This is a genomic window from Parabacteroides sp. AF17-3, assembly GCF_003635445.1.
GTDB lineage: Bacteria > Bacteroidota > Bacteroidia > Bacteroidales > Tannerellaceae > Parabacteroides > Parabacteroides goldsteinii.
Window position 1 is genome coordinate 57672 of record NZ_QTMM01000011.1, and the last position, 115343, is coordinate 173014.

The window sequence follows — 115343 nt, forward strand, 5'->3', positions numbered from 1 at the left end:
TCTTCATAAACCGACAGCGGACAACGATGAAGCTTCTGCATACTGAAGATGGAGGCCTTCCCCTGTATATAAAAAGGTTGGAGGAAGAAACCTTCCACTTGCCCAAATATGATCAGAAAAGCAAATCATATCCCATGGAGTGGCGTGACCTGTCATGATGGGATTTTTATTCTGTTAATGAATCAACAAACTCTCCAAACCTCAAAATTTTTTCACTATTTGCTTTATTGAAAAGCAGGTGTTCAAAATCCTTTTGCTTCTTCTTCAAATCAACTGTTTTCAGTAATTCGGCTGTCACCAGCTTGAATTCCTGCAAATTATGTACTCCGCAACGCTTTGATAAAAAAACGTAATCCGGTTTGGATTGAGCCAATAGAAACATCAGGTCATAAAAATCACGCCCTTTGGCGCGAGCTAACATAGCTGAAATTTTCATGCTACACAATACACCGTCGGAAGGAACGGGAAACGGGAAAAAGAATCCGCAACCTTTGATATTAGTTATAACCGGAGAGTAAACGATTCCTTGATCTTGACTTTCAATCTTTATCAAAAAACGCTCTTCCTTATGTCCGCTCAACCCCAAGTCAAATAACAATTCAGGAAAATGGATATTCCGTCTGAATGCTGTCAATTTTGGATTTTCCTTATCCTTCACTTCTACTTGCAATCCTGAACGCTTCAAAAACTGGATAACTCCGTTTGTCATTTCTATAAATTCGTCTTTCGATAGGTCTTTACAGTCGAAATCCAAATCTTCGGAGAAACGGTCTATCCCTTTTACCAAACGCAGATTTGTTCCACCGATAAAAGCCATCTTTTGGATGTTTGGAGTAGAAGAAAGGTAATCCAGAATCATCAACTGTAAATACTCTTTCAGTATGTGTTTATCAAAGCTCGAATAGTCACGAATTTGAGCTGGAAAATAATTCCTTATCTGTTCAATCTGTATCATAAATCGTAAGTTTTAAAAAGTAACTTTACCCGATAGTCTAATGCCTTGCTTTGAAATTTAGCACAGTAATCCATCAGTAAATCCTTATTCAAATCATCCTCCAAATAATTTTCATCCAAGCGTAATTCTTCCAATTCCTGCCCACTATCGTAGAATGGATAAAGATATAGTAAATCGAGCAATGCTTTTTCGGGTGTGGCAAACTGTATGATACGGTTGTTTGCCATAGGCTTTAAGTCGTACCCAAATAGCAAATTTTCCTTAACATTCTTATAAGAGTATTCACCGAAGTCATTGGCGAAAGATGCCGTTTTGAGCGATGTAACACTGGTAATCTGTACCACCGCCTCCGGTATCATCCCGTAAAACGATAATGCAGTATGCAGGCTGATATAAGACGGACGGTAAATCCGATTGGCAAAATAATGAGAATAATCCGGCTTGCCTCTATATTCTGAAAAAGCAAAATACCCCTGTCGCAACCGGACAAGATACCCTTTCTTAACCCAGCGGGTAAGATTATTCCGGTCGAAATCCGGCTGCCATGCATATACCTGATAGATATTGAAGCACGCCAAATCAAATAGCTGATTCTTAAATTCCAGAAAGGTCATTTTCTTTTTTTATTTCTATTATGCTGCAAATATAATGCATTTCAGAAACAAAAACAAAATTTCTCATCATTCTGCTCGTGATTTAACACGATCGTTATTGTAAATATATTATATTTTCTTGTTATTACAAACTTAACTGCCATTTGTCGTGATTGGTAGTAGCAGGAACATTGTTTAGTGTCACCATTTCATCCTACTGCTATTTTGTTTTACACACAAAACAAAAATACATACTTATTATTTTATCAACAGAACAAAATTCCCCCTGTTCTAATGTTGGTATGTTTTAAAGATTAACAACAAGACAGCAACACCGGACAACCTTTCCGGATATATCTTCTCTATATTTGCATGATATAATTCGAATAGTTAATTATGGAGTTGGAAATAGAAAAGAGATACTGCCAAAGTTGCGGAATGCCATTAGATATAAATCAAGAAGAACTTCTTGGGACTAATGGCGATCAAACGAAATGTGATGAATATTGTGTCTACTGTTATCAAAATGGGCAATACACAGTGGATTATTCAATGAAAAAAGTAATTGATGTATGGGTTGAGAATACTGATCTTTTCAATAATCATCTCCATACCCAATATACACCGAATGAACTTCGAACTGTTCTTAACAAAAGACTACCTACCCTTAAACGATGGAAGCAAAAGATTGACACTGAAAATATTTATCATGAAATAATAAATCGGATAAAGGTTTATATCAACAGCCATTTGTTTGATATGCTCAATACCGAACAATTATCCAAAATTGCCGGACTATCAAAGTTCCATTTCCTGCGTATATTTAAAGAGTACACCGGCGAAAGCATAGGAGTTTATATCCAGCGTATACGTTTAGAATATATCGCACATCTACTTTTGACAGCAAACCTTTCTCTGAACAACATCGTGCTGCAAACTAACTATCAAACCAAACATAGCCTATCCAAAACGTTTAAGAAACACTTTGGGTTGTCTCCATCAGATTATAAACAGCAATACAAACAACAGCCCTATAATGAAGCGCCCATACTTTCAGAAAAAAGATTACCTCAAATTAAGAAGATTAGTAGTTTAAGTATGATTTATAGAACCATTGATAATACGTGTTCTACGATGAAAGCCTATAAAGATATATGGAAAGAGCTACTATCTTTTGCAGAAAGCAATATTACAAAAAGTCCTGAAAACAGATTTATAAGCGTGAGTATGGATGACCCGCTTATTACAGTTTATAGCAATTGCCGCTTTCTTATCGGACTTACTGTTAATCAAAAAGTGAAGGCAAAAGGCAAATTCGGAATGATGGAAATACCTGCCGGACATTATGCGGTATTCAAATATGAAGGCGATTATTCCTCTTTACCCGATTTATATAGATACATTTACTTAACATGGCTTCCACAGAGTGAATATCGACAGAAAAACACATTAAGTTTCGAGTTATATATTAAGACTCCGATAGAGGAAGACTATAATAACCTATTGACAGAAATATATATTCCTATTGAAAAAATAATAAAGAAATAATACCATGAAAGAATTACCGGAAAATCAAACATTAGCGAAACAGATCGATGTTGCCTTAAAAGGTAGAGTTATCACAGAAGTATTCAATGCCACAAAATATCATAAGAATACATTCTATTATGGCGATCCCCTCACTTATGGCAAACTACTTACCGGAAGAGAAATCAAATCTTCCGAAAGTTTTGGTATGTATGTAGATATAATATTGGATAAAGGCACAAAAATAAGTTTCGGAGATGGAACAAACCTGAAATACGGTACAATATCGGGCAAGATGCCGGATAATTATCAACTATTGCTTACGCTTAATGATAATACCTATCTTGCTTTTACCGTAGGTATGTTTGGAGTGATAGCTGCATATACCGGAATATATGACGAAGTATATTACAAGAAAAGTGCAGAAAGCATCTCTCCGCTAAATAGTGAATTCAATGACTCCTATTTTGAGAAGCTATTTATTGGTTTAAAGCCTAAATTATCAGTTAAAATGCTGTTGGCTGCAGAACAACGCATTCCCGGTTTGGGAAACGGAGTCTTGCAAGACATACTGTTCAATGCAAAAATTAATCCTAAAAGGGAAATAAGTTCATTGACAGATACCGATAAATCGGCCTTATTGCAATCGATCAAAACGACCTTAAAGAGTATGGTTCTTCAAGGCGGAAGAGATACTGAAACAGACCTGTTCGACAAACATGGGAACTATAAAACCATTTTGTCAAGAAATACATTGAATAATCCATGTCCAAGATGTGGCAATCCTATTATTAAAGATACATCTAACGGCGGCGGAGCCGTTTACTACTGTCCTACTTGCCAAAAAATATAAAATATGGATTCAAATATAATACAGTGCAAGAATCCGAAGACACCTGCACCATAAATATAAAATCAGGAATCAGCCTTGCGCCTCTTCACTTCTTCCACGAGCTTTGTAAAAGATTTTTCCTTTTTACGTTTCTCATGCTCGGAAGCGGAGAAATGCCAGGCTTCACGCTTTAGTTTCAGATAGCTTTCATACACTTTGGTATCTAGCGAACCTCCTGCGACTGCTTCCAGAACAGCACAACCGGGTTCGTTGGTATGTGTGCAATCCTTGAAACGGCACGATTCTGCATAGTTGGAGATTTCCAACATTTCGGCTAATGAATCGGGATTATCTACAGTCAATCCAAACTCACGGATACCCGGAGTATCGATTAAAACACCTGAGCCGTCCATCAAAACCATTTCCCGCCGGGTGGAAGTATGCCGCCCTTTTCCGGTGGACTGGCTTATATCCGACGTCAGCAGCACCGACCTTTCACAAAGTGCATTAACAAGAGAACTCTTCCCTACCCCCGAAGAACCAACAAAGACAACCGTTTCGCCTTCCGATATGGAATCCCGTAACCGGGAGACCGTTTCAGGCTGATGGATACTTGTGAAGAACACCGGCATCCTACGGGTAAGATGCCTGATTGCTTCCTCTGTCTCCTGCTTATCAAAAGGCAAATCTGCCTTATTGAGTATCAATACGGGATGGATGTTTTCTTCCAATATCTGAACCATGAAACGTTCCACCCTGCGCATATTGAAATTATCATCGAGACTCTGCACGATAAACGCCTTGTCAACATACGAAGCAATTGCCTGTTTTCCGGCTACCGTTCCATTTCTCTTGCGGTATAAAGTCCGTTCACGAGGCAACATACCGACGATAATGCCTTTGCTATCGTCGAATGGTTGAAACAGTACCCAGTCACCTGTACAGGGCAGTTCAAAGTCAGATTTCCCATACATCATATTTCCCGTCAACTCGCATTGGTACAGTCCGTTATCGGATACAACCTCGTAACAGGTACGATGCACGATGGCTATCCGTCCGTGAGACAAAGTATTATATGCCGATTCTTGTTTTAGTTGGTTCAACCGGTCGTTCCAACCATACATATTTAAACGAATCATAGCGTTATCTTTTTAGCGATATAAAATACATAGCCGTAAAACCCTTTATACTTGCGGTATAACTCCTCTTCGTGATGTGACATCGCGACAAGTTCTTCGGCGGTTTTATTTCCCGGATATTTGGCCAGAAACTTTTCCCGGGCTTCAACTAACGGTGCAAAATAATGCTCTGTCCAGCAAGTTTCGGGTAAAATAAAAGAAGCGACAGGAAGATACCCGGCCTTTTGTATCAGGGCAACCTGATTGGGTATCGTATCTATTTGCGGATAAGCTTCCATCCAGAAATCATGAATCTCTGCCGGACGTTCTTCAGTAAACCAGGCGCTTTCAGAAACGGCGATATATCCTCCTGTTTTCAGATATTTGCGCCATTCGTTCAGTCCGCATTCAAAGCCTATATTATAAATGGCTCCTTCCGACCAGATCAGGTCTAACTCTCCCTCTCCGAAAGGAAGGTTGTCCATCGAACCGACGATTCCCTTCACTCTATCCTGAAGATTCAGCCCTCTGGCATTCCTGTTGAACCTGTCGATGAATCCCGGAAAAAAGTCAAGACCGGTAATATGTCCTGGTGCATGCTGGGCCAATACCATTGTCTGACCGCCTGTGCCACAGCCCAAATCAGCGATAAGGGATTGATCGGTAAGGTTGTCTATAAAGCCCAATGCTTTAAGAGTCACTTCTGGACTTCCGGGTCCCTGGCGTTCTGTATTTAAAAAGTATTCACAGATTAAATTAAAATCGAATTCGTGAATTGTTTTATTTTCGTTACTCATTTCTTTATGTATATAGTATACCCGTGAAAGCATAACAATGCCGTCATCATTGTACACTGATTAAAATTGAATTAATACAATAGGAATTATGCCCGGATAGAATTACCCGAGAATAAACAAAAGGACAACCTGTACAAGGAATACAGATTGTTTACTACACCAAATCCGATTTAAATAGTTTGTTTAACATGCGGCAAAGATACATAGTAATTATCAAATATGCAAAAACTCTACTATAAACGCCATTCCATCATCCTAAAAGCCTTAAACTCATATAACTATTATTCTTCCGACAAGCTAAACTCCTTATTAGAGAATAATTCCGCCAAACCTGATATTTGTTTCAAACGCAATATTTCATCTCTGTCCATACCGATATTACGTTGTATCCAGGCATCCGACATGCCACATTTGGAGAGCTCGGAGACGATATGACTCATTAGTTCAATATTGTGGGTACCACGTGCCCTGTTATGGCGGATGGTCGAAGCCATTCTGTTGGAGAGGTCTTTTTCGATGACAGTGACGGGGAGCAAGCCGCGTTCACGCTCATAGATACGTTTTGACGTCTTCATCACCATATAGCGGTGGTAGCCGTCGACCAGTTCATAGATGTCTTCCTCCGGAACATAGTAGCATACACACGGGGAAGTAAACCCGTCTTCCCAGATAGAAACTTCCAGCAATTTCATTTCCGGGGGTGCTACGACATTGGGGTTATAGCTGTTGGCTACCACCTTTTCCACAGGGACAGCCCTTACCTTGTACACAGGACTAGTATATTCCTCCATATAATTCAGAGTTATAAAGTTTTAATATGTCTTCCTTTTGTTTCCTCTCGTGAATATTCAGTGAGAAGCCCATATATTTACAATAGTAATCGTTCTTCAATATACAGATACAGACACGCTTATAGGTTGGGAGTTCGCGGAATTCCGGAATATCGATATCATCCAGATATTCCATCCGAACCGGTTTCTTTACCGTCTTGTAATTTGTACGGCCTTCAACCCGTATCGGAATTCCTGCCTGTATCAGCTTCTCGATGGTGTTTTCTGCCAGGCAACCGCCTTTTTCACGCCAGAATTTTATGCTGACGGAGAGTTTCTGCAAATATCCTTCCCGCGTCTTCTCCGGCAAGGTTCCCAATAGAAATTCCATATAAGACTTCCAAGTCATTCCCTGCGGTAATTTGACAGACTGCCATCCCAGTGCGGAAGTACCGCCATACAACCCGGCAAAACCGACTCCGTTGACACGCCCGATCATCTTTCCCCACATATCCGGATCTATTGCCCGGTATAATTTCAGGCTGGCTATGGCCTGGGAGATAAAAGGGCTTGCTACTCTCTGCATTTCCAACGGGACTCCTGCCTGATAAAACAAATCGTACAGGTGATTGTAATCCCAACCGAACCTGCCGTTGGCAATCCATATATCTTTTGTTTTCCAATCGAATATAGGATAAGCATTATATATACGTGGTGCCAGCTGGTGAACCCATTTCAGCCGGCGGTAAGTCTGCACTTTATTCTTTATATGGATAGCCCGCCATCTGTTGAAACTTTCCTGTGTCCGTATCCCTATCAGGCAACAGGTGCGTCCGGCATCCTTTTTTTCATGCAACCATTCCGCAAACTTTAACTGAAACTGGTAATCCCACATATTCTCATCATAAAATGGGAAGTCCTCCACACAAAGCGAGTTTTCGGGCATCTTATTCACCCATAAATCCTGCAACTCTCTGTCCCACGGACGCCAGTAATTCTGGAACATCGAAGTACATGTAGGAACCTTAAAAGGGACACACACCCGGTAGACCTCCAGGATGTCGGAATTGGAAGACAATACACGATCTACATAGGAAGTGGTTTCCCGGTACTGTACCTCATAGTCCATGTGAAAGACTCCCAGTTTCCGTTTCAGGCGGTGTTCGCGTATATAGTCAATACACAAATTCAGCAAAACACCACTGTCTTTACCTCCGGAAAAGGAGACGTATACGTTATCGAAGTCGGAAAATATCTTATCCAACCGAACTTGTACTGCTTCGTACACATTGAGCTTCTCTCTCATCATCACATCTATATTCCATTTTATTATATAGTTTCCATTCTTGAGTTACGAAAAAATGAGCTGAAGCAAAGAGCTCTTTATGCCGGGTATGGGCAACGGCCCGGACAACCGAAATATTTTTGAAATGTTCCAAAACAGCATCGATCAGGGATGCCAATACCGCGTTGTCCTCCCCTTTCACATAATAGTTATTAATAAGGACACAGGTACTTTTGATTTCAACGGGTATAAACCCTATCACCATGTCTCTTTCCATAGCGACAAACCATAAATAATGTTTTGATGTTTTGAAAGGATAATTATTATTCTGCCGCAAAACGCTGCAACTCATAACTAGTGGAGCAACTAATTCATATAGCCTCGGGGCGATTCCGGATAACACTTCTATATTCATATTCCAAAGAGACTAAGATTATACAAATCCTTCGAAACACAAAAATAAACAAAATACTATACCAAAGAGTATTAACAGCTAATATTTTAACTTAAAATAAAGAGTTCACCCTTTAATTTTCAGGAGCAGCAGAAAATACAATACGATATCCCGTCCATATCACATATCACAAAAACTTTTTACTTTCAGACAACAAGAGCGAAGTTCCTATTGTTATTCAATAAGAAAAACGAAAAATCATGAGAAAAGCATTGAATATTATTATCCCTATCTTGGTTTGTTTCCTTGTAGGGCTTTCCGCCAGTTACTTTCAAGCTGACGCAATAAAAAACTGGTATCCAACTCTTATCAAACCGGCGGTTACTCCGCCCAATATTGTTTTCCCGATTGCGTGGAGTATTATTTATGTATGTATGGGGTTATCCATCGGACTACTAATCAACTCCACCATAGAGCGAAGAAGGTTCTTCATCAAAGCATTTATCTTTCAGCTATTTTTCAATTTCACCTGGAGCATCAGCTTCTTTTATATCCAGAACCCGCTTATCGGATTTATCAATATCCTGTTGCTCGACATCTTTGTTATCAATTATACATTGAAGAGTTATCAGGTAAACAAAGCCAGCTCAATACTTTTCATGCCTTACGTAATATGGTTGTTGTTTGCAACCTATTTGAATGGGTATATATTAATGTATAACTAATCCAAATTATAAAGCTTCAGTTTATTATAAAGCGTTTTCCGGTCTATACCCAATAGTTGAGCAGCACGCGTTTTGTTGTTGCCGGATTCCTGGAGAGCACGTTTGATGAGTTCGCATTCATGGGTTTCGTCTTTCAGGAGGATGCGGGTGTCTTTTTCCGGGGCTTCCGTCAGTTCTTCGGGGAGTTCACGACGGGTGATATACCGGCCGGTAGCCAGAAGGGTGGCATATTTGATGACATTCTTCATCTGACGCAGGTTACCCGGCCATGAATAAGACTGGAAAAGACGGATCGTCTCGTTATCAAAACCGATAATATCTTTCTGGAGCTCGGCATTCGCCTGATCGAGGAAATTATTGGCGAAAAGCAACAAGTCTTCCTTCCGCTCTTTCAAATCCGGGATACGAACCGTAAACTCATTGATACGGTGATAAAGATCTTCACGGAAATCTCCTTTATCGATGGCAGTCCGCAGATTCTCGTTTGTGGCAGAGATCAACCGGACATTGATAGCGATCTCTTCATTTGTACCGATCGGCTTCACTTTACGTTCCTGCAAGGCACGAAGAAGTTGTACCTGCACTTCGTAGGTCAGGTTACCGATCTCATCCAGAAAGATCGTTCCTCCGTGAGCAGCCACAAAAGCACCGGTCTTATTATCTATCGCCCCGGTAAACGAACCTTTCACATGACCGAAAAACTCAGAAGCAGCCAAGTCCTTTGGAATCGCCCCACAGTCGACTGCAATAAACGGAGCCTTACTGCGATTACTCTGCTCATGGATACGGCGGGCTATATATTCCTTCCCCGTCCCGCTCGCCCCGGTAATCAGTACCGACATATCCGTCGGGGCAACCAAGCGGACGTGGTCGAACAACTGACGGGCGGCAGGACTTTGCCCTTCAATATAAGTATTCCCTTCCGGCGATTTCTTTGCCGGAGTATGTTCTACCGCAGGCGTTTTCACTACCTCGCGAATCTTACTCAGCAACTCTTCCGGATTCAGGGGTTTGGCTATATAATCGGATGCTCCCAGCTTGATGGCCTGTACAGCAGTCTGTATCTCCGCATAACTAGTCATCATGATCAAAGGCAAAGAGGCATATTTTTCCTTTACCCACTTCAACAAGTCGATCCCGTCACCGTCCGGTAAACGTAAATCCGACAAGATCAGGTCGTAGCTGACACTCTCAATCTGGCGTTTTGCATCCGAAACCGAGCTAAGTGCTTTTACCTCAAAACCTTTCTTTCCTAACCAGGTTGTGAGCATTAAAGAAAAAGTTATATCATCTTCAACAATAAGAACTGATAGCATACTTAATTATATTAAATCCTTACGCAAAGATATATATTTTAGGAATAAATCAGGAACAAATCCAGGTCGCTTTACGCCAGGCTCCTTCGAACGGTCCCTGTTTATGATTCTTTAACCACCAATGGCAGAAGCCCAGCTGAAGGATAAACAGCACGATCCCCACCCCGAAACTGGCGGCAACGCCCAATTCGCTATACAGCGACAAACCATAACCGAAATAGATAAATGAACCTATAATAGACTGGCTCAGATAGTTAGTCAGACTCATTTTTCCATAGGGCACCAGTCCATGCAACACTTTGTGTCCTGAAACCTGTTGCCAAAGAAAAACAAAGACAGCCACCAGTACACACATGAATGCAAAATTACGGAAAGAGGAGAAAATCGTATTGAGCGGAGATAACATACTCTTATTTGTAAACAGACCGGGTAAAGCCTCCGTAAAATAATACAGAGGAATAAAGCAAACAGCACTGATCAGGAGCGTACGAAGCCAGAACTTCCGGTGACCAGACAGATCGACAAAGAATTGCCGGCGTCCTATCAACATACCGATCAGGAACAGGGAAGCGGTCTGGAAGAAACGGCCATGTCCCCAACCCCATAACAGGCTGAAAAGCTGTCCGTCCCACAGGTTCGACTTCACCATCGCCCAGAAGTCCGTCTGTCCCAGGAAGGGATACATATTTCTATGATGCACCAGCCATTGTCCCGGAGCAGCCACATAGTCGGGATTGTTCATCGCATAAAGGAACTTTGCCCATTCTATAGGCTGAAGCATCAGGAGAATAGCCGTTATCAACACAGCTTTATCGCTCCATTTGCAAACCAGGGGCAGAATGACACCTACTATCGCATACAACACCAGGATATCACCGGGGAAGAATGCACCATTAAAACATCCGATCAGGAACAGCAGGAATAACCGCCACAGGAAACGCAGACGGAAGTCTTTCCCTTTCTTAGCCTGGTTATTATATTGTATGAAGAAACTAAATCCGAACAGTAGGGAGAAGATAGCATACGCTTTCCCACCAAAGAGAAAAAACAACGTATCCCAAACACCTCCGTTCAACGACTTCATGAACTCGGTAGTCGTTTCGGGAAACTCATAGAAATTAAAATGTTCGATATTATGCAAAAACATAATCGCCATAACGGCAAAACCTCTTAGGGCGTCGACAACTTCAATGCGTGCCGACTTGAGTGGCATTTCGTGCTTCATGGTATAACTATTGGTCTTTTTTAATAATGGACACAAAGGTAGGCAAACAAACGAAACGAAACAAAAAAAGCATCCCCAACAGATGCCTTTTTTGTTTCGCAGACTTAAATAGAATACTCAGAAATAATCTTTCTTTGTTTTAAACGGTTTAAATGTAGAAACGTCCACTTACGATTCTGTAAATATGAAAGCGAATACCGTGCCAGAATCTGCAAAAGGTCTTCATATGTATCATAAACTCTTACTACTTAACAGAAAAGAAAGATAAAATGTTTTAGACAACGGAGAGATAAAGACAAAAAACGGGGAAAACAGATACCCAACTGGGGAAAAATTCCACAAAGATATTCCACAGAATTATCCCACAACCGTTTACTTCGAAACGGTCATTGCCTGTTCAATGATTTTTTTCACTTCTGCGATTACTTCCGAAAGCAGCGATTTCCATTCCTCCACAGGTAAAGTGGTGGCATTCTTTTCGATAACTCTCAGTTTCTCCACCAATGAGGTAGCGCCGAGCATGGTAAACAACGGCACCATTTTATGAGATATCTTTGCAGATTGTTCCCGGTCGTCATCCTGCAATGTACCTTCGAGTAAGGCATTGCTTTTGGTTGTCTCTTCCACAAATGTTTTCAGGATGGATACGGAGGCTTCCTTGTCCTCACCGGCAAAGGCTGTCAACGAATCAAAGTTGAAATCAGAGGTAACAAGCAGTTCTGTTGATAAAAGTTTATTTAACAGAGTAATCAACTGCCGGGCCGTAAAAGGCTTATTCAAAAATCCTGTGAAGCCGGATTCCAGATAATGGTCATGCTCGTTCTCCACGCTAGCAGAAAGGGCTATAACCGGAAGATTCTCTGTTCCCGGAATACCGGAATTACGTATGCTTTCCAGTAATTGATAACCATCCATTCCCGGCATCTGTATATCCGTAATGACAGCATCGAAAGAGGTCTTCTGCAACAAAGCAACAACAGAGAAGGGATCAGTGCAGCTACTCACCTCCACATGGTTCTGTCGCAAATATTCTTCCGTAAGAGCGAGTTGCAGCGGATCGTCATCGACCAAGAGACAGTATACATCGCGACCAACAAAAGATGGTAACTCCGGTTCAGACACGGCTTCCTCTTCCGCCGCGGGAAGCACCTGCACATCGGCTACTGTAAGCGGCAGCTCTATTGTGAAATCACAACCTTGCCCCACGACACTCTTTAAAGAGAGGTTTCCTCCCATCAAAACCGTCATCTTCCGGGTTATGGATAAGCCCAGTCCAAACCCTTCCGCCTTTTCAGTTGCGGAAAGACGGGTAAATTCACCGAATATACGTTCCTGTTCTTCCGGCGGAATACCCGGACCGGAATCGCTCACCAACACATTCAGCAGTGCACTGTTGTCTGCCAGAGCATTGATAGACACCACCATGACAACCCGTCCTTCACGGGTAAATTTAAGGGCATTCGACAATAAATTCCCCACTATCTGACGAATACGAATCGGATCACCGATATATAACTTTTCCGTTCCTTCTTCTTTCAGATTCAAGACAAAAGTCAGATCTTTCGATTCGGCTATCGGTCTGAAACTGGTAAATATCTCATTGAATAGAGCCGATACACTGAAAGCCACCCGCTGTATCTCCATTTTTCCGGATTCAAGACGGTGAAAATCCAACAAGTCATTGACCAAAGACAAGATATGGCTGGCCGAACCAGACATATTATCCAGGTAATATTGTTGCCTTTCATCCGGATGCCTCCGCAGCAAAAGGTCTATATACCCGATGATCGACGAAAGCGGAGCCCTGATGTCATGACTGATTGTCAGCATCATCTTCTCACGGCTATGCAACAGGTCTTCGGCATATTGTTTCGCCTTTTCCAACTGCATTCTGTAATATTTACTTTTCGAAATATCACGGGTGATCATGAAGATAAAAATAATCACGATAACAACAGAAACAATAGCAATGCCGGCAATCAGCAAGGAAGTCTCACGCAGAATCTTCTGTTTGTTCTGCATACGTTCCAGCGAAGCATTCACTTCCTCCTCCTCGATATCACGCAAAATCTGGTTAATCTTACGGGTAACTATACTATTATTATAACGCAGATTGGCAGCACGTTCCAACAACTGGTCAGCCAGCAATTTACGCTGCCCTGCAACACTGTCCTGCAAGTTTTTCAACACACTGGCGATGGTATCCGCCGGATTGAATACATTCACCAAAGTGTCTGTCACTATCTGGCGGGTCGTATTGACAATGATGCTCGTGTCTTCACGGCTGGGTGAGAAAGCATCTGCCAAACGACGGAAAAAGCCGCGGGGTTTCTTTTGAGAAAGAATCGTATCCTGCTTGACTACAACATGTTCTTTTATTTCCTTCTGTTCGATAAACGTATCTTGTTCGGCAATCACCTTTTCGATATTAATCGTATAAAGATGCTCCGTATTCGTTTCTTTCCAGGTTTCAAGCAGACGGCGGGTATTCAGTCGTTTCTGCCTCAAAAGCATATCGATCGTATCGATCTTTAGCAACTGAACGGAGTCGGTTATCAGGACACGCAGGGAGTCCATATTGCTGTGAGCCTTATTCAGCGTCCGGTTAAAATGATTCACATTATTCTGCGGCATACCGACCAATTGCCCCAACGCCTCGCTTTCATAAAGCAAAGACAATGTATTGGTTACGAGATAAACTTTCTGACGGGCTTTACTGTCCGGTTCTTCCTCACCGGCAACCTGTTCGATGATTTGATAAATATATACGACAGAACATACTGCTATTGCAACCAACAACAGATAACCTAAAATAACCTTAAGAGTGATGTGTCCACTTTGTTCTGCCATAAAACAAAGGTAGAAGTTTCTATCAAAATATCAATCTTTGTCGTAAACAATTCCCCATTTGTCCAACATCTCGAAGTCGGCATTCTTCAATCCGACTTTCCAGAAAGGAACCGGTTCGTCATGATCTCCGAGGTACATGCGGTCGCGCACCGTAAAAGCCGGATTGGAAACAGCCAGGGTAGAATCGGAAACTGCCGTATGTATTCCTGCCAGGTCCAATACGGTATGGAACACACTATTCGTGCTGACCGGTAGAGCCTGATGAGCCATTGTCGTCTGGTATTTCTCCGGATAAGTAGCCCGGTAAGCATCCGAGAACCAAATAATATAAGGTATATGTAACTGATAATAGGTCGGAATTGGAGACGCATGCAAATAACGGGCACGGGCATCGTCAAAAATATCTTCCCCGTGATCGCTCAGATAAAGCATCGACACGCAAGCGTTCGTTTTTTTCATCATATCCGCAATCTCACCTAGCACATAATCGGTATAATGTATCGAATTATCATAAGAATTACGCAGTTGCTTCTTATAAGAGGCACGGATTCCTTCCGCTTTATCCGGGGTATAAAATGCAAAATCTTTCGGATAACGTTCATGATAGTTAAAATGCGAACCATAAGTATGAATCACAAAAAACAAATTACCATCCGTCTTATCCACTTCTTTCTGCAAATAAGGGAGCAATTCACCGTCATGCAAAGAAGTCAGATAAGCAGACTTCGGTTTAAACTGGCTCATATCTATAAATGTATCCGCTTCCCGGTAAAACGAACCGATCATCGACGTGCTCAGATTCTGGTTCGCAATTACAACCGTATGAAAACCGGCTTCCTTAAAGGCAGTCACAATACTTTTCTCATCATAAATCACCCCATAATCTTCAGCACTGGCGGCAGACAAAATGATAGGCACACTCTTATGAGTATTATTGGATTGAGTAACCACATCGGTAAAATGAACCAACCCATCCAGTTTCTCCATCCGGGGAGTCGTTTTACGTTCATAGCCATACAAACTCCATTCCATCGCACGAGACGTCTCTCCCACCACCAACACATAAATTTCACGTTTTCCTTCCGTCTGCACGCTCTTTGTCGCATGGAAGGTAAAATCGGATGAGGTAATATGATAATTACTGTTTTTTTCCGCTTTATTGATTGCAAAATAAAGGTTGTAAAGCGCATTTCCCGGATAAAAATCATTTTTCAGCGAAACCATATGGCCTTGTATCGGAGCCAACATGCAAAGAATGATCCCCAGTATAAACACACCCAGACTTCTTACCGCCCATTTTTTTCGGAAAGAGTTTGTCAGCTTCTTTTTCATCCGGACAGACCAGACAGCCAACAGCAGAGTTGGCAATGTATAAAAGAAGAAGACACCTATAATGACAAGAAATATATTTCCAAGTAATTCGCTGGCTTCAGATGCGGTCGAACTGGTCAGGTTCAGAAACATATCTACCGCAATCACCGATTCGCCAAAAAGATAAAGCAACACAAGCTGTCCCCCATCCAATATAACTTTCGGTAGCAGGCACCAGACGACAATACCCGGTTTGCGTGCCAACAAAAGCAGACCGACCCAAAAGGCATAAGGCAATATCAAAGATGCGATTCCCACTGTGACAGGTAAGGGCTCCGTAAAGAACAACACACAATTAGGAACGATAAACAACAACGCAAACAAGAACAACAAATGTTCCTGGGAAGTGAACCAATTCCTCAACTTTATAAAATAACTCATCGATATACCGTATATTCCTGAAAAACAACTACTCTTTTATCTTCTTCCGGCTTTCATTTCCGGGCGAACTGCAAAAGTAGTTGTTATTCAGCATATACTTATACAAACCACATACAAAAAAAGTTATTTCACACAATTCCGACCGTCTTTTCCTATTGAACAGTTACTTCATCCAAGAAAAACCAAGCCGGATAACCTACCCCATAATGCCAGGAAGGACAGGTCTTGATTCCTTCAATCTCGACCTTTATATAACGGGTTGTCACGGGAGAAGGGGCTTCACACTTGACTCCCACAAACTTCACCTGTACGGAACGGTCTTCCGTCAAACTCTTTTCACCAAACGGTTGATAGGTTTTATTATCCGACGATGTGGAATAGGTCACTTTCTTCGGAAGCAATATCCAGGCACCCAACTGGTGAAGGAAATCGCTTTCTATCGAGCTGACCGGCATCTCTTTACCCAGATCGAGGACAAACGAACCGTCAATGCCCTCCCATCCGATCCAACTTTCCACAAAAGTAGTTCCACCGAACAGTTCATCAGTCAGGGCGGTTTCTCCCAACGTTTTATATTTACCGGACGGTTCTTGAAGCCAGATCACTTTCGCACCTTTTGCCAAGTTCTTTGCTTTACCAGGCAGATAACGTTCGGTATATAATTTGCAATATTCAGCCGGAGGATTACTTCGTTCGTTCAGGGTCGGTATATTAAATTCGCGCGTACGTTCTTCAAATAAAGCCAGGTTGGCTTTGACTTCTTCCAAATCGTGATTTCCTTCGGCGCGTGCTATTTCAAGTCCGGCATATTGTAACGGCAAACGGGATAGCCGTACACGTTTCAACAGGATGGGATCACCGGCTACTGCCTGTTCCGCCTGATCGAACAACTCATTATAGCGCTTGCGGCAATTCGCATTCAGCATACCGTCTTTATGCGTAACCGGTGAATCGTATATCCAAAGACGCTGTTTGCTGGCAAGCAAACCACCCTCCAACAGCTTCTCATACTGATAAATATAAGGAGAGGCAGCCCCATAATAGCCATCCATGAAAGCACGCATCAGCGAATCGGCATTCTGGTAAGGATTCCACATCAACTTACTAACCATATAAGCACGCATCTCCGGGAAATCACCTCCTTTGGAACCACCTATCTGGGAGAAATGCATGGTTGCATGATGTTCTTTAAACAATTGGATATTCTTTTGCAGGATCGGAAAATTGGGAAATGGGGATACATAATTATCAAAATTGATCCCGTAATCCCACACGAATATATTATTACTGATAGCAGACCAGCCTTTCATAGCTTTCATGAAATCCTGTCCGGAAGCATTGTCGGTCAAAGGAACTTCACGGTCGCAATCGATATCGCACAGCATGATATTCACATTCGGCAATGGCTTCACATGCTTAGGCGGATGCATCGTATACAGATAAGCCAGCGTGGAAAACTCTTTGTCCGGGAAGCGAGCAGCCAACTTATTCAGAAAATGAATCAGACTGCCGGAAGGGCCTCCCTCCTGTTCATCCAATGCTTTACAGTCCGGACAACCGCAGTTAGTAAAATTACCGTCGTTTTGGCTGACGGAAATCATATTCTTCCCTGGGTTCGCCTTAAATATGGAATCAATCTTCTGCGAGGCCAGTTCAAATACTTCCGGATTAGTCAGACACCATTGGCTGGCTTTTCCGGGACGGCGTTCACCATTGATAAAGGAATAATATTCCGGATGAGACTTTCCGTATATATCGGAGGGCATGATACGGTCGAATGTATGTACCCACATGCCGCCGGCAAATACTTCCGAAGGCTCTTCGAAGCGGAACCATAATTTATAAACCGGGTCTTCACGCAAAGCGTAACACTGACTTTGGCGGTAACGGAAAGCCGGATTCTCCGCCCTGTCCAATTCCGGAATAACGACAGTAGAACGTTCTGTTAACGTATAGGCGTTTGCTCCATAATAAGCAACTCCCAGATAATCTTCCAACAGAGTTACTACACCATAGATATTCCCTTTATCACCACCACTGCTGATAAAAACAATGCCATTCTCTGTCTTCAGACGAAAACCGTCTTCGGTCAGTCCGGATACATCGTTCCCACCTATGACGATATCTCCTTTCCGGGGCGATTTATCATTCACTACGGGCAGGGAGGCACCGCTTATCCGTTTCACAAAATCCTGTAATAAAAGAGCCGCCTGATTATCCACCGCTTCTCCCTTTTCCACCAGGATACGGGAAACAGGCTTGCTGTCCTTCACCACAGTAATCTGTGCATTCAAACAATTCATTCCCAATAACAGGAATAAGGCACATAGATTTAGGTTTCTCATATATTTCAAGTTTAGAATTATCGTGTAAGTATAAGTATCGACAAACGAACTATTCCCGTTTGTTATAAATTCCGGATAATCGCAATAAATTCCTCATTCGTTATATCCAGTTCCGGTTCTTTATAATTGACAAAATCTTCAAAATAATCACTGGCGATATCCGCCACAATCTCTTTTCCGTCCAAACCATAAGAAGAAACCAGTTCTTCCACTTTATTTTTCACTTGCCGAATCACCTGCAAACGGTCTTCGTAGCGTTCCGGCTTTTCCTGGTCCGTCACATGCTCATTGCGAATTATCAGATATACCACCGTGTAAAATTTATCTACACTTCCGAACACGGGGATAAACAATGCTTTCTTATCTTCCGGCAGAGCAGCCAGATATTCCTGTATTTTTGTCATAAGATTTCGTTTTAATTGATAGAATCTATGACAAAGATAAAAAATATTATCACAAGCCGACCCCATTGTATCATGGAAACTGTTAACTTTACAGCATTAGAATAAAGATGTCTTATAAAACAAGATTTAAAACTCAACGATTATGATTAAAAGAGAAAAAAGTATTGAACTGCTAAATAAAGCAGTAGCCGATGAAATGACAGCTGTTAACCAGTACATGTATTTCCATTTCCGTTTGGACGATATGGGATACGACCTTCTGTCCAGCCTTTTCAAACGTACGGCTATAACAGAAATGATGCATGTAGAACGCCTCGCCGAACGTATCCTGTTCCTGAAAGGTGAAGTGGAAATGAAATGTTCCGGTCCGGTAGAAAAGATCCACGATGTTAAAGCTATGCTTGAAAAAGCCGCAGAAATGGAAACCGGTAGCGTAGACGACTACAACGCATGGGCCAACGAATGTGCACAACACGCAGACTCAGCCACAAAGAAAGTATTCGAAGGTTTGGTGGTAGAAGAAGAAGGTCATCTGGACCAATTCGAAACAGAAATCGAGAATCTGGAAAAGTTCGGAGACAATTATCTGGCATTGCAATCTATCGAACGCAGTAAAGTGATCTCTTCGGGCGGCACTCCTGCTGAATAAAAGAAAACAAAGAAAGAATTAACGAGGGCGTTGCAAAAGTATCACTGTGGCAACGTCCTCTTTTTATATCAAAGCACTGATAAAACAATAAACAAAATACCCGCAAAGAGCCATCTTTACGACAACACTTAGCAAGAATCCGACAAAAGCTCCTATCCCGGCTTTAAAAGCTTCCATTGATTTCTTTCCACCCAGCAATTCGCCGATCACCGCTCCGGCAAACGGACCGAATAAAATTCCCCAGGGCGGGAACAGGAATATTCCGGCTACGGTTCCGATGACACATCCCCAATTTCCCCATTTACTGCCTCCACCGTATTTAGTACCCAACACCGGTGTCAGATAATCCAGCAACTGTACGACAATAACCAACACACCCCATATCACCAGTTGGGTTACAGTAAACTGTACCCTATCTGTAAAATGAAGCAGTATCAACCCCAGATACGACAACGGCGGACCGGGAAGGACCAGCAAAAAACAACCGGCAAACCCCACCAATAGACAAATCGCTCCTAGTATGATCAATAATATATCCATCTGTTTCCATTAAAATTGTTCCAGAATCTGAATACGCTTTCCAATCGGCGGATGTGTCGCAAACAAACCGCTCATTCCGCTCAAAGATATAAAAAGAATTTTGTCGGGATAATTATTCCTCTGATATTTATGATACGATCGAAAATAAAAACACCGATGGCAGGCTCCCCCGTTTAAACTCAATCCTGCTTATATTTGTTGTTTACCAACATCAATAAACAGATCGAGTTACGAATAACGTATCAGTAAAAGTGAAACGCCGGAAATCGAAGGTTACGGGCAAACAAACCCCGCTATACATCCAGCTGATCTGCCGGCGAAAAATGAAACGTATACCGTTGGATATAAAGGTATACGAAGAAGAGTGGGACCCGCTCACGGAAATAGTACAGATACCACCCGGAACAGACAGGCAACGAACCGAATACCTGTTGCAAGTATCGGAAACAGCCTGCGAAACCTGTCGCATGATCCGGCAAATAATCGAAGAACAGCCGGTAAACAAAGACTTTTCCGTCGATGACATCGTGAAACTGTATGAAGAAAGGTCCGCAAGCATGTACCTGTCCGCCTATATACAAAAACTGGCGGACATTCTCCTGGCGCAGGGAAAAGAGGCCACTTCCCGCCATTACCAAAGCCTGGGGAACAGTTTCCTCTCGTTTTTCGGAAAGAACATCCGGATAGACGAAATCAACGAAAAGCTGATCCGGCTATATGAAGAATATTTAATGGCCAAAAAGCTGATGGATAACACCATTTCGTTTTATATGCGCAATTTCCGGGCAATCATGAACAAAGCAGCGGCCAGCGGATTGATAAAAGAGTGCACACACTTCTTCAAAAACGTAAATACCCGGATTGAAAAAACACCCAAGCGGGCCATAGAAGAAAAAGTGATCAGAAAGATAAAGAATTTAAGCGATGCGACATTGAAAAAACCGGGCCTGATCTTCTCCCGCGACCTGCTGATGTTCGCCTATTATACCAGCGGCATGGCTTTCGTCGATATTGCCCATCTCACATGCGACAATATAAAAGGGAACTACCTGGTTTATAAACGACGTAAGACAGGACAAGAACTACAGATCAGGATACTCCCGGAAATACAGGAACTGATCGACCACTATCACTCCAATTCCCCTTTTCTATTTCCCGTACTACGAACGCCTGATCCTTCATATAAGGATTATGAAAGTGCACTCCGGCTACAAAACCTGCGGTTGAAAAATATAGGCAATCTGGTAGATACTGAACTATCGACCTATGTGCCCCGCCATACCTGGGCTACTACAGCAAAAAGCAAAGGTGTATCCGAAGAGATGATTTCGGAAAGCATGGGACACACTTCTGTAAAAACAACCCGCATTTACATAGCGACATTTGATAATCCCCAACTCGATCAAATCAATAAATATGTAATTTCGGGAAAGAAAAACAAGGGAAGTCTTAGAACCATAAATTCCGTCTCTTACTAAGAGACAGAAAAGGCACTTTATTGTCTGTTAAAACGTTGCAAACGTAATAACATTTATTTGATAAAACAAATATTTTGAGATAAAAATAAAATATAAAAAGTTTAATATTCAGGCCTTTTCTGAATATTGATACATATTTTAAGGAAAGAGCTATCTAGCAAATACCCCTTCCTACTGGTCTATTATGTCAATTATTTATTAATATTTCCGCCTTTTATATCCTGTTTATCAGATGTTTAACAATTGTTTGACAATGCAATCCAATTCAGACTGTTTTGCAAATGCTTCTACTTTCAGCACATATTCATTAGTAATCCTGTTGAAAAATAATATTTTCAATGTACTTCAGCACAAATCTCATTTCTGAGTATTTATCCGCCTATTTCTTACAACTACGGAAAATTTGTTTGACAATTTGTTTTACATTTCTCTTTACAGAGATATTTGTCATATTCATCTTCCTTTAAAAATCAGACCAACTCAATTACCCTGTATTCCACATTCTGTCTCTTAGTAAGAGACGGAATAGATACAAAACACTAAATGTATTAATATGTATAAGGGTAAGATCAGAGAGCGCCACCTCCTACTTCTTCTATTTATTTGCCTATCTGTTAACCTCCGTGGGCAACAAACGGCATTAAAGACGAACGTATTGTTCTGGGGAACTACTACGCCGAATGCTGGTGTGGAAGTAGGTATAGCCAGACAGTTCACGGTAGAAGTATGGGGTGCCTACAACGCATGGAAGTTTTCCAACGACATGAAACTGAATCTATACCTTATCCAACCTGAAGCACGCTACTGGTTCTGCCGCAAATTTGAAGGACATTTCGTAGGAGTACACGGACACTACGGACATTTCAATATCGGGCAAATCCCTTTTATATCCGGTCTGAAAGAGTATGTATTGCGGGGCGACCTCTACGGAGGCGGCCTCACCTACGGGTATCACTGGGCGATAGGCGACCGCTGGGGCCTGGAAGCGATGATAGGAGGCGGATACGCCTATATGAAATACGACAAGTACCGGTGTGCCGACTGTGGCGAAAAGGTCGGATCCTTCACAAGGAGCTATATCGGACCGACATGGATCGGATTTTCCGTCATTTACTTTCTGAAATGATTCATTATTGAAACAATTGATATATGAAGTACATCTTATTATCACATAATTAATATTAATACTGTTAGTGGTTCTGATTAGTTTCCATTCAAATGGAAAGGTTACGGCGCAGGACATACGCATTGTTCCCAGTAAGCTATACGTGAAGAACGACAGCCTGCATGTGAACCTGACGATATATCCGAACGGAATATCCGTAGGCAGCGGAACGGCCTTTTTCTTTACCCCTGTCATCTCAGAGAGAAAGAAACAGAGCCTTTCCCTGCCGGCCGTTATCATCAGCGGCAAACGCCGTGCCCGCCAGGACCGGAGGGAAGTATTTCTCTCGCCCGTCAAAAAAGATCCACAGCCTTTCCGGCGGATAATAGCAGGAAGAAAAAAACTGAACGCTCCAATCAATTACCAGATAGTAGTGCCATATGCCTCTTGGATGCAACACTCTTCGCTCCTGCTCCGGCAGGAATACAAAGAATGTTGCGAAAAGGAGCAGCTGGCACTCGATACGCTGAAACGAAGTCTATTGATATCTACGGTTCCCCCGGCTGTCCGGGAATACGAATTCCAAGCCAAACCTCAATCCCGGCCGGTTCAGGGGGAACCTATTCAAAGAACACCGGTCGGAAATACTACCGCCTATACATATAATACTATACCCGTCGTCGGCAAGCCCGCAGCACCGGTCGTACTCAACATAGCCGAAGTAGACCGTTACGCAGCCATGGTTTCGTTTCTGCCTTCCGAAGGCAATTCCGGCAATAAGCACCGCACGGAAGGCGCCGTCCTCTATTTCGACTACCCGCTGGGAAAAGACGACATATATCTCGATTACAAGAATAACCGGGAAGAGATCAATAAAGTGGAGCAGATACTGGGACCGCTCACCGACAACCGATTCTCTACACTTGTCCGATTGCGCGTCAGGGGATACTCCTCGCCCGACGGGCCTTACGGCGATAATGAACGGTTGGCACAAGCACGTTCGCAGCTTTTTGCCCGTTACCTGCGCAATGCATACAACATCTCCCGCAACAGCATCGAAGTATCGTCAGAAGCCGAAGACTGGGAAGGCCTTACCGACCTGTTGCAACAATACCGCCCACCCTATGCCGACGATGCCCTCGGAATCATCCGCCGCTACGGTATATTCAACGGACGTGAAAAACAATTGATGGACTTGCAGGGAGGCGCACCCTATAAAGATATGCTGCGACGCTTCTTCCCGAAACTGCGACGCATCGAAGTGGTCGTGCAATACGACGTAAGGGAAGTGAACAGTGCGGAAGCCTCCGAACTGATCTACACCCATCCCGACCTGCTCAGCCTCGACGAGATATATGCCGTGGCACGCCAGTATCGCCCCGGGAGCGACCAGTACCGCGAAGTGTACGAAGTAGCCGCCTACCATTTCCCCAACGACGTGGTAGCCAACGTCAACGCCGCCTCCGCCGTAATGCTGACAGGCGACCTGATCTCGGCCTGGAATTACTTGCGCAAAGCAGAAGCCGATCCGCGTGCCTGGAACAACCTGGGGGTGCTGACACTGATGGAGGGCAACCCTGAAGGCGCTACCGTCTGGTTCCGTAAAGCCGTCGGCATCGAACCTCGCAAGGCTAGGACCAACCTGCAACTGGCCGAAAGAATGATAAAACAGGAATGACAGACATAACCGGATAGATACGATCATAAACAGATAGATGCAATGGACAAACAACGGATACTCTATATGCTGTACGTCGTGCTGGCAACCGCGCTGAGTGCTTGCTCTTTCGGTGACGAACCGTCCGTTTGCCCCTATAATGTCCGTATGGAATACTGGTATGCCGAAAGCAGTGCCGAGAACTCGTTGCCGGTATATGTAGACAATATCAGGCAATTCCTGTTCGACAGCGACGGCAACCAACTTGCTGCTATCACCCTGCGCGGTGACAGCAGCACCGGCTGGAATGCCCAACTGAAAGACGGCACCTACACCCTTGTCCTCTGGGGCAATCTGGGAGAGAATGGAAAAGAAACAGCGACTATATTAACTGATAATAATTATAATATGAACGAAATGACACTTAGCGCCGCTATCACGGGAGTTCCGCCCGGATACCGCAACAACACGTCGCGGCTTTATTACGGCACTGCCACTTTCACCCTGAAAGACGGGATCACGGAACACCGGCGTGTCTATCTGTCGCATGCCCACGCAGCAATGAATGTGACGGTGCAATGGCGTACTGCTGAAAAACCTTCGGCCGAAGGCCTCTGGCCTCTGGCGGATGCGCCTGAAAGGTATCCCCGCCCACTACGGCTTCACCGGCGGAACAGAGCAAACGATCCCTTCGGGCACCGGCACCTATGCCATCCCCCGGAGCGACAAGACCGTTACCTATCACGAGACACGCGCCGCCATGAACTACGACAACGAAGTCATCGGCGAATTCGTAACCTACCGTTACACCTCTGGCACCCACGAGTTGTGGAGCCTCTGGCGCGACGGCGAGCAGATCATCCGCGACCTCGACCTCAGCCTCTTTTTCTCCAAGCTCCCAATGGATATGAACCGGAACATGGAGCAAGAATTCGACCTGCTGATCACTGTATACGACAACGAGATCATCGTCACACAAACAACTGCCTCCGACTGGGCCGAAGGCGGTTCCATCGGATAAACAATAACTAATAATAAAGACATGAATACATTTTACAAGCTAAGTACCCTATTACTTTGCAGCACCATGCTGCTGAGTAGTTGTGCCAAAGACGACCGTCCCGACAACGGTGGCACCGACACAGGTAGCGATACCGGAGAGGTACGCGAAGTCGTGATGACATTTAGAAACCAGCTGGTGATCCCCAAAGCCCCTACGAAAGCAGACGGCTCCCCGCAGGCAACCAAAGCGAAAACAATCGCTACCGCTGCCGAGAACACCATCTCTACACTCGACGTCTACGTCTTCGGAGCAAAAACCGAGAACGGCGACTATACGTTCCAGGAGCGTTTCGCCTACCGTGCCGACGCTGCTGACAAGTTACCCGCAGGCGCTACCGAATTGCAACTGAATACGACCGGTGCCGACGGCAAGGAAACAACCGGCCTGATGAAACTGAAGAAAGGCCTCTTCGTGAAACTCTACTGCATTGCCAACGATACCACCCTGACCGATCCGGGTAACGGCAAAATAATCAAAGCAACTGACTTCACCCCGATCACTTTCGCAACCGGCGAAGACGGCACACCCCAATTTGCCGCTGAAGGAATCCCCCAGGAAAGTACTTTCACGACCTGGCACACTCGCTTGCTTACGGCAGGCATCAAGGCCGATACGCTGGTAGCACCACTTGCCATGAGCGGGGCTTACACCACTCCCGTCGACCTGACCGGCTTCGACAACTCGGCACGTGTTCAGATCGGATTCAAGCTGACACGCCTCGCCGCCCGCTTCGACATCGACAACAAGGCGGAGGAGTCACGCTTTACCATCGAGAGTGTTTCGCAGGGCAACGGACGCCGCGGTTCAAGCTACTTCCCGATCCGCGTTTACGGCGACCTGCCCAAGGCACAGCCCAACCAACAGATTACCTACCCGGTACATGCCCTATCCGGCAAAGATGCCAACAAAGGACTTTGCACAGGCGCCTTCTACAGCTACCCCAGCCCGAAAGACGATAAAGGCTTTATTATCCTCAACGGCAAATACAAAGTAAACGAAACCGAAATGAAAGACGTCTCCTACCAGCTACCCTTCACGCAGCAGGGAGCCGACGGCAACGCCACCTGGTTCGACATAGCGAACAACCACCGCTACACCATCGCCATCACCAAAGCCGACCTCTACCGCCTCGAAGCCGATATACGGGTCGCCGACTGGGCCGACGACGGCAATATCGACTACACACCCGACAACAAACCGGGTGAGATTACCGTGACCATTCCGGAAGCCTACAAAGGCGATTCCCAATACGACGAAGAGACGAAAACCGTCAATATGTCGCTGGTAGACGGAAGCTACCTCACGCTCTCCACCGTCTCCAACTCAGCTATCAGCCTCTCTAAAATCTATGCAGGCGGAACAGCCGGAAAACTGTTCGACTGGATGGAGGTATCCGAGCCGGCTACCACTCCCGGAGCAAACGGCTCCGTTAATTACACCTACACCGTCTCGCTCAAAGCCGGTTACCTGCTGGGCCGCTATCCGCGCACCACGCTCCGTTTCCGGAGCCTGACCGACGGTTCGGAAAATATCATCTACATAGACGCGCTGGCCGTGCCCAAGCCCATTGAGACAACACAGCCCCCGAAGGCACCTAACGGCACCTCCGCCAACCCTAACAGCTTCGACCCCGAACTGCTCGAAGCCAGCGTCTACCGTATCACCGGCAGCCGTACCCAAGTGAAACTGACCTGCCCCGACGACATCGAACTGGAAAGCAAACCCGACTGGCTGAACGTCACCCTGTTTTCACAAAACAAGCCGGAAGCAATCTACGACCTGGTTTTAACGAACAGGGACATCGTAACTCCCGGTAACCAGGGTACAATCATTTTCCATAACACAAAGAATCTCACTGAAGACCAATATAACCGTCAGCTTGCTCGACGCCCCGTCACCCCTTCTTACGAAACGGTCGGGACAGACAATACGGTTATACCCGGAAGCGACGACGGAACGACACCCGATGACGTACAGATCACGATAAAAAAAGACAACTCGGCTACGGTAAAAGCCAGTTCGATGGACGGCGTTACCGTAAAGATTAGCTACCCCGACGGCAGTCCCGAATGGCTTAGCTACGACGGTGCGGCAACCACCGAGTCAGCTCCCGCAACAACACAGGCTACCATTCCGTCCATCATTCCGGAAACTGCCGGTAATGTTTCACTGATGAGTAATAATACTGTCGTCAACCAAGTGCAGGAAATCAAATTCAGTCCCATTGAAAGCAAGCTGACCGGTGCACAAAAAGCAACTGTCACCCTGAAAAACACGATCGGAGGAAAAGATTACTCCTTCACGATTACTCCCACCATGCAACCGGCCACAGCCGTCAAAGGGGCCAAAGCATCCGTCCCCCTACAGGATAAGCTGGCGGCCGACAAGAAAACCGTCACCCTCTATCAACTGCCCGGTGACAATGCCACCAAGTCACAAATGCAGATAGCCGTCAGTTCACTGGGCGGAAGTGCGCTGGCGATCGAAGGCGACGGGGCAACCGTCACTCCGGCCGAAAATACGGCAAACGAAGCCACCTACCTGCTGAAACCGGCTTTGGGAGAAGGCAAGAACGAAGCGACCGTCACCCTGCATACGAAAAACTATACCGACAAGACGAAAATGACGGATTATGCCGTCACCGTGCTGCGTTCAGACCTGACAGGTGCCGTTTCGGCCTCCCTGACAGCAGCCAAAGACCAGACAACCTCGTTTAAGGCATCTTCGTACGAAGGTTTCAGCATCGATAAAAGTGCTATTACCTGGCAACCCGCCGACCAGACCGGAGGCAGCCCGTGGTTTGACATCGCAACCACCGACTTTGAAGCGGGAAAAGACAAGGTCATAACGCTGAAAGCCATTTCGACAGCTACCACCGCGCAGATACGTCCGGCCACCGTTACTTTGAAGAACAAAATTCTGAACGGAGGCGACCTCAAAGTGACAGTCACCCCGATCTACAGCGTTCCTACGCTACAGACCGTAGGCGAAGCCGATCCGAAACAGAATGGTCTGACCGCCACAGCTACGGCATCCACGCTGAAAATGTATAAGGTAGACAATTCCAAAATCACGCTCTTGGCAACAGCCATAGGCGGAAGTTCCGTGAGCGATGCCAAAGGCGTCACCATTACCGGAGGAAACACCTATAATACGGAAAATACCTATACCATCGTGATGGCAAAAGACGCAACAGAAGGATCGTTCAAGATCGTCAACAAGTCAGATCCCGACAAGATACACACCGTCACCGTACAGGCATTGTCGACGGCTATCACAGCGACCAATATAGCTTCTCTGCCGATGAGTCCGGATAACAGCCAGAACAGTACCGCCTATTCACCCGAAGGATTCAAGGCCAGCGTGACAAGCTGGGGCGACGGAAGTGCCTGGTTCGACCTCGCAACTTCTGATTTTACCAAAGGGAATGCCAGCATTACAACCAAAGTAAAATCGACCATCGGCAATATCGGCATCAAAACAGCCACTGTGACACTGGTTAACAATATCCGCGGTGGTGAAAACAAGACATTCACCGTCACCCCCACTCTTACCGCCCCGACCACCGCTTTCGTGAGCAGTTCGCCTACGCAAAACACCTACACGGCCAACGCCACGACGATGAAGCTGTATCAGGTAACGGGTTCCAAAGTGAATATCACCGCAACCTCTTTCGGAGGAAATAAAGTGGTCAGCCAGACAAACGTAACCGTTACAAGCGGCGGCAATAACAATACGACCGGCTCGTACACCGTGACGCTCAACAGCGGCGCCACCAGTGGCAGTTTCGTGCTGGGTAACAATTCCGATCCTTCGAAAACAAAGACGATAACCATAAATGCCCCGGTAACCACCATGACTGCCAACAATGCAACACTAAGCGTAGCGCCTGGCGGCAGTACGACAACCGCCGTCAATTCGCCCGAAGGTTTTACGGCCAGCATAACCGATTTGGGTGGCGGCAGCGAATGGCTGGAACTGCCTGCGACAACCATTGCTAAAGGATCTACCAATCTTCAGCAACGCGTAAAATCGAATCTTACAAATCTGACTATCAAACCGGTCACTGTGACCATGAGGAACAATATAACAGGTGGAACGAATAAAACCTTTACGGTGACACCCACCCTGGCAGCTCCGACAATAAGCAGTCCGTCCGGTGCCAGTCCGTCACAAAATACATTGAGCGGAAACACTGTTACTCTTTACCAAGTGGCCGGTTCTAAAATAAATTTCACTGCTACGGCTTACGGCGGTACTGAAATAAAGAACGCGACAGGTGTTACTTTCAATTCAACGGGAAGCACCAGTAACAGTTATACCTATACTGTAACATTGGCAAGCAACGCAACTACCGGTGGTTCGTTTGAAGTCGTGAATAAATCCGATAACAGCAAAAAAACGACTTTTACAGTCAATGTTCCGCTTTACAAAGCACCGACAATCGTTAGCGCGGGAGGCAATAGCCCTACACAAAACAGCTTCAGCAGCAGCACTGCCACGCTTTACCGGGTATCGGGTTCTAAAATAAGTCTCAAAGCGTCTTCGCTGGGAGGTAATTATATTAAAAGTTCCACAGGAGTAACCGTATCGGGAGGAAACAATACAAACACGGATAACACCTACACGTTAACTTGGAATGGTAGTTCCACCAGCGGTAGTGTCGTATTTGCCAACAAAACGGACAACCGCCGTGAAACGACAATCAACCTGAGTCTGCCTTCTGCTGCTATAACGGCCAGCAATCTGTCGGTTACAGCCGCCAATAGTGGAAGCCATAATATATCGGTACAATTTCCGGCCGGAGTAACTGCGTCAGTGAAAAGTTGGGGAGGTGGCGATCAGTGGTTCACTTTTACGACCAACAGCCTGAATGGTAACGGTAATATCGTGATTACCCAATCCAATAATGTAAGTAAGGTCATGAAACCGGCCACTATCCTGTTGACAAACAAGATGACGGGAGGAGGCGACAAGGAGATAACGGTAACACCAACTAATTTTGTGGCAACGTTATCTTCTACCAGTAAAACATTAGGGAACGTTATAAATGAAAACTCTACATCAACAACATTCGATGTTACAAGTGCTGGAGATTTTACTTATTCAATAGCTAATTCTAATATCGTATCTGCTTCACAAAATGGTAATACAATAACAGTTACAGCAAAAAAAAGGAAGTACTACCATCACTGTCACAAACAAATCGGCAACCAGCGAGACAGCTACTTACACGGTCACAGTAAGCCGTGATTATGAAGGTAAAGCGGTATGGAACTATCAAGGATATTATATTTCACCGGAAGATGTGACAATGGTTCCCTGAACTAGTTCTATAAATACAACATATTGCACAAATAAAACAGGTGCAAACTGGTTTGTTCCTAACAAAGATCAGTGGGCTATAATCGTAGATGCAGGAATAATAATACTGCTCTATACGATACTTATATAAATAAAGGAATATTCATTAAAACAGAAGTTTATTGGACAACAACAAATAATGATGCTTCTACCGCATACATAGTAAACTTCCGTACTCGGCCTGCCTCAATAGACACAGATGCATATAGATATAACTACCGAATACGTTGTGTTACCAAATAATAAGAAAGTGAACTCTTATTCTACAATTGGTAGAATAATTAATAATGATGTTAAGTCAGCAGCTTAACAAAAGCGTTCTTTGACATGATGGGATTGGAGAAAAGAATATATTTGTTATATTTGCGAGTGAAAAATAGTAACAACAAATCACTTCTTTATGGAACAATCAGATGATATGGTAAGCAACTTCATTGAGAAGTTTTCCCCCCATTTATTTTGGGATACTGATCAGAGTAAACTGGATTGGACAAAACACCGTTCTTATATTGTAGAACGTGTTTTGGAATACGGTTTATTTTCGGACTGGCAACTTCTCCGTAGCAGGTTATCTGTCACCGAAATAGCGAAACAGGCCAAACAGTTCCGCCAACTCGATACAAAAACCCTTGCCTTTATCTCTGCGATATCAAATACCCCTAAAGAAGAATTCAGATGTTACAATACCAAACAATCGAACCAGTCACACTGGAACTTTTAATAGATTTACTGGCTATCCCCGAATTTAAAAATTTACGACTGGCAGGAGGAACCTCTCTGGCTCTCCAGATTGGGCATCGTAAATCCATAGACCTCGATTTATTCGGAACATTTGAAACTGAACCAGATGAGATATTGGATATACTCAATTCTATTGGTAGCTTGACTATCATCAGAAATATGAGAAATATCCACGTATTTATGATTAACGGAATAAAAGTCGACATCATAAATTATTCTTATCCTTGGTTACATCAAGCAAATAAAGCAGATGATTTACGTTTGGCGTCTATTGAAGACATTGCTGCTATGAAATTAGCAGCAATAGCCGGACGCGGAACTCGGAAAGATTTTATAGACATTCATTTTCTTCTCAGACAATTTTCTTTACAGGAAATGCTGGATCTGTACACAGCCAAATATGCAGACGGCTCCGTATTTATGATCCTGAAAAGTCTGATTTATTTTGATGATGCCGAAAATGATCCGGAACCTTTTATGTTTGAAACCATCGATTGGAATCTGATCAAATCCGAACTCCGCGATGAAGTTACTAAGCTGACTTAATTCCTTATAATATTCTTATTCCCAATCGCATCTGCTATTTGGTTACAGATGCACCGATCGTTACGCAGCCCCCTTGCCGGGGGTTGCGCGGCTTTCCGTGTGCGTTTGTGCAACCAGCCACCCCGGGACAGTTTCCCGGCTCGGTTCCGCTTCGTGGGCGGACGTGGCGCCAATAAAAAGCGTTCTTTGACATGATGGAATAAAATTGAAACAAATAGGTATTACTATATTCATTATTATTTTCCTTTCAAGAGAAAAGTAATAATCTTATCTTTGTGTTCGTGCTTAAAACAACGGAAACATGGAAACAATGCCGATCAGAAAACTCCCGGTAGGGATACAGGATTTTACCTCTTTAATAGAAGATGGTTTTTTGTATGTGGATAAAACAGATTTGGTTTACCGGATGGTAACTACCGGTAAACCTTATTTCCTAAGCCGCCCGCGCCGTTTCGGTAAAAGCCTGCTCCTTTCAACACTCGAAGCCTATTTCCTCGGACGGAAAGACCTGTTCAAGGGACTGGCTATCGAACAACTCGAAAAGGATTGGAAAGTTTACCCGGTACTTCATTTGAGTCTGAATGCTCAATTCTATGAAAATAAACGAAGCCTGGAGCAAGTGCTTGATGCTCATTTTATTCAATGGGAAAAGAAGTATGGTGAAACGGATAAAGAAGTTGGGTATTCCGCACGTTTCATGCAAATCATCCAACAAGCCTGCGAGAAAACAGGAGAGAAAGTAGTCGTCCTGATCGACGAATACGATAAGCCCCTGCTGCGCACCTTGTTTAACGACGATCTGCACGACGTTTACCGCGAAATGCTGACAGGTTTTTACACCGTCCTGAAAGATGCCGACCGTTACCTGCGTTTTGTATTCATCACCGGAGTAACCAAGTTTTCGCAGTTAGGGATTTTCAGTAACCTGAACCAATTGATGGATATCAGTATGGCTCCCGATTATGCAACGATTTGCGGTATGACAAAGGCGGAGATCGAACGCAATTTCCAACCCGAACTGGCCGCTCTTGCTGCCATGAACAAACTGACGTACGAACAAACGGTAAACGAAATGACGAAACGTTACGACGGATATCATTTCTCGGAATTCCTTTCGGATGGAATCTATAACCCGTTCAGCGTACTGAATGCATTGGTTCAAAAACGGTTCAGCAGCTACTGGTTTGCTACCGGAACACCGACGATGCTGGTAGATATGCTGAAAAAGACCGACTACGACCTGCGTCAACTCGACGGTATAGAAGTTCCGGCAGCTGCACTGATCGATTACCGGGCCGATTTTCATAATCCGGTGCCGATCATCTACCAGAGCGGGTATCTGACGATCAAAGGCTATGACCCTGCAAAGGATTTCTATACACTCAACTTCCCAAATGCTGAAGTAAAATACGGATGGCTGAATTTCATCACTCCATATTATACTCCTTTGTCGGAATCGACCGCTCCGTTTTACATCGGGAAGTTCTGGGATGAGTTGCGTGCCGGCGACGTCGATGCGTTTATGGAACGGTTGCACGCCTTCTTCGAAGGTATTCCCTATGAACTGAACAGCAAGACCGAACGGCATTATCAGGTAATCTTCTACATTGTCTTCAAACTGTTGGGACAATATGTAGATGCCGAAGTACGTAGTGCCCGCGGCCGTGCGGATGCAGTGGTAAAGACAACCGATTATATCTATGTATTCGAATTCAAACTGGACGGTTCGGTAGACGAGGCTCTCCGGCAGATCGACGAAAAAGGCTATCTGATTCCTTACACCGTCGACAGTCGCCAACTGGTCAAAGTCGGTGCCTCCTTCGACAAAGAAAAACGCAATATCGGAGAATGGAAAGCCATTTTCTGCTGACAATACCCCATTACCCTTTTCGATTTTATCCCATCATGTCAAAGAACAAACGGTCTTTAACATGATGGGATTGTTTTTTAAGCAATCGCATCTGTAACCTATAACAGATGCACCGATCGTTACGCAGCTCCCACGGCGGGAGTTGCGCGGCTTGTCGTGTGTGTCTGCATGTGAAATTGAAACGAATGAAACACTAGTATTAACCGGCGAGGCGTCCTGACAGGCACCGGACCACAATTTTTTAACGAAATGGCAAATACGCTGAAAGTATGGATGGCACCCAACTCGGTGACACCCGACCCCAAAGACAAGATCTTTGTACTCGAAACCACCGGCTAAGCCGACATCAACAAGATCTATGAAGAAATGCGTGCCGAAGACACCGGACTGCGTCTCGAAACAATCGTGCACTCGGTTACCCTCTTCCAACGCGTCTGTGCCCGCCTGCTGATGAACGGATGGCAACTCAACACAGGACTGTTCTATGCCGTGCCCCGCCTGCTGGGACTGGCAGGAGACGGCAGATGGAACCCGGAAAGCAACAGTATCTATGTGGCTTTCACGCAAGACAAAGTGATGCGCGAAGAGATCGCCCTGACAACGATCAGTATCCTGGGCACGAAATCAGATGTGATGTACATTCTCGGAACGGAAGACCGCAAGACCGGCCTGAAAGACGGGACCATGACACCGGGACGCAACTTCTTCGTGCGCGGTGCCAACCTGAAGGTGCTCGGTGAAAACGAGTCGGTAGGCGTCACCCTGACCAACACGACGACAAAAGCCGTAGTGAAACTCGACGACGACATGATCACAAAAAACAACCCTTCGGAACTCACGCTCCTGATCCCCGCCGACCTGGCTGACGGTGACTACCTGCTCACTGTACGCACGCAATTCGGTACCAGCAAACATCTGCTGAAAGAACCCCGTGAAGTATCTGTCGATGTGCATGTAGGTGACGGTGGCGGCGGTAGCGACCGTCCGGAAATCGAATAAAACCGGGAAGAGACACTTCCCAAAAACAGACAAATATCAATTTTTCAACTAACAATATGTTTAATTTAAAACAAACGAACATGAACGTAAAAAGTTTAATGTTGCTCCTCGCCCTCGCAGGATTGGGACCGAGCTGTTCAGACGATGAAGCAAACGGAAATGGCACCAGTGGTATCGCCGGACGTTCCGAGTTGCAGATCGTCTTCAGCGGAACCGGCGAAAGCCAATCGTACGAAAAAACGAAAGCGATTGCCAGCGCCAAAGAAAACCGGATAGACGACTTGCAGATTTATCTGTTTGCGTCTGCTGCCGAAAATGGTCCGTATTACTATCTGGAAACATGGAAGGACGGAGATGCAGCCTACAATCCGGAAGATGTGGATGGAGCCACCGGCAAACCGAAAACCAACTTCAAGAAGACGGAAACCGGCACAGGCTGGAAGGCATCCCTCTATCCAAACGAGTTGGGCGGAGTACCTTACATCAAGCTATTCTGTATCGCCAACAATGGTGCAGGAGGCGTACTGGCATCCGACGGTGCTACAGCTTCAAAAACGACGGATGGCAAATTTTATCAGGAAAACGGTACAACCGAAATCCTGTCTACCCTCACTGCCGTAACGACCGCCGACAACGGAGACGGCACATTTACCGTCACCCCGGGAACTACGGAAGAAGACTTTCTCAAGAGCTTTACCGCAGTCCTCGGAGCCGATGCCAACGGCGTGATCTCCACCCCGTTGCTGATGACCGGACAGGGAAAAACAAAAATCAGCGGCAACGTGTCGAAAGTCAATATCGACCTGACACGCGTGGTTGCCCGTTTCGACATCGACAATACCACCTCGAAGTCGAACCTAACCATCAAAAAGGTGACACTGGCGCAAGGACGTAAAACGGCCCCGCTGTGGGATGCTTCGCAGATCACAGCCGTAGCCAAAGAGAATCTCGCTACCTCCGACCTGATTGCACAAAAGTATGAACCGATAGATTTCGAGAAACTCAACGGTGCCAACCAGGGGATCACCGAAAGCTCGATCTATATCTACCCGACCCTGCCGACCGACGAAAGTTATCTTATTCTGGAAGGTACCTACAAGAGCCCGGTGAACTCCGACCAGGTAGAAGTCACCTACCACGTACCTATCGTGCGTACCCCGGAAGGGGCCGATAAAGGCGAATATATCTCTATCAAAGCCAACAACCGCTACTGCCTGCGTATCACCGATGTGACACTGAGCAACGTATTCGGCAGCTTCGAAGTAGTTGACTGGACCTCCGGCGGCGGTATCACCATCCGTCCCGACAACGACGCACCGGTATTCGATACCGCCAAGTCTTTCGTCGAAGGGGACAAACCGAAAGACCTGAATGCCGCCAATCCCGAAGCATCCACCTATGATTTCGAAGTTACCGGTGATGCAGACGGAAAAGGTTCGTTCATTCTCGAAATTGCCGCAACCGGAAAAGTACGCTGCGAAAAGGAAGTTATGACCAAAGCCGGCGAAACAGACTGGCTGAATATCTCGACAAGCAATTCCGAAGAACGCGACGGGGTATGGTACACCAAATTCCAGTTCCAATACGACCAGTCGATCGGCCAACAACCTGTTGCCGTACATTTCATCAACGAAACCGCTTCTTACGACCCGGCCTTGTGGACAACAGTCAATTTCTTCGGACCAAAAGCCGTTCCGTCGTTCGCAGCAGCCAAAGAAGGCAATTCGCTGGGGAACACGATCAGTGTAGACGTTCCTAAAACTCCGACAACCAGCCTCTATACCGTAAACGGCAGTTACGTCACATTCGACATCACCAGTATCGAAGGCGTCGAAGCAGGTACCCTGACCGGATACAAAGCCGAAGAAATCACAACAAACGGATTTGTTCATACATATAAGATTTCCGTAAGCGATCAAACAACAGCAGCCGGAGGTAACATGGTATTCAAGAATGCCGGCAACCCGGACAAGACAACGACTTTGGCAATTACGAAAGCAGACCCGAGTCTGAAATTCAAGGAAATCACAGACACTGATAATGTAGGTGACTGGGTTGAAGGAGTGGAAACACCGTATCCGACAACCGGAACATTGAAAATCGACCTCGATGCCTTGAACAGCTACACATTCAGGATCAATGCTCCCGAAAACCTCACTGTAAACGGACTGAACTGCGACTGGTTAACAATCTCGGAAAGCCATGCATGGAATGCCAGCGACAGATATATCGAATACACTCTAACCAAAAAAGGGGACAATCCATCCGGCACAGACGATTTCAAGCTGACTTTCACCAATAAGCTGACGGAATCGTCCAAAGGTATCAACGCTCCGGGTCTGGATATTACTATCCACAAAGATTTCAGTAAACCGAAATACAATGCCGGAACAACAACGGCTAGTTGGAGCACGTACAACACCGACTTCGCCGCGGATGCTTCCTTCGACGATCCTACGGCTGCAATGATCAGTATGTATAAATTCAACAACAGTGCGATTACCGTAACGAAGAGTTGCTCGGAAGCTGCCTCGTTCGAAGCCGTAAACGGATTGAAAGTCGATAAGATCGGAGAGACCAAAGAATATACGATCAAGGTAACCGACGCGGACCAGTTAACAGCTGCTACCACGGAACTGATTGCCCATAACGACGGAGCATACGCTACCAATAACAGTACCGACCGTAAAGCGAAACTGACAATTACATGGGCCAGCCCGGAAATAACTGTGGAAGCATTAGCAACCGGTGCGGTAACACCGACTGTCTGCGACCTCAATATTACGGTCCCAAGCGATTTCAAGAGATACACAGACGCCTCATTCAAAATCATCGGCCATAAAGGATCGACAATCACTTATCCCGATGTGACCGGAAAGTGGACCAGCTTCGATGTTTCTCCGGCTTCTATCGGGGGAGCAGGCTCTGCAACAGTCATTTTATTAGGTACAGCCGATGTTGCAGATACATCCACTATCTCTATCACTGTCCATAACGCAGTGAAGGATGAAGATGTAACAATCAATATCAGTAAAGAAGTTGCAGCACCTTAAGATAACACACCCTACCAAAGTCACTTCTGGAACTAAAAAAGGGGTGTTACTTAAGAGCCAAAAAGGCCTGCATCAGAGAGAGAACCGGCGGTTCAGGATAGCCCCGGCCTCAGCGGGTGAGTGTTAAGCGAAGGTGGAAGACGAAGCGTCCGGAGACTGTGCTGTTTGAGCGCAGCGAGTTCACAGACGACAGCGTAGTCTTTCACCGGAGCAGCGAAGCCGGTGCTGCCTTGATCTTTTCTTTGCTTCGTTTCTTTTGAATCAAGCCAAAAGAAATGAAGGCCCGTCCGGTGGCAAACCGGAATAATAATTAAAAATAAAGATTATGAACATAAAACATCTATTATCTCTCTTCGCTGCCGGAGCATTCCTCTTTGCTTCCTGCACGGAAGAAAATGAGATAAACGGAAACACTCCTATCGACGGAAGCAGTACAGACGACACTTCCGGTCGTAAAGAAGTGCTTCTGAACATAAAAAACAGCCTTGTCCTGCAAAAAACAGGTACAAAAGCTGCTGAAGAACCGATAGCGACTGAAGAGGAAAATTATATCCGTACGCTCGACGTCTATGTATTCGGAGCCAAAAAAGAAAATGATCCTTACACTCTGCAGGAAATTCATTATTACAGAGACGATGCCTCCACAGTGACACTTCCGGGTGTAGATACCTACAGTTTTAACCTGAACAACGATGCTGACGACAGCGCCATCACTACCGGTCTGCTGAAACTGAAAAAAGGCCTCTTCGTCAAACTGTATTGGCTGTCGGTAAACGACTACACCATCGAAAACAAAGGTCAGAAGGTAACGACTATCACCGGCACCATCACCGATGCGACTGGCATGCAGGCCACCGGCAAAACGGACGGAGAGTTCACAATCAAGAACAAACTGGACCCGACAAAGACTATCAAGGTGGAAGTCATTACATCTGTTCCGGTAGCGGCTACTGTCAGCAAAAGTGTGAACGATACTGGTTTGAATGCTTTAACTTCAAAAGAAGTTACGTTATATAATGCAGAAGGACAGTCTATTTTGCTTTCTACGGACATATTGGCAACATTAGAGGCTAAATCGGATGCCGGCTTCCTGAGATTGTCAAACGGCACGAACAGTGAACATAAGATCACGTTGCCGACAGCCCAGTCGTTGCCGCTAAGCACAACTCCGAAACTGGTATTCACGACCGGCGACGGTGCGACCACTGAGATCACGGTTGCCCTGAAATCTCCGGCTATCACAGCTTTAACAACAAGTGATATCCAAAGTACAACGGGAACAAACATTCTCACTGAGGCCACTGATGCAAGCAATACGAAAGTGACAATAACCGATGCTACACCCAAAAGCAAATTTACACACTCTGTAAAATCGCAGGCAGGCATCACCATCGGCGAAACTTCTTCGTGGCTCAAAGTGGCCGCAGCACCGGCAACTGGTACTCCCGGCGATTATACAACGGTCGTAACTGTTTCCATCGTTGGCGGAACCAACCTGACAGAGGCCATCACCAACGGAAAGATTGTATTGACCAACAACATTCCGAACGGAGGTGATATGACGATCGATGTGGAGACATCCGTACCAACGGCTATTCCTTAAACCATAACACGGAGAGAGTACTGTCGGCTGCCCTCTCCCATTTATTATCTTTATCATTCCATTAACAACTATCAATCTCACAAAACATGAACAAAGCAGAATTCAGAAACAAACTCGCTTCGCGTCTTGAATTAACCCAGGACTCATCAAGAAAATTATCGAAACATGTCTGGACATTCTCTCCTCCTCTCTGGAAAAAGGCGACACGATCACTTTTCAGGGTTTCGGCGTCTTCACCCTCTGGCAACAAACCCAACGTGAAGGCAGAAATCCCCGTACCGGCAAACAATGTATAATCGCTCCCCGCACAAGCGTCAAATTCAAGCCGGGTAAGTTCCTGCTGAAGAAACTGAATAAAAGTTAGATTTATCCCCTTAAATCCAAAGGGGTAAAAAACAATGAAAAGCATTCTTTAATATAATGAGATTGATAAGGATTTCGCTATATTTGTACCACCTTTTCAAACAGGTAAAAACAAAGTGATTATGGCAAAAACAATCAGACGTAAATTTCCGATAGGTATACAAAGTTTCAAATCGCTGCGACAAGATAACTATCTGTATGTAGACAAGACAGCACTCGTTTACGAATTAACGAATAGCGGGAAACCGTTCTTTCTGAGCCGTCCGCGACGTTTTGGCAAAAGCCTCCTGCTTTCTACACTCGAAGCTTATTTCCGTGGACAGAAAGAATTATTCAAAGGGTTAGCGATTGAAGAACTGGAGGAAGAATGGCTGACTTATCCGGTGCTGCATTTGGATTTAAATGCCCGGAAATATAGTACCCCACAGGATCTGGATGCTATTTTAAACCAGTATCTCGAATCGTGGGAAAAGCTCTATGGCACAGAAAAGCAAGACCGGGCACCGGAAGAACGGTTTATGTATCAAATACAACGTGCAGCCGAGCTAACAGGTCATCCCGTCGTCGTACTCGTCGATGAATATGACAAGCCGCTGCTCCAATCTTTGCAAGATAAGGAGTTGCACCAAGCCTACAAGGAGACCCTGAAAGCCTTCTATGGTGTGCTGAAAAGTGCCGACCAGTATCTGAAGTTCTATCTCCTGACAGGTGTTACCAAGTTTGGACAAGTCAGTGTGTTCAGTGATCTGAACCAACTAAAGGATATCAGCATGGATCCGCATTATAATACGTTGTGCGGCCTCACCTGGCAAGAGATTGCCGATAATTTCCAACCTGAATTGCAACTACTGGGTGAAAGAAACGATCTATCGCCGGATGAAGTACGTGAAACGATGACCCGCCAATACGATGGCTATCATTTTATGTACGGTGAAGAGGGTATTTTCAATCCATTCAGTGTTCTGAATGTATTAAGCGACGCAACCTTCGACGATTACTGGTTCAAGACGGGAACCCCTACTTTCCTGATAGAGCTTCTCAAAAAAACGGATTATGACCTGCGCAATCTGGAAGGCATGCAACTGGATGTCAACTCATTTGCCGATTATCGCGCCGACGCATCACGCCCCATTCCGGTGATCTACCAGAGCGGATATCTGACCATTAAAGGGTATGACAAGCGTTTCAGGCTTTATACGTTAGGCTTCCCCAACGACGAAGTAAAGTATGGTTTCCTAAACTTTATAACTCCGTTTTATTCATCCGTTCCAGCCAAAGACAGTGCTTTTTATATAGGTAAGTTTGTCAATGAATTGGAGTCTGGTGATGTGAACGCCTTTATGACGCGCCTTCGGGCCTTCTTTGCCGGTATTCCTTACGAATTGAATGACAAGACGGAGCGGCATTACCAAGTGATTTTCTATCTCGTTTTCCGGCTTATGGGCCAATTCACCGAAGCAGAAGTACGCAGTTGCAAAGGACGTGCCGATGCGGTTGTAAAAACACCTGACTATATCTATGTCTTCGAGTTCAAACTGGAAGGAACGGCCGAAGAAGCCCTTGCCCAAATCGATGACAAAGGCTACCTGATCCCCTACACTACCGACGGTAGACAATTGGTCAAGGTCGGTGCCAATTTCAGCGCAAAAGAACGCAATCTGGAGAAGTGGATTTCTATTTCTTAATCAACATTTAATATCCCATCCTGCTTTTTCCCGGCAATAATTTAATATCTTTGATGCCACATAAAAATAAAAGTTGGAGATGATACAAAAAGAATTGACCGGCGACCTGCAATTGAAATGGGGTCGTATGCAACAGGCAATGCGAAAGATAAATGCGGATGCATGCCTGCTAAGTGTAGATGTAAACCTGTATTATACAACCGGACGTGTGTATAGCGGATATTTTTATCTGCCCGTAGAAGGCACGCCCTGGTTCTTCGTCAAACGCCCTAACGGATTAAGCAACGACCAAATCGAATATATCCGCAAACCGGAGCAAATAGCCGAGATATTCGCTGCCCGCGGAATAAAAATGCCGGAGAAGCTGCTTCTTGAAGCCGATGAGCTGACATACAACGATTATATCCGTCTGCAATCGATTTTCAATCCCAAAGAAACCGGCAATGCAACTACATTGATGCGGACCTTGCGTGAAATCAAAACACCATGGGAAATTGCCCAGTTTCGTATCTCGGCGGCAAAACATGCCAAGACATACGCTGAAGTTCCGGAATGTTTCCGTCCGGGAATGACCGACCTCGAATTTCAGTACGAAATCGAAAAACGTATGCGCCAGAACGGTTCCATCGGGTTATTCCGTGCATTCGGTGCTAATATGGATATCTTTATGGGAAGCATCCTGGCCGGAGAAAACGCCGAAGCTCCCTCTCCTTTCGACTTCGCCCTGGGTGGCGGTGGCATGGATGCCTCCTGTCCGCTCGGAGCCAACGGCACGGTCCTGAAAGAAGGTACGGCTATCATGGTCGATATGGCCGGGAACTATACATCTTATATGACAGACATGACCCGCGTATTCTCTGTCGGTAAACTGACCGAAGAAGCCTACCGTGCCCACCAGGTAGCCCTGACAATACAAAATGAAATCGAAAACACAGCCCGTCCGGGTGTCGTTTGTTCGGAACTGTATACTATTGCTGCCGGCATTGCCGAAAAAGAGGGGCTGGCAGCCAACTTCATGGGAACCAAGCAACAGGCCAAATTCGTAGGACACGGCATAGGTATCCAAATCAACGAACTTCCGGTACTGACGCCCCGCTCCAAAGAAGAACTGCAACCGAATATGGTATTTGCCCTCGAACCCAAATTCGTTATTCCGGGCGTGGGAGCCGTCGGCATTGAAAACAGTTTCCTGGTGACAGAAACAGGATTGGAAAAACTGACACTTTTCGAAGAAGAGATCATTCAATTACATTAATTTATAAACATACAAGCACATGAAAAAGACGATTACTTTTCTGCTTCTACTGGCAATCATCATCATGCCGGCAAAAGCTGCGGATGTAGAAAACGTAAAACCGGTCAAGAATGTTATTCTTCTGATACCGGACGGAACTTCACTGGCTACCGTTTCTATGGCACGCTGGTTGCAATGGTACACAAACCCCGACAAACCCAACCTGAACCTGGACCCGTATCTGTGCGGAACCGTGCGTACGCACTCTTCAAATGCCCCTATCGGAGATTCCGCTCCGACAACTTCCTGCTATATGACCGGCTATCCGAGCCGTACCGGTTATGTTTCCACTTATCCGGAACACGACGGAGACAATGATATCTACCCGACCGACCCCGAACGCGCTTTCCAGCCGCTTACCACCGTTTTGGAAGCTGCTAAGATGACACAGGGCAAATCGACCGGTCTTGTTTTCACCTGCGAATTTCCGCATGCAACACCGGCAGACTGCTCTGCCCACAGCTACAACCGCGGTAAATATGAATGGATTGCTCCGCAGATGGCTCACAACGACCTGAATGTTGTAATCGGTGGTGGCGCATCTCTTCTTCCGGAAGAAAGCGAAGCTTATCTGAAAGGTAACGGATATGGTGTGTTTAAAAACGACATCAGCGGTATGCGTAACTACAGCGGTAACAATATGTGGGCTTTATTCGGTGACCGCGAAATGGCTTACGACATCGACCGCGACCCGGCCCAGCAACCGGACCTCGAAGAAATGACACGTATCGCAATCGAGAAACTGTCTAAAAACCCGGAAGGTTTCTTCCTGATGGTAGAAGGCAGTAAAGTAGACTGGGCCGCCCATGCAAACGACCCTGTCGGTATGGCAACAGATATGCTGGCTTACGACCGTGCCTGTGGTGCTGCACTTGAATTTGCCCGTCAGAACGGAGAAACAGCCGTTATCATGGTTCCCGACCACGGAAACAGCGGTATCAGCATCGGCCGTTATTCTTGCGGAGGTTATGATAAACTTACAAAAGATCAACTGTTCCACCAATTCTCTCTTTATAAACTGACGGCAGAAGGTTTCGCCAAGAAAGTAAACAGTGAACCCAACTCCGAAGTACAGAACATCTTCCGCGAATATGCCGGTTTCGAACTGAGCCCGGAAGAACTGGACGCATTGAACCATTGCAAAGACTACAAGAACAGCCCGATTCCTGAAAGCGAACGTACCACCGAAGGGAAAGGCTCCCTCTACAGCGGTTCGCTGACCTCTTTCATGTCTAAGCTGCTTACATCAAAAACCTGTTTCGGATTTACAACCGGCGGACACACCGGTGAAGACGTTTTCCTGGCAGCTTACCACCCGGACAAAGCCAGCCTTCCCATCGGTATGCACACCAACATCGAACTGAACGCATATCTGTGCGCCTTGTTCGGCATGGACCGTGACAAACTGGACGAACTGACAGAAGAGAACTTCGCTCCTCACACAGAGGTCTTTGAAGACTATAAATGTGAGATTATTCCGGCAAAAGACGAGAAAGGCTCTCCCTCTCTGGTCGTGAAAAATAAAAAGAAACAAATCAACATCACCCCGTTCAGCAATATCGTCACAATCGGTAAAAAAGGACAGGAAGAAGTCCGGCTCAACTCGGTTGTAGTTTATGTAGATAAGAACAATACATTCTACCTTCCGACGAAGCTGGCAGAATATCTGAAATAAATACAAGCGGAGGCTATTCAGTCTCCGCTTTTTTTATACTTTTGCAAGAAAGACAGATTATACACAAAATGAAAAGTAAAAGTTTAGTTTCTATCGATCAATGTTCCAAAGAGGACATTCTTCGTATTCTGGATAACGCCAGGAAGTTTGAGGAAAATCCAAACCGAAAGCTACTGGAAGGCAAAGTGGCTGCCACCCTGTTTTTTGAACCCTCTACACGCACGCGATTAAGCTTCGAAACAGCTGTCAACCGCCTGGGCGGACGAGTGATCGGATTCCAGGATGCTTCTACCACCAGTTCTTCCAAAGGGGAAACGCTGAAAGATACCATCCTGATGGTCAGCAATTATGTCGACCTGATCATTATGAGACATCATCTGGAAGGCGCTGCCCGTTATGCATCCGAAGTAACGGACATACCTATCATCAATGCGGGCGACGGTGCCAATCAGCATCCCTCGCAGACTATGCTCGATTTATACTCCATTCAGAAGACACAGGGAAAACTGACCGACCTGAACATCACCATGGTGGGCGACCTGAAATACGGACGGACAGTGCATTCGCTGATTGTCGGCATGTCACATTTTAATCCAACTTTTCATTTCGTGGCTCCGGACGAACTTCGCATGCCGGACGAATACAAGAATTTCTGCGACGAGCACGGCATCAAATATTACGAACATACGACATTCGATGAAGATGTTATCAACCAGTCCGATATTCTTTACATGACCCGCGTACAACGCGAACGCTTTACCGACCTGGAAGAATATGAACGGGTAAAGAATGTGTATATCCTGCGTAATAAGATGCTCGAAGGAAGCCGTGAAAACCTTCGTATCCTTCATCCCCTGCCCCGCGTAAACGAAATTGCTTACGATGTGGATGATAATCCGAAAGCCTACTACATCCAGCAGGCACGCAACGGATTGTTCGCCCGTCAGGCAATTATTTGTGAAGTTCTTAATTTATCAATTGAAGATTAATCAGTCATGTCAGTAGAAAAGAAAAGAGAATTGCAGGTTGCCGCTCTGGAGAACGGAACTGCTATCGACCATATCCCCCCCAGCCAATTATTTAAAGTGGCCAAATTGTTGGGACTTGAAAATATGGATAACACAATCACGATCGGAAACAATTTCCAAAGTAAAAAAATGGGATGCAAAGGCGTGATTAAAATATCCAACAAGTTTTTTGAAGAAGACGAAATCAACCGTATCGCCCTGATTGCTCCCAAAGTAATCCTGAACATTATCCGTGATTATGAAGTTGTGGAAAAGAAAACAGTTACATTGCCGGACGAACTGGTTGGATTGGTTAAATGTAACAATCCGAAATGTATCACCAATAACGAACCGATGCCGAGCCGTTTCGAAGTAATAGACAAAGAAAAGGGAACAATCAAATGTCGTTATTGTGAACGTAAAATCAATAAGGAAGATATTATTATTAAATAAGTTTTTATGAAGCAAGACTGGAAGCCCGGTACCATGATTTATCCTTTACCCGCCGTAATGGTTAGTTGTGGCAGCGAACCTTCAGAATACAATATTATAACGGTGGCGTGGGTCGGTACAATCTGTACCAATCCACCCATGTGTTATATATCCGTACGTCCCGAACGTCACTCCTATCCCATACTGAAAAAGAATATGGAGTTCGTCATCAACCTGACAACACGCGAACTGGCCTATGCAACCGACTGGTGCGGTGTCAATTCAGGTAAAGGGCACCATAAGTTTGAAGAAATGGGACTGACACCGGGTAAAGCCACGTTAGTAAACTGTCCCACTATCGAAGAAGCACCTCTTTGCATTGAATGCCGGGTCAAGGAAGTGATTGCTTTAGGCAGCCACGATATGTTCATAGCCGATGTCCTGAATGTTCAGGCAGATGATAAATACCTGGACCCGCAAACGGGAGCATTCGATATGCAACGGGCCGACCTGCTGGCTTATTCACATGGGAAATATTATGGATTAGGTGAATTTGTCGGTAAATTCGGCTGGTCGGTAAAAAAGAAAAAATAAACGTATGAAAAAGATACTTCTTCTATTGCCTGTGTTTTTTCTCTGTATATCAGCCAATGCGCAGAAATTTATACAGATTGAGGACAAAGCGTTTAACTTCGGAGCAAAGGTTGGTGTCAACTCTACGTTTCCAATCGTTAATTCGCTTACAATAGATGATGTCAAAGCGGAGAATATCCGCCTGCAATATAAGGTAGGCTATCAGGCTTCTGTCTTTTGCAGAATCAATATCGACCGTTTCTTTATCCAGCCGGACCTGTCATGGTATCACACGAAAGGAGACATTCTTTTCTCCATGCCACAAAATACCGAGTCCAACTTAGCTGATAGCAATACACCGGAAACAGACCTGCTTCAATTAAAAACCACCTCACTCGAAATGCCAGTTATGATTGGCTATTACCTTGTCAAGGAAGGACCGTATGCCCTCAGTATGATGGTAGGTCCTAAAGTGAAGTATAATTATAAGGTACGCTATACGACACATTTCTCTGAGGTCACGAATGAATACATCAACGACAGCACTCCGTTTGAGTTGGGTATTGCCACAGGGTTGGGTGTCAGCATCTGGAGGCTCTTTTTCGAATTCACCTATGAATTCGGACTCAACAAAGTCGAATCCGATTTCAAAGACAAATCCTCGCAAAACCCGATTGAAAGAAACATCTCGATCGACAAACGGACTAACATGATGAGTTTCTCACTCGGTTTTCTGTTCTGACCTGTACTATTTTCCACAGATATCTTTGAAAGGACACCAGGCACAGGCTTTTTCCGTTGTTGTCTGTGTAAACGGTGTTTCACGTCCGAATATCTCATCCAGACAACGGCGCAATTCTCCTTCAAACGCTTCGGAATATGCCGAGAAATCTGTTACCGATTCCGTTTTCGTCCGTTCAATGCGTCTGCTGACTGAGGCGTCGAACGAGTCGGAGAAAAGCGTACGCATATAATAGATACCCGGCTGAATCGTCTTTCCTGCGGGAGCGGCTCCAAGCATCCACGAATACATGAAAACCTGCATCACGGCTTTGGCACGGTCTTTATCTTCCTTATCGAACAAGCTTTCGACCGAAGTGAAAACAGATGTTCCGCTCCCACTCTTATAGTCGATAATACGAACCGCATCACGCACCTCGTCAATACGGTCGATAAAACCTTTCAACTGAATCTCTGTCCGGTTGTCACCCAACGTAAACAGACGGTTAATCTTCCGTTCCGATTCAATATATCGGAAAGGCGTCAGTTTACTGTCACGTTCCAATATCTTCTCCACATATTTCCGAATCATCTCACCTATCAGAAAATTCTGCCCCGTCAGAGGACGTACGACGTCCGACATAAAGAAAATTTCTGCAAATGCCCGGGCAATGGCACCCGTCAGGACAGGCGTATCTTTCTTAATTGCTTTCAGCAGGTCGGCTGTCACTATTTTTCCACAGAGAGGCATATAGAGTTCTTCCATTACCTTATGCAGGATGCTACCGAACACGTTACTTTCAATCGTTTCGCTAACCTCTTCTTCCTCCTGTATACCTTCGACTACCGAGAAATAGAATTTCAACGGACAGTCCAGATACGTATTGACGGCACTGGCGGAAATGGCCCGGTTTCCCCCTTTGTGGAAAGCATTCAAGCGTTGCATCACCTCGTCCGTCTTCTTCACCTGCAAGGCCGGAGTCTTGGCAGACGATACATTATATACGAGCAGTTTGTTTTGCAACGGCACTTCGTAGTGATAATGCAATTGATGGACAAAACGGCTGACTTCGCCAGTCTGTAAACCATTACTGCGGGTATCATAGAGTAAACTGACATGGCTCGCCCTATATATTAAACGGTAAAAATGGTAGGCCCAGACACTGTCCTGATGTTCATAGGTCGGTAAACCGAATCCTCTTCGCAGATTATACGGGATAAATGAGTTTGCCGCCTTACGCAACGGGAAAATCCCTTCATTCATGGAAAGGATAATCAGCCGGTCGAAATCCAGTGCACGGGTTTCAAGTACTCCCATAATTTGCAAACCGGACAACGGTTCTCCCCGGAAAGGAATGGTAATCGTATCGGTTACCCGCTTGAGCAGACGGAAATAGGTATCTATCTTCATTTCTATTCCGGCATCCTGCATAATTTCTTTCATCCGGTTGACAGTCGTAAAATAATGGAAGATAAATTCCTGCTCAAGGTCATTGGTCCGTTGCGTGGCATCCTCTTCTTCTTCGCCGGACGACAAGGCGTGCATCACCTTGTTCAGCTCCTGCAAGACATTAATAAGATAATCGGAAAATGTATTCACATCGGTCACCGGAAGAAAGAGGACCGACAACAAATCAGTCTTTCCCAAATCGGCGGCAGAAATATATATCCGGTTATTTTCCGCAATATCTTTCACCAGGACATTCACTATTTCCGGGCAGGTCGAACTGATATACCGGTGATTCAATATAGGTAATACATCCCGGAAATAAAAGACCGGTTGCCGGTCTACATAGCGTACGTTTTTCTGCAACGCAAGAATATATTCCATCAACGAAGCGACAGGCGTACCCGCCAACGGGTATCCCATCGTCACATTAATCCGGCGAATCTGTTCAGGAATTGCGTTCAGCACCGGAATAAGCAAATGTTCGTCGGGCAGAATGATAGCTGTACGCAATGCTTCCTCGGGTGACATCTCATCCTCCTTGCATAGTTCATTTAATAAGGTATAGACCTGTTTCGCCTGGCCGATACCGGACGGAATACCGATGACTTCAATTTCCGTATCTACTTTCTCTTCGGCAGGAAGCGGATATTGAGAAGGGAAGTTTTTGAGATTGCGCTCAACAAAATAAGAGGCTTTGTTGTTCGGGTCGGTCACCTTGTCAGAAGCATAATCCCAATAGAAATCGGCAATGCCCCGTTTCTGCAACTGAATCAGAAAACGTTCCTCAGCCACAGACAAAGCATTTAGTCCGACAAAGACAACCTTCGTATAAGGCAGGTCACAACAGTTGTTCTGCTCCATCTGTTCGACTACTTCGCGGAATATCATTCCTTCATAGCCTCTTCCTTCTGCGGCTAATGCGTCACGCAAGTCATTGTATAATGTATACAGGATTTTCCACACGGCAAGAAACTCTTCCTGATTCGGAGAATCTCCTTTCGGATAGAACGATGACCAGAAAGTACGGATAGCGGCAATCTGCTCTGCATCCAGAAAGCTGAAATCATTTTCTATCTCCCGCAAGTCCGTTACATTGGTAAACAGCATGCGGGCGTCGGCCATGTATTTATCGACATCATCGAAATCGTTCAATAACATTTCTCCCCAGTACAGGAACTCATCGAAAGTTTCTGTCGAACCGCTATGCCGGACATAAATATCATACAGCATAAACAGCATATTGATTCTGTCGGCCGTCTGTTTACCGCTCAACTGCACAAACAAGTCGTTGATGGTCAAGATTGTCGGGGAGAAAAGTGGTTTGTCAGCTACTTCCGAAAGATATTTCTGAAAGAACAATCCCGTTCTGCGGTTAGGGAAAACAAAGGCCAGCCTGCTGACCTCCCCTCCGTATTGCTGATAAAATAAAGAGGCTATCTGTTGTAAAAATGGTGTCATTTGCTTCGTTGTTGTTGTTATGTTATCGATGTAATGCCTTCAACTTTTGTAGAAGAAGCCTACTTTCACCGTTTAACCGAGGTTTACTCTCAAAATACTCTCGATCCTTTCCTGTTCGTCTGCCGTGAAATTCGTATTGCGCAGCGCTTTCAGGTTGTCGAGCAGTTGCTCTACCGAACTGGCACCTATCAACACACTGGTTACGCGATCGTCTTTCAATAGCCAGGCCAGTGCCATTTCAGCAAGGGTCTGTCCACGTTCGGTAGCCAAATCGTTCAGAAGGCGAATCTTATTTATCTTATCATCCGTCACCTGTTCCCGTTTCAAATGGCCGGTTGACTTAGCGGCTCTTGAATTTTCAGGTATTCCATGCAGATATTTATTAGTAAGCATTCCCTGTGCCAAAGGAGAGAAAGCAATCATGCCGACACCTTTTTCTTGTAGCAAAGGCAGCAAATCTGGCTCGGTCCAGCGGTCGAACATAGAATAACGGGCCTGATGGATCAGGCAAGGAACGCGATGTTCTTTCAAGACAGCCAACGCCTTTTCCGTCTGTTCCGCATTATAATTTGAGATACCTACATACAGCGCTTTCCCCTGGCGAACGATATCTACCAAAGCCCCCATCGTCTCTTCTATCGGTGTTTCCGGATCAGGACGATGGGAATAGAAGATGTCCACATACTCCAATCCCATCCGTTTCAGACTTTGGTCTAGACTTGCCATCAGATACTTACGGCTTCCCCAGTTTCCGTACGGCCCCGGCCACATATCATAACCGGCCTTTGTCGAAATAAGAAGTTCGTCACGGTAAACTCCCAAACCTTTTTTCAGAATCCGGCCGAAATTCTCTTCTGCCGAACCATAGACCGGGCCATAATTATTGGCCAAGTCAAAATGGGTAATGCCGTTATCGAAAGCCGTATAAGCTATCTTTATAAAATTATTGAAGACATCCACACTTCCGAAGTTATGCCATAACCCTAAAGAAATGGCCGGTAACAAAATACCGCTACGTCCGCAACGGCGATACGTCATGCCGGCATATCTGTTTTCATCTGCTGTATATATACTTTCCATGGTTTATTTTTATTTCCTACAAATGTAAGTAAAATCACCATAAAATAATCATCTTCTTTGCTTCCGTTGCCTCCTTTGAATTATTAGTGCTTATCGCAGCCCTGTAAATATAAACTCCGGGACGGACATGGCTTCCCGAATTATTTCTCAAATCCCAATCTATCACATAATCTTTGAATAATTCGGACGAACCAGTCTCCTCATGTTTCCAATGCAGCCGGCCTGCAATGTCGTAGACCATGATACCGACTTTCATCTGGGATTCGGGGCGGTTGTGTGTAAGATGGAATTCAACATTACCTTTTGCCGGTGTCGGAGTTGCGACAATATTGGTGATGAAAGGTTTCAAGCTCTCATCTACTTCGAACCGGAACGTGTAAGTTGTTGGATTTCCCATGACATCCCAAACTTTAAAGACAGCCTCATGCATTCCCGCACTTAATTGCGGAATACCGAATCTCACTTCACCTTCTCCTTTCCGGCCAAATATATTGTCATAGTAAGAATTCAGATTATAGCTGGTAAAAGGTTTATTGTCTATCATAAGCATCACATCATGCCCGACACCGCCTTCTGTTATATCCACTCCCGTCTGATCCCACAACTGGGCATAGAAAAACGGAGTTGTATTTACTTTGTCACCACTCACAAATGTCGAATCGTTCAAATAAAGTTTTACTATTTCAGGACCTTCGTGATCGTCCAAAGGATCATCAGAAGTACCTTGTACCTTATAATTCGTAAAGTTACCTTTTGCTTCTATTTTCTGCTCGCTATCCGAAGCATACAGAATCATCTTTCCGGCCTTACCGGAATAAGAAATATTGCCCGGGACATAAAAAGAGAAACTGAATTTGCCATTCTGAACCTGAGTTGAACCTTTATAAACAAGGTTTTTATAATCCATATATTTAAAAGCAGTATCATTCCTGAAGTTATTCCGTGTCGTAATTTCGATTTTACTATCCATCACTTTCACTTCCAGCTTTCCGTTGAAATTATCAATTATCGAATTATCCGGAGCTAATATCTCTCCCTCTACAGTCACTTCATCATAAGCTCTGAAATTAGTTGAATTCTGAACCGCATCTTTTCCATTAATCGTATTAATACGTATTTTATGGGAAGGCAAAGCCAACTTTAAAGCAGGATCACCAATAAAGGTAAAATTCAGGTTTTTCGATCTTAATGATTTATTATCAGCCTTAACACTTCTGACCACATCGCCCAAAGCCGGATACATACTTTGATCGAATAACTTCTCTAGGAAACTATTATTTATTCTATCATTCTCAGAACCGTAAGCCACTCGAACAGTTGTATACAATGCTATCCCCCCACTTTTTTCATTTAGAAAAATGCTCTCTCCTGCCGACGTTGCCAGTGCATCAAAACGACAAAAATCACAGGTAGCCGTAATCCATAATGGTAATTTGGGATAGGAGAATTTATCTATCATCGGTAGTGTAAGAACATTCTCATCAGACCACGAAGTCGTGTTTCCATGCCCTGTATAATTAATCAGCATCAATCCCTCTCTTAACTTCTTATTCATTTCGTCTGTTACGACCGAATATGAATTTGAACTAGAATAGTCTTTGGCATAATTATCAAAAAACAATCGACTTGCCAGAACATCCGGTGCTTTCTCTTCAACCGTTTGAGCTGCTCCATTTGCATATTTCATATGATCATTCGCTTGTTTTTTTACTTTATCCGCATTACTTCCATCATCTGCCACAAAACAAGTTTCATTTTTCCAAATGCCCAGTTCTTCATTATTCATATAACGAATAACCTTATTGACTATCTTCCGGGCATCCGAAACCGAACGGATAGGGAAACGGCCTATCCCTATATCCACCGGACACGATTCTACACTTTTCCCATTAGAAGCATCATCCAGAAAACCAAAATAATCATCTGTCACATAAGATTTTTCATCCAATGAATTTTCTGACTGAAAGGTAAGCAGGAAATTCTCTCTCTCCTTATCACTCATCTTACTCCATGATTCCGTAACAAAGCGGTTATCGTAAGCACCATCTCCGAAAAGCAACAAGTATTTCGGACGATCCTCTTTTGATGCCGCTTTATCATACAACATCTTCATAAACCTTCTATAGGCTGTTGCGTCGGGAGTTCCACTTGAAAATTCATTATATATTTCTTCCGGTGTTACCACTTCCACACGTAAACCATCTTGTGTTTCATGTGCTTCTTTCAATCTCTCCGCTTCTTTTCGTAAAGTAGACGGAGAGATAATAATCATATCTTTATTCGACCAGCCATGAAGGTTCCTGCACTCAACCGCTCCTTTACTGACAGGGACAGGAAAATCCGTACGATCAGTCCTTATCAAAACAAATTCTCTTAATGAATTACTTTCCGGAATAGTAAAAGACATGGTAGAGCCAGTCAGTTCTGTTTCTATAATTTTACAGTTTGCAGGGTCTGTTATATCCATAACCATACAGGCTGAATTAGCGCCTTCTATTACAAACCGGGATATATGATTCCGGGATTTAAATGAACGGAAAAATGTATATGGTTCATTGTAAGTCTTCAATTGACGTTTGACATTCAAACGGATATAATCGACATAGCCATCGGTACTGGGTTGCTGTGATTTCTTATACTCCAGCTTAACACTTAAATGATCCCCTGCCTTATATTCATATTTTTGGGCTAATTCCATATCCTTGCCTTTTGTGTATGTTCCACTTTGAAGGGAAGTGTTTCCATTATACAGCTTATTTCCTGCAAAAGATAACGTAATTTCACCTTGTGCCTCTGATGTTGTAGTGAGTGGTACAAATCTGCAATCTACATAAATTTCACCTTCGACTATCCCTAATGTCTCCGGATTTCCAAAGTCATTGAAAGTCTGGGCAGACTGCGATAACTTCTCAAACAATCTCCTTCCCGATAAATTAATAGAAACCAACTCTTTTTCATGGAGTAAATAGTCATCAAAAGTTTCTATTCTCTCACTGGTAGTTCTATCATATTTAATCTGCTCCGGGACTTTAACCTCCGCCCCGTCTGTCAGAAAATAATATCCATACACAGAGTAAGGATTATTGGTATGCGTAAAATTTTCATTTCTTATCTGAGCTTCCCATTTCGTCGTTCCCCGCCCATAAAAAAGGATATAATCATCCTTTCTCAGCACCGGGACAGCAGGCAGATCATCCACATAAGGTTTTGTGAAATCTTCTTCCAAAGGCCAGCCACCATATCCATAGACAGCAACTTTCGAAGGATCGTCAAATCCCATCTTCTTCAATTCAGAATAAGTAAGTTTGTAGATTCCATCCTGCTCTATCTGTATTTTCACCCAGTTTCCTTTGCTCAATACAGAGTTGTCCGTATACCGTTCACCGGCCTTTACCGAGAGCGAAAAACAGAGGCAAAGCAAAACTGCGATACCACTTATCAGAAATGATCTTGTTTCGTGTAGTTCCATATTTTCAACTATTCAATGATCTTTTAACGCTTTCTGTTTTGTTTTATTATAAAAGAGCGGGAGAATCAAATAATAAGTTCATTAACTTTGCTGAAACGGAAAATAACATAAACAAATAAATCTGATGAAGAAAAAAGTATCGAATAATTCGCTCACCATTCAGGTGTCGCCACATGGAGCCGAACTAAGCAGCATTGTTGCCAACGCAACCGGTAAAGAATATTTATGGCAGGCCGATCCTACCTTCTGGAAACGCCATTCGCCGATACTTTTCCCTATCGTAGGTAGTTTATGGAACAACGAATATCGCCATAACGGAAAGACTTACAAGTTATCACAACACGGTTTTGCACGGGATCAGGAATTTAAACTGATAAAAGAGACTGATACGGAATTGCGGTTTCAACTACAGGATAATGAGGATACATTACAATTATATCCTTTTCCCTTTTGTCTGGAGATAGGATACAAACTGGCCGGAAACCAGATAGAAGTCTTATGGACAGTGAAAAATACCGGAAACGAGGAACTGCATTTCCAGATTGGAGCGCATCCGGCTTTTTATTATCCTGATTATGATAAAGACAGCAGTTCAAGAGGCTTCTTTGCCTTCGACCGGCATGAGGGACTTTCCTACAAACTCATTCAGGAAAAAGGTTGTATCGGAGACAAGGAATATGCGCTTTCACTTGACAAAGAAGGATTATTACCATTGGATATACATACTTTCGCTAAGGATGCATTAGTACTTGAAAACAGCCAGGTAAAGCGGGTGGATTTACTGAAACAGGATGGCGGCTCTTATCTGACGGTATATTTCACAGCGCCTGTTGTCGGCCTTTGGTCGCCTCCCTCAAAGGACGCACCCTTCGTATGTATCGAACCCTGGTATGGCCGTTGCGACCGTATTAACTACACCGGGGAATATAAAGACAGAGACTGGATGCAACATTTACAGCCGGGAGAGACGTTTGATACGTCCTATATTATAGAGATACATGGATAGAAAATATTGAACCGGCCTGTTTCATTATGATGGTGCCTGTAGGGGCGGTTCGCGAACCGCCCCTACCAACGACACTACATTTACCTTTATTTCAATCCCCTGTTCTTCAACAACGGTTCCGTGTTCGGTTCTTTACCACGGAAATTTTTATACATATCCATTGCGTCGTCGATGCCGCCAGGGGTAAGAACGTATTCACGGAATTTGGCTGCTACTTCCTGATTGAAGATATCTCCGGTTTCCTTATAAGCCTGGTAAGCATCTGCATCCAGGACTTCGGCCCAGATGTAACTATAATAACCGGCTGTATATCCGCCACCCATCGTGTGATTGAAATAAGTAGTGCGATAACGGGAAGGTATCTGTTTCAATAGTCCGCGTTCACCCAAAACAGTTTCTTCAAACTTCATGACGTCTGCACCTTCATGTACTTCCTTCAATACATGGAAATCCATATCGAGTAAAGAAGCGGCCAGATATTCAGTCGTAGCAAAGCCCTGTCCGTACTTTCCGCTTTTATCCAACTTTTCAATCAGTTCGGCCGGAATCACTTCGTTTGTCTCATAATGTTTCGCATATTCTTTCAGTAACTCAGGTTCGAACACCCAATGCTCCATCACCTGTGAAGGCAGTTCGACGAAATCGCGGGGAACACCCGATACACCATAATAATGTACGTCCTTAAACAAGTTATGCAAACCGTGTCCGAACTCATGGAATAATGTTTCCGCTTCATCCGCACTCAACAAAGCTGGTTGCCCCGGAGCCGGCTGGGAGAAATTACATACAATCGTTACGACCGGTCCCTGACGTTTGCCGTCTTTATAAGTCTGCGAACGATAGGTTCCGCACCATGCACCGCCGCGTTTGCTGGCTCTCGGGAAGAAATCCATATAAAGAACACCCAGATGCGTACCATCTTTATCCTTACATTCGAAAGCCTGTGCATCCGGATGAGGCAACGGTATTTCCTTGATAGGTGTAAAGGTAATACCATATAATTTATTGGCTAACAAGAAAGCACCGTCACGCACATTCTCCAGTTTCAGATACGGGCGAACCTGGTTTTCATCCAAATCGAACTTAGCCTTCTTCGCTTTTTCGAAATAATAACGCCAGTCCCAACCTTCCGCTTCGAAGTTGCCACCTTCCTTTTTTATTTCGGCATTGATATCAGCCAGTTCTTCTTTCGCTTTCCCCAGGGCAGGTTTCCATATTTCGTCCAACAGAGCATATACTTTATCCGACGTTTTTGCCATACGGTCTTCCAGGACGAAAGAGGCATAATCGTCATATCCCATCAACTTCGCTTTTTCCAGGCGAAGCGTAACCAGTTTAAGCACGACATCTTTGTTATCGGCATCATTGCCATTATTTCCACGGTTGATATAACCTTTGAAAATCTTTTCACGCAACGCACGGTTATCGGCATATTGCAGGAAAGGCATCACGCTCGGATTATGCAAAGTGAAAAGCCATTTGCCTTCCAACCCTGCTGCACGGGCAGCAACCTCCGCGTTCAGTATCAGGCTTTCGGGCAGGCCGGCAAGGTCGTCTTTATTCTCAATAACCAATTGGAAAGCGTTTGTTTCCTTCAACATATTTTGTCCGAATGTCAACTGAAGCATGGATATCTCACTGTTCAGTTCACGTAAACGGGCTTGTTGCTCTGCATCCAGGTTCGCACCGCCGCGGACAAAACTCTTATAGGTTTCTTCCAGCAACTTCTTCTGTTCCTTATTCAGGTTCAGAGATTCCCGATTATCATACACGGTCTTTACACGGGCAAACAAATCTTTGTTCAAGCGGATATCATCACTGTTCTTTGATAATAACGGAGACAACTCACGGCTTAACGCCTGCATCTCATCATTTGTGTTGGCACTGTTCAGTCCGCTGAAAACGGCATTGACCTTACGCAGCAGGCTACCGCTCTGGTCAAGAGCAACAATCGTATTCTCAAAATCGGGAGCAGCCGTCTGACCGACAATATCATCTACTTCCTTTTGTTGTTGCGCAATCGCCTCCTTAAAAGCAGGCATATAATCCTCCAGTTCGATTTTATCGAAAGGAGGAACTCCGAACGGAGTCGTGAACTCCGTTAGTAAAATATCTCCTGGAGCTAAGATTTCAGACTTTTTCTCCGACGAACTGCAAGCACTAAGTGCAACAGCTATGCCGGCTGTCATAATCATTTTCTTCATATTGTTCTGTTTAAGCATGTTACATGCGCAAAGATAATAAAAAAATCTTATTTTAACCCTCTGTTCTTTAGCAACGGTTCAATGCCTGGCTCCTTGCCACGGAAGTTTTTATACATATCCATTGCATCATCGATACCACCCGGGGTAAGGACATTTTTACGGAACTTGGAAGCGACCTCGGGGTTGAAGATATCGCCGGTTTCTTTGTAAGCCTCGAAAGCATCGGCATCCAGCACTTCTGCCCAGATGTAACTGTAATATCCGGCTGTATAACCACCTTCCATCGTATGACCGAAATAAGTAGTACGGTAGCGCGGAGGTATCTGGCGGATTAATCCGCGTTTGTTCATCGCTTCAGCTTCAAAGGCTTCGATATCCATGCCGGACAGCTGTTCTTTCAAGGTATGATAATCCATATCCAACAAGGAAGCGGCCAGATATTCGACCGTAGCAAAGCCCTGTCCGTATTTGCTGCTTTTCACAATCTTGTCAACCAGCTCCTGCGGAATCACTTCTCCTGTCTGATAATGTTTGGCATATACTTTCAACACTTCCGGTTCGAACACCCAATGTTCCATTACCTGCGAAGGCAATTCCACAAAGTCGCGGGGAACACCGGCTACTCCGGTATAATGAACATCAGCAAACAAACCATGCAAGGCATGACCGAACTCATGGAAGACGGTTTCCGCCTCATCCGCACTCAGCAATGCAGGTTGCCCGGCAGCCGGTTTACTGAAATTAAATACGGTGGTAACAACCGGCAGCACTTTCTTTCCATCTTTATAACTCTGGTCACGGTATCCGCCACACCAGGCACCGCCACCTTTACCCGGACGAGTATAGAAATCCATATAAAGGACACCCAGTGAAGAACCATCCTTATCCTTACATTCGAAAGCAAAAGCATCCGGGTCCGGCTTCGGTATGTCCTTGATTTCCGTAAAAGTTATTCCATACAACTTATTCGCTACATAAAAAGCACCTTCACGCACATGGTTCAGTTCCAGATAAGGGCGGACTTCGTTTTCATCCATATTGAATTTTGCCTGACGGGCTTTATCCGCATAATAACGCCAGTCCCAACCTTCGGCTTCGAAGTCGCCGCCTTCCTTCTTTATTTCGGCATTGATATCGGCCAGTTCTTCCTTCGCTTTTTTCAGCGCCGGAGTCCAAATCTGGTCAAGCAAGTTATACACATTCTTCTCGTTCTTTGCCATGTTCTCATCCAGCACAAAAGCGGCAAAGTCTTCATAACCCAGCAGTTTGGCCTTATCCAGGCGGGCAGCTACTAGTTCTTTGACAACGTTCTTATTGTCATTCCCGTTGCCATTGTTTCCACGGTTGATATACGCCTTGAATATCTTTTCCCGTAACGCACGGTTATCGGCATATTGCAGGAAAGGCATCACACTCGGATTGTGGAGTGTGAAAATCCATTTGCCTTCCATTGAGTCGGCAGCGGCAGTTTCGGCAGCAGCGGCAATCAACGATTCAGGAAGTCCGGCCAAATCCTCTTTGTTATCTACAACCAGTTTGAAGGCATTCGTTTCTTTCAGTACGTTCTGCCCGAAAGTCAGCTCCAGGACAGATATCTTTTCATTCAGTTCACGCAACCGGGCTTGCTTGTCAGCGTCGAGATTGGCTCCGCCACGTACGAAACCTTTGTAGGTTTCCTCCAGCAACTTCTTCTGCTCCTTATTCAGGTTCATTGAAGCCTGCTTGTCATACACAACTTTTACACGGGTAAAGAGAGCCGGATTCAGGCTGATATCATCCGAATGGGCGGAAAGAACTGGATACAGTTCCTGCTCCAGAGCTTGTATTTCGTCGGTCGTATTCACACTCGACTGACCGCTGAAAGCATACATCACTTTCGTCAACAATTCACCTGAGCGATCTAAAGCGACAATCGTATTCTCGAACGTCGGTTCTTCCGGATTATTGACAATAGCATCGATTTCCTTTTTCTGTTCTTCCATCCCTTTCTCAAATGCCGGCTTGTAATGAGCCACTTCTATCTTGTCGAAAGGAGGAACACCGAACGAAGTCGTATATTCCGTAAAGAACGGATTGGGTGCGGCATCGGCCACATCGCTTTTCTTCGAGGAGTTGCAAGCTCCTAAAACTACTGCCAGACCGGCAGCCATAAGCGCTTTATTCATAACTGTTATATTGTAAGAATTAATTTATATCCACATTATTTATAGAATCAGACACGCAAAGATAGGTAAGTTTTATTTTACTTTGTTCCCCTAACATTATAAATAGATTAGCCATGAACAGAATATGTAAATTGTTTGGTATTAAATATCCTATTATACAAGGTGGAATGGTTTGGTGCAGCGGCTGGCGGCTGGCTTCGGCGGTGAGCAATGCCGGAGGACTCGGACTGTTGGGAGCCGGCTCCATGCACCCCGAAGTATTACGCGAACATATCCGGAAATGCCGGGCTGCCACCGACAAGCCTTTCGGGGTTAATGTACCTTTGATGTATCCGGAAATCGAAAATCTGATGAACCTGATGGTCGAAGAGGGAGTAAAAATCGTTTTCACCTCTGCGGGAAGTCCCAAAAAATGGACTCCGTTCCTGAAAGAACACGGCATAACGGTCGTCCATGTGGTGAGCAGTTCCCTGTTTGCCGTCAAATGTGAGGAAGCCGGTGTGGATGCGATTGTTGCCGAAGGTTTCGAAGCCGGAGGACATAACGGACGGGAAGAAACAACCACACTTTGCCTGATTCCCGCCGTACGCCGTGCCACTTCCCTCCCGCTCATGGCGGCCGGAGGAATAGGAACCGGTGATGCCATACTGGCCACTTTTGCGCTTGGGGCCGAAGGTGTACAGATTGGAACACGTTTCGCATTGACTGCAGAAAGTTCCGCCCATGAAAACTTCAAGCAGCTCTGCCTCAGCCTCAACGAAGGCGACACGAAGCTGTTGCTGAAAAAGCTCGCTCCCACCCGCCTGGTGAAAGGCGGTTTCACAACTGCCGTAGAAGAAGCCGAAGCGCAGGGCGCATCGGTCGAAGAAATGCGTGCCTTATTAGGTAAAGGCAGAGCCAAGAAGGGTATGTTCGAAGGCAATCTGGAAGAAGGAGAACTGGAAATCGGACAAGTCGCCGCCCTGTTCAGAAAAGAAGAAACGGTTGCCGAAGTGATGGAAGAAATCATTACCGGCTACCGGCAGTCTCTCAGCCGGTTAAAGGACGAGTCCGGGACTTTCTGATTCCCGCCTATAGAGTCGTTCCTGTTTCCTTAGGAGGAAACACGCGTTTCCTGCCTGGGAAACTGTAGTTCCCTCCGCAGGAAATTGTAGTTTCCTAGGCAGGGAACTGGAGTTTCCTAAACACGGAACTACGAGGAAACTGTAATCAATTCACAATCAACCAATAGAGTTTTTTCTACGGGAAGCAGATTTTTATAGCGTTTTGCTTTTAGAATAAAATCTCTCCCCTCCTTTTCTTATAATCGCCGGGAATGATTCCGTAGTGCTTTTTGAATACCCGGCAAAAGTAGGCGTCGTCTGTAAATCCCAGCTCATAAGCTATTTCCTTTATGGTATATTTATCATTGATTAATAGTTGTAGAGAGGCATTCATCTGTAATAAAGCGATATGATAGACAACACAAATCGGCAAGCATTTTAAGGTTCATCGACTCCGTAAAATGCTTATTGATAAACAAGCAAATCTTTTGGAATAAGAAACTAATAAATGAGGGCAGTAATATATTGCTTTATAAAAAAGAGGTATGTGAAAAGTCACCGCCCTGTCCTTCCGGGACAAGACCGATAATAAAAAAGAGTAAAGCCAACTTCCTGTTAGTCGACTTTACTCTTTTCTTATTTATCTGAGAATAGTTGAATACTTCTAATCAAACATATGTCTGAATTTGCTGAAGATCTTCTCTTTCATTGTACGATTCGGCTGGAAGTTCGGTGAATTATCCAAACCGGTCAGCGTTTCTTTTTCTGACGCTGATAATGTTTCAGGAATATATACGCTGACATTTACCAGCAAATCACCTGTTCCATAACTGTTCACGGAAGGAAGTCCCTTATTTCTCAGGCGAAGGACTTTACCCGGTTGCGTACCCGGCTCGATCTTCACCTTCGCTTTGCCGTCGATAGTCGGAACTTCTACGGTTCCTCCCAAAGCAGCCTGGGGAACACTCAACAACAAATTATACAGCAAGTCATTCTCGTCACGGATCAGTTCTGCATGCGGTTCTTCTTCAACCAAAATCAGCAGGTCACCGTTTATACCTCCGTGGCGGGCTGCATTTCCCTTTCCGCTCATGGATAACTGCATTCCTTCAGCTACGCCGGCAGGTATGTTGATCGTAATGATCTCTTCATCACGCATAACACCTTCACCGTCACATTGAGCACATTTTTTAGTGATGATCTTCCCTTCACCGCCACAAGTCGGACAGGTAGACTGTGTCTGCATCTGCCCCAGGATTGTATTGGCAATACGGGTAACGACACCACTGCCATGGCAAGTCTCACAAGTCTTGGAGCTGTGATCGTCTTCTGCTCCGCTACCGTGACATTTGCTACAAGGTACATATTTCTTAACTTTTATCTTCTTCTCTACTCCGTTAGCGATCTCTTTCAGATTCAGTTTTACCTTCACACGCAAATCTGATCCGCGATTCACACGACGGCCGCCACGTGAGCCTCCGCCAAAACCACCGAAACCGCCAAAGCCACCAAAGTGTCCTCCAAAGATGTCTCCGAACTGAGAGAAGATATCTTCCATTGACATTCCGGCTCCACCAAAGCCACCTCCCTGGGATGCACCTCCTACTCCGGCATGCCCGAACTGGTCATAGCGCTGGCGTTTCTGAGGATCACTCAATACGTCGTACGCTTCGGCAGCTTCCTTGAAGTTTTCTTCTGCCTGTTTGTCACCGGGGTTCTTGTCCGGGTGGAATTGGATTGCTTTCTTTCGATATGCTTTCTTAATTTCTTCTACTGTGGCGGTTTTTGACACCTCCAGCACTTCGTAATAATCTCTTTTAGCCATCTTTGTATTGTTGTTATTTGCCCTCTAGCATGTTGCTTATTCTCCTACTACTACTTTAGCGTGACGAAGCACTCTGTCATTTAAAGTATATCCGGTCTGTACACAATCCAGGATTTTACCCTTCATGCCAGGTTCCGGAGCAGGAATAGTAGCTACAGCTTCAAACATTTCGGTGTCGAAAGGTTGGCCTACCGCTTCAATAGCTTTCACTCCCTGCTGGGCCAGATAAGCCATAAATTTGGAATAGATAAGTTCTACCCCTTCTTTCACGGCTTCTACATCATCCGAGTTACGGATATTCTGTAATGCACGTTCGAAATCATCGACTACAGGAAGTAAGTTTTTCAGGGCTGCCTCACCGCCGTTCTTAATCAAGTCTGCTTTTTCACGCAGGGTACGTTTGCGGTAATTATCAAATTCTGCCATCAGGCGAAGATGAGAGTCGTTCAATTCGTTATACTTCTTTTTCAACTCATCCAACTCTTCGGTCACATTGTCAGTTTGCGCACATTCTTCTGCCGCATTTTCCTGTTCCTGCTGCAAATTTGTCGCTTCTTCGTTGTTCTGACATTCATTCTTTTCAGCCGTTTCCTTTTTTCCGTTAAAATTCATCTTGCTCATAACTATCTTAATATTTTTATTATTACCTAATTGTCAGCATAATACGACAACTTTCATCTACTAACACTTTGGATGCAGAAAAAGTTATCCTTACGATCATACACCAGAATAACATCAAATATGCTGCCAACTATTCATACTCAACAAAAATATCTTTACCTTTGCCTATAGATTTAGGTATAAACAGGTATTATTAATACTATAATAGAATTACTGGCATTATGAAAAGAGTTGTTTTATCCATATTATTGTTATTTGCATTCTTAACCGGTTATGCACAGAACCGTAGCGCGTCAATCTGTAGATTAGGATTCACATATGATATCAGCCAAAGTAACAACTGGGGAAAGTTCAAACCTGTCATTACAGGAGTTATCCCTTATTCTTCGGCAGAACTTGCAGGAATTAAGCAAGGTGATATTGTAGAAGCGATAGACGGGGTGCAGTCGGCAGAAGTTTCTCCTCAGGAGATAGCCCAGTTACTGAATCCTGCCGGTAAAAATGAAGTGATACTAACCATCTCCAATCTATCCATTCCTACCAAACAAGTAATGGTTAAGAAGGATTGCAAGAAGGTCAACTCAATCACTGAAGACCAGTTGGCTTCGGCTTTCTCCATGTACAGTCTGGAGACTACCAGCGAGCGCACTTTTACCTGTCCGTTCAAGACAGTGGTGACACCCGATTCTATAAGCTTCGGCAAATTCAAGACATTTGCTTTCGCTGCGATAGATGAGAACAACCGTAAACTGGAAAGTGCCATCAACGATTGCATCGAGAAAGAAATGACTAAAAAAGGACTGGTGCTGGATATCGCACAACCGGATATTCTGATACAGACATTCTACTTCTTCGATAAGAACCCGAATTTCAAAGGAGCCAACAAGATCCAGATAGAGAAAGAGCCTACTTTCCGTTATAATTTCACTCAGAGTAAGATGGATTCTTTCCCGTTCCTAGGTAATTCGGCGGCAGAGGCTGAAGCAGAATACCTGTTACAATTCGGTTTCCGAATGATCGACCAGGCATTTGTTCCGGGTCGTATCCTTTGGGAATGCGAGGCGAACGAATTGCTGGAAGATTCCTACAAGTTGGAAGAATATGCCCGTATCCATGTGCCGTTGATGCTGATGCAGTATCCGTATGTAAAATATGGTCGCAATGTGCAATATAAGGTAAACCAGAAGACTTATAATTACACCGGGATCTGTTATGACATCGACCGCCTGGAACTCATCACAGATGTAGACCGCAATTCGCCGGCTTATGCATCAGGACTTCGTCCGCGTGACGTGATCGAAAAGATCAATGACAACAAAATGAATTATTCCGCCGAAGAATTTACAGCAGGCTATAAGAACTTCATTTCCAAAACAATGAAATTCCGCGATCCTAAAACACAATTCACGGACGCAAACGGCTTCAAACGCTGTATGTTCTGGGATACATTTCAATACCCTCAGGTTGCCGACGCTTTACAAAAGTCAGGCAATGTAGGAGGTTTCTCCTACCTATATTATTATGCTCCTTATGTCAATCCGACTGGCAACAATGCCTGTACGTTTGAAATTAAACGGGGCAAAAACAAAATGGAAATGATCGTCCGCCCGACTATCCGCAGAGAGATTACGGTGGAGATAAAATAAAGCATATAAATAAACGTGATATACCCACAAAACTTTGAACAGAAAACGGGGTTCGATAAAGTACGCCGTTTAATTTCCGATAAATGTTTAAGCCCGCTGGGACAAGAGCGGGTTGCAGAGATGGAATTCTCTGCCGACTATACAACCGTTATTGAACGTCTGGAACAGACAGATGAGTTTGTCCGTATCCTGCATGGAGAGGTAGAGTTTCCTGCCAGTTTCTTTTTCGATGTCCGTTATTCGTTGAAACGAATACGCCCGGAAGGAACCTGGCTGGACGAAAAGGAGTTGTTCGACCTGAAACGTTCGCTACAGACAATCAACGATATTGTCCGTTTCTTCCGGACGGAAGAGGATGAAGAAATAGCTTATCCGGCTTTGACAGCGCTGGCTGGTGACATTCTTGTATTTCCCCAGTTGATCGGGAAAATCGATTCTATCCTCGACAAGTTCGGGAAAGTAAAAGACAACGCGTCTCCTACCCTGGCACAGATCAGGAAAGAAATTTCTTCCACGATGAGCGGTATTTCCCGCAGCCTGCAATCCATCCTGCGGAATGCACAGTCGGAAGGCGTAGTAGACAAAGATGTCACCCCGACCATGCGCGACGGTCGTCTGATGATTCCCGTCGCTCCGGCTTTTAAAAGAAAGATAAAAGGCATCGTACACGACGAATCGGCCAGTGGAAAGACAGTTTTCATCGAACCGGAAGTTGTTGTGGAAGCCAACAACCGCGTACGTGAACTGGAAGGTGACGAACGCCGCGAGATCATGAAGATCCTGACGGAGTTTACCAATATTGTACGTCCGATGGTGCCGGATATCCTGCAATCATATGAGTTTATGGCAGATATTGATTTTATCCGTGCCAAAGCGCTCTTTGCCGAACAGGTAAAAGGGATCAAGCCGGTTGTGGAGAATGTACAACAGGTGGATTGGGCGCGTGCCGTTCATCCGCTGCTTTACCTGTCGTTGCAGAAACAAAACAAGCAAGTCATACCACTCGATATCACACTCGATGAAAAGAAGCGTATCCTGATTATTTCAGGACCGAACGCCGGAGGTAAATCAGTCTGTCTGAAAACAGTCGGACTGCTGCAATATATGATGCAATGCGGATTATTGATTCCATTGCATGAAAGTTCACGCACCGGTATATTCTCCAGTATTTTTATTGATATCGGTGACGAGCAAAGTATTGAGAACGACTTGAGTACTTACAGTTCCCATCTGACCAACATGAAGTATTTCGTCAAAAACTGTAATGAAAAGACAATCATACTGATCGATGAGTTCGGTAGCGGTACGGAACCCCAGATAGGTGGTGCCATTGCCGAGGCTTTGCTGGACCGTTTCAACCGGAACCGCAGTTTCGGTGTAATTACGACGCACTATCAGAACCTGAAACATTTTGCCGAAGATACGGAAGGCATCGTAAACGGCGCCATGTTGTATGACCGCCATCTGATGCAGCCGTTATTCAAATTGTCTATCGGGAATCCGGGGAGCTCGTTTGCCGTCGAGATCGCACGAAAGATCGGTTTACCGGAAGATGTGATAGCAGACGCCTCTGCCAAAGTCGGCTCTGATTATATTGATATGGATAAATACCTGCAAGATATTGTCCGCGATAAACGTTACTGGGAAAGCAAACGGCAGAATATCCGCCAGCAGGAAAAGAAACTGGAAGATATCACCTCCCGTTACGAAAAAGATCTGGAAGAGGTAAACAGGCAACGAAAGGAAATCATGCGCGAAGCGAAAGCCGAAGCGCAACGAATACTGGCCGAAGCTAATGCCAGGATCGAGAATACGGTTCGTGAAATCAAGGAAGCACAAGCCGAAAAGGAACAGACCAAACTTGCCCGCAAAGCGTTGGAAGAGTTTAAGGCCTCTGTCGAATCGGCCGGAGAAGAAGATGACAAGATCGCCCGCAAGATGGCGAAGTTGCAGGAACGGAAAGAGCGTAAAAAGCAAAAACAGAATGCACCTGCCGCCAAACAGACATTCAACCGCGATGTGATCGAGGTGGGCGACAATGTCCGCCTGAAAGGACAGGTTTCTGCCGGAACAGTTATGGAACTTCAGGGCAAACAGGCGGTCGTAGCATTCGGTATGATTAAAAGTACGGTTAAACTGGAACAATTGGAGAAAGTCAGCAAAGGACAGATCAAGAAGGAAATCCAGAAAAGTACGTTTGTCAGCTCGGATACGACCGACCATATGCACGAAAAGAAATTGAACTTTAAGCAGGAAATAGATGTTAGAGGTATGAGGGGCGATGAAGCACTGCAAACTGTCACCTATTTCATTGACGATGCCATCCAGGTCGGAGCATCGAGGGTGCGTATCCTGCATGGTACAGGTACAGGCATCCTGCGGCAACTGATACGCGACTATCTGCATTCAGTCCCCGGTGTCCGCCATTACCACGATGAGCATGTTCAACTGGGAGGTGCAGGCATCACTGTTGTGGAACTGGATTAAACAAGGGTATCTATGAGACGAAAAGAAGCTACACATGTACACAGAAGAAGACATATTTCTAACCGGCATCTGTCGGATAAGTATTATTATGCCGGTGAACATGAGACTGTAACCGACATTCGTCTCACCCAATACAATGCCGAAGCACTCCACACGACCGAAATAAAAAAGGGTACTTCTTCTTTTGGCAAGCTGGTCGATCCGAACAAAATAAACTGGTTTCAGGTGAGCGGGCTGACCGACTCCGATGCCATTACGCGTATCGTAAAAGAGTTCGGCCTGCACAATCTGGATGCCAAAGATATACTGACACCTCAGCATGTCGTAAAAATCGAAGAATATGCGAACCATGTGCTCATTATCCTGAACTCCAGCTATTATGATGCCAATATGGAGATACATTCCGAACATATCAGCTTGTTGGTCACCGGAAATGTAGTCATCACTTTCACTGAAAGTAATAATCCGGTATTCGCCAACACAATGAAAGCGTTGGAATCCGATATGCTGAACCTGCGAAAAAAGGGCAGCGGACTGCTGCTTGCTTTCCTGCTGAATACGATCATTGCCAATCTGGTGGAAACGGCCTCCAAAGTAGAAGAAATGCTGGAAGATATCGAAGAGACACTGCTCGACATCAAAAGCGACCAGGGAAACATGGGTTCGATGATCCAGCAACGCCGGCATGAATATATGCTTATCCGCAAAAACAGCCAGCCATTGAAGGAACAGTTCCCCAAACTGCTGCGTACGGAGAACGGAATAATCAGTCCCGATATGCTCCCGATCTACAACGACCTTGCCGACCAGTTACAATTCGTTATCCAGACAACAGAAAGTTGCCGGGAAATCATTTCTTCATTGGTGGACCTTTATATTTCCAACAATGACCTGCGAATGAATGCGATCATGAAACGGCTGACGGTCGTATCGACCCTGTTCATCCCGCTGACATTCCTGGTCGGCGTATGGGGTATGAACTTCAAGCTGATGCCCGAACTGGACTGGAGGTATGGCTATGGTATTGCCTGGGGAATCATGTTCCTCACAGGCATACTAACCTGGATTTATATGCGAAAAAAAGACTGGTTCTAAATCCCGTAATTCCTTTTGAACTGGTAATAAGTATTTCTGGACACGTTGAAATGCTTGCAGATCATGACAATGGTGTCCCCTCTTTCAAGCATGTTCATCACTTCATCTTTGTTGGCATCCAGTAAAGATTGTTTGGCATCCGTTCCTTTCGGACGTCCCAACTGCAAGCCCTCCTTCTCTTTCTTATGGTTCAACGCCTCTTTCGTACGGACAGACATCAGGTGGTGTTCTATCTCCGAAACCAGATTACAGGTAGTCGATATAGCTTTCGTATTCAGGTTATCATCCAGAAGATAACGGTCATTTATACTATATACATGAACCCCCAAGGTCATACATTTGCTCAAAAGGGTCATTACTTCGGACAGGGTACGACCAAACCGGGCAATATCCGTTATAATAACTTTATCGCCTTTTTTCATTCTGTCCAATACACGGAACAGAGTCGGCTCACTCTCCATTCTTTTTCCGTCTACTATATCAGTGATCCATTTACTGATTTCCCAACCATTTGCCGATGCATAACGAGTAATTTCATCTTTCTGTCTTTCAAGATGTTGCCTGTCAATAGTTACTCTCAAATAAGCTATTACCATATCTTTATAACTAACTAATATTAAACTGTATAATCAGCGTTTTCGCTTTTTTGCCGTGAAGATACAACAAAGCTGTATACGCCGTCATAAAATAAAAGCTAAACTTTCCATTTTAATGAAAGCAAATGTTATTACAAAAGCGTATCTTTGAAAGCTTTAACTCCTTTAAATCAAGAATCGAATGGACAAAGAACTACCTAAATCCGAATTACACAACATGATTGCCAATGTACATATCGGGACCAACGAGAGTTTCCTTCCGGGAATAAACGTCCAAAAAGCCAGCGTGATGTTTCGCGACACAATCGACTTGGACGAACTTGCCGACCGGGCGAAAAAAGACGGTACCCCCTACTCGAAAGAATCACTGACAGGTTGCTTCCGGACAATGATAAATGAAATTTATAAGGCCACGGAAGCCGGCTTCAACGTCGATTTCGGGTTGGCCCGTACGGAATTGACCGTAAATGGAACATTCGATAATGCACATGCCAAATTCGACCCTGAATGCCATACCCTCGTCCCCTGCCTTCGCCCCTCTCCCCGCCTGAAGCAATGCGTCAAACGCCTCCCGGTCGAAAACTTAGGCCCGATTAAAGACTTCAAAGTGCCGCGTCCGGATTACATCTCCCGGCTTATCCGCCCATACAATCCGCAGACAGACGGCAAGATAGACAAACTCGCCCCTGGCCAGCCTCCCCATGTATCGATCTACGGCTACAACCTCAAGCTGATGGGCGACCTGCCCGGTGTAGGCATTACCATCAGCTGCCTCGAAACGGGCGAAAGCTACTCCGTCAGTCCCGACGAATTGATTGTAAACAGCCGGTCGCGCCTCTGTTTCACACCGAAAATACCCTTTACCCCAGGTGAATGGGAAGCTCTCATCGCGACCCAGTTCACACCGACTTACCACCTCTATAAACAACTGCGTTACGGCACGCTCGCCTTCACTGTCGCTGACGAACCTCAAACATCTGAGGCATAGCACCTCAAAACTATGAGGCATAAAACATCATAATTATGACATAAGACACCTCATAGCTTTGAGGTGCACTCACGAAAGAGAAGCCGAGCATGCCGACAAACACGTTATACCGACCGGCAGCCTCCTCTATTCAACTGCTGCGTTCAACAAAAGACAGGCCCGGTTGTTATAGGTATAGTTATTCATTATACCATACAACTTATGCTGAACAAACTCATCCGTTATTTCCTTGAGAACAGGGTGATAACCATGCTATTATTACTATTGGTCGTTGTCTGGGGGATATCCACCTCTCCTTTCAACTGGCACGGTGGTATCATACCCCGTAATCCAATCCCGGTGGATGCCATTCCCGATATAGGCGACAACCAACAGATTGTCGCTACCGAATGGATGGGACGGTCTCCCAAAGACATACAGGACCAAATCACCTATCCGCTGACAACTTCCCTACTAGGAATACCTGGGGTTAAAAGTATCCGGAGCAGTTCCATGTTCGGAATGTCATTCATTTATATCATTTTTGATGATAATATAGAATTTTACTGGAGCCGTTCACGTATCCTGGAAAAATTAAATTCGCTGCCTCCCGGCACATTGCCGGAAGGTGTACAGCCAGCTCTCGGGCCTGATGCAACGGCTTTAGGACAAATATATTGGTATACGCTGGAAGGTAGAAATCCGGAAACGGGTAAACCCACCGGAGGCTGGAATGCCGAAGAGTTACGCACAATACAGGACTTCTACGTCAAATATAGCCTTTCGGCTGCCGAAGGAGTATCGGAAGTGGCTTCTGCCGGAGGTTTTGTAAAGGAATATCAGATCGAACTGAATCCGGACGCCATGCGGGCTTTCAATATATCGGTTATGGATATTATGAACGCCGTCAAGAAAAGTAACCTTGATATCGGTGCGGAAACGATGGAGATAAACAAAGTAGAATATCTGATCCGGGGGTTGGGATATATTAAAGATGTATCCGACCTGGAAAAGGCGGTCGTCACTGTGCGCGACGGTGTTCCGGTCCGTATTTCAGATGTCGCTTTCGTTAATATAGGTCCGGGAACACGTCGGGGCGGACTGGATAAGGAAGGTATCGAAGCAGTCGGCGGAGTGGTTGTCGCCCGTTACGGAGCGAATCCGTTGGAGGTGATTGACAATGTTAAGACGAAGATAAAAGAAATTGAAGCCGGACTTCCCCAAAAGACATTGGAGGACGGGACAGTTTCGAAAGTAACCGTTGTTCCGTTTTACGACCGTACCAACCTGATAAAAGAGACAATCGGGACATTGGAGACTTCACTTTCGCATGAAATATTGATTTGTATCATTGTGATTATCGTACTGGTGCTGAACCTGCGTGCCTCGGTCATCATTGCCAGCATGTTGCCGATAGCCGTACTGGCGACTTTCATCCTCATGAAATATACCGGGATAGAGGCAAATATTGTTGCATTATCGGGTATTGCGATAGCAATCGGAGTCATGGTCGATGTCGGGGTTGTTTTTGTGGAAAGTATTATCCGGTATATGGAGATGCCGGAGAACAAAGACATTAAAAGAGGTAAAGCCTTCGTAAGCCTTATTTACAAAGCAGTAAGCGAAGTGTCCGGTGCCATCGCGACGGCGATGATAACAACCATTGTCAGTTTCCTGCCGGTCTTTGCGATGGAGGCACAGGAAGGGAAGATGTTTTCTCCCCTCGCCTATACAAAAACTTATGCGCTGGCTTCCGCTTTTATTCTGGGGTTAATAATATTACCTACGCTCTCTTATCTGCTGTTCTCCGTCAGGATAAATTCAAAAATGATACGGAAGGTGGCTAATTATTTGTTAGTTGCAGCAGGCATCGTATTACTGGTTATCTATGGAAGCATACCGGCACTGGGACTTACGGCTGTCGGTGTGAATAACCTGCTCGCTTCTTATTGGAAAAATCCTAAAATGAGTACCTATATCAATATAGGCATTACGCTGCTGGTTGCTATTTATTTCCTATCGGAAGAGTGGTTGCCGATGGGACCGCAAGCCGGATTATCGGCCAATATATTATTTGTTGCTGCCTGTATCCTTATTATCTTATCTCTTCTGTGGATATTGGTTATTTACTATGAAAAGATACTGAGATGGTGCCTCAGCCACCGCTGGCTATTTATGATTATTCCGGCAGCCACCATCGTATTCGGTTTCATGATCTGGAGAAAAATCGGCGAAGAGTTTATGCCCAGCCTGAACGAAGGCTCCTTCCTGCTGATGCCGACCAGTATGCCTCATACCGGGATTGCCCAGAACCTGGATTATATCGAAGCACTGGATAAACGCCTGGCGGCTATTCCCGAAGTAGAGACAGCCATCGGGAAATGGGGACGTGTCAACTCGGCTCTCGACCCGGCTCCGGCACAGATGTTTGAAAACACCATCAATTATCGTCCGGAATATATATTGAATGAAGACGGACAGCGTGAACGGTTCAAGGTAAACGGGAAAGGAGAATATCTTTTAAAAGACGGCGGTACTTATAATCCTACCGACGGTTTCCGGCTTATCCCCCACGATAGCCTGATACCTGACCGGAAAGGAGATTATTTCCGTCAATGGCGTCCGGAAATTAAAAACACAGACGATATATGGCAGCAGATTGTGAATGTCACTCATTTGCCGGGTTTGACCTCCGCTCCTAAATTACAGCCGATAGAGGCACGTCTGGTCATGCTTTCCACCGGGATGCGTGCCCCGATGGGACTAAAGATATATGGTCCGGACCTGGAGACAATCGAGCAAAGCGGAAAAGCGATAGAACAGGCATTGAAAGAAGTTCCTTCGGTTATCCCCTCTTCCGTCTTCTACGACAGGGCAGTCGGTGCCCCTTATCTGGAAATAAAGTTGAACAGGGATAATATGGCCCGCTACGGAGTAAATGTAGAAGACTTACAGGAGATATTGAGTGCTGCTGTCGGTGGAATGGTATTGACCACTACGGTCGAAGGCAGGGAACGTTTTCCGGTCCGTCTCCGTTATGCACGCGAACTGCGGGATAATCCGGAGGCTTTATCCATGTTACTGGTTCCTACCGCTACCGGCGCACAGATTCCATTGAAAGAACTGGCGGATATCGACTATACCCGGGGAGCACAGATGATTCAAAGTGAGAATACATTTCTGGTCGGTTATGTCATATTCGACAAAACATCCGGCAAAGCCGAAGTAGATGTGGTAAAAGAAGCGACACGCGTACTGGACCAAAAGATAAAAGACGGGGAGCTGAGGTTGGCAAAAGGTGTCTCCTATAAATTCGCCGGTAATTACGAACAACAGGAACGGGCCACCCAGCGGTTGGCGATTGTTGTACCGTTGGCATTGCTAATCGTTTTACTGGTACTCTATTTCCAGTTTAAAACGGTGACCGCTTCCCTCATCCACTTCTCCGGCGTATTTGTCGCTTTTGCAGGAGGTTTTATCCTGCTTTGGTTGTACGGGCAGGATTGGTTCATGAACTTTTCCGTAGGGGGAGAAAACATGAGAGACCTTTTCCAGATGCACACAATCAACCTGAGCGTCGCTGTCTGGGTCGGCTTTATCGCCCTGTTCGGAGTCGCAACCGATGATGGCGTGCTGATGGGGACATACATCCACCAGACTTTCCTGCAACAGAATCCGACTACTAAAGAAGCGATACGGGAAGCAGTCGTTACAGCCGGACTCAAACGTGTACGTCCTGCCGCCATGACGACAGCAACGACATTAATTGCTTTACTGCCGGTACTGACTTCTACCGGAAAGGGAGCCGATATCATGGTACCGATGGCAATACCCACTTTCGGAGGTATGCTGATACAATCCATGACTATGTTCGTAGTCCCCGTGTTGCAATGCTGGTGGCGCGAAAGTGTGATTAAGAAAGAGCAAAAGAAACAGAATATTCAAATGAATACAAGCGATGAGAAATAAGATAAAAATACAAGCATATATAACAGGAATAGCCTTGCTGCTCGGTCTCCTTCCGGCATTTTCACAACAGGCGGACAGCCTGGCGTGGTATCTGGAGACAGCCGCACGCAACAACCCGTTGGTAAACTCCAACTTTGCCCTCTATAAGGCTTCACTGGAAAAGATTCCACAGGCAGGAGCTTACGAAGACCCGGAGCTGGATATCGGTGTTTTTGTCAAACCGATGGAGACACTGAGCGGTAAACAGATTGCCGACTTTACCCTGATGCAGATGTTCCCCTGGTTCGGAACGCGCAAAGCGGCCCGCAATGAGGCGACCGAAATGTCACGCATGGCCTACGAGCAATTCCGTGAAGCCAGGAACAATCTGTTTTATGAAGTAAAGAGCCAGTGGTACCAGTTATGTAACCTCAACGAACAGTATAAGAACACGCAAGCTAATCTTGCTTTATTGGAACAATTGGAGAAATTGGCACTCAACCGTTATTCCGCACCGTCGGCCAATGCACCCGCCTCCACAGTTCCCCCCATAACAGGCAATGTCGTTATTCCCCCCGCTTCCAATGGAAACAGTATGGATAACATGGGAGGAATGGGAAGCAGCTCCCAGGCAACGCCACAAGGAAGTCCGGCTGGCAATGCCTCTATGCAGGGAATGGCTTCCGGTCCTATGGGTAGTTCCATGGGTACCGGCAGTTCTTCAGGCACCATGTCGGACGTACTGCGCATACAGATAGAAAAAGCGGAACTTCAGAACAATCTGGAACTCATTGTCTCCAACAGAACAGCTGCCGAAGCACGTTTCAATGCCCTGTTAAACCGCAGGCAGGATATGAGGGTTACTGTTCCCGATTCTTTGCAACAACTGCATTTCCTGATTGACGACCAGGCCATGACCGACAGTATCATTACAGCCAACCCAATGTTGTCGATGCTCGAAGCCGAAGCGAATGCCTACCGGGCAAAAGCAGAGATGGATAAAAAGATGAGTTATCCGATGTTTGGAATCGGCCTGCAATATTCTCTGGTCGGGAAATCGAATAACAGTATGGTTATGGATAACATGAACGGTATGGATATGGTCATGCCTATGTTTAAAATCAGTATTCCTATCTTCCGTAAAAAGTATCAGGCACAACAAAAGGAAAGCCGGCACTACCGCCAGGCAAGCGAACTGAAATACGAAAATACGCTGAATCAGCTGCAATCCGAATACCAGACGGTTAAACAACAGTTGGCGGATGCATCCCGGAAAATAGCTCTTTACCAAAAGCAGCAGGAACTCTCATTATCCACCTGGCAACTGATTGTCCGGGAATTTTCCGCCGGAACAACCAGTCTGACAGATGTCATACAGGTAGAACGCCAGCTTTTGGATTACCGCCTCAAGAAAAGCGAAGCTATTGCGGAATACAATACAAGGATAGCCGGCATGGAAAAATTAGTAGCAACCTCGATAAACGAATAAAGACATGAAAAAGATAAAAGAATGGTTTAAAACCAAACAAGTACAATATATTCTGTTTGCAATGGCCGGTTTATTTCTAGGCTGGTTATTCTTCAGTCCGTCCTCCACAACACCCCAGGTAAACGACGAACACCATAGCCATGACAGCATTGCGGAACACACCCACAGTCATGACCTGCAACAGGATGAAAACGGCGTATGGACCTGCTCCATGCATCCTCAAATCAAACAGGATAAACCGGGAAAATGCCCGATATGCGGTATGGACCTGATTCCTTTACGCAAAAGCGGTAATGGCCACGAGAATGCAGACCCTTCCGCCATCCAGTTATCGGAAGAAGCAATAGCACTGGCTAATGTGCAAACCTCACGTGTCAGCAAAGAAAACCCGGTTAAGGAAGTGCGCCTGTACGGTAAAATAGCACCGGACGAACGGAGCCTGCAATCGCAAACCGCCCATGTGGGAGGCCGCATAGAAAGTCTGGCTGTCGATTTTACCGGCGAAACGGTCCGTGCCGGACAAACGCTGGCCACCCTATACTCGCCGGATTTATTTACGGCACAACAGGAATTACTGGAAGCGATCAAAATGCAGCAACCCGCCTTAATAAAAGCTGCCCGCGAGAAACTGCAACTCTGGAAGATGACGGATGCTCAGATAACGGCTATCGAACAATCCGGCACCACCTCTCCTACCGTAGAGATTAAATCGAATACAAGCGGTATCGTTATGTCGAAACGGGTCAGCCAGGGGGATTATGTTTCGCAGGGAGCCGTACTATTCGATGTTGCCAACCTTTCAAAGGTATGGGCCATGTTCGATGCCTATGAAACAGACCTGCCCTTCCTGAGTAAGGGAGATCCGGTCTCATTCACCATGCAGGCATTCCCCGGCAAAGTATTTAAAGGGCGTATTGCCTTTATCGATCCGATTGTCAATCCGACCAGCCGCACCTCCCGTGTTCGTGTCGAAGTAGCCAATCCGGGTATGGAACTGAAACCGGAGATGTATGCGACAGCCATCGTCGACGCTCCCCTGAAAGGATATAAAGATCAGATTGTCGTTCCCCAGACAGCCGTACTCTGGACAGGCAAGCGGTCTATCGTTTACGTCAAACAACCGGACATGTCTACCCCGACATTCCAAATGCGTGAAGTGGAACTGGGTCCGTCGTTAGGCAATGCCTATGTGATACTAAAAGGACTTTCGGATGGAGAAGAAATTGTAACCAATGGCGTTTTCTCTATCGATGCCAGTGCACAGCTGGAAGGAAAAACATCTATGATGAATAATGACGGAAACACGGCTCACCCAACTCAAAGTGAACATGCCATGTTCGGAGTAAAAGGAGCCTGCGACATGTGCAAGCAACGAATTGAAGATGCCGCCAAAAGCGTAAAAGGAGTCACTTCCGCCTCATGGGATAAAGAAGCGCAAATGGTCCATCTGCAATTCAACCCGGAACAGACCTCTGCTGATGCCATTGCCAAAGCGATAGCCAAAGCCGGGCACGACAACGATAAGTATAAAGCAGACGACAGTGTTTACAACAAGCTCCCGGCTTGCTGCAAGTACCGTCAATAGAAGAGTGAAGCGCAAACAAAAAGGGCTACAATTCATTTTGTATCCCTTTCCCGTTTGCGCTTCAAAAATTATCCTCTTCCTATCAATAATACGTCTCTGTTAGCGGAATATTTACTTCGACGGATAGCATTCCACTGCCATCACTACAAAAACGTACTTTGTTTTCACGGGCCAGCCAACCCAATGCGAGAAAAATAACAGACTCTTTACAATGAGTCATCTCTCCAATCTTTCTGATAGACATGTTACCTCTCTCTGCGAGCAAGCGCCAGATCTGACCAGCACTTGAACCAACGTCATTCTTATTCATAACACTCCATTTTTTGATATGTGACCTAAAACTAATAATAATGGATCAAACGGACATGTTCCATTTGACTCCTATATTAGTTATTTATACCATTATTACTCAACTTTCGCACAAAACAAATGACTTTGCTTTATAAATGAAACAACCTTGACACTAAAAATGTTTCATAAAAACCATACTTATTCAATATAAATTGAAAGATAAACAAACTTTAGGCTTACAATCAGCAACTTCCGTCATTCATTTTTCTGATAAAAAGAATTGTAAGAACCATAAACAAAGCCTTTCCCTAAACTGTTTGAATTATATAGAATCAAATAAAACAATTAGGCGATATGGACGATTATGAATTAATTGATAACGAAGAGAGACACCAATACGAATTTCACATTGGCAAATACGTTCCGAAAATTGAGTATATAAAAACCAAGAACGGCGAGATATACCTTACGCACACCGAAGTGCCCGTAGCCCTCGAAGGGAAAGGTGTCGGCAGCCAACTGGCTGAAAAAGTGCTGAAGGATATAGAAAAACAAGAATTGCGCCTGGTTCCGTTGTGTCCCTTCATTGCCGGATACATCCAAAAGCATCCGGACTGGCGACGCATAGTAATGAGAGGTATTAACATAGGATAAAGCGATATAGATATGGGAAAGAAAATTGAATATTCAAACGGCGAACTGACAATTATATGGCAGCCTGACCTTTGTCAGCATTCGGGTATTTGTGTAAAAACATTGCCACAGGTATATAACCCCAAGGAAAGACCCTGGGTGAAAATAGAAAATGCAACCACTGATGAATTGATCGCACAGATCAACAAATGCCCGTCGGGAGCGCTTAGTTACAGGCTTAATAAAAAAGAAGAAGAATAGGTAAATAAATAAATGCTATAACTTAATTACTGACTTCCGTCGGGCTCGTTCACAGGCCGGCGGAAGTTTTTTATTTGAGGCGGCCTTCTATCCCTAACTGGTAAAGGAATAATCCCCAGTTTTCTTCACGTATTTCTGTATTCAACCGGACTTGCTCCACATTGATATTTGCCGGATAACTGTCATTCAGATAGTATTTATCCTCAGCAGTATCATAATACAACACCAGGTCGTTATAAACCGTACTCACACTCGCCATCACATCGGATACATTGGTCGCCGTAAACAACTCCGTATCGGCCAATATAACAAGTATCTTTTCATACTGCTCCAGCTTTTCCTTAAATACCGAATGGTCGTAGAACCTGATTTCTCTGGTATCTCTGTTAAACCATTTTATATCGTTTCCTGTAAAAAGGATTTCATTTCCTAAAGGCAGGTTATAAACCTTATGACCTAAACCGACCACAACTATTTCAGAGTTTTCATTCAGCGTGCCGTCATTCTCACAGCCGGCAAATGTCAGCAATAAGAACAAAAATGATATGAAGTAACATAACTTTTTCATCAGACTATCATTTAGACTACTGTATCTGCACGGAATAAATTCAGGAACAGAGAAATAGCAGTCTCAAAATTAGCATTTTAAATTGGATGCACAAATCATTCCGGAAGAAAAAGTAAACCTGTCAGGGCATGGCATTATAGTAACGCCAGGTATCATCACGTTTACGGTTCCTCCGCTTATTCCTTTCCTCTTTTGAAAATATCCATTTCAAGATATCGTCCAGAGAAAAATAGAGTTTGACGGACCCGCCCACGGTTCCCCGCTTCTGTCCGTCTTTTACCACATCTGAAGAATACAGGTTCCTCCCTCCTGCCGCAGCCGTTACCGGCAGCTTGCCTATCTGTATCTCTTTTTTGTCGATAAGTCGTGTGGGAGGAGGCGTATAGGCCTCTTTGTTTATTTTCGGAATTGTATCCAGTTCCATCTTATAGAGACGGTAAACACTTGGGGGCATCGACTTATAATCCACGTTATTATGTATGCTATCCGTATCTGCATGCAAATATTCGGAGAAATCTTTCAGGAGAGGCAATTCAGAGGGGGCCTCCAGTATCTGCTGTCCGGGTTCATCTTCCATATGAATCAATTTACCTTCGCGGATAGCTTTCTGAAACTCCGGATTAATCCGTATCGTATCCTTTCCTGATAAAACACGCGACAACCACACCGAATCTTCTTCACTCCAATGCTGTGCATAGAGCTGAACCGGCAAAAGACCTGTCAACATCAGAATAAGTAAACACTGCTTCAACTTCATACTATAGAAACGATGAAAAGACAATTTTACTGCATGACAAGAACAACCATTAAGTAGAAAAATAGTTGTTTACCGGCGATGAACTTTGTAAACTTCGCGAATATTCATACTTTTACTGCCGGTTTTAGAACTGTTTATCATAAGGGCGAAATATTTATAAACTACAATATATTATTTATGAAAAAGATTATCAGCTTATTTTTAGCAGCTACCGCATTTGCCTGTACACAGGAGCAAAGCGTAGATGTAACGGTTACGAACCCGTCTGCCATCGACCGTTCAAAGGAGGTCACAGAAATTTCAATGGATGCCATTGCCAAACTGAATGGCGAATCTTTCATCATTTCCGACAATAACGGGACGCAGGTTCCTTATCAGATCACATACGACAAGAAAATTATTTTCCCTGTTGATGTGAACGCAAACAGCAGCGTTACTTATAAGATTAAACCAGGTACTCCCGAGGCTTTCGCCACAGTTGCCTGCGGTAAGTTCTATCCGGAACGTGTGGACGATATTGCCTGGGAAAACGACCGTATCGCTTTCCGTACCTATGGTCCGGCTTTGCAAGCTACCGGCGAACAAGCTTTCGGATATGATATCTGGACTAAATGTGTTTCCGAACCGGTTGTAGACATGCGTTATAAGACTGAACTGAACCCGGAATCGAGAGCCCAAATAGCCGAACTGCGCAAAACAGACAAGAAAGCAGCACAGGAACTGGCCAATTCGATTTCCTACCATATCGACCATGGCAACGGATTGGATTATTATAAAGTGGGCCCGACACTGGGTGCCGGTACTTCCGCCCTTCTTTCTAACGATTCCATCGTTTATCCGTATTGCTACAAAGACTATGAGATTCTGGATAACGGCCCGTTGCGTTTCACTGTTAAATTGGTTTACAATCCGCTGAAAGTAAAAGAGAATGACAATATCATCGAAACACGTATACTTTCACTGGATGCCGGTTCGCAGTTGAACAAAATTACGCTTACGTTTGCTAATCTGAATGAAGCGACACCACTTGTAACCGGTATCGTACTGCACGAGCCGAGCACAGACTATCAGGCTGATGCCGCAAACGGCTACATTGCATACGCCGACCCGGAAGACCCGACAAACGGACAAATCTATATCGGAGCCGTCTTCCCTGAAAAACTGAGTGATGCGAAAGCTGTAAACTTCTCTGACGCTGAGAAAAAACAACGCGGAGCAGACGGTCATGTACTGGCTTATGCTACTTATGCACCGGGCAACGAATATACGTATTATACCGGAGCCGGATGGAGCAAATGGGGTTTCAAGAACTCTGCCGAATGGTTCAAATATATCCAGGACTTTGCCCAAAAGGTAAAACAACCGTTACAGGTTACTGTAAAGTAAAAAAAGATATATCATGAAAATTCTCACATATTATGATACTGCATTCTCATATATTATGCGACTCCAGTATCACAATATATGAGAATACAGTGTTATAATATATGATATAAGCATCATAATAGATAGAGTCTCTGCGTTCACTCCCGAAATTCACCCGTTGCCTGTCACGGAACAAATGATATCTCATCCAAAGGATTCCAAAAGACCTTTTTCCAATCTTTTATACGGTTGTTTTCAACCCGGATACCTTCCTCTTCCAGTTTTTCCTGCATTTCGGTCGGCGTACCGAAAGCATCTTTGCCGGATAATATTCCTTGACTGTTCACCACCCGGTAAGCAGGAACTCCCACTTCCGAACAACCTCCCAACACTCTGCCGACCATCCGCGACATATTCGGATAACCGATAGCACGGGCTATCGCACCATAACTGGTAGCACGTCCGTACGGAACCGTTTTCACCATCTGGTAGACAGCCCCCACAAAATCCTCTTTATCAAAATCAGACATATAATATTATAGTTTTCCTGCCAGTTCCTTCAATAAATCATCGCCACCGGCAACCGTATCTCCATTCTCATTATAAACGCCAATCAGGTAACGTCCTTTCCAAAGTACCGGAATGTCCCCGTTATAACGGTCCTTTACCAACAACGCACCCTCTTTTAATTCATCCGCCTGTTTGGTGAAAGCCATATACCGGGTCAATATATTTTTAACCCCGGCAGAAGAACCGCCGTCCAATACAAACAACTGGAAAGTCTGCCCTTCTTTTTCATACTTCACCGTATATACGGCACGCAGAAACTCATGGCCGATAAAATTTGAAGTAATATAAGCAGCCGAATAAGGTACTTGCCCCTCCGCTGGGAATAAACGGATAACAGAAGGATAGCCGGCATCGGCATCCAACCTTCCGGCAAGCGCCTTGCCTATCGCCTGCAATTCTTCCGACACATCGCCGGATGCATTACTCCACATCTTCAAATACATATTTCCGGCAAAGAAATACAGATTCGTCTTATCTCCCTGCGCCTCTCCCCCGACAGATAAATATGCCAGGTCGGATGAACGTTCGGCAGCATACATTCCGAAAGCATCTTCCGGCGTTGCATGGCGATAAGCCTGTATCGTAATGTACTCGCTTCCTTTTTTATACTCCATGGAAGTCATTTCCCTGAAGTTATTCTCAATGAAAAGCGGAGCCGCCCCGTTGATGCGGTCAAAGAGATTATCCGAATTAAACACCTCCACCTCGCCGGATATCTCCCAGCCGTCCACTGCCGGCAGCCACGATTTCAACTCGTCCGGTGTCTGCGCCTTTAAAGGACAGAGGGACAACAGGAAAAAGAGTAACAAATAATTGCTCTGTTTCATACGTTCGTTTTATTAAGTCAGAAATTCGTCAGGCACCTGCATCACCGGCGTTATCGCAGCAATCTTTGTCGAAACATCGAAGCCGGAAGGACATTTTACCTGGCAGGTTTCACAATTGGAACAAATATCCGCCGAAAGATTCAGTTCTCCAAGTGTTTCCTTCGACATTCGCGAATATTTATAACCGTAAGCATACATGTAGGCCCGCATAATATCAGGAATAGGAAGATGTTCAGGACATTGCGCCCGGCATTTTCCACATTGCTGGCAATACAACATTTCCTGTCCGCAAAGGGTAGCCAGATATTCCTGGTCGCCGGCGGTCAGTTCCGGGGAGCGGGCAGCAACCAGGCATTCATCCAGTTCATCATAATTGGAGAAACCGGGGATGGCAGTCGTGATATGTTCGTTCTTCCAGGCCCATTTCAGGCAGGCCTGTGCGTTAATCTTTTTCTTTCCCCCAGCGTCTTCGGTACCACCGGTCATCGTCTTCATGGCAACCAGACCGACACCGGCTTTAGCGGCACGGGCTATGGCCTCTTCCGTCTCTTTCAGATTTGACAGTTTGAAATTATAACTCAGCAGGACAACATCGTAAATACCGGCTTCAACGGCAGCATCCAGCAATTCAGGTTTGCCGGCATGAATGGAAATGCCCAGGAAACGGGTTTTGCCATCCTCCTTAAACTTCTTCATGACGGCAACCACGCGCTCATCTTTTATCTCTTCCACTTTATCCAGAGCATGAGCGTAGAAGAGATCGACCTGTTCCATATTCAGGCGTTGCAGACTCTGGTCGATCAATCTTTCATACGAATCTTCGAAATCATCCCTCAAAGGATAATCGAACTTTCCTTTGGTAGCAATAAAGAAGCTCTCACGCGGCTTCCCGGCAAAGAACTTACCCAGCATTTCTTCATTCTTCCCGCCCTGATAGCCGTGGGCCGTATCAAAATGGAATATACCGGAATTATAGGCAGCTCTTACCACGTTCGGATTGTCGGCACGCATCACACCCATACTCAGTATCGGCAGTTTTACACCTGTCCTGCCAAGCGTACGGACAGGAATCTCATTTTCATTAGCAGTCACCTGGGGAAGACCGGTAGCCCTGGCTCCCGGAATTAACATCGCGCTTACGCCGGCAGTGGCTGAAAGCCGAAAAAAATCTCTTCGATTTACATGTTTGGTTTTCATAAGATAATATATTAGTATATGTAATTGTCCGACTGAGCCTTACAAATATAGAAAGATTTATCAAAATAATTCACTTTTTCCATAGGGTATTCATTTCCTGAACGATCTTATAAGTACAAACACGATTATTCACCATTAAAACAATACAAAGATGAAAACACTGTGTAGACAATCCATCGGTTTTTTGCTGATCTTATTATTGGTGGCAGGTAGTAGTCCGTTGCTGGCGCAGGACCAACCGGTACGTGACGATACCGATCCGGAATTTATCACCATCAGCGGAGTTGTCAAAGACAAAAATAATAAGAAACGGCTGGAGTATGTGAACATTTCCATCCCCGGCAGTACTTCAGGTACTATCACCAACGAAGACGGGGAATTCTCTTTCAAGATAAAAGACGCTTCCCATGTGAAGGCTGTCGAAATATCCCATATCGGATACTATAATAATAAGGTAGAAGTAAGCGGCAAGAACCTCTCCGACCTGACCGTCTGGATGACGCCTTACGAGAATATGCTCGACGAGATCATCATCCATGCCAAAGAACCGCGTTACCTCGTGGAAGAGGCTATCAAGAAGATCCCGGAGAATTACAGCAAGAAAACGAATATGCTGACCGGCTTCTATCGTGAGACGGCACAGAAAGGCCGACGCTACATCAATATATCGGAAGCCGTGATCGACGTTTACAAAACGCCTTATCACGAAGCCATAGACCGCGACCGTGTACAGATTTACAAAGGCCGTAAACTATTGAGCCAGCGAAGTACCGATACGCTTGCCGTCAAACTGCTCGGCGGCCCCAACCTGTCAATCCTTTGCGACATCGTGAAGAACCCCGATGTATTGCTCGACAGGGAATGTCTGCCCTACTACCTGTTCAAAATGGAAGAATCAACGAATATCGACAACCGTCCGCAATATGTAATCAGTTTCAAGCCGCAGGTCATCATGCCGTATGCCCTGTATTACGGAAAACTTTACATAGACAAGGAACGACTCTCATTCACCCGTGCCGAATTCAACCTGAGTATGGACGACCGCAACAAAGCGACCCAGGCCATCCTCAAGAAGAAACCGTTCGGATTACGTTTCCGCCCACTTGAAGTAGCCTATCTGGTAAACTACAAGGACCGCAACGGCGTAACTTATCTGAATTACATTCGCAACGGGGTACGTTTTAAATGTGACTGGAAACGCAAATTATTCTCTACCAACTACACGATCATCTCGGAAATGGTCGTAACAGACGGAAAAGAAGAAAACGTAACCAACATTCCGTACAAGATGGCATTTAAGGAAACACAATCGTTGTCCGACAAGGTAGAAAACTTTATGGATGAAGATTTCTGGGGAGCCTACAATATCATCGAACCTACGGAATCACTGGAAAGTGCTGTCAACAAATTAAAAAAGCAACAGAAATAAATTTCAATATCTTTTCGTACATTTGAAGGACTCTAATCATTAAGATCCACGGCATGCTGAACGATTTATTCGTACTAACAAAGATTAAAGAGGGGGACGTCAAAGCTTTCGAAGGTATCTTCCGGCTCTACTACTCCCCTCTTTGCCTCTACGCCGCCGGTATCACCGGCAGCATGGACGTCGCCGAAGAGATCGTGCAAGAGTTATTCTACGTATTCTGGAAAGAAAAGGAGAAACTGCAAGTGTTCCGTTCCCTGAAAAGTTATTTGTACGGGGCCGTGCGCAACCAGTCTCTCCAATACTGCGAACATCAGGAGGTGCGCAACCGTTACCGGGAAAACGTATTGTCAGGTAATCAGGAAAGCAAGCCGGCCGACCCGCAGGACCAACTCGAATACAAAGAACTGGAAGCTCTGATAAACAGGACTCTCAATAAGCTGCCCGAACGCCGTTTACGCATCTTCCGGATGCAGCGTTTCGAAGGTAAGAAATACGCGGAGATAGCCTCCGCCCTCTCTCTGTCCGTCAAAACAGTGGAAGCTGAAATGACCAAGGCACTTCAAACACTCAGGAAAGAAATTGAGAATTATACACAAACAGTATGACTCGTAAAGAAAGGGACAACAGAAAAACGGACCGGGCATGGGAGAATGTCTACCAACGCCTGGAAAAGGATGGTTTATTGGACCATAAGGAGAAAAACAGTATCATTCCTTATGGAGACATGCGCCGTCCTCCACTCTGGAAAATTATTTCGGCAACAGCAGCAATGCTAGTATTCTGCATTTATCTGTCTACAATTTATTTTAATCAAACAAATAAGGAAACCGACCGCAACCTGCTTACCCGGCAGAACATGGAAACAACGACCCTTGCCACCACGCTTGAAGACGGTTCTATCGTCTATCTGGCAGGCAACGCCGCCATCCATTACCCGGAACATTTTCAGGCGGACAAGAGAGAGATCTCCTTACAGGGAAACGCTCTTTTCGACATTGCAGGCAACCGCCAGCGTCCTTTCCTTATCGAAACCGAAGATACACGTATCGAGGTGTTGGGTACGGCGTTCAATGTAAAGAGCGACAATACCCAGCCGTTTGAACTGTCCGTACAGAGGGGAATGGTGAAGGTGACGCTGAAGCAGAGCGGACAAGATGTTTACGTCAAGGCAGGTGAAACCGTCACCCTCTCTTCACGAAAGCTGGAAGTAAGCGAAACAAAAGACCACGGACAATTTGCAACCTATGTCCGGCAAATACGTTTCAAGGATGAAAGGCTGGCCGATATCCTCCGCATTATCAACCTCAATACGGAAGATATCCGTTTTCAGACAACACCGGAACTCGAGGACAGGCAACTCACCGTTACCTTCTCCGACAATTCGCCGGAATCAATGGCAGAGTTAATCTGCTTTGCCCTGAACCTGAAATGTACACGTGACAAAAATGTGATTACTTTGCATGAGAACTAACGGGATAAAAAGGATACAAGGTGAAACTGAGCGCTACATATCGTCTATTATTGATCCTCATCGGGATGCTGCTGATGACAGCTTCCCCTTTGCAGGCAGATGATAAGGGCGATAAAGATGTGCTCGAACGCCTTATTCAAATTCCGCGAAGCAAGGAGACTGTTTACCAGTTACTGGGAAAGGTTTCCGAACGTTCCGGCTACCTGTTCATTTACGACAGCAAAATCATTGACAACGAACAGGTAGTAAAAATACCGGGAGGCAAATACACTATAAAAGAGGCCATCTACCATATTATCGGTAACCGTGACCTGGATCTCCGCGTGATCGGCAATCATATCCTGATCTCCCGCCCGGTAGAACCGCTACCCGTAAAGGAGGCACTGCAACCAGCCCTTCCGGATACAGTTTCGTATTTTACCCTCGAAGGCATTCTGCGGGACAAATATACCAACGAACCGATACCGTTTGCCACAGTCAGCGTCAGCGACGACGGCTCCATCGGCAATGTCACCAACCAGGGTGGCGAGTTCAGGCTGCGTTTACCCGACAGCCTGCGCCTGTCACAGATCAACTTCTCGCATGTCGGCTACCTGCCTTATGCAATAGAAAGTTCACTGTTGGCAGAACGTTACAGTATGCTGACACTGGAACCGAAAGTGATTCCCATACAGGAAGTGGTTATCCGTATCGTGAATCCTTTGCGCCTGTTACGGGAAATGCAGGAACACAAAAGCCTGAACTATTCCCAGGAACCCGTCTACCAGACTACTTTCTACCGGGAAGGTATCGAGCGGAAAAACAAATTCGTCAGCCTGACGGAAGCAGTTTTTAAAATATACAAAAGTGCGTACACCAACCGTCCGGTCACCGACCAGGTTAAGCTGTTGAAGATGCGCCGTATCACCAACAAACAGGAAAAAGATACGATCATCGCAAAAATGAAGTCCGGAATCAATGCCAGCATACAGCTGGATATCATGAAGGATGCACCCGACTTCCTGCTGCCGGAAAGCGATGTAAATTATCCCTATGTCTATGCCCATTCCGACATCACGGTAATAGACGGCCGGATGGCAAACGTGATCTCTTTCGAGCAGCGTGATTTCATCAACAGCCCTCTCTTGAAAGGAAACCTGTATATCGATTCGGAAAACAGTGCGCTGTTGCGGGCCGAATTCGAAATACACCCTAAATATGTAAAAAATGCAGCCGGCATGCTGGTTGAAAAGAAAAGCCGTAACCTGAAAATAATCCCGCAAAAGGTTATCTACACCGTTTCCTATAAACCCTGGAACGGTACTTATCACATCAGTCATGTAAGAGGAGACCTTCATTTCAAAGTAAAAAAGAAAAAACAACTGTTCGGCAGTTCTCCCCTTCATGTATGGTTCGAGATGGTGACATGCAAAACAGATACTTTCAATGTCAGCCGTTTTGGCCGGAAAGAAACATTATCGACCCGGACAGTGTTCTCTGAAACAAAATTTAATTATGATGAAGGCTTCTGGGGTAACTTCAATGTGATCCCTCCGGAAGAAAAACTGAATGAAGCGATTAGCAAAATATCGTCAAAAATAGAAGAAACAGGTTACTAAGTGGTTAAAAATCATAAAGAGGGCCTTTTCTCAAAGGCCCTCTTTATAGGTTTTTAATAGGTATTAGTCTTTAAGGCAAAAAGATTGTTTAGGTTATCTGCATGCAAAGATGCGGGATTTTATGTTACTGAACAAATAAAAAAAGATATTATAAAACACATTTTTAAAATTATCGAAACTTATTTGCAGCTTCTTCTATTTTTTAACAATTGGACTTCACCGTTTAATTATCGGTTTGTCACGAAGACAGACACGGTTCTTCTTGATTCATAAGCAGTAATAAAATCCACCAGCTGCTTATTCTCCCTGTATATCGTTTTTAGCATTCCTAAACGAAAAAATTCAACTTTCTAACACATGCAAAAATATAAATCTTTTTTTAATAAATCCTATAATAAGGTATAGTTAACGGCACGGGGATTTTATGTATTTTTGCACCCGTATCGAGGTGACATTAGATACGATATATAAACGTCTTAAATTGCATAATTAAGCATGTACACTGTAATTAAAAGGATGGAGATCTCCGCAGCACATAGCCTGCGTCTCTCCTATTCCAGCAAATGTGAGAACTTGCACGGTCACAACTGGATCATCACTGTTTACTGTCGCTCGAAAGAATTGAATGCCGATGGCATGGTCATCGACTTCAGTCACATCAAAGAATCAATAAAAAACAAGTTGGACCATCAGAATCTGAACGAGGTCCTGCCTTTCAATCCGACGGCCGAGAATATGGCCCGCTGGATATGCGACCAGCTACCTAATTGTTATAAAGTTGAAGTTAAAGAATCAGAATCAAACACTGCGATCTATGAGAAAGATTAATCAAATTTTCTACAGCCTACAAGGGGAAGGCTTTTATACCGGCAGAGCCGCTGTTTTCATCCGCTTTTCCGGATGCAACCTGAAATGTTCGTTTTGCGATACCGAACACGAAGAAGGTACATTGATGTCGGACGAAGAGATATTGGAGGCAATCTCCGCTTATCCGTCAGACATGGTCATACTGACCGGTGGGGAACCTGCTTTATGGATCGACGAAGCATTTATCGACATGCTTCACAAAGCGGGTAAATATATATGTATAGAAACAAACGGTACACGCCCGTTACCCAAAGGCATCGACTGGGTGACTTGTTCGCCCAAAGAAGGAGCACCGCTCAAAATTGACCATATGGATGAAGTCAAGGTTGTTTATCTGGGACAGGATCTGTCATCCTACATCAAACTGCCAGCCAAATACCACTTCCTCCAACCCTGCTCCTGCCGGAACACGATGGAGATAGTCAACTATATCCTCCAACACCCGGAATGGCAACTCAGTTTACAGACACATAAGCTGATTGATATAGCGTAAAAAGTCACTATCCAATGATCCCGGGCTTGACCTGGGATCACTACATGCCCAGCCAAATTTGCGGACAATTTCGGAAAGCAGGTTACGATCTTTGATGGGAATGCTTACCTTTTATTCCAATATATCAATTAATGATTCGTTCCTTCAAACAAATCATGATCTTCCCGTTTCTGTGAACTCTTTACTTTAAAGTTATTAAAGGTATAGCTTAACGTCAACGTGATAAGCGGATAGTTCGGACGGATCCGGGTGATGGATTGCAGGTCGGATGTGGTGATCTTGCTGACATAACGGGCCGAATTGAAGACATCGCGGAAAGCCAGCGTAGCAGACAATTTGCGGTTCATCAATTGCTGCCGGAGAGCCAGGTTCACATACCAGAAAGCATCGGTCCGTCCCTGCGTAGTCACGGAAGGGCCGACAAAATTACCGTCCAACTGGATACGGGTCGATTTGCCCAGGTCGAAGGCATTATTCCAGATAATATCGTAATTCGTGCTCTTCTCGTTCGTTCCGTTCAGTTTGTACTGGTTCTTTACTTTGTAATGATACAGGCTACCATTCAGGTTCACATTCCACCAACGGGTAAGCTGAACCTGGCCACTCAACTCCAGTCCGGTCGAATAATCGTGACCGACATTCGCCATCGAGTCCAACGTCACACCCGCTTCATAAGGAACGCGCAAACGCTCGATCTTATCTTTCCGGCTACGATGGAAAACCGTAGCGGAAACCGTATGCTCACCGATATTCTTCTTATAATTAAGTTCGAAAGAGTTGATATATTCCGAACGGATATCCGGATTACCGATTTCTGCCGAATAATAATCGCGATAGGTAATATAAGGTTCCATAAAAAAAAGTTCCGGCCGTGTGATACGTCGTGAATAGGAAGCCATCAGCTTATGATCTTTCGGGAACGTATATCCCAGATGTACCGAAGGGAAAAACTCAAACTTATTATATTCACGGTCTTTACCGGGAATGGAACTGCGAAGCACACGATGCGTATGCTCCCCTCTTACACCAGCCTGGAAATCGAACGATTTATAGCTGTCGCCGACAATCGCATAGATCGAATTGATCCCGTGCTGGAAATAGAAAGTATTGTAGATATCATCCCGCCAATAAAACTCCTGCTTTTCAGGACTCCAGAACTGCATGCTGTAATCGCCATCCTCCAGGTAAGAGAAATACTGGTAACCCGCTTCAATATGGCCGGTCTTGCTATACGGATAGATATAATCCATATTACCACGAACCGTCCAGCGATGTTCGTCCTCCCAGGCACGGTGCCCTTGTTCGCGCTCATTCTTTTTATTAAACAAGTCGCTCTGGAAATACTCCATGGCATTCCCCCCATATTTCAGATAAAAACTACCAGTCAGCTGATGTCCCTTATCATTGAACTTATGGTCGAAACCGACACTCCCCTGATAATAAGTTTCATGCAGGTCATAATCGTCGCGACTATAATAATCGCCATTGGCAAAAGGTTGGCTGCCGACCACCCGTTCCTCCGTATAATCCAGGTCGCCGGTACGGGTACGACCGCCATAACCACCTTCCAGATCAACATTGAACGTCGTATGAGGTAATGTATACATCCAGCCGGCTTTCAGGGAATAGTTGAAATTATTACTTTCACGAGGACCGTTCGAATGGGATGTCGTTGCGGTATCGGCAACGATCGTAGTCTTTTCCTGGTCAAAATCACTTTTCCGCAAACGGTCGGTCCAGCCTCCGCCAAAATACCAGCGGGATGATTTGTTCTGTTGCGTCAGCAGGAAATCCACCCCTCTCGACAAAAATGTGCTACCAGTCAGGTTGACCATTCCGCTGAATCCATGCTGTGCGTGCTTCTTTGTAATGATATTGATGATTCCGACATCGCCCCCTGTATCATGGCGAGCGGAAGGAGTCGTTATGATCTCGATATTTTCAATATGGCCGGAAGGGATCTGTTCCAGAGCCTGTGTCCCACTGAACACGCTCGGCTTACCGTCTACATACACCATAAACCCCGTACTTCCACGGAAAGATACTTCGCCCTCGGCATCCACGCGGATAGACGGCGTATTCTCCAGAATGTCGACAGCCGTTCCTCCGCTTGCCAGCATATTCGAAGAGGCCTCGATCATCTTCTTGTCCAGTTTATAGATGACCTGTTTCTTTTGCGCCACGACTTCCACCTCGGCAAGCCCGACTTCAAGCGGTTTCATAGGAATCGTACCCAAGTCGACTATTTCCGACGATGATGCGAGCACAATATTCTGCCGGGTAAACAAATCGTAGCCAACCAACCGGATCATCAGGCTGTATTCCCCGTTCTTCACATCTGCAATTCCAAAACTTCCGTCCATATCGGGCAAAGCATGAAACACAGGATTATCATCTCCCTTTTTAAAAAGGAGAACGTCTGCAAAATCCAAAGGCTTATTTGTTCCGGCATCCACAATTTTCCCTTTGATACGGGTTAACGGAGCGGCAGTTACAGACAGACTAAAACACAATAAGGCCACAATGAGACAAAAACACTTCTTCATTTCTTTACATCAGTCGTTGTTAACAATTTCGCGAAGATAGTATATTCATTACTGCCATGCAATTATTTATGTAGGTTGTATTCCGTTTTCTACTATTTTTGCATAAAAATTGAAGTATCGGGTAAACATATGGGTGTCTTTTTCAGTTAACTATACTGGAGGAATTCGTTTCAGTAAAAACCATTTTAAGTACATTTTATGATAACAACTCTTATTATTCTGGCCCTGTCGGCAGTCTTTTTTGTCAATGGGAAAATACGTTCAGACCTTGTTGCACTTTGTGCACTGGTCTTGTTAATGGTGTTTAATATCCTCACACCGGAGGAAGCGCTTTCCGGTTTCTCCAATTCCGTTGTCATCATGATGGTCGGTTTGTTTGTCGTAGGCGGAGCTATCTTCAAAACCGGACTGGCAAAAATGATCGGCAGTAAAATACTTCATCTGGCAGGTACGAGCGAAATCAAGCTATTCATATTAATCATGCTGGTGACAGCTTTTATCGGCGCATTCGTCAGCAACACCGGGACAGTCGCGCTGATGCTCCCTATTGTTGTCAGTATGGCAGTCAATGCCAACATCAGTCCGAGCCGTTTCCTTATGCCGCTTGCATTTGCAAGTAGTATGGGAGGCATGGCCACCCTGATCGGTACGCCTCCTAACCTTGTGGTGCAGGAAGCTCTTTCCAATGCCGGATACAATGCTCTCTCTTTTTTCTCGTTCACCCCGATCGGTATAGTCTGTATAACGGTAGGCCTCATTGTTCTGATCCCACTCAGCAAATGGTTTCTGTCAAAGAAAGAAGATACCAAAAAGAATGATACATCTACCGGACGTTCACCCCAGGAACTGTCAAAAAAATACAGCCTTTCCGATAACCTGTACCGTGTACGTGTTCACAAAGACTCATTGGTAAAGAATAAGAAACTGCATGAATTAAATATCACCAGCCTCTACAACCTCACCATTCTGGAAATACGGCGCAAGTCTTCCTCACAAAGCCGCTTCATGAAGACAGTCGACCAGAAACTGGCAGGCCCCGAAACGGAAATTCAGGAAGAAGATATATTATATGTATTCGGAGACTACCATAATATTGACAAATTCGTAAAAGAAAACCGGCTGGACCTGACGGAATCGAAAGTTTCGGAATTTACCGGAGATAACGAGAAACTGAGCGTTCGCGAAATCGGTATTGCCGAAGTCCTCTTGATGCCCGACTCCAAACTGATCAACAGAGCCGTTAAAGACTCCGGCTTCCGTGATAAATACTCCGTAAACATTCTGGGAATAGAACGCGGAAACGAATATATCCTTTCCGATGTGAAAGATATAAAGATGCATGCCGGCGATATCCTGCTGATACAAGGAACCTGGGACGATATTGCCCGTATGAGCAAGAAGCAGTCACAATGGGTAGTACTCGGCCAGCCTGTCGAAGAGGCCTCCAAAGTGACACTCGATTATAAAGCCCCCGTTGCAGCCGGTATCATGGTCCTGATGATCGCCGCCATGGTATTCGACTTTATCCCTATCCCTCCGGTCGCTGCCGTATTGATAGCTGCCATACTGATGGTACTGACCGGATGCTTCCGGAATGTGGAAGATGCCTACAAGACAATCAACTGGGAAAGTATCGTCCTGATAGCCGCCATGCTGCCGATGTCGCTGGCATTGGAGAAAACAGGAGCATCATCGCTTATTTCCGAAAGACTTGTCGGAGGACTGGGCAATTACGGTCCGTTGGTCCTGATGGCAGGGATCTATTTCACGACTTCGTTGCTGACGATGTTTATCAGTAATACGGCAACAGCCGTACTCGTAGCCCCCATCGCATTACAGTCTGCCATATCCATCGGTGTAAGCCCCTACCCGTTCCTGCTTGCCGTTACGGTAGGTGCCAGCATGTGTTTTGCCTCGCCGTTCTCCACACCGCCCAATGCGCTTGTGATGTCGGCCGGTAAATATACTTTCATGGATTACGTAAAAGTCGGGCTCCCGCTGCAAATTATTATGGGAATTATTATGATATTTGTGCTGCCTTTATTATTTCCGTTTTAAACATTAACGGACATTTATTAGTTTTATATTTGTACGACAAAAAGAAAAGTATGAAGATTCCTTTTAAACCAATTACAATAGAGGATAAAGAACTTATTACGTCATTTATCTATCCTCACAATTATCGCAATTGCGATTACTCGTTTGCCAATATCTGTAGCTGGCGTTTCCTGTACGACACGGAGTTTGCCGTTGTCGACGGTTTTCTGCTGATCCGTTTCTGGATAGAAGATAAAAGCCGGTTGGTCTATATGACACCTGCCGGAAAAGGAGACCTGAAACACGCGTTGGAGTTACTCGAAGCCGATTCACTGGAACACGGACACCCACTCTGTATGCTAGGCGTCACACCGGATGCCAAAGACATCCTGGAGGAAGCGCTGCCCGGCGGATTTTTCTATATCCCCGAACGCGATTATTTCGATTATATCTATCTGCGTGAAGACCTGGCATTGCTGAAAGGCAAGAAGTTCCAATCCAAGCGTAACCATATCAATAATTTCAAGAAAAGATATGAATACGAATACGCCCCCATCACTCCGGAACTGATTCCGCAATGCTTAAAGCTGGAATGTAAATGGTATAAAGCCAATGAGACGGAAGATGATGCGGAAGACCTGAACTTCGAACGTATTTCGATGACTTACGCGCTCAACCATTACGACGAACTGGGCCTGCTCGGAGGAGCATTGCTGGTGGACGGCAAAGTAATAGCTTTCACCTTCGGTGCACAGATCAATCACGACACCTTCGGCGTGCATGTGGAAAAGGCGGATGTGAACTATGAAGGCGCTTACACTGTTATCAATCAGGAATTCGCTTCACGCCTACCGGAAGAGTTCGTCTACGTCAACCGCGAAGAAGACCTCGGCATCCCGGGATTGCGTCAAGCAAAACTTTCTTATAACCCGGTCATACTATTGGAAAAGAATGCCGCGATTAAGAAAACGCAAAACAACAAACAAGATGAACAAGCAGCAAATAATCGATCTGTGGCGTCTCTCCTTCAATGATACGGAAGAGTTCATACGCCTTTATTTCGACCGGGTATACAAAGAAGAAAATACACTGGTCATCGAAAAGGACGGACAGGTAGTATCTGCCTTGCAGATGCTGCCTTATACCATGACTTATTATGGTACGGAAATATCCGTAGCCTATATTTCCGGAGCTTGTACCCTGCCTTCCATGCGTGGAAAAGGCCTGATGAAACAACTGATGCAAAAGGCTTTCGATGAAATGAAATACCGTTCGGTTGCCGTAGCGGCACTGATTCCTGCCGATCCCTGGTTATTCGATTACTACCGGGAACTGGGATACACGGAAACGTTCGACTACTCCGAGGATACGTATATACGTCCGGAAATACCGGTCTACGCTCCTCAGATAACCGTTGTACCACCGGAAGTTCCTTCCCTGGATCAACTGTACGACTATTTCAACCATAAAATCCGCGAAAGACAATGTTGTGTCCTCCACACCAAAAATGACTTTGTCACCATTCTTCGCGACCTGCAACTGGATGGCGGACAAATGCTGACAGCATTAAACGAAAAAGACCAACCGATAGGGATGGCCTTCACTCTTCCGCCGGATCATACACCCGGACTTTCCGAAGATAAGAAACAGGTCTACGTAAAAGAGTTTTTTTATGATGACGACCGGGTAGCCAACCTCTTACTGCAAGAGGCCACTTTGCAAAACAACGTGAATAAAGCTATCTATAAAACACCTCCGGTCGTACCGGCAACCCGTCCGGTCGGAATGGCCCGCGTAATCGACACCGAGCGCCTGATACATCATTGGCTGTCCACCCATAAAGACAGTCCGTTTACAGAACAGAATCTGAAGAATATGGACATCCAGACACTCACCCGGATCGTTATGGGATACCCGAACCGGGAGTCATATATGAGTCTGATGCTGGATTAATCCGGCATCAGACTTTAGCTTATACTATAATAACGATGCACAAATTGTCCGTATTTCTTTCAACCGTTCAGAAAGATTGCTCTTTTCACGGGCTAAAGCCATATTATAACGTGTTTGCATATTAATAAGTAATTCAGGATTAATACCTAAAGCAGCTTCTACCATTAATGCAAAATCACTGGTAACAGAACGTTTACCATTCAATATTTCATTCAACATTGTATAAGGTACTCCTAACAAGTCCGAGAACTTCTTTTGAGAAATCTTACGGAATTCCAATTCTTCTTTTAACACATCCCCCGGATGAGTCGGTAATCTTTTTATTGTATCCATACCTATTATTGATAATGATTAGTTATATCTGTTACTATACAAACAGTTAATATGACTTCTGCTGCATCTGTACGAATTTTAAATTCTAACCGATAATGGTAATCTATTCGTATAGAAAAATGATCCTTTAATCCTTGAAGAGCTTCAAAATTTAAAGAGTTCAAAACAAACAAATCCTCAATTCGTGTAGCAGCCATTAATGTATCAATACGTTTTTGATATTTTTTAATGACAGCAGCATCAAAACGATATTTCTTGTTTTTACATTTACCACTTTCATATAGTTCTTTCAAATAATCTTTTTCGTATTCTATAGTCATAGTTCTGTTTGTTTCTACAAAGATAATACAACAAAAGTATTATTCACTAATTTAGTGAATGTTTTTTTCTAATCAATAACTATTTCAAAGATATCTCCTTTCTGCAAGTCGATCCTGACGAACCGCATCAACACGATTCGTTCTTTTTCTTTTCCAACGCCTGTTTATAAAGTATGTCCTGAAGTACGGTATACTGGGCAACATAGCTTTCCTCCATCATGCCATTAGCCTCACTCGCCCCGTCTGTCTCCACAAACAGGCTGATTCTTTTACTCATTTCTATATATTCGTCGAATCCTTCATTAGAAGAGTTCAATACGCTGATAATCGTTTTGTATCTCGGGGTATCCATAATTATCTATTAAATTTTAATTCAACAATAAGACACAACCCGTCTATAAATAAAACAGGTTGTACAAAGATAGAATAATCAAATTGGATATCCTAGTTGCACAACCTGCGTTTATTTTATGGAAAATGTTCAGATCGTCATCGACATTATTTTATTTCCTAATGCAAAGAAGAAATAGCTGGTATACACATTTGTACTTCATCAAAAAAAGCAAAGTTTCTCCAGGTTTCACCGGTACGTTATAGTACAAACTTAACTTTTCACAAATATCCATCGGATTTATAGATGATTAAAAGTACAAATGCACTAAATCCAAGGTTATACAAATAAGTATTCATTTATTAAAGTATCCGACTAAAGACCAAAACCACGCAATATCCCTATAACCTTTCTGGCAAACCTCACCAAACTGCGCTTCAAATAACTCGTGTAATCATGGAAATTCCTTTTACCTCCGCGTAAATATTTATGACCGCCACAGATAAAGCTTTTATCCAATAAAAGTATAATCTGCGGGAAAGGCATGTTCCAGCCCTCCGGATAACAGTAAGCCGGAGTTAATGAATAAGGCGGATGATCTAAAAAATAACGGTTGATATGCGATTCATCATGCCAAAGAGCCATCACTCCGTTTCTTTTGTCTTCTTCCGTATTATCCCTGAGAGTCTCCGCCATCTTCAAAAAGGCAGGAGTCCTACCGCCGTTTAACCCACCGGCATAATAATAACGGCCTTCTCCGTAAGGAATATAAGCTGTCGATTTTTCATTCCGGTCATAGGTGAATTCGTTCACCTCACGATCATAACCCCCAGGATGTATTAGCCCGACCAATCCGTTGGAACTTTCCTCCGGTAAAAACTCTTTACCGATCTTCTCCCGTATAACCATATTGGCATTGAAAAAATAAAGATAATCCGTTTCCTTTTCCAGCCGTTCCTTTATTTTTAAAAACATACTGAAACGCATCAACGTATTATCGGGCCATCCTAGATTTTCCTGATAAATACGATGGATACGCTTATTCTTTTTTTCTCCATATAAGCATGGATTGTCCGTGAACACGTAGTATTCACGGATGCAGGGGAGCCCCTGCATAAAAGACTTTTCAGTACTCTGATAAAATTTCTTCCAAAAGATAGAGTAACGTCCCGTACAGATATATAATATCCCGATTCTCATATGAATAACTTGGCTATAAGTTTTTTTATTTTTTTATAATACACATAACGATAATGACTTATAGCATACATATATAAATCTATCCATTCGAAAATAGTCTTGCGAATCCGCAATTTGCTCCATTCCTCCGGATATAAATCTTTTATATCATTAGCCCTATAAAGTATTTCAAACCATGATTCAGGACAGATAACCCGTTTATCCGGAGACGAATCCAACCAGGCTCCCCACCAGGCAAACGTGGAATTACTGATGATATGATGCCTGCAAAAACTTTGCAGATACAAATCGACTGATGGTGATTCATTTTCAGAAAAATAAAAATGCTTCCCCTTAAAATGTTTTTTACACCAGTCTATGTCATCGCTAAAAATCAAATAATCAGTCGTTGGTGAAAATAATCGCATTGCTTTTTTATAATATCTGACCGGACAAACAGCATAATACAATTTCGATTGCATATAATCTCCTCTCCGGACATGCACAGAAACCGGTTTTTTATTCAGTATATCCTGATATTTATGTCTTATATACAATTTCGTTTCCTCATCTATAGCAAATAATTCCCGGATAAAATCTTTATCAATATATTTCTCTGACTGAAAATATCCATAAACTGTCAAATCCTTCTCATCCGGTAATGCCCGATAATGAAAAAACGGTTCATTATATACTTTTTGATTTTGCGGAAAGTCTTCCGCAAAATCAATCTTACGTAAGATTGATTTTTTATACTGAAGAACATACTCAACATACCGATAGTCCTCCTGCCCGACAAAAGCTTTAAAAGGGACATTCAACCGCCTTGCCAACGAAATACCCGCTGCAATCTCAAATAAAATATTACCCAATCTATCCGATAAAACAGAATAAATCATATATTCTTTCCATTAATATTATAAAAACTCAGACTCTATCGAGCCTATCATTTTCTCCAATAAAATATCCGGACGCAAATAAGTTTCCGCATATCTCCGGTTCCGTATCCCAACCCGGCTACGTTCGGATTCATCCATTTCGGCAAAAGCCACTATTTTCTGCACCAACAAATCCGACTCACCATGGGAGACGGAAATATTTCCGGGACAACGACACAAAATATCCGTTATATGGGATTGCTCAGGGCCGATATACAATACAGGCTTACTAATGAACATCGCTCCATAGATCTTATTCGGATGCGTAAAACCGACACAACCTTCCCCTAAAGAAACCACCTGGATATCTGCCGAACCTAATGACAAATGAATCTTTTCACGCGGTTGATAAGGTAAAATCAGGATATTATCCAACCGGTATTTTTCTTTGTATTCACGTACTTCCTGCAGACGGACTCCGCCTCCAATATGAACAAACAAAAAACGCCCATCCTCTTTCAGCCTGACCGCAGCATCCAGTAACGTAGTCAACGGATGCATGACAGAATGATTACCGGAATACATAATCACGATCCTGTCCCCAAAACCGTTTTCTATCCGGAACGGATTCTCCATTCGTCCACCTTCAAAAACAGCCGTCATAACCGGCCACACGGGAATCACATCTATTCCGGACTTTTCTGTGTGTAAACGCCGGTTGATATGCTGCTTCATATAATCATCCAATACAATAATTTTATCAGACTGATGAAAGACATAATCCCCGCATTTCTGCATGCTTTTCGCAGGAATAGAACCGGCTTTCATATAACCGGCTACCAACGATAACTCCGGCTGCAGATCCATTGTCCAATATACAAAACGTATATTTTTCATTTTCGCTGCTCTTATCCCAAGATACGATAACAAAGGCGGACTCGTTAACCCTATCATCGCATCGCATTCAGACCGTTTTAATAATAATAATTTACAACTTATCAGAACATTGAAACTCAGGAAATCCGCCAAACGTCCCAGCTTCGTCTTTTTACCGAACCCGGTATTAGACAGACGGTGAATGCGGACTCCGTTATGGTGTTCCATAGCCGGATACATTATTTCCGGATGCTCATAATTATGACGGCTGGTGATGACAGTCACATCATGTCCGTGGTCGGACAGAGCTTGCAGCAAATCAACCAAATGTTGTGCCACGGAAGCAGTGTCCGGCCAGTAGACCTGTGAGATACAGACTATTTTCATTTATTCTTTTTCTGTACTTGTTCATTTATCCATCGGTAGGTCAATGCCATCCCTTTAGACAACGGCCAGTTAGGCGCCCATCCCAGTTTCTCCTTAATCAGACGGTTATCGGAATTACGGCCGACAACACCCAGCGGACCGGGAATATGTTTTATATCCAAATTCTTACCCGCAATCTCCATCACCATTCCAGCCAGGCCGTTGATACTGATCATCTCGTCCGAACCGATATTTACCGGTCCCATAAACGCATCCTGACTCATCAGGCGGCGCACACCTTCCAGGCATTCATCGATATAAAGAAACGAACGGGTCTGATTGCCGTCCCCCCACATCTCGATCGTTCCGCCATCAGGCGTTTCAGCCACCTTACGGCAAAAAGCGGCCGGCGACTTCTCACGTCCGCCCTCCCAGGTTCCTTCCGGACCGAAAATATTATGGAAACGGGCAATACGTACATCCAACCCCTTATTACGATGGTAAGCCATATACATACGTTCACTGAACAGTTTCTCCCAACCGTAGTCACTGTCCGGTCCTGCCGGATAGGCCGAATCCTCCGAAGTAGTCGGATGCAAAGCATCCATCTGGTTACGTTCCGGATAGATACAGGCAGAAGACGAATAGAAAATTCTTCCCGCATTCCGTTTATAAGCCACATCCATCATATGGATGTTACACATCACCGAATTATGCATAATATCGGCATCATTCTCACCGGTAAAAACAAAACCGGCACCACCCATATCGGCAGCAAACTGATAGATTTCGTCAAACTTACGATCGACGGCACGGTTACATACATCCATGTCGCGCAGGTCACCGATCATAAAATCATCGGCTTCCGTCGGTGAAAATTCCGGATACTTCAAATCGACACCTTTTACCCAATACCCCTCATTTTTGAGGCGTTTAACCATATGGCTACCGATGAAACCACCGGCGCCACAAACTAATGCTGTTTTCATGTTAATTGTGAATTAAATTAATAAAATATCTAAGAGAAAGTCTTGAACGATGTTTAAGTCGCTATTTATCAGAAATGAAACATTTTTCGATGAGTTCCTTTTTTCACCATCAGTTTCAACTCGTAGAGTGACCAAAGCAAGAGCGGCATGCGGTAATATATCAGATAGTATCTGACAGGCAAACGAAGCCGGAACAGAACCGTTACATTTAATATATCCCGATCCAAATTTTTTATAACGTTCCTGACAAAATGAAACCTTGTTTTTGCAGGGACAACAGGTTTTGTATATAAAAAAGAGAGAAGTGTCCCATGTAAAAAAATATAATACCACTGCATAAAACGATTCATCTTTTTATTGCAGATTCCTTTTTCTTTCAGAAAACCATCAATGCCATGCCAGATTTTCATATCATCGTCTAAAAGAGATAAATCACAACAATACAGTTGTGATTGTCTTTGTCGAGACAAAGAATCATCCTGTTTCACAACATGGTATAAAGGAGTGGCTATACAACGGAGATTATCGATATACTTAAAATAGGTACAATTGAATATCAAATCTTCCCCCCAATTGATACCGGGTTGAAAACGCAAATGATATTCTTCGATAATACCACGACTATACAAACGGCTCGTCGGACTGGCAATAAGCCCACTGATAAGATGCTCCAACAAAAACTCGGTAGCACCGTCATCTAACCTATATGTTTTATCTTCTATCTCATGACTATACTTGAAAACCCCGCTGCTATCATGAACGCTCATTCCGCAAAGAGGTATCGTATCCTTTCCGACTGCCTGATACAGAAGAAACAGATAATCGGGTTCAACCCAATCGTCACTGTCGATAAACGTTATATATTCTCCTTTCGCCAGCTCCATTCCCCGATTACGGGCAACCGACACACCCGCATTTTCCGGTTGTGCGGTAAGATGGAAACGGGAATCTTTTTTAAGATACAGATTACAGATCTGCAAACTGTCGTCAGTGGAAGCGTCATCAACCAGAATACACTCCCAATTCGTATACCTCTGATTCAATACGGAATCCAGACAACGAGACAAACAATATCCCCGGTTATAGACCGGAATAATAATTGAAATTTGCCCATTCATTATTTCTTATTTTATTGATTAATCACATGTTCGCCTTGAAGGCATTCCGCTTCGCAATCTTCACATGTTACTTCTTGAATTAACAAAAGACTGAAACAGCATATCCCATTTCTTATAAACCGTTTCGGAATTATAGTTTTGAAGTACGAACGATCTTCCATTTTCCCCATACTCATTTCTCCTATCGAGACTATCCATCAACTTTATAAGAGCCGTCTTTAATCCGGATATATCCTCCGGTGGAACCAGGATTCCTCTATCCTCTCCTATTATATCGCCAGGACCTTCCGGACAATCGAAGGAAACGACCGGTAGTCCGCAGGAAGTCGCCTCTAAAAGACTCATTGGAAACCCTTCAAAACGGGAAGACATGACATAAACGGAAGAAGACAAATATTCAGAAATTACATCTTCCGTATACCCTTTCAGGAATACATATTGTTCCATATTATACCTCTTTATCTTTTCCGCTAAAAAAGCATGCATCTCTCCCTCCCCGAAAATATCCAGATGCCAGTCGGGATAATCTTTCCAGATATATTTGACAGCTTCCAGTAATAAGTCATATCCTTTCTGGTTAGAAAGACGGCCTATCGAGAGGATTCTTTTTGATGTCAGATCAGCTTTCCCTTTTGGTGTAAAAGTCAACATATTAGGTATGACTTCGACATTTTTCAGCCTGCGCCTGAATTTATCGGCATCCTTCTCGGTGAGAGACACCATTTTATAAAACGACTGATAGACATATTCCCGAAAAAAAAGAATGGGCGAAGGATAGATATCATACAAGTTATGTTCGCAGGCAATCGACTTTTTCGAAAAACCTGAAAAATACAAATACAGATTGGCTAAGAAGTTCTGCCCTATAAACAGGCCGGAATCATTTTTACGCATCATTTCCCGAAAAGAAAAGAAAGACTGGATTATCCGCAATAAACGCTTAAACGGACTACTATGAATAGAATACGATTCACAGGTTACATAAACGATACTCACCTCTTTTTCAAGAAAGAAAGCCGGTGATATATTCTGCTGGAATAGAGAAATGATCCGCACCTCATGCCCTTTTTTCACCAAAGTATTCGCTAATAAGGTTGTCGTTCTTTCCGTCCCGGCTTTGGCTGTGATATCTACCACTATAAATGAAATTTTCATCTGATTATTCTTTACTGTCAATACTCCTATACTTTATTATCCTGGCAGGATTTCCGGCAATCACCACGTTTTCCGGAAATTTGCCACACACCACACTACCGGCTCCTACAATTGAGTTTTTTCCGATAACGGTTCCCTTTAGAATAATTGAATTCATCCCGACAAAGCAGTTCTCGCCGATAGAAACCGGTTTCATCTTCAGATGTAGAGGATCGGTCGTAAAATTCAATCCCGGCTCAAATGCATGGAAATCATTATCTACGATCTTACAGTTGGCCCCTATAAACGTATTATTTCCTATCCGTATCTCTTTCATAGCGTAAATCGTCGAACCGGATATACCGACATTTTCCCCGATATGTATAGTTCCTCCATGTCTTGCCACCAGTATCGTCCTTTGATACATACCCAACAAATTATATACTGGCGTACTACAGAGCCCGGACCCTTTACCTATCAAAATAGAGGAATTCCTGAATGCAAGGATTATGCTGAACCCGACCAGATTAACCCGGCCCAGATATCTGATTTTCTGAAATAAATAAAGTAGATATAATGCAAACAAACGTATCATCCGATCATTTCAATTAATGTGATAACCCACTTACAATCTGAATTTAACGATCTTCAACCTCCATAATAAACCATATAATTTGTAATCAAAAAATCTGGTCATCCTGTATTTAAAGGAAGTCTTTCGCATCTCGGATGATTTACGATTCTGGATTATTTCCGACTCAACCAGTTGTTCGGATGAAGCTCCGGATGCCAGATACGGATATATCCCCAACAGATAAATCCCATGCCTGAACATATATTCAAAATCATCGGCAACAATCGAAGGTTTGTTAACCGACAATAATTTTTCAGCAGCATGCCGGTTCACCAAATAGGCACAAGTTCCCACCGCTTTTATAAACCGGTAAAAAGAATAATGTCCTATCTTAGAAATATCTTTCGTAAAATAAAGCAAATGGGAAGCCAGTGTGATAATGCAATTTTTATCAGAAACCATCACCTTATCTATATTTTCAAAAATCAGATGAACATCCTCCGGATGCTGAAAAAAAACATCATCTTCCAATATCAACGCATATTTGCAATCCGACCAAAGTAATCTGCGATAGCACTCCCTATGGCTTAGCGTACAGCCAATTTCTCCAGGTAGCGGTTCGCGGTCATATCTTGAATAAAATCTTTTCCGGTCAAATAACTGTTCTATCTGTACCTCCATAAGTTGCTTCCCGTTCACGGCCTCCACCCATTCGATATCCAGGAAAGAATAGCGGGAAACCTCCTTCAGAACCCGTTCTCGCCGGTCGGCGGATTCTTTCATATTTATTATATACGTCTTTATTTTCATTACTAATTCTTTGTATTTCCGTATCCATAGCCATAGTAACCATAATAGCCGTAATAGCCGGCCTGCTCATAACATACTTCATTCAGAACAACAGCCATATGTGACAATCTGCCATCCGTATAAAGTTTCTCGACATCCGGCAATAACCGCCGGTCGAAACGACCTTCACGAATCACATAAATACATAAATCGGCAACCCGGTTAATTACCTGGGCATCCGCCACTATTCCATAAGGGACAGTATCTATCAGAATGAAGTCATATTCCCTTCTTAATTCCGCCATCAGCATGTCCAGACGATTGCTGAGCAATAATTCTGCCGGATTGGGAGGCACAGGCCCGGAGGTAATAACATCCAATGTTTCATGCCATTCACTTTTTCGGATAATATCCCTCACATCCGATACCTTGCCGGATAAAAAATTAGTTATCCCTGCCGGCACAGTTTCATCTTCATTCTTTACCGAACCTTTACGAATATCCATTTCCAACAAAATAACCCGCTTACCGGCCAATGCTAATGCCACAGACAGATTAGTTGCAATAAAAGTCTTCCCCGAACCCGGATTATACGAAGTAAACATGATCGACTGTGCTTCTTCTTTCTTGTTCAGCATGAAGTCCAGATTGGAACGAACGACACGGAACGCCTCCGAAACCGGGTTACGTCCTTGTTCGTGTACCACCACCAAACCTGATTTTTTCGATTTACGAGGTATTTCCCCCAGAAAAGGAATGGTCAGATTTTCCTCAAGATCTCTACGCCCACGTACTTTTACATCGAGTAGCTGACGGATATAGAAGCATAAACCGGGAACCAATAAACCAACCAGAAAGGCCGCCAACAAAACGATCAGGGCATTTGCTCCCGCCATTCCAGCCGCATAGGCCTCGTCCACAATACGCAGATTACTGTCGGCCGTAGCCAGCGACAAGGCGTTTTCTTCCCGTTTATTCAACAAATAAAGGAACAGTTCTTCTTTGATTTTCTGTTGACGCTCCACCGACAAGACATATTTCTGCTGAGTCGGAATACTACTGATCTTCCCGATTTCAAGCATCTGCATTCTACGGGTATAATCCAGCTTCATATCGATCGCCTCTTTCGTATTTCTCAGGCTTTGGGCGATAGCATTCCGTAAGGAGGCCAGTTGGCTGCTTCGCTCTTTCACGGCAGGACTATTGTCGCCTGCATTCACCGTCAACTTATTCCGTTCCAATAATGTCATGTTATATTTATCGATCATTCCCTCCACACCGACACTCGCTATACCGGTGTTAGCCGGAAGCAAATGTTCGTTTTTCAACGGATCATGCAGATACATCTGCACCAATTCAACCAATTCCCGCTGGTTGGTCAATTCGGTGACCTCCATATCATGCCTGTTCCGGTTTCCCAGATATATTTTAGCTTCTTCAGCCAAATCCGCCGATTGATTCTGCTTCCGGTAGTTTTCAATATTATTCTCCACATCGCCCAATTCTTCATTGATCAACTGCAAACGTTCGTCAATAAAAAGTGCCGTACTGCGAATAATCATGTTCTTATCCTGCATCGACTCATCCACATACGCTTGTATCAACGTATTCAGGATATCCTCTCCCCGCTTTGCATCCGTATCCTGGTAAGTGAGCGTCAATAAATTGACATCTTTAGCCGAACGCTCGACTTCGAGCCCGTCCAGATATAAACTGATAAGCGATTTACGATCGCTACATGTTACCTGTATCGGAACATCCAGCCATTCGTCATTGAAAAAAGAAGTACGCCTGACAATCATCCTGCCCAGCGGGCTATTCTGCGGCGTGCCAAAAGTATATTTCATCACACCATCCGGATCATCCTCCAGTCCTTTTATCCGGAAGCCGCCTTCCGGCAAAGGGATAACAGAGAAAACAGCCGGTTTGGAAAAAGAAGAATCCGGAAAGCTGATCTCCACCGGAGAGTTGGTGTATAAATCCCTGCTTTTCAACCCGTCATCCACAGAATAGTTGATATCCAATCCTAACCGCCGTATAACTTCACCCATCAACAAACGGGATTTAAAAATCAGAATCTCCCCGTCGATATTATTGCCATCCTCGAACAACTGTTTTTCATTGAAGGCTTCCTCCGATTTCGCTGTATTTTTTAACTGGACGACAGCTTCCCGCTTATAAACAACCGGGACAGTACGTATGTAAACAAAAGCCAGCATCAGACAGATGAACACCGACAACGCAAACCAATGCCATCTGGCCAGCAATACATCCCAAACTATACGAATATTCAACTCGCTTTTCAAATGCCATTCATCTATATAAGGCTTATCATCATTCATAAGTATTTTATTTAAAGATAAGTACGCAGGTTGACATCAGGAACGAAATCAAAGACAACCAGGTGCCGACGTTGGTGAACTGATTCTGAGTACTTGCTTCCGCCCGTACCCGGTTAGGTTCCACATAGACCAGGTCGTTCTGCTGCAAATAAAAATTAGGAGAATTGAAAACATCTCTCGAACGCAGGTCATGATACAGAATCGTCCGTACGCCATCCGTTTCCCTGACCACGGCAACCCGGTTACGACGTCCATGGATTGTCAAATCACCAGCAAGCGCCAAAGCCTCGAACAGAGTAACCTGATCAGAAGTGATGGTATATGAACCGGGACGGTTCACTTCGCCCAACACTTGTATCCTAAAATTCTGAAAACGAACTGTTACTACCGGATCTTTTATATAATCCCCTTTCTTCAGTTTGTCCTGAATCAACTCTATCAGTTGACGCCGGGTCAATCCCTGTATTTCGAGCCTTCCCAACAGAGGGAAATTAATGGTCCCGTCCTGTTCTACCAGATAACCACGGTTATTATATCCTCCTCCGTAATTTCCGGAATAATTATTTCCCCATGACAGATTGTTAAACGGCTGTAATAACTCAGGTTCGGCACAACTGACGGAAATATCCAAAATATCATTTTTCCTTATTTTTATTTCAACGGAATCGGAGACCTCCATCCGCTTAAACAAGTCATCTCCTTGCAAGTAAGCGATATCTTTTACTCTTCCGCAAGAAGAGAATAAAAGAGAAAAAAACAATACAGCAAATAAATAATTGATTATTTTCATATATCTAATTTTATTAATCGGTTATCTCACAGACAGTATATGTAATAAGAGCAATAATCGCCGGCAACCGCCTCTGAAGAAATTCTGCAATCTATAGCGCACGGGGATACCCGTCACATATTCTATATCTTGCTTGCCCTGTTGAATATTCGTCCCCATACTGTCACCTGTCGAAAAAAGCGGGAATAACCCATACACCTTTATTCCTTTCAAATTCATATACTGAAAATCGTCAGCCAATACCGACGGGAAATCCGTCAGCAGTTTTTTCGCCACATTCCGGTGTATCAGATAGACATAAGCTCCCAGTCCGAACCATACCCGGTACATACTATATCCGTTTCCCATATCCCTCCCTCTGGTAGAACTCACCGGCAAAAGAGAATAGATAAATACACCGCCTTTCTCTTTTTTCAGCATCTCGCAACATTCAGTCATGACAGCATCCACAAGCTCGGGTTTAAGAAAAACAATATCATCTTCCAATATCAATGCGACCTCTTCGTCCGAATTTAATAACCGGCGATAACATTCCTGATGGCTCAGGGTACATCCGACCTCGCCCGGATACGGATGCCGCTTATAACGATAAGTAAAGCGTTTGACATCAAACAGTCGCTCCGTTTCTTCCGGTAAAAGCCGGTATCCGTCTACCGCTTCCACCAGCTCGACATCCATACAGGCATACCGGGCGGTCTCTTTCAAGATATACTCCCGGCGATCTGCGGATCGCTTCAAATTAATCACATATGTCTGTATCTTCATGTTTCTCATTCAATAGTTCCAGTAACCCTTTTCCCGGTTTAAATTTCACGCTCACTCGCTTACGAATCGGACATTCCACACCCGTACGCGGATTGCGTCCGAAACGTTCTTTTTGTTGCCAGGGTTGAAAGTGCCCGAAATTTTGTAACAACACAGACTCATCCTTCCGGATCGATTCTCCAACTACGGCACACAGGGTATCCACTAATTGAGAAGCCATAGTAACCGTTACCGACATGCGGATCGCTATTTCTCTAGCCAAATCATTCTTATTCATATCCTTCAATATTTATTAATAGATTATTTGATTTTCAAAAAGAGATATTTGATTTCATAAAACAAGAAGAGGAGAACCGGTAGTCTGAAATACACAGCAACAGACTTATAGGCCAATGATCCCGGCCGAATGATATACTTCTTGAATTTACTTCGGTCGGCATTCATGACTAACCCTCTCATCCGTTTATAACGCTCTATCCATGACAATCGGTCGTGCACAAAAATCGAACCGGCGGTCGATTCACAAAAGAGGTAGATATAATAATTATCCGCAACCTGCATCAGCCTGGGATGATTAAGACCTTTCTTTTGTAGAAAATCAGAGAAACCATCCCATCTTTTTTGTCTCGAATCAGAAAGGAAATAATCATATTTCGCCTCTGTTGTCAATGAAACCTGTTGTTTCATAACATGATATAGAGTAAAAGGCACACCTTTCAGCTTATTGACATGACTATAATATGTATAATTAAAAATCGTATCCTCTCCCCAATCGATACCGACAGGGAAACGAATGTAATAGTCCTCGATGATCTTTCGTGCATACAATTTATTCACAGGTCCGAACAAGAGCTTCGAATCAAAAAAATAATAAGCAATCAAGTCCGCTCCACTATTATCCAACAAAAACGATTCGTCACTTTTTACCGGCATCTCCTTGCTTCGTACTCCCTGGCAATCAAATTCATCCTGTCCGCAAAACGACATTGTATATTCGCCGACTGCATCATATAATAGTTGCAAATAAGTCCTTTCCACCCAATCGTCACTGTCGATAAATGCAATGTATTGTCCCCGGGCCAATTCCAATCCCCGGTTACGGGCAACGGAAGCGCCACTGTTCGATTGACTATATACCCTGAAACGGGAGTCTGTCTCTGCATAATGACGGCACACCGATAAGCTCCCGTCGGTAGAACCATCATCTATCAAAATACATTCCCAATCTGTAAATGTCTGGAACAAAACAGAGTCCAGGCAACGGGCCAAACAATAAGCCCTGTTGTATATAGGGATTATTACCGAAACTTTTATATCCATTTTATATCTACTCTTTACCAATCCATTCTTCGCCCGATCAACTCAAAAAACTTTTCATTCCACGGTTCAAAATATTTTTTTAGGAATAGTTTACACTCGTCAGGTACCTGACGAGTGTAAACTCCAATATTGGAGTTTACCAAGTCTTTTTCAGACCATTCATGATGGGGTAGTTCTAAAAAATCTTCTATAGCCGACAACGTATTTCTCTTATCCGTTTTCAAACTTTTACTTTCCAGAATCAATATTTGCTCCGGACTGAAATACTGAAGATACCTTTCCAGCTGCTCGCTATACAGGCCATGACGAATAAAATCAGGATAATGGAATGCCGAAGGCAGGCGGGAACCGGTTTCTTCCATTCTTCGAAGTTCTTCCTTGACGAACCATTCGAAAGGATACTTATCCGGTTGCTTCAGGAAATCAAAATACTCGCGTTCCGGGTCTTCACGGACACACAAGTTTTTAACTATTGCGTATTTACAAGCCATATTATATTCGGAAATAGCACGGCCGACCGGTTCGCGTACCAGAAATATCAATTTTGCTTTCGGGTTATATTTATAAATACGACCGGGAGCAGACTCTTCATACACATTGTCGGGAGTAGACTCGAAAAACAGGCATTTCCCTCTGTTCCTCATCAGTTTCTTAAAAGAGAAATGGCCAACTAACCTTTTAAGAGTCACCGTCCCCCGATATTTCTTCGTAAAAAACAATGTTTCTTTTCTCAAAGCGCCCGTACAAAAAGGATGCTGATTCATATAATCATGCAGGGAAGTCGTTCCGCATTTCTGTGCTCCGATAATAAAAAAATCTATTTTTTTGTTTTTTTGCCCGCTCGCCAAAGCATACACATACTTTGAAAAAGGGATTAAAGTGTATTGCATTTTCATCATCAATAATATATAAAATCAGGTTTATCTATTTTTCCGGTTACCCAGTCATACATTACTTCCAGTTGTCCGGATACTTTTTCCACAGTATATTTCTTTAACACCAGTTGCCGTCCCCGCTTGCCCATTTCATCCAGCAAGCCCTTATCACACGCCAACACTTTACGCATCGTATCAGTCAAAGTTTCCGTATCATTCTTCACCCACCAGCCACACCGGTACGTTTCCAGTTCCTGCCACGGAGTACCTGTCGATGCAATAACCGGAATACTCTGCATCAAAGCCTCAGGTATAATGCGCCCGAAGTTTTCAAAGTCGCTGGGAACGACCAGGCATGAAAGGGAAGCGAGCAGACGTTTTTTTTCATTACCTGTCACTAACCCGGTAAAACGAATCCGCTTTAACTGTGCTTTTCGGACTTTCTCTTTCAAATAATCCACATAACCATTATCCCCGTCTCCCATGATTACCAATTCGCCCGGTTCGTCCAGCCGTTGCCAGCAATCGATCAGCCGTTCTATATGTTTTCGCGGATGAATACGGCCGAGGTATCCGAAACGCTTGATATCATCTGCTTTCGAAACATCATCTGCAAGCGGTTCCAATTCTACCGGATTGGGTATAATAGCGACCGGATTTGTAAACCCCATCTCACGGTAATAGTGCATCTCTTCCTCACAAGTGGCCTGCACACATGTCGCCTCCTGTAACTGCCGGCGCTGGAAAAAAGATAATGCCAGTTTTTTTATGACGGCTGATTGTTTCAGTGCTTCAGGATAAAGCATCCCGCGCAAAGTGATTATATAGGGTTTCTGCTTTTTACAGGCCATGTGTGCAGTCAGGTAAACCGGATACAACCAAAGTCCCTGTATATGATAAACATCCGTATCAGTATCTTTCCCTAACATCTCTTTTAAACGGGAAGAATAGCTTACACGCCTCTGCCAACCTTTTAGCTCCGGCAAATAACGGATAAATGACTCTTCAGATAAGACAGTCTCCCCTAAAGGAGGACGGAATGTCAGAATTTTACTATTTTTCCCCATTCTGTTCAAATATCTGACCGGTAACAGCGTGCTGACAGCCGGTCCTCCACTTTCAACACTCAGGAAAGGAATGACATGTAATATTTTCATTTATACAAAATTTCTATTGATTATTTATCACCATACATCAGAAATAACTCCCGGTCCTCCGGATAAAGCTTTTCAATCATCTCGCGAATAGCGTCCGGTATCTCATAGTCCTTTGCTATTTTCAAATGTTTTTTATACGCGGACAATCCGAAAATACCCAGTAATTTTTCCCAATCGCTTTCCGACTCATACCGTAATAGTTCTACTTTCTCAGCTATATAGTAACTTTGGGGAGTTATCCAGGGAATTCTTTTGTTTCGCAAAAGAACATCCTGCTTACTACGCTTTAATGAAGAAATATATTTACAAGTGTCTTCTGGTGAAGCTGAACATCGCTTCACCAGAAGACGGGTATCTGTCCCGGGACAGATACTTCGCAAAAAGTCATATGCTTTTTGGAATTTGTTCAAACTCAACCATTCTTCATCTTTTAAATGCCCTGAGCATTTTATGCGACAAAACTCAAATGGAACCAGGTGACCTTTCAGTTCCTTTATTCCGGAATAAAAACGATTATAAGGATTCCGGATCATCGTAACAAGCCTGTAATCCTCCCATTTCGGTATAAAACGAGGCAAATCATCATACGTTATATGGCCCAAATCTGTTCCATATTCTTTTGAAAAAAGTTTCCACCATTTCGTAGCCTCTGTTTTGCCATACTCCTCAATATAAATATCTCTTAAAAATGTTCCGCCACATTTCGGATTGTGCAAGTATATCACTTTGCGTTCTCGGTCAACAATCATATATTCTATTTTAAAAATTATTTTGAATTTATTGATTTTTCAACGACTAATCCAATAACCATTCCGCCTTCAAGACCGGAGAATGTGCCAGCAGCCGTGTCACTTTTTCCAAGCGTTTATGTAAGGGAATCATTTCGGCAAATAAACGTGTCCGTTCCTCAATAGTTAAAGCCAGATGTAAGTCTTCCAAAATTTTTCTGATCTGCCGCAGCAGGTCGGTTTCATAAACTTCCAACCGGCTGAAACGGGTCAATCGTCTTATATATCCGGTAAAATCTTCGCGTCCCATCATACAAAGCAGGGAATCCGGATCATGCTCCGGTTCGAGAACGATCCGGCCGACCGAAAAGCCTTTTTCAACCAATAAGCGTGCCGATCGTATCCCGTTCGTTTGCCCGGCTTCATCACCGTCGAGCATAATAATGGCGTACCGGGTATACCGGCTGAGTAACGTTATATGTTGTTCGGTTAATGCCGTTCCGCATAAGGCCACCGTATTCCGGAACCCGGCGGCGTGCATGGCCAACACATCTTTGTATCCTTCGGTGATATAAACAAAATGATGTTCACGAATTGCCTCCAGGGCCTGATATAAGCCATATAAAATTTCGCTTTTATGGTAAACCGGACTATCCGGCGAATTGATGTATTTACGGATATCCGTCCCTTCCGTTTCTCCTTGGTATCGTCCGGCAAAAGCAATCAGTTCTCCCTTTTCATTCCGTATCGGAAAGATAATACGGCCACACAAATCCGTATAAGAGGCAGGTAAAGAAGTTGGAGCTACGCCTACTTCAAACGCTTTATATGTTTCGCGGAGAATATCCGCTTCCGGAATATAGGTTTCCAGCAAATCGAATATCATCCGATGGCTGCGGAGCAGGCTGTTTATACAAAGTTGGCTGACCGGTTCTACCGGTGCCGGCTGTTGCTTCGGTCGTACCGGAGGATATTTGACCGGTTGGTAATCCTCTCCGGTATCCGGCAAACCGTACCACCCCGTCAGCTTCTTCAATGCCGTACGGAAATCGCAACCCTCTATCTGCTGTACGAATTTGAACAGGTCGCCTCCCTCGCCACAAGCAAAACATTTATAATATTGTTCTTTCACATTCACACACAATGACGGATGCCGGTCGGCATGAAACGGGCAAAGCCCTACCAGCGTCTTTGCCGAACTTCCGCTCCGTTTCAGAGGCAGATAGCGTTCAACCACCTCCTCCAAACGAGCCACTTGTTTGATACGATCTATCCGGTTCATATTATTCTCGGATCATAATCCGTCAGGCAGGTCATTGCCGGATTGTAGCGGAATTTGGCTATTCCTGTTGCCCCGTTACGGTTTTTAGCAACCAGCAACATGCCCACTCCCCGCAAATCTTCCTTTGTCTTCGGATCATAAAAAATATTGTACTTCTCGGCACGATAAACGAATATGACCCCATCCGCCACCTGTTCTATCGCACCGGAATTGCGCAAATCGCTCAGCATCGGGAAATGACTCCCCTGGCGGCGATCGACATCACGGTTTAACTGGGCCAGCAAAACCACCGGGATTTTCATCTCTTCCGCCATCAGTTTCGCCTTACGGGCGATGTTGCCCAAGGCCAGATCAGTTGTCTCCTGCAAATCATTTTTTGATAGAATAATATTGATCAGATTCAGATAATCGATATATAAAACTCCCAACCAGCCTTTCTTATGCAAAGACTGGGCTTTGGCACGCATATCTTCGATCGTGTCCGATCCGCAATACTCCAAGGTGAGCGGCAACCGCTCCAGTTCCTTCTTTGCTTCTTCCAACCGGGCACGGTCAGAGGCTGTAGTACCTTTAAAACGCAGGCTATCCGCATTGACTCCGCTGATCATCGAAAGCAGTCGCATCACATTTTGCTCTTTGCTCATCTCCACACTGAAATAGGCGACTGCCGTACCTTGCCGCGCCTGATGGAGTGCCATCCATAGAGCAACCGCTGATTTCCCCATGGAAGGACGTCCGGCAACAACCGTCAATTCCTCTTTGTAAAGTCCTCCCGTCATCGCATCCAGGTCGTGCAAACCGAAAAAGAGACGGCTGATTTCCCCGGATTCAAGCAAAGCCTGTTCACGATACGATTTATCCAACACACGGGCTGCTACCGCACCGGCATTCTCCA

96 protein-coding genes and 2 pseudogenes (2 of these 98 cut by a window edge) are annotated in these 115343 nt (G+C 44.5%); 46 read left to right on the forward strand and 52 right to left on the reverse strand.

The window, feature by feature from the left end; translation table 11 throughout:
• A protein-coding gene (gene tnpB, locus DWW91_RS15330) for an IS66 family insertion sequence element accessory protein TnpB (protein WP_233584500.1) crosses the window boundary here: on the forward strand, window positions 1-158 show its 3' portion. It extends 55 nt beyond the left edge of the window; 158 of the gene's 213 nt are visible here — the last part of the coding sequence; its start codon lies beyond the left edge, outside the window; the stop codon is at window positions 156-158.
• Window positions 159-166: 8 nt separating this feature from the next.
• Here tnpB and DWW91_RS15335 read toward each other — a convergent pair whose 3' ends face one another.
• A complete protein-coding gene (locus DWW91_RS15335) occupies window positions 167-955 on the reverse strand; it encodes a nucleotidyl transferase AbiEii/AbiGii toxin family protein (RefSeq protein ID WP_122328246.1) in 789 nt (262 codons plus the stop codon).
• Complete coding sequence (locus tag DWW91_RS15340; RefSeq protein WP_122328247.1) at window positions 952-1569, reverse strand: hypothetical protein; 618 nt, start codon at window positions 1567-1569, stop codon at window positions 952-954. Before DWW91_RS15340 ends, DWW91_RS15335 begins: the two co-directional genes overlap by 4 nt.
• 375 nt (window positions 1570-1944) lie before the next feature.
• Here DWW91_RS15340 and DWW91_RS15345 point away from each other — a divergent pair, with 375 nt between their 5' ends.
• Together DWW91_RS15345 and DWW91_RS15350 are read left to right on the forward strand one after the other, a co-directional pair.
• On the forward strand, window positions 1945-3096 hold the full coding sequence (locus DWW91_RS15345) for a GyrI-like domain-containing protein (protein ID WP_122328248.1): 1152 nt from the start codon (window positions 1945-1947) through the stop codon (window positions 3094-3096).
• Between the two features lie 4 nt (window positions 3097-3100).
• Window positions 3101-3928 (forward strand): zinc finger domain-containing protein, encoded by an 828-nt coding sequence (locus DWW91_RS15350; RefSeq protein WP_122328249.1) that lies wholly within the window; start codon window positions 3101-3103, stop codon window positions 3926-3928.
• 62 nt (window positions 3929-3990) lie between these two features.
• Here the strand turns inward: DWW91_RS15350 and rsgA are convergent, their stop codons facing one another.
• From rsgA to DWW91_RS15375, 5 genes are all read right to left on the reverse strand, one after another.
• A complete protein-coding gene (gene rsgA / locus DWW91_RS15355; protein WP_122328250.1) occupies window positions 3991-5046 on the reverse strand; it encodes a ribosome small subunit-dependent GTPase A in 1056 nt (351 codons plus the stop codon).
• On the reverse strand, window positions 5043-5822 hold the full coding sequence (locus DWW91_RS15360) for a class I SAM-dependent methyltransferase (RefSeq protein ID WP_122328251.1): 780 nt from the start codon (window positions 5820-5822) through the stop codon (window positions 5043-5045). Before DWW91_RS15360 ends, rsgA begins: the two co-directional genes overlap by 4 nt.
• Before the next feature lie 281 nt (window positions 5823-6103).
• Window positions 6104-6613 carry a ParB/RepB/Spo0J family partition protein gene (locus DWW91_RS15365; protein WP_046146935.1) on the reverse strand — a complete coding sequence of 170 codons (510 nt, stop codon included), beginning with the start codon at window positions 6611-6613 and terminating at the stop codon, window positions 6104-6106.
• Window positions 6597-7901, reverse strand: coding sequence for a DUF3440 domain-containing protein (locus tag DWW91_RS15370; protein ID WP_046149610.1), 1305 nt, complete (start codon window positions 7899-7901; stop codon window positions 6597-6599). Before DWW91_RS15370 ends, DWW91_RS15365 begins: the two co-directional genes overlap by 17 nt.
• Window positions 7849-8292, reverse strand: a complete 444-nt coding sequence (locus DWW91_RS15375; protein ID WP_122328252.1) for a hypothetical protein — start codon at window positions 8290-8292, stop codon at window positions 7849-7851. The genes DWW91_RS15370 and DWW91_RS15375 overlap by 53 nt, the downstream gene beginning before the upstream one ends.
• Before the next feature lie 239 nt (window positions 8293-8531).
• Here DWW91_RS15375 and DWW91_RS15380 point away from each other — a divergent pair, with 239 nt between their 5' ends.
• Complete coding sequence (locus tag DWW91_RS15380; protein WP_007659311.1) at window positions 8532-8996, forward strand: TspO/MBR family protein; 465 nt, start codon at window positions 8532-8534, stop codon at window positions 8994-8996.
• On the opposite strand, the gene DWW91_RS15385 is transcribed toward DWW91_RS15380, so the two are convergent.
• From DWW91_RS15385 to DWW91_RS15410, 6 genes are all read right to left on the reverse strand, one after another.
• Entirely contained in the window at window positions 8993-10312 is a 1320-nt protein-coding gene (locus DWW91_RS15385; RefSeq protein WP_028728785.1) for a sigma-54 dependent transcriptional regulator, read from the reverse strand. The genes DWW91_RS15380 and DWW91_RS15385 overlap by 4 nt on opposite strands.
• A 49-nt stretch (window positions 10313-10361) precedes the next feature.
• On the reverse strand, window positions 10362-11537 hold the full coding sequence (locus DWW91_RS15390) for a DUF418 domain-containing protein (protein ID WP_122328253.1): 1176 nt from the start codon (window positions 11535-11537) through the stop codon (window positions 10362-10364).
• A 372-nt stretch (window positions 11538-11909) separates the two neighbouring features.
• A complete protein-coding gene (locus tag DWW91_RS15395) occupies window positions 11910-14387 on the reverse strand; it encodes an ATP-binding protein (RefSeq protein WP_010803377.1) in 2478 nt (825 codons plus the stop codon).
• Between the two features lie 30 nt (window positions 14388-14417).
• Window positions 14418-16139, reverse strand: coding sequence for a phosphoethanolamine transferase (locus DWW91_RS15400; RefSeq protein ID WP_122328254.1), 1722 nt, complete (start codon window positions 16137-16139; stop codon window positions 14418-14420).
• 152 nt (window positions 16140-16291) lie between these two features.
• A complete protein-coding gene (locus DWW91_RS15405; RefSeq protein ID WP_122328255.1) occupies window positions 16292-18484 on the reverse strand; it encodes a DUF4838 domain-containing protein in 2193 nt (730 codons plus the stop codon).
• Between the two features lie 62 nt (window positions 18485-18546).
• A complete protein-coding gene (locus DWW91_RS15410; protein WP_007659304.1) occupies window positions 18547-18888 on the reverse strand; it encodes a hypothetical protein in 342 nt (113 codons plus the stop codon).
• Window positions 18889-19030: 142 nt separating this feature from the next.
• On the opposite strand from DWW91_RS15410, the gene DWW91_RS15415 reads away from it, so the two are divergent.
• A complete protein-coding gene (locus tag DWW91_RS15415; protein ID WP_007659302.1) occupies window positions 19031-19537 on the forward strand; it encodes a bacterioferritin in 507 nt (168 codons plus the stop codon).
• A 63-nt stretch (window positions 19538-19600) separates the two neighbouring features.
• Here DWW91_RS15415 and DWW91_RS15420 read toward each other — a convergent pair whose 3' ends face one another.
• On the reverse strand, window positions 19601-20077 hold the full coding sequence (locus DWW91_RS15420) for a DUF456 domain-containing protein (protein WP_046146927.1): 477 nt from the start codon (window positions 20075-20077) through the stop codon (window positions 19601-19603).
• Window positions 20078-20328: 251 nt separating this feature from the next.
• On the opposite strand from DWW91_RS15420, the gene DWW91_RS15425 reads away from it, so the two are divergent.
• From DWW91_RS15425 to DWW91_RS15455, 8 genes and pseudogenes are all read left to right on the forward strand, one after another.
• The gene (locus DWW91_RS15425) at window positions 20329-21555 is read left to right on the forward strand and encodes a site-specific integrase (RefSeq protein ID WP_010803380.1); all 1227 of its coding nucleotides are present in this window, start codon (window positions 20329-20331) and stop codon (window positions 21553-21555) included.
• Window positions 21556-22108: 553 nt separating this feature from the next.
• Complete coding sequence (locus DWW91_RS15430; RefSeq protein WP_122328256.1) at window positions 22109-22681, forward strand: DUF3575 domain-containing protein; 573 nt, start codon at window positions 22109-22111, stop codon at window positions 22679-22681.
• A gap of 67 nt (window positions 22682-22748) precedes the next feature.
• Entirely contained in the window at window positions 22749-24338 is a 1590-nt protein-coding gene (locus DWW91_RS15435; protein WP_233584501.1) for a DUF3868 domain-containing protein, read from the forward strand.
• A gap of 147 nt (window positions 24339-24485) precedes the next feature.
• Window positions 24486-24860 (forward strand): annotated as a pseudogene (locus tag DWW91_RS28100) (FimB/Mfa2 family fimbrial subunit); the annotation flags it as partial.
• 85 nt (window positions 24861-24945) lie between these two features.
• Complete coding sequence (locus DWW91_RS28105; RefSeq protein ID WP_233584507.1) at window positions 24946-25338, forward strand: hypothetical protein; 393 nt, start codon at window positions 24946-24948, stop codon at window positions 25336-25338.
• A gap of 21 nt (window positions 25339-25359) precedes the next feature.
• Window positions 25360-30633 (forward strand): hypothetical protein, encoded by a 5274-nt coding sequence (locus DWW91_RS15445; RefSeq protein WP_147426552.1) that lies wholly within the window; start codon window positions 25360-25362, stop codon window positions 30631-30633.
• A gap of 511 nt (window positions 30634-31144) precedes the next feature.
• Entirely contained in the window at window positions 31145-31465 is a 321-nt protein-coding gene (locus DWW91_RS15450) for a hypothetical protein (protein WP_233584502.1), read from the forward strand.
• Entirely contained in the window at window positions 31420-32031 is a 612-nt protein-coding gene (locus tag DWW91_RS15455; protein ID WP_122328259.1) for a nucleotidyl transferase AbiEii/AbiGii toxin family protein, read from the forward strand. Before DWW91_RS15450 ends, DWW91_RS15455 begins: the two co-directional genes overlap by 46 nt.
• 34 nt (window positions 32032-32065) lie before the next feature.
• On the opposite strand, the gene DWW91_RS27680 is transcribed toward DWW91_RS15455, so the two are convergent.
• Window positions 32066-32224: a hypothetical protein gene (locus tag DWW91_RS27680; protein WP_158599457.1), complete on the reverse strand. Its 159-nt coding sequence runs from the start codon at window positions 32222-32224 to the stop codon at window positions 32066-32068.
• Window positions 32225-32332: 108 nt separating this feature from the next.
• On the opposite strand from DWW91_RS27680, the gene DWW91_RS15460 reads away from it, so the two are divergent.
• The 12 genes and pseudogenes from DWW91_RS15460 to DWW91_RS15515 all read left to right on the forward strand — a co-directional run bounded on the left by DWW91_RS15460 (window position 32333) and on the right by DWW91_RS15515 (window position 47327).
• Window positions 32333-33901 (forward strand): ATP-binding protein, encoded by a 1569-nt coding sequence (locus tag DWW91_RS15460; RefSeq protein WP_122328260.1) that lies wholly within the window; start codon window positions 32333-32335, stop codon window positions 33899-33901.
• 249 nt (window positions 33902-34150) lie between these two features.
• A pseudogene (locus DWW91_RS15465) lies at window positions 34151-34900 on the forward strand (DUF4469 domain-containing protein).
• An 80-nt stretch (window positions 34901-34980) separates the two neighbouring features.
• Window positions 34981-37953 (forward strand): hypothetical protein, encoded by a 2973-nt coding sequence (locus tag DWW91_RS15470; protein WP_122328261.1) that lies wholly within the window; start codon window positions 34981-34983, stop codon window positions 37951-37953.
• 325 nt (window positions 37954-38278) lie between these two features.
• Window positions 38279-39556, forward strand: a complete 1278-nt coding sequence (locus tag DWW91_RS15475; protein WP_122328262.1) for a hypothetical protein — start codon at window positions 38279-38281, stop codon at window positions 39554-39556.
• 190 nt (window positions 39557-39746) lie between these two features.
• Window positions 39747-39920 (forward strand): HU family DNA-binding protein, encoded by a 174-nt coding sequence (locus tag DWW91_RS28110; protein ID WP_233584505.1) that lies wholly within the window; start codon window positions 39747-39749, stop codon window positions 39918-39920.
• Between the two features lie 121 nt (window positions 39921-40041).
• Window positions 40042-41604, forward strand: a complete 1563-nt coding sequence (locus DWW91_RS15485) for an ATP-binding protein (RefSeq protein ID WP_122328263.1) — start codon at window positions 40042-40044, stop codon at window positions 41602-41604.
• A gap of 79 nt (window positions 41605-41683) precedes the next feature.
• Window positions 41684-42859 carry a Xaa-Pro peptidase family protein gene (locus DWW91_RS15490; protein ID WP_007659295.1) on the forward strand — a complete coding sequence of 392 codons (1176 nt, stop codon included), beginning with the start codon at window positions 41684-41686 and terminating at the stop codon, window positions 42857-42859.
• A gap of 19 nt (window positions 42860-42878) precedes the next feature.
• Window positions 42879-44573, forward strand: a complete 1695-nt coding sequence (locus DWW91_RS15495; protein WP_007659293.1) for an alkaline phosphatase — start codon at window positions 42879-42881, stop codon at window positions 44571-44573.
• A 68-nt stretch (window positions 44574-44641) separates the two neighbouring features.
• Complete coding sequence (gene pyrB / locus DWW91_RS15500; protein WP_007659291.1) at window positions 44642-45562, forward strand: aspartate carbamoyltransferase; 921 nt, start codon at window positions 44642-44644, stop codon at window positions 45560-45562.
• Window positions 45563-45568: 6 nt separating this feature from the next.
• Window positions 45569-46033: an aspartate carbamoyltransferase regulatory subunit gene (gene pyrI, locus DWW91_RS15505; protein ID WP_007659289.1), complete on the forward strand. Its 465-nt coding sequence runs from the start codon at window positions 45569-45571 to the stop codon at window positions 46031-46033.
• A 6-nt stretch (window positions 46034-46039) separates the two neighbouring features.
• A complete protein-coding gene (locus DWW91_RS15510) occupies window positions 46040-46606 on the forward strand; it encodes a flavin reductase family protein (protein WP_007659287.1) in 567 nt (188 codons plus the stop codon).
• A 4-nt stretch (window positions 46607-46610) separates the two neighbouring features.
• A complete protein-coding gene (locus DWW91_RS15515; protein ID WP_007659285.1) occupies window positions 46611-47327 on the forward strand; it encodes a porin family protein in 717 nt (238 codons plus the stop codon).
• A gap of 6 nt (window positions 47328-47333) precedes the next feature.
• Here DWW91_RS15515 and DWW91_RS15520 read toward each other — a convergent pair whose 3' ends face one another.
• The 3 genes from DWW91_RS15520 to porU form a co-directional block, all read right to left on the reverse strand.
• On the reverse strand, window positions 47334-50213 hold the full coding sequence (locus tag DWW91_RS15520) for a PD-(D/E)XK nuclease family protein (RefSeq protein WP_122328264.1): 2880 nt from the start codon (window positions 50211-50213) through the stop codon (window positions 47334-47336).
• Window positions 50214-50285: 72 nt separating this feature from the next.
• Window positions 50286-51293: an L-glyceraldehyde 3-phosphate reductase gene (gene mgrA / locus DWW91_RS15525; protein ID WP_122328265.1), complete on the reverse strand. Its 1008-nt coding sequence runs from the start codon at window positions 51291-51293 to the stop codon at window positions 50286-50288.
• A gap of 34 nt (window positions 51294-51327) precedes the next feature.
• On the reverse strand, window positions 51328-54762 hold the full coding sequence (porU, locus tag DWW91_RS15530) for a type IX secretion system sortase PorU (RefSeq protein ID WP_122328266.1): 3435 nt from the start codon (window positions 54760-54762) through the stop codon (window positions 51328-51330).
• Between the two features lie 124 nt (window positions 54763-54886).
• Between porU and DWW91_RS15535 the strand changes: the two genes are divergently transcribed.
• A complete protein-coding gene (locus DWW91_RS15535; protein WP_122328267.1) occupies window positions 54887-55768 on the forward strand; it encodes an aldose 1-epimerase family protein in 882 nt (293 codons plus the stop codon).
• 86 nt (window positions 55769-55854) lie between these two features.
• Here DWW91_RS15535 and DWW91_RS15540 read toward each other — a convergent pair whose 3' ends face one another.
• On the reverse strand, window positions 55855-57972 hold the full coding sequence (locus tag DWW91_RS15540; RefSeq protein ID WP_044246806.1) for a M3 family metallopeptidase: 2118 nt from the start codon (window positions 57970-57972) through the stop codon (window positions 55855-55857).
• 47 nt (window positions 57973-58019) lie between these two features.
• Window positions 58020-60137 (reverse strand): M3 family metallopeptidase, encoded by a 2118-nt coding sequence (locus tag DWW91_RS15545; RefSeq protein WP_122328268.1) that lies wholly within the window; start codon window positions 60135-60137, stop codon window positions 58020-58022.
• Window positions 60138-60250: 113 nt separating this feature from the next.
• Between DWW91_RS15545 and DWW91_RS15550 the strand changes: the two genes are divergently transcribed.
• Window positions 60251-61201 carry a nitronate monooxygenase family protein gene (locus tag DWW91_RS15550; RefSeq protein WP_122328269.1) on the forward strand — a complete coding sequence of 317 codons (951 nt, stop codon included), beginning with the start codon at window positions 60251-60253 and terminating at the stop codon, window positions 61199-61201.
• Between the two features lie 208 nt (window positions 61202-61409).
• Here DWW91_RS15550 and DWW91_RS15555 read toward each other — a convergent pair whose 3' ends face one another.
• From DWW91_RS15555 to DWW91_RS15565, 3 genes are all read right to left on the reverse strand, one after another.
• Entirely contained in the window at window positions 61410-61613 is a 204-nt protein-coding gene (locus tag DWW91_RS15555) for a helix-turn-helix domain-containing protein (protein ID WP_082208582.1), read from the reverse strand.
• A 231-nt stretch (window positions 61614-61844) separates the two neighbouring features.
• Entirely contained in the window at window positions 61845-63005 is a 1161-nt protein-coding gene (gene dnaJ / locus DWW91_RS15560) for a molecular chaperone DnaJ (RefSeq protein WP_010803395.1), read from the reverse strand.
• A 36-nt stretch (window positions 63006-63041) separates the two neighbouring features.
• Window positions 63042-63626, reverse strand: coding sequence for a nucleotide exchange factor GrpE (locus DWW91_RS15565; RefSeq protein WP_007659266.1), 585 nt, complete (start codon window positions 63624-63626; stop codon window positions 63042-63044).
• Window positions 63627-63847: 221 nt separating this feature from the next.
• On the opposite strand from DWW91_RS15565, the gene DWW91_RS15570 reads away from it, so the two are divergent.
• From DWW91_RS15570 to corA, 3 genes are read left to right on the forward strand one after another with little or no spacing between them, the layout of a single operon-like run.
• Window positions 63848-65272 (forward strand): PDZ domain-containing protein, encoded by a 1425-nt coding sequence (locus tag DWW91_RS15570; RefSeq protein WP_007659265.1) that lies wholly within the window; start codon window positions 63848-63850, stop codon window positions 65270-65272.
• 15 nt (window positions 65273-65287) lie between these two features.
• Window positions 65288-67759 carry an endonuclease MutS2 gene (locus DWW91_RS15575; RefSeq protein ID WP_007659264.1) on the forward strand — a complete coding sequence of 824 codons (2472 nt, stop codon included), beginning with the start codon at window positions 65288-65290 and terminating at the stop codon, window positions 67757-67759.
• A 12-nt stretch (window positions 67760-67771) separates the two neighbouring features.
• On the forward strand, window positions 67772-68854 hold the full coding sequence (gene corA / locus DWW91_RS15580) for a magnesium/cobalt transporter CorA (protein WP_046146908.1): 1083 nt from the start codon (window positions 67772-67774) through the stop codon (window positions 68852-68854).
• Here corA and DWW91_RS15585 read toward each other — a convergent pair.
• Window positions 68851-69450 (reverse strand): recombinase family protein, encoded by a 600-nt coding sequence (locus tag DWW91_RS15585; RefSeq protein ID WP_122328271.1) that lies wholly within the window; start codon window positions 69448-69450, stop codon window positions 68851-68853. The two genes, corA and DWW91_RS15585, sit on opposite strands and share 4 nt — an antisense overlap.
• Window positions 69451-69631: 181 nt before the next feature.
• On the opposite strand from DWW91_RS15585, the gene DWW91_RS15590 reads away from it, so the two are divergent.
• The 4 genes from DWW91_RS15590 (at window position 69632) to DWW91_RS15605 (ending at window position 77439) form a co-directional block, all read left to right on the forward strand.
• Entirely contained in the window at window positions 69632-70438 is an 807-nt protein-coding gene (locus tag DWW91_RS15590; RefSeq protein ID WP_048316999.1) for a DNA-binding domain-containing protein, read from the forward strand.
• A 201-nt stretch (window positions 70439-70639) separates the two neighbouring features.
• Entirely contained in the window at window positions 70640-74386 is a 3747-nt protein-coding gene (locus DWW91_RS15595) for an efflux RND transporter permease subunit (RefSeq protein ID WP_122328272.1), read from the forward strand.
• Entirely contained in the window at window positions 74376-75854 is a 1479-nt protein-coding gene (locus DWW91_RS15600) for a TolC family protein (RefSeq protein ID WP_199722593.1), read from the forward strand. The genes DWW91_RS15595 and DWW91_RS15600 overlap by 11 nt, the downstream gene beginning before the upstream one ends.
• A gap of 4 nt (window positions 75855-75858) precedes the next feature.
• Window positions 75859-77439, forward strand: a complete 1581-nt coding sequence (locus DWW91_RS15605; protein ID WP_122328273.1) for an efflux RND transporter periplasmic adaptor subunit — start codon at window positions 75859-75861, stop codon at window positions 77437-77439.
• Between the two features lie 82 nt (window positions 77440-77521).
• Here the strand turns inward: DWW91_RS15605 and DWW91_RS15610 are convergent, their stop codons facing one another.
• Window positions 77522-77749, reverse strand: coding sequence for a winged helix-turn-helix domain-containing protein (locus tag DWW91_RS15610; RefSeq protein ID WP_046146903.1), 228 nt, complete (start codon window positions 77747-77749; stop codon window positions 77522-77524).
• A gap of 335 nt (window positions 77750-78084) precedes the next feature.
• Here DWW91_RS15610 and DWW91_RS15615 point away from each other — a divergent pair, with 335 nt between their 5' ends.
• Both DWW91_RS15615 and DWW91_RS15620 read left to right on the forward strand, forming a co-directional pair.
• Entirely contained in the window at window positions 78085-78384 is a 300-nt protein-coding gene (locus DWW91_RS15615; protein ID WP_007659256.1) for a GNAT family N-acetyltransferase, read from the forward strand.
• A gap of 12 nt (window positions 78385-78396) precedes the next feature.
• Window positions 78397-78624 (forward strand): (4Fe-4S)-binding protein, encoded by a 228-nt coding sequence (locus DWW91_RS15620; RefSeq protein WP_007659254.1) that lies wholly within the window; start codon window positions 78397-78399, stop codon window positions 78622-78624.
• 70 nt (window positions 78625-78694) lie between these two features.
• Here the strand turns inward: DWW91_RS15620 and DWW91_RS15625 are convergent, their stop codons facing one another.
• On the reverse strand, window positions 78695-79192 hold the full coding sequence (locus DWW91_RS15625) for a hypothetical protein (RefSeq protein ID WP_048317008.1): 498 nt from the start codon (window positions 79190-79192) through the stop codon (window positions 78695-78697).
• A 121-nt stretch (window positions 79193-79313) separates the two neighbouring features.
• A complete protein-coding gene (locus tag DWW91_RS15630; RefSeq protein ID WP_048317010.1) occupies window positions 79314-79949 on the reverse strand; it encodes a hypothetical protein in 636 nt (211 codons plus the stop codon).
• A 177-nt stretch (window positions 79950-80126) separates the two neighbouring features.
• Between DWW91_RS15630 and DWW91_RS15635 the strand changes: the two genes are divergently transcribed.
• Window positions 80127-81335: a DUF4861 domain-containing protein gene (locus DWW91_RS15635; RefSeq protein WP_044214660.1), complete on the forward strand. Its 1209-nt coding sequence runs from the start codon at window positions 80127-80129 to the stop codon at window positions 81333-81335.
• A 164-nt stretch (window positions 81336-81499) separates the two neighbouring features.
• On the opposite strand, the gene DWW91_RS15640 is transcribed toward DWW91_RS15635, so the two are convergent.
• Genes DWW91_RS15640 through DWW91_RS15650 form a run of 3 tightly spaced genes read right to left on the reverse strand, consistent with a single transcriptional unit; the run spans window position 81500 to window position 83908 of the window.
• A complete protein-coding gene (locus DWW91_RS15640; protein ID WP_007659246.1) occupies window positions 81500-81844 on the reverse strand; it encodes an MGMT family protein in 345 nt (114 codons plus the stop codon).
• A gap of 6 nt (window positions 81845-81850) precedes the next feature.
• On the reverse strand, window positions 81851-82711 hold the full coding sequence (locus tag DWW91_RS15645) for a DUF6599 family protein (RefSeq protein WP_122328274.1): 861 nt from the start codon (window positions 82709-82711) through the stop codon (window positions 81851-81853).
• A gap of 12 nt (window positions 82712-82723) precedes the next feature.
• A complete protein-coding gene (locus DWW91_RS15650) occupies window positions 82724-83908 on the reverse strand; it encodes an aldo/keto reductase (RefSeq protein WP_007659244.1) in 1185 nt (394 codons plus the stop codon).
• Between the two features lie 151 nt (window positions 83909-84059).
• On the opposite strand from DWW91_RS15650, the gene DWW91_RS15655 reads away from it, so the two are divergent.
• The 6 genes from DWW91_RS15655 (at window position 84060) to DWW91_RS15680 (ending at window position 89766) form a co-directional block, all read left to right on the forward strand.
• A complete protein-coding gene (locus DWW91_RS15655; protein WP_122328275.1) occupies window positions 84060-85337 on the forward strand; it encodes a carboxypeptidase-like regulatory domain-containing protein in 1278 nt (425 codons plus the stop codon).
• A 53-nt stretch (window positions 85338-85390) separates the two neighbouring features.
• Complete coding sequence (locus tag DWW91_RS15660; RefSeq protein WP_010803411.1) at window positions 85391-85942, forward strand: RNA polymerase sigma-70 factor; 552 nt, start codon at window positions 85391-85393, stop codon at window positions 85940-85942.
• Window positions 85939-86808 (forward strand): FecR family protein, encoded by an 870-nt coding sequence (locus DWW91_RS15665; protein ID WP_122328276.1) that lies wholly within the window; start codon window positions 85939-85941, stop codon window positions 86806-86808. Before DWW91_RS15660 ends, DWW91_RS15665 begins: the two co-directional genes overlap by 4 nt.
• Before the next feature lie 65 nt (window positions 86809-86873).
• Entirely contained in the window at window positions 86874-88406 is a 1533-nt protein-coding gene (locus tag DWW91_RS15670) for an STN and carboxypeptidase regulatory-like domain-containing protein (RefSeq protein ID WP_199722597.1), read from the forward strand.
• A 495-nt stretch (window positions 88407-88901) separates the two neighbouring features.
• Window positions 88902-89234: a 6-carboxytetrahydropterin synthase QueD gene (queD, locus tag DWW91_RS15675; RefSeq protein ID WP_010803414.1), complete on the forward strand. Its 333-nt coding sequence runs from the start codon at window positions 88902-88904 to the stop codon at window positions 89232-89234.
• Complete coding sequence (locus DWW91_RS15680) at window positions 89221-89766, forward strand: 7-carboxy-7-deazaguanine synthase QueE (RefSeq protein ID WP_010803415.1); 546 nt, start codon at window positions 89221-89223, stop codon at window positions 89764-89766. Before queD ends, DWW91_RS15680 begins: the two co-directional genes overlap by 14 nt.
• A gap of 128 nt (window positions 89767-89894) precedes the next feature.
• Here DWW91_RS15680 and DWW91_RS15685 read toward each other — a convergent pair whose 3' ends face one another.
• A complete protein-coding gene (locus DWW91_RS15685; protein ID WP_122328278.1) occupies window positions 89895-92312 on the reverse strand; it encodes an outer membrane beta-barrel family protein in 2418 nt (805 codons plus the stop codon).
• A gap of 198 nt (window positions 92313-92510) precedes the next feature.
• Here DWW91_RS15685 and DWW91_RS15690 point away from each other — a divergent pair, with 198 nt between their 5' ends.
• From DWW91_RS15690 to DWW91_RS15700, 3 genes are read left to right on the forward strand one after another with little or no spacing between them, the layout of a single operon-like run.
• A complete protein-coding gene (locus tag DWW91_RS15690; RefSeq protein WP_122328279.1) occupies window positions 92511-94370 on the forward strand; it encodes an SLC13 family permease in 1860 nt (619 codons plus the stop codon).
• A gap of 50 nt (window positions 94371-94420) precedes the next feature.
• Window positions 94421-95383, forward strand: coding sequence for a DUF2156 domain-containing protein (locus DWW91_RS15695; protein WP_046146892.1), 963 nt, complete (start codon window positions 94421-94423; stop codon window positions 95381-95383).
• Window positions 95337-96302, forward strand: a complete 966-nt coding sequence (locus DWW91_RS15700; RefSeq protein ID WP_122328280.1) for a GNAT family N-acetyltransferase — start codon at window positions 95337-95339, stop codon at window positions 96300-96302. The genes DWW91_RS15695 and DWW91_RS15700 overlap by 47 nt, the downstream gene beginning before the upstream one ends.
• A 24-nt stretch (window positions 96303-96326) precedes the next feature.
• On the opposite strand, the gene DWW91_RS15705 is transcribed toward DWW91_RS15700, so the two are convergent.
• The 21 genes from DWW91_RS15705 to DWW91_RS15805 form a co-directional block, all read right to left on the reverse strand.
• Entirely contained in the window at window positions 96327-96635 is a 309-nt protein-coding gene (locus tag DWW91_RS15705; protein ID WP_007659226.1) for a HigA family addiction module antitoxin, read from the reverse strand.
• 5 nt (window positions 96636-96640) lie between these two features.
• Complete coding sequence (locus DWW91_RS15710) at window positions 96641-96955, reverse strand: type II toxin-antitoxin system RelE/ParE family toxin (RefSeq protein WP_122328281.1); 315 nt, start codon at window positions 96953-96955, stop codon at window positions 96641-96643.
• Window positions 96956-97082: 127 nt separating this feature from the next.
• Window positions 97083-97307: a hypothetical protein gene (locus DWW91_RS15715; protein ID WP_007659224.1), complete on the reverse strand. Its 225-nt coding sequence runs from the start codon at window positions 97305-97307 to the stop codon at window positions 97083-97085.
• Between the two features lie 354 nt (window positions 97308-97661).
• Window positions 97662-98486 carry a family 6 glucosyltransferase gene (locus DWW91_RS15720; RefSeq protein WP_122328282.1) on the reverse strand — a complete coding sequence of 275 codons (825 nt, stop codon included), beginning with the start codon at window positions 98484-98486 and terminating at the stop codon, window positions 97662-97664.
• Window positions 98483-99364 carry an alpha-1,2-fucosyltransferase gene (locus tag DWW91_RS15725; RefSeq protein ID WP_122328283.1) on the reverse strand — a complete coding sequence of 294 codons (882 nt, stop codon included), beginning with the start codon at window positions 99362-99364 and terminating at the stop codon, window positions 98483-98485. Before DWW91_RS15725 ends, DWW91_RS15720 begins: the two co-directional genes overlap by 4 nt.
• Window positions 99365-99382: 18 nt before the next feature.
• A complete protein-coding gene (locus DWW91_RS15730) occupies window positions 99383-100606 on the reverse strand; it encodes a glycosyltransferase family 4 protein (RefSeq protein ID WP_007659220.1) in 1224 nt (407 codons plus the stop codon).
• A complete protein-coding gene (locus tag DWW91_RS15735; protein ID WP_122328284.1) occupies window positions 100603-101574 on the reverse strand; it encodes an NAD-dependent epimerase/dehydratase family protein in 972 nt (323 codons plus the stop codon). The genes DWW91_RS15730 and DWW91_RS15735 overlap by 4 nt, the downstream gene beginning before the upstream one ends.
• Before the next feature lie 68 nt (window positions 101575-101642).
• Window positions 101643-102692, reverse strand: coding sequence for a glycosyltransferase family 2 protein (locus tag DWW91_RS15740; protein WP_122328285.1), 1050 nt, complete (start codon window positions 102690-102692; stop codon window positions 101643-101645).
• Between the two features lie 60 nt (window positions 102693-102752).
• The gene (locus DWW91_RS15745; protein WP_122328286.1) at window positions 102753-103847 is read right to left on the reverse strand and encodes a glycosyltransferase family 4 protein; all 1095 of its coding nucleotides are present in this window, start codon (window positions 103845-103847) and stop codon (window positions 102753-102755) included.
• 4 nt (window positions 103848-103851) lie between these two features.
• Window positions 103852-104253: a DapH/DapD/GlmU-related protein gene (locus DWW91_RS15750; RefSeq protein WP_305036967.1), complete on the reverse strand. Its 402-nt coding sequence runs from the start codon at window positions 104251-104253 to the stop codon at window positions 103852-103854.
• A gap of 198 nt (window positions 104254-104451) precedes the next feature.
• Entirely contained in the window at window positions 104452-105210 is a 759-nt protein-coding gene (locus DWW91_RS15755; protein ID WP_048317067.1) for a glycosyltransferase family 25 protein, read from the reverse strand.
• Between the two features lie 2 nt (window positions 105211-105212).
• Window positions 105213-107531, reverse strand: a complete 2319-nt coding sequence (locus DWW91_RS15760; RefSeq protein WP_122328287.1) for a polysaccharide biosynthesis tyrosine autokinase — start codon at window positions 107529-107531, stop codon at window positions 105213-105215.
• A 7-nt stretch (window positions 107532-107538) separates the two neighbouring features.
• The gene (locus tag DWW91_RS15765) at window positions 107539-108321 is read right to left on the reverse strand and encodes a polysaccharide biosynthesis/export family protein (protein ID WP_122328288.1); all 783 of its coding nucleotides are present in this window, start codon (window positions 108319-108321) and stop codon (window positions 107539-107541) included.
• A gap of 21 nt (window positions 108322-108342) precedes the next feature.
• Window positions 108343-109086, reverse strand: coding sequence for a glycosyltransferase family 25 protein (locus DWW91_RS15770; protein ID WP_122328289.1), 744 nt, complete (start codon window positions 109084-109086; stop codon window positions 108343-108345).
• Entirely contained in the window at window positions 109061-109363 is a 303-nt protein-coding gene (locus DWW91_RS15775) for an HU family DNA-binding protein (RefSeq protein WP_122328290.1), read from the reverse strand. Before DWW91_RS15775 ends, DWW91_RS15770 begins: the two co-directional genes overlap by 26 nt.
• Window positions 109364-109386: 23 nt before the next feature.
• The gene (locus tag DWW91_RS15780; RefSeq protein WP_122328291.1) at window positions 109387-110406 is read right to left on the reverse strand and encodes a glycosyltransferase family A protein; all 1020 of its coding nucleotides are present in this window, start codon (window positions 110404-110406) and stop codon (window positions 109387-109389) included.
• Between the two features lie 14 nt (window positions 110407-110420).
• Window positions 110421-111296 (reverse strand): sulfotransferase domain-containing protein, encoded by an 876-nt coding sequence (locus tag DWW91_RS15785; protein WP_233584503.1) that lies wholly within the window; start codon window positions 111294-111296, stop codon window positions 110421-110423.
• An 8-nt stretch (window positions 111297-111304) separates the two neighbouring features.
• Entirely contained in the window at window positions 111305-112438 is a 1134-nt protein-coding gene (locus tag DWW91_RS15790) for a glycosyltransferase (protein WP_122328293.1), read from the reverse strand.
• Between the two features lie 20 nt (window positions 112439-112458).
• Window positions 112459-113187, reverse strand: coding sequence for a sulfotransferase family 2 domain-containing protein (locus DWW91_RS15795; protein ID WP_122328294.1), 729 nt, complete (start codon window positions 113185-113187; stop codon window positions 112459-112461).
• A 46-nt stretch (window positions 113188-113233) separates the two neighbouring features.
• Entirely contained in the window at window positions 113234-114448 is a 1215-nt protein-coding gene (locus DWW91_RS15800) for a DNA primase (RefSeq protein ID WP_122328295.1), read from the reverse strand.
• Window positions 114445-115343, reverse strand: partial view of a DnaB-like helicase C-terminal domain-containing protein gene (locus tag DWW91_RS15805; RefSeq protein WP_122328296.1) — the 3' portion only. The gene runs 487 nt beyond the window's last position; 899 of the gene's 1386 nt are visible here — the last part of the coding sequence; the start codon falls outside the window, past its right edge; the stop codon is at window positions 114445-114447. The genes DWW91_RS15800 and DWW91_RS15805 overlap by 4 nt, the downstream gene beginning before the upstream one ends.

Bases quoted from the DNA above. Each gene is read 5' to 3' on its own strand.
- DWW91_RS15335 (WP_122328246.1), bottom strand. From the start codon at position 955: ATGATACAGATTGAACAGATAAGGAATTATTTTCCAGCTCAAATTCGT.
- DWW91_RS15340 (WP_122328247.1), bottom strand. From the start codon at position 1,569: ATGACCTTTCTGGAATTTAAGAATCAGCTATTTGATTTGGCGTGCTTC.
- DWW91_RS15345 (WP_122328248.1), top strand. From the start codon at position 1,945: ATGGAGTTGGAAATAGAAAAGAGATACTGCCAAAGTTGCGGAATGCCA.
- DWW91_RS15350 (WP_122328249.1), top strand. From the start codon at position 3,101: ATGAAAGAATTACCGGAAAATCAAACATTAGCGAAACAGATCGATGTT.
- rsgA (WP_122328250.1), bottom strand. From the start codon at position 5,046: ATGATTCGTTTAAATATGTATGGTTGGAACGACCGGTTGAACCAACTA.
- DWW91_RS15360 (WP_122328251.1), bottom strand. From the start codon at position 5,822: ATGAGTAACGAAAATAAAACAATTCACGAATTCGATTTTAATTTAATC.
- DWW91_RS15365 (WP_046146935.1), bottom strand. From the start codon at position 6,613: ATGGAGGAATATACTAGTCCTGTGTACAAGGTAAGGGCTGTCCCTGTG.
- DWW91_RS15370 (WP_046149610.1), bottom strand. From the start codon at position 7,901: ATGATGAGAGAGAAGCTCAATGTGTACGAAGCAGTACAAGTTCGGTTG.
- DWW91_RS15375 (WP_122328252.1), bottom strand. From the start codon at position 8,292: ATGAATATAGAAGTGTTATCCGGAATCGCCCCGAGGCTATATGAATTA.
- DWW91_RS15380 (WP_007659311.1), top strand. From the start codon at position 8,532: ATGAGAAAAGCATTGAATATTATTATCCCTATCTTGGTTTGTTTCCTT.
- DWW91_RS15385 (WP_028728785.1), bottom strand. From the start codon at position 10,312: ATGCTATCAGTTCTTATTGTTGAAGATGATATAACTTTTTCTTTAATG.
- DWW91_RS15390 (WP_122328253.1), bottom strand. From the start codon at position 11,537: ATGAAGCACGAAATGCCACTCAAGTCGGCACGCATTGAAGTTGTCGAC.
- DWW91_RS15395 (WP_010803377.1), bottom strand. From the start codon at position 14,387: ATGGCAGAACAAAGTGGACACATCACTCTTAAGGTTATTTTAGGTTAT.
- DWW91_RS15400 (WP_122328254.1), bottom strand. From the start codon at position 16,139: ATGAGTTATTTTATAAAGTTGAGGAATTGGTTCACTTCCCAGGAACAT.
- DWW91_RS15405 (WP_122328255.1), bottom strand. From the start codon at position 18,484: ATGAGAAACCTAAATCTATGTGCCTTATTCCTGTTATTGGGAATGAAT.
- DWW91_RS15410 (WP_007659304.1), bottom strand. From the start codon at position 18,888: ATGACAAAAATACAGGAATATCTGGCTGCTCTGCCGGAAGATAAGAAA.
- DWW91_RS15415 (WP_007659302.1), top strand. From the start codon at position 19,031: ATGATTAAAAGAGAAAAAAGTATTGAACTGCTAAATAAAGCAGTAGCC.
- DWW91_RS15420 (WP_046146927.1), bottom strand. From the start codon at position 20,077: ATGGATATATTATTGATCATACTAGGAGCGATTTGTCTATTGGTGGGG.
- DWW91_RS15430 (WP_122328256.1), top strand. From the start codon at position 22,109: ATGTATAAGGGTAAGATCAGAGAGCGCCACCTCCTACTTCTTCTATTT.
- DWW91_RS28105 (WP_233584507.1), top strand. From the start codon at position 24,946: ATGCGCCTGAAAGGTATCCCCGCCCACTACGGCTTCACCGGCGGAACA.
- DWW91_RS15445 (WP_147426552.1), top strand. From the start codon at position 25,360: ATGAATACATTTTACAAGCTAAGTACCCTATTACTTTGCAGCACCATG.
- DWW91_RS15450 (WP_233584502.1), top strand. From the start codon at position 31,145: ATGGAACAATCAGATGATATGGTAAGCAACTTCATTGAGAAGTTTTCC.
- DWW91_RS15455 (WP_122328259.1), top strand. From the start codon at position 31,420: ATGTTACAATACCAAACAATCGAACCAGTCACACTGGAACTTTTAATA.
- DWW91_RS27680 (WP_158599457.1), bottom strand. From the start codon at position 32,224: ATGTCAAAGAACGCTTTTTATTGGCGCCACGTCCGCCCACGAAGCGGA.
- DWW91_RS15460 (WP_122328260.1), top strand. From the start codon at position 32,333: ATGGAAACAATGCCGATCAGAAAACTCCCGGTAGGGATACAGGATTTT.
- DWW91_RS15470 (WP_122328261.1), top strand. From the start codon at position 34,981: ATGAACGTAAAAAGTTTAATGTTGCTCCTCGCCCTCGCAGGATTGGGA.
- DWW91_RS15475 (WP_122328262.1), top strand. From the start codon at position 38,279: ATGAACATAAAACATCTATTATCTCTCTTCGCTGCCGGAGCATTCCTC.
- DWW91_RS15485 (WP_122328263.1), top strand. From the start codon at position 40,042: ATGGCAAAAACAATCAGACGTAAATTTCCGATAGGTATACAAAGTTTC.
- DWW91_RS15490 (WP_007659295.1), top strand. From the start codon at position 41,684: ATGATACAAAAAGAATTGACCGGCGACCTGCAATTGAAATGGGGTCGT.
- DWW91_RS15495 (WP_007659293.1), top strand. From the start codon at position 42,879: ATGAAAAAGACGATTACTTTTCTGCTTCTACTGGCAATCATCATCATG.
- pyrB (WP_007659291.1), top strand. From the start codon at position 44,642: ATGAAAAGTAAAAGTTTAGTTTCTATCGATCAATGTTCCAAAGAGGAC.
- pyrI (WP_007659289.1), top strand. From the start codon at position 45,569: ATGTCAGTAGAAAAGAAAAGAGAATTGCAGGTTGCCGCTCTGGAGAAC.
- DWW91_RS15510 (WP_007659287.1), top strand. From the start codon at position 46,040: ATGAAGCAAGACTGGAAGCCCGGTACCATGATTTATCCTTTACCCGCC.
- DWW91_RS15515 (WP_007659285.1), top strand. From the start codon at position 46,611: ATGAAAAAGATACTTCTTCTATTGCCTGTGTTTTTTCTCTGTATATCA.
- DWW91_RS15520 (WP_122328264.1), bottom strand. From the start codon at position 50,213: ATGACACCATTTTTACAACAGATAGCCTCTTTATTTTATCAGCAATAC.
- mgrA (WP_122328265.1), bottom strand. From the start codon at position 51,293: ATGGAAAGTATATATACAGCAGATGAAAACAGATATGCCGGCATGACG.
- porU (WP_122328266.1), bottom strand. From the start codon at position 54,762: ATGGAACTACACGAAACAAGATCATTTCTGATAAGTGGTATCGCAGTT.
- DWW91_RS15535 (WP_122328267.1), top strand. From the start codon at position 54,887: ATGAAGAAAAAAGTATCGAATAATTCGCTCACCATTCAGGTGTCGCCA.
- DWW91_RS15540 (WP_044246806.1), bottom strand. From the start codon at position 57,972: ATGAAGAAAATGATTATGACAGCCGGCATAGCTGTTGCACTTAGTGCT.
- DWW91_RS15545 (WP_122328268.1), bottom strand. From the start codon at position 60,137: ATGAATAAAGCGCTTATGGCTGCCGGTCTGGCAGTAGTTTTAGGAGCT.
- DWW91_RS15550 (WP_122328269.1), top strand. From the start codon at position 60,251: ATGAACAGAATATGTAAATTGTTTGGTATTAAATATCCTATTATACAA.
- dnaJ (WP_010803395.1), bottom strand. From the start codon at position 63,005: ATGGCTAAAAGAGATTATTACGAAGTGCTGGAGGTGTCAAAAACCGCC.
- DWW91_RS15565 (WP_007659266.1), bottom strand. From the start codon at position 63,626: ATGAGCAAGATGAATTTTAACGGAAAAAAGGAAACGGCTGAAAAGAAT.
- DWW91_RS15570 (WP_007659265.1), top strand. From the start codon at position 63,848: ATGAAAAGAGTTGTTTTATCCATATTATTGTTATTTGCATTCTTAACC.
- corA (WP_046146908.1), top strand. From the start codon at position 67,772: ATGAGACGAAAAGAAGCTACACATGTACACAGAAGAAGACATATTTCT.
- DWW91_RS15585 (WP_122328271.1), bottom strand. From the start codon at position 69,450: ATGGTAATAGCTTATTTGAGAGTAACTATTGACAGGCAACATCTTGAA.
- DWW91_RS15590 (WP_048316999.1), top strand. From the start codon at position 69,632: ATGGACAAAGAACTACCTAAATCCGAATTACACAACATGATTGCCAAT.
- DWW91_RS15595 (WP_122328272.1), top strand. From the start codon at position 70,640: ATGCTGAACAAACTCATCCGTTATTTCCTTGAGAACAGGGTGATAACC.
- DWW91_RS15600 (WP_199722593.1), top strand. From the start codon at position 74,376: ATGAGAAATAAGATAAAAATACAAGCATATATAACAGGAATAGCCTTG.
- DWW91_RS15605 (WP_122328273.1), top strand. From the start codon at position 75,859: ATGAAAAAGATAAAAGAATGGTTTAAAACCAAACAAGTACAATATATT.
- DWW91_RS15610 (WP_046146903.1), bottom strand. From the start codon at position 77,749: ATGAATAAGAATGACGTTGGTTCAAGTGCTGGTCAGATCTGGCGCTTG.
- DWW91_RS15615 (WP_007659256.1), top strand. From the start codon at position 78,085: ATGGACGATTATGAATTAATTGATAACGAAGAGAGACACCAATACGAA.
- DWW91_RS15620 (WP_007659254.1), top strand. From the start codon at position 78,397: ATGGGAAAGAAAATTGAATATTCAAACGGCGAACTGACAATTATATGG.
- DWW91_RS15625 (WP_048317008.1), bottom strand. From the start codon at position 79,192: ATGAAAAAGTTATGTTACTTCATATCATTTTTGTTCTTATTGCTGACA.
- DWW91_RS15630 (WP_048317010.1), bottom strand. From the start codon at position 79,949: ATGAAGTTGAAGCAGTGTTTACTTATTCTGATGTTGACAGGTCTTTTG.
- DWW91_RS15635 (WP_044214660.1), top strand. From the start codon at position 80,127: ATGAAAAAGATTATCAGCTTATTTTTAGCAGCTACCGCATTTGCCTGT.
- DWW91_RS15640 (WP_007659246.1), bottom strand. From the start codon at position 81,844: ATGTCTGATTTTGATAAAGAGGATTTTGTGGGGGCTGTCTACCAGATG.
- DWW91_RS15645 (WP_122328274.1), bottom strand. From the start codon at position 82,711: ATGAAACAGAGCAATTATTTGTTACTCTTTTTCCTGTTGTCCCTCTGT.
- DWW91_RS15650 (WP_007659244.1), bottom strand. From the start codon at position 83,908: ATGAAAACCAAACATGTAAATCGAAGAGATTTTTTTCGGCTTTCAGCC.
- DWW91_RS15655 (WP_122328275.1), top strand. From the start codon at position 84,060: ATGAAAACACTGTGTAGACAATCCATCGGTTTTTTGCTGATCTTATTA.
- DWW91_RS15660 (WP_010803411.1), top strand. From the start codon at position 85,391: ATGCTGAACGATTTATTCGTACTAACAAAGATTAAAGAGGGGGACGTC.
- DWW91_RS15665 (WP_122328276.1), top strand. From the start codon at position 85,939: ATGACTCGTAAAGAAAGGGACAACAGAAAAACGGACCGGGCATGGGAG.
- DWW91_RS15670 (WP_199722597.1), top strand. From the start codon at position 86,874: ATGCTGCTGATGACAGCTTCCCCTTTGCAGGCAGATGATAAGGGCGAT.
- queD (WP_010803414.1), top strand. From the start codon at position 88,902: ATGTACACTGTAATTAAAAGGATGGAGATCTCCGCAGCACATAGCCTG.
- DWW91_RS15680 (WP_010803415.1), top strand. From the start codon at position 89,221: ATGAGAAAGATTAATCAAATTTTCTACAGCCTACAAGGGGAAGGCTTT.
- DWW91_RS15685 (WP_122328278.1), bottom strand. From the start codon at position 92,312: ATGAAGAAGTGTTTTTGTCTCATTGTGGCCTTATTGTGTTTTAGTCTG.
- DWW91_RS15690 (WP_122328279.1), top strand. From the start codon at position 92,511: ATGATAACAACTCTTATTATTCTGGCCCTGTCGGCAGTCTTTTTTGTC.
- DWW91_RS15695 (WP_046146892.1), top strand. From the start codon at position 94,421: ATGAAGATTCCTTTTAAACCAATTACAATAGAGGATAAAGAACTTATT.
- DWW91_RS15700 (WP_122328280.1), top strand. From the start codon at position 95,337: ATGAACAAGCAGCAAATAATCGATCTGTGGCGTCTCTCCTTCAATGAT.
- DWW91_RS15705 (WP_007659226.1), bottom strand. From the start codon at position 96,635: ATGGATACAATAAAAAGATTACCGACTCATCCGGGGGATGTGTTAAAA.
- DWW91_RS15710 (WP_122328281.1), bottom strand. From the start codon at position 96,955: ATGACTATAGAATACGAAAAAGATTATTTGAAAGAACTATATGAAAGT.
- DWW91_RS15715 (WP_007659224.1), bottom strand. From the start codon at position 97,307: ATGGATACCCCGAGATACAAAACGATTATCAGCGTATTGAACTCTTCT.
- DWW91_RS15720 (WP_122328282.1), bottom strand. From the start codon at position 98,486: ATGAGAATCGGGATATTATATATCTGTACGGGACGTTACTCTATCTTT.
- DWW91_RS15725 (WP_122328283.1), bottom strand. From the start codon at position 99,364: ATGATTTATTCTGTTTTATCGGATAGATTGGGTAATATTTTATTTGAG.
- DWW91_RS15730 (WP_007659220.1), bottom strand. From the start codon at position 100,606: ATGAAAATAGTCTGTATCTCACAGGTCTACTGGCCGGACACTGCTTCC.
- DWW91_RS15735 (WP_122328284.1), bottom strand. From the start codon at position 101,574: ATGAAAACAGCATTAGTTTGTGGCGCCGGTGGTTTCATCGGTAGCCAT.
- DWW91_RS15740 (WP_122328285.1), bottom strand. From the start codon at position 102,692: ATGAATGGGCAAATTTCAATTATTATTCCGGTCTATAACCGGGGATAT.
- DWW91_RS15745 (WP_122328286.1), bottom strand. From the start codon at position 103,847: ATGAAAATTTCATTTATAGTGGTAGATATCACAGCCAAAGCCGGGACG.
- DWW91_RS15750 (WP_305036967.1), bottom strand. From the start codon at position 104,253: ATGTATCAAAGGACGATACTGGTGGCAAGACATGGAGGAACTATACAT.
- DWW91_RS15755 (WP_048317067.1), bottom strand. From the start codon at position 105,210: ATGAAAATAAAGACGTATATAATAAATATGAAAGAATCCGCCGACCGG.
- DWW91_RS15760 (WP_122328287.1), bottom strand. From the start codon at position 107,531: ATGAATGATGATAAGCCTTATATAGATGAATGGCATTTGAAAAGCGAG.
- DWW91_RS15765 (WP_122328288.1), bottom strand. From the start codon at position 108,321: ATGAAAATAATCAATTATTTATTTGCTGTATTGTTTTTTTCTCTTTTA.
- DWW91_RS15770 (WP_122328289.1), bottom strand. From the start codon at position 109,086: ATGAAGATACAGACATATGTGATTAATTTGAAGCGATCCGCAGATCGC.
- DWW91_RS15775 (WP_122328290.1), bottom strand. From the start codon at position 109,363: ATGAATAAGAATGATTTGGCTAGAGAAATAGCGATCCGCATGTCGGTA.
- DWW91_RS15780 (WP_122328291.1), bottom strand. From the start codon at position 110,406: ATGGATATAAAAGTTTCGGTAATAATCCCTATATACAACAGGGCTTAT.
- DWW91_RS15785 (WP_233584503.1), bottom strand. From the start codon at position 111,296: ATGCAATACACTTTAATCCCTTTTTCAAAGTATGTGTATGCTTTGGCG.
- DWW91_RS15790 (WP_122328293.1), bottom strand. From the start codon at position 112,438: ATGAAAATATTACATGTCATTCCTTTCCTGAGTGTTGAAAGTGGAGGA.
- DWW91_RS15795 (WP_122328294.1), bottom strand. From the start codon at position 113,187: ATGATTGTTGACCGAGAACGCAAAGTGATATACTTGCACAATCCGAAA.
- DWW91_RS15800 (WP_122328295.1), bottom strand. From the start codon at position 114,448: ATGAACCGGATAGATCGTATCAAACAAGTGGCTCGTTTGGAGGAGGTG.